General features: G+C 63.8%; 112 protein-coding genes, 1 tRNA gene and 1 pseudogene (2 of these 114 running past the window's edge). 58 read left to right on the top strand and 56 right to left on the bottom strand.

What is annotated here, in order from left to right; all coding sequences use genetic code 11:
* Nucleotides 1-470, bottom strand: partial view of a DUF2157 domain-containing protein gene (locus BMW89_RS16515; protein ID WP_092028027.1) — the beginning only. Its footprint begins 802 nt before the window's first position; 470 of the gene's 1272 nt are visible here — the first part of the coding sequence; it begins with the start codon at nt 468-470; its stop codon lies beyond the left edge, outside the window.
* Nucleotides 471-557: 87 nt separating this feature from the next.
* A complete protein-coding gene (locus tag BMW89_RS16510; RefSeq protein WP_092028026.1) occupies nt 558-1478 on the bottom strand; it encodes a LysR family transcriptional regulator in 921 nt (306 codons plus the stop codon).
* A gap of 139 nt (nt 1479-1617) precedes the next feature.
* Between BMW89_RS16510 and BMW89_RS16505 the strand changes: the two genes are divergently transcribed.
* The 7 genes from BMW89_RS16505 to BMW89_RS16475 all read left to right on the top strand — a co-directional run bounded on the left by BMW89_RS16505 (nt 1618) and on the right by BMW89_RS16475 (nt 7523).
* Nucleotides 1618-2634, top strand: coding sequence for an ABC transporter substrate-binding protein (locus tag BMW89_RS16505; RefSeq protein WP_092028025.1), 1017 nt, complete (start codon nt 1618-1620; stop codon nt 2632-2634).
* A complete protein-coding gene (gene rutB / locus BMW89_RS16500; RefSeq protein ID WP_092028024.1) occupies nt 2631-3371 on the top strand; it encodes a pyrimidine utilization protein B in 741 nt (246 codons plus the stop codon). The genes BMW89_RS16505 and rutB overlap by 4 nt, the downstream gene beginning before the upstream one ends.
* Complete coding sequence (gene rutC, locus BMW89_RS16495; RefSeq protein WP_092028023.1) at nt 3368-3754, top strand: pyrimidine utilization protein C; 387 nt, start codon at nt 3368-3370, stop codon at nt 3752-3754. The genes rutB and rutC overlap by 4 nt, the downstream gene beginning before the upstream one ends.
* A 1-nt stretch (nt 3755) precedes the next feature.
* The gene (locus tag BMW89_RS16490) at nt 3756-4559 is read left to right on the top strand and encodes an ABC transporter permease (protein ID WP_092028022.1); all 804 of its coding nucleotides are present in this window, start codon (nt 3756-3758) and stop codon (nt 4557-4559) included.
* 28 nt (nt 4560-4587) lie between these two features.
* A complete protein-coding gene (gene rutD, locus BMW89_RS16485) occupies nt 4588-5379 on the top strand; it encodes a pyrimidine utilization protein D (protein ID WP_092028021.1) in 792 nt (263 codons plus the stop codon).
* The gene (locus BMW89_RS16480; RefSeq protein WP_092028020.1) at nt 5376-6185 is read left to right on the top strand and encodes an ABC transporter ATP-binding protein; all 810 of its coding nucleotides are present in this window, start codon (nt 5376-5378) and stop codon (nt 6183-6185) included. The genes rutD and BMW89_RS16480 overlap by 4 nt, the downstream gene beginning before the upstream one ends.
* A gap of 198 nt (nt 6186-6383) precedes the next feature.
* Nucleotides 6384-7523, top strand: a complete 1140-nt coding sequence (locus BMW89_RS16475) for a Bug family tripartite tricarboxylate transporter substrate binding protein (RefSeq protein ID WP_092028019.1) — start codon at nt 6384-6386, stop codon at nt 7521-7523.
* An 88-nt stretch (nt 7524-7611) separates the two neighbouring features.
* Here the strand turns inward: BMW89_RS16475 and BMW89_RS16470 are convergent, their stop codons facing one another.
* Entirely contained in the window at nt 7612-8592 is a 981-nt protein-coding gene (locus tag BMW89_RS16470; RefSeq protein WP_092028018.1) for a Bug family tripartite tricarboxylate transporter substrate binding protein, read from the bottom strand.
* A 30-nt stretch (nt 8593-8622) separates the two neighbouring features.
* Nucleotides 8623-10263 (bottom strand): FAD-dependent oxidoreductase, encoded by a 1641-nt coding sequence (locus BMW89_RS16465; protein WP_177196084.1) that lies wholly within the window; start codon nt 10261-10263, stop codon nt 8623-8625.
* Nucleotides 10264-10374: 111 nt separating this feature from the next.
* Between BMW89_RS16465 and BMW89_RS16460 the strand changes: the two genes are divergently transcribed.
* Nucleotides 10375-11268 (top strand): LysR family transcriptional regulator, encoded by an 894-nt coding sequence (locus tag BMW89_RS16460; RefSeq protein WP_092028016.1) that lies wholly within the window; start codon nt 10375-10377, stop codon nt 11266-11268.
* A 20-nt stretch (nt 11269-11288) separates the two neighbouring features.
* Here the strand turns inward: BMW89_RS16460 and BMW89_RS16455 are convergent, their stop codons facing one another.
* From BMW89_RS16455 to BMW89_RS16400, 12 genes are all read right to left on the bottom strand, one after another.
* Nucleotides 11289-12164, bottom strand: coding sequence for an ABC transporter permease (locus tag BMW89_RS16455; protein ID WP_092028015.1), 876 nt, complete (start codon nt 12162-12164; stop codon nt 11289-11291).
* Nucleotides 12161-12979, bottom strand: a complete 819-nt coding sequence (locus tag BMW89_RS16450) for an ABC transporter ATP-binding protein (RefSeq protein ID WP_502686393.1) — start codon at nt 12977-12979, stop codon at nt 12161-12163. Before BMW89_RS16450 ends, BMW89_RS16455 begins: the two co-directional genes overlap by 4 nt.
* Before the next feature lie 11 nt (nt 12980-12990).
* Nucleotides 12991-14040: an ABC transporter substrate-binding protein gene (locus BMW89_RS16445; protein WP_177196083.1), complete on the bottom strand. Its 1050-nt coding sequence runs from the start codon at nt 14038-14040 to the stop codon at nt 12991-12993.
* Nucleotides 14040-15179: a 3-isopropylmalate dehydrogenase gene (gene leuB, locus BMW89_RS16440; protein ID WP_092028013.1), complete on the bottom strand. Its 1140-nt coding sequence runs from the start codon at nt 15177-15179 to the stop codon at nt 14040-14042. The genes BMW89_RS16445 and leuB overlap by 1 nt, the downstream gene beginning before the upstream one ends.
* Before the next feature lie 20 nt (nt 15180-15199).
* Nucleotides 15200-15838 (bottom strand): 3-isopropylmalate dehydratase small subunit, encoded by a 639-nt coding sequence (leuD, locus tag BMW89_RS16435; protein WP_092028012.1) that lies wholly within the window; start codon nt 15836-15838, stop codon nt 15200-15202.
* Nucleotides 15839-17272 carry a 3-isopropylmalate dehydratase large subunit gene (leuC, locus tag BMW89_RS16430; protein ID WP_210187571.1) on the bottom strand — a complete coding sequence of 478 codons (1434 nt, stop codon included), beginning with the start codon at nt 17270-17272 and terminating at the stop codon, nt 15839-15841.
* Nucleotides 17273-17412: 140 nt separating this feature from the next.
* A complete protein-coding gene (locus tag BMW89_RS16425; protein ID WP_092028010.1) occupies nt 17413-18366 on the bottom strand; it encodes a LysR family transcriptional regulator in 954 nt (317 codons plus the stop codon).
* Between the two features lie 461 nt (nt 18367-18827).
* Nucleotides 18828-21893: a type I restriction endonuclease subunit R gene (locus tag BMW89_RS16420; protein ID WP_092028009.1), complete on the bottom strand. Its 3066-nt coding sequence runs from the start codon at nt 21891-21893 to the stop codon at nt 18828-18830.
* 1 nt (nt 21894) lies between these two features.
* The gene (locus tag BMW89_RS16415; RefSeq protein WP_092028008.1) at nt 21895-23205 is read right to left on the bottom strand and encodes a restriction endonuclease subunit S; all 1311 of its coding nucleotides are present in this window, start codon (nt 23203-23205) and stop codon (nt 21895-21897) included.
* Nucleotides 23202-25436, bottom strand: coding sequence for a type I restriction-modification system subunit M (locus tag BMW89_RS16410; protein ID WP_092028007.1), 2235 nt, complete (start codon nt 25434-25436; stop codon nt 23202-23204). Before BMW89_RS16410 ends, BMW89_RS16415 begins: the two co-directional genes overlap by 4 nt.
* 231 nt (nt 25437-25667) lie before the next feature.
* A tRNA-Ser gene (locus BMW89_RS16405) sits at nt 25668-25757 on the bottom strand.
* Between the two features lie 421 nt (nt 25758-26178).
* Nucleotides 26179-27321 carry an ROK family protein gene (locus tag BMW89_RS16400; RefSeq protein WP_092028006.1) on the bottom strand — a complete coding sequence of 381 codons (1143 nt, stop codon included), beginning with the start codon at nt 27319-27321 and terminating at the stop codon, nt 26179-26181.
* A gap of 332 nt (nt 27322-27653) precedes the next feature.
* Between BMW89_RS16400 and rplU the strand changes: the two genes are divergently transcribed.
* The 3 genes from rplU (at nt 27654) to BMW89_RS16385 (ending at nt 29163) form a co-directional block, all read left to right on the top strand.
* Nucleotides 27654-28046: a 50S ribosomal protein L21 gene (rplU, locus tag BMW89_RS16395; protein WP_092028005.1), complete on the top strand. Its 393-nt coding sequence runs from the start codon at nt 27654-27656 to the stop codon at nt 28044-28046.
* A 97-nt stretch (nt 28047-28143) separates the two neighbouring features.
* Nucleotides 28144-28413 carry a 50S ribosomal protein L27 gene (gene rpmA, locus BMW89_RS16390; protein ID WP_092028004.1) on the top strand — a complete coding sequence of 90 codons (270 nt, stop codon included), beginning with the start codon at nt 28144-28146 and terminating at the stop codon, nt 28411-28413.
* Nucleotides 28414-28569: 156 nt separating this feature from the next.
* Complete coding sequence (locus BMW89_RS16385; protein ID WP_177196081.1) at nt 28570-29163, top strand: GNAT family N-acetyltransferase; 594 nt, start codon at nt 28570-28572, stop codon at nt 29161-29163.
* Between the two features lie 35 nt (nt 29164-29198).
* Here the strand turns inward: BMW89_RS16385 and BMW89_RS16380 are convergent, their stop codons facing one another.
* Nucleotides 29199-30113 (bottom strand): DMT family transporter, encoded by a 915-nt coding sequence (locus BMW89_RS16380; protein WP_092028002.1) that lies wholly within the window; start codon nt 30111-30113, stop codon nt 29199-29201.
* A 270-nt stretch (nt 30114-30383) separates the two neighbouring features.
* On the opposite strand from BMW89_RS16380, the gene BMW89_RS16375 reads away from it, so the two are divergent.
* The 3 genes from BMW89_RS16375 (at nt 30384) to BMW89_RS16365 (ending at nt 33708) form a co-directional block, all read left to right on the top strand.
* Nucleotides 30384-30866, top strand: coding sequence for a MaoC family dehydratase (locus BMW89_RS16375; protein ID WP_092028001.1), 483 nt, complete (start codon nt 30384-30386; stop codon nt 30864-30866).
* Between the two features lie 85 nt (nt 30867-30951).
* Nucleotides 30952-31992 (top strand): GTPase ObgE, encoded by a 1041-nt coding sequence (gene obgE / locus BMW89_RS16370; protein ID WP_092028000.1) that lies wholly within the window; start codon nt 30952-30954, stop codon nt 31990-31992.
* Between the two features lie 81 nt (nt 31993-32073).
* Complete coding sequence (locus tag BMW89_RS16365; protein WP_092027999.1) at nt 32074-33708, top strand: alkaline phosphatase family protein; 1635 nt, start codon at nt 32074-32076, stop codon at nt 33706-33708.
* A 134-nt stretch (nt 33709-33842) separates the two neighbouring features.
* On the opposite strand, the gene BMW89_RS16360 is transcribed toward BMW89_RS16365, so the two are convergent.
* Nucleotides 33843-34808, bottom strand: coding sequence for a Bug family tripartite tricarboxylate transporter substrate binding protein (locus BMW89_RS16360; protein WP_092027998.1), 966 nt, complete (start codon nt 34806-34808; stop codon nt 33843-33845).
* 191 nt (nt 34809-34999) lie between these two features.
* On the opposite strand from BMW89_RS16360, the gene proB reads away from it, so the two are divergent.
* Nucleotides 35000-36121, top strand: a complete 1122-nt coding sequence (gene proB, locus BMW89_RS16355) for a glutamate 5-kinase (protein ID WP_092027997.1) — start codon at nt 35000-35002, stop codon at nt 36119-36121.
* A gap of 18 nt (nt 36122-36139) precedes the next feature.
* Here proB and BMW89_RS16350 read toward each other — a convergent pair whose 3' ends face one another.
* Nucleotides 36140-36436: a type II toxin-antitoxin system RelE/ParE family toxin gene (locus BMW89_RS16350; protein WP_092027996.1), complete on the bottom strand. Its 297-nt coding sequence runs from the start codon at nt 36434-36436 to the stop codon at nt 36140-36142.
* On the bottom strand, nt 36426-36704 hold the full coding sequence (locus tag BMW89_RS16345) for a type II toxin-antitoxin system ParD family antitoxin (RefSeq protein WP_092027995.1): 279 nt from the start codon (nt 36702-36704) through the stop codon (nt 36426-36428). The genes BMW89_RS16350 and BMW89_RS16345 overlap by 11 nt, the downstream gene beginning before the upstream one ends.
* 193 nt (nt 36705-36897) lie before the next feature.
* On the opposite strand from BMW89_RS16345, the gene BMW89_RS16340 reads away from it, so the two are divergent.
* The 9 genes from BMW89_RS16340 (at nt 36898) to BMW89_RS16300 (ending at nt 45325) form a co-directional block, all read left to right on the top strand.
* Nucleotides 36898-38193 carry a glutamate-5-semialdehyde dehydrogenase gene (locus BMW89_RS16340; RefSeq protein ID WP_092027994.1) on the top strand — a complete coding sequence of 432 codons (1296 nt, stop codon included), beginning with the start codon at nt 36898-36900 and terminating at the stop codon, nt 38191-38193.
* 18 nt (nt 38194-38211) lie between these two features.
* Entirely contained in the window at nt 38212-38856 is a 645-nt protein-coding gene (locus tag BMW89_RS16335) for a nicotinate-nucleotide adenylyltransferase (RefSeq protein WP_092027993.1), read from the top strand.
* 209 nt (nt 38857-39065) lie between these two features.
* Entirely contained in the window at nt 39066-39431 is a 366-nt protein-coding gene (gene rsfS / locus BMW89_RS16330; RefSeq protein WP_092027992.1) for a ribosome silencing factor, read from the top strand.
* A 108-nt stretch (nt 39432-39539) separates the two neighbouring features.
* Nucleotides 39540-40022 (top strand): 23S rRNA (pseudouridine(1915)-N(3))-methyltransferase RlmH, encoded by a 483-nt coding sequence (rlmH, locus tag BMW89_RS16325; RefSeq protein ID WP_092028080.1) that lies wholly within the window; start codon nt 39540-39542, stop codon nt 40020-40022.
* Between the two features lie 33 nt (nt 40023-40055).
* The gene (locus BMW89_RS16320) at nt 40056-41420 is read left to right on the top strand and encodes a murein hydrolase activator EnvC family protein (RefSeq protein WP_092027991.1); all 1365 of its coding nucleotides are present in this window, start codon (nt 40056-40058) and stop codon (nt 41418-41420) included.
* A complete protein-coding gene (locus tag BMW89_RS16315; RefSeq protein ID WP_092027990.1) occupies nt 41417-42775 on the top strand; it encodes a S41 family peptidase in 1359 nt (452 codons plus the stop codon). Before BMW89_RS16320 ends, BMW89_RS16315 begins: the two co-directional genes overlap by 4 nt.
* 169 nt (nt 42776-42944) lie before the next feature.
* Nucleotides 42945-44180 (top strand): divergent polysaccharide deacetylase family protein, encoded by a 1236-nt coding sequence (locus BMW89_RS16310; RefSeq protein ID WP_092027989.1) that lies wholly within the window; start codon nt 42945-42947, stop codon nt 44178-44180.
* 76 nt (nt 44181-44256) lie between these two features.
* Nucleotides 44257-44760, top strand: a complete 504-nt coding sequence (locus BMW89_RS16305) for an RNA pyrophosphohydrolase (RefSeq protein ID WP_092027988.1) — start codon at nt 44257-44259, stop codon at nt 44758-44760.
* 64 nt (nt 44761-44824) lie between these two features.
* Entirely contained in the window at nt 44825-45325 is a 501-nt protein-coding gene (locus BMW89_RS16300) for an RNA pyrophosphohydrolase (protein WP_092027987.1), read from the top strand.
* A 279-nt stretch (nt 45326-45604) separates the two neighbouring features.
* Here the strand turns inward: BMW89_RS16300 and BMW89_RS16295 are convergent, their stop codons facing one another.
* The 6 genes from BMW89_RS16295 to BMW89_RS16270 all read right to left on the bottom strand — a co-directional run bounded on the left by BMW89_RS16295 (nt 45605) and on the right by BMW89_RS16270 (nt 52504).
* Nucleotides 45605-47248 (bottom strand): adenylate/guanylate cyclase domain-containing protein, encoded by a 1644-nt coding sequence (locus tag BMW89_RS16295; RefSeq protein WP_092028079.1) that lies wholly within the window; start codon nt 47246-47248, stop codon nt 45605-45607.
* A gap of 161 nt (nt 47249-47409) precedes the next feature.
* Nucleotides 47410-47817: a F0F1 ATP synthase subunit epsilon gene (locus tag BMW89_RS16290; RefSeq protein ID WP_092027986.1), complete on the bottom strand. Its 408-nt coding sequence runs from the start codon at nt 47815-47817 to the stop codon at nt 47410-47412.
* 85 nt (nt 47818-47902) lie between these two features.
* On the bottom strand, nt 47903-49345 hold the full coding sequence (gene atpD / locus BMW89_RS16285) for a F0F1 ATP synthase subunit beta (RefSeq protein WP_092027985.1): 1443 nt from the start codon (nt 49343-49345) through the stop codon (nt 47903-47905).
* 51 nt (nt 49346-49396) lie between these two features.
* Nucleotides 49397-50272 carry a F0F1 ATP synthase subunit gamma gene (locus tag BMW89_RS16280; protein WP_092027984.1) on the bottom strand — a complete coding sequence of 292 codons (876 nt, stop codon included), beginning with the start codon at nt 50270-50272 and terminating at the stop codon, nt 49397-49399.
* Between the two features lie 142 nt (nt 50273-50414).
* Complete coding sequence (gene atpA / locus BMW89_RS16275) at nt 50415-51944, bottom strand: F0F1 ATP synthase subunit alpha (RefSeq protein WP_092027983.1); 1530 nt, start codon at nt 51942-51944, stop codon at nt 50415-50417.
* On the bottom strand, nt 51944-52504 hold the full coding sequence (locus BMW89_RS16270; protein WP_092027982.1) for a F0F1 ATP synthase subunit delta: 561 nt from the start codon (nt 52502-52504) through the stop codon (nt 51944-51946). Before BMW89_RS16270 ends, atpA begins: the two co-directional genes overlap by 1 nt.
* A gap of 647 nt (nt 52505-53151) precedes the next feature.
* Between BMW89_RS16270 and BMW89_RS16265 the strand changes: the two genes are divergently transcribed.
* Nucleotides 53152-53637: a septal ring lytic transglycosylase RlpA family protein gene (locus BMW89_RS16265; protein WP_092027981.1), complete on the top strand. Its 486-nt coding sequence runs from the start codon at nt 53152-53154 to the stop codon at nt 53635-53637.
* Nucleotides 53638-53851: 214 nt separating this feature from the next.
* On the opposite strand, the gene BMW89_RS16260 is transcribed toward BMW89_RS16265, so the two are convergent.
* A complete protein-coding gene (locus BMW89_RS16260) occupies nt 53852-56062 on the bottom strand; it encodes a primosomal protein N' (protein WP_092027980.1) in 2211 nt (736 codons plus the stop codon).
* Nucleotides 56063-56173: 111 nt separating this feature from the next.
* On the opposite strand from BMW89_RS16260, the gene BMW89_RS16255 reads away from it, so the two are divergent.
* Both BMW89_RS16255 and BMW89_RS16250 read left to right on the top strand, forming a co-directional pair.
* Nucleotides 56174-57139, top strand: a complete 966-nt coding sequence (locus BMW89_RS16255) for a tyrosine recombinase XerC (RefSeq protein WP_092027979.1) — start codon at nt 56174-56176, stop codon at nt 57137-57139.
* A gap of 107 nt (nt 57140-57246) precedes the next feature.
* Entirely contained in the window at nt 57247-57840 is a 594-nt protein-coding gene (locus BMW89_RS16250) for a DUF4337 domain-containing protein (RefSeq protein ID WP_092027978.1), read from the top strand.
* A 113-nt stretch (nt 57841-57953) separates the two neighbouring features.
* Here BMW89_RS16250 and BMW89_RS16245 read toward each other — a convergent pair whose 3' ends face one another.
* The 10 genes from BMW89_RS16245 to zapE form a co-directional block, all read right to left on the bottom strand.
* Nucleotides 57954-58484: a hypothetical protein gene (locus tag BMW89_RS16245; protein WP_092027977.1), complete on the bottom strand. Its 531-nt coding sequence runs from the start codon at nt 58482-58484 to the stop codon at nt 57954-57956.
* Nucleotides 58485-58518: 34 nt separating this feature from the next.
* Nucleotides 58519-59919, bottom strand: coding sequence for a dihydrolipoyl dehydrogenase (gene lpdA, locus BMW89_RS16240; RefSeq protein ID WP_092027976.1), 1401 nt, complete (start codon nt 59917-59919; stop codon nt 58519-58521).
* 57 nt (nt 59920-59976) lie between these two features.
* On the bottom strand, nt 59977-60738 hold the full coding sequence (locus tag BMW89_RS16235; RefSeq protein WP_092027975.1) for an SDR family oxidoreductase: 762 nt from the start codon (nt 60736-60738) through the stop codon (nt 59977-59979).
* Between the two features lie 55 nt (nt 60739-60793).
* Complete coding sequence (odhB, locus tag BMW89_RS16230) at nt 60794-62032, bottom strand: 2-oxoglutarate dehydrogenase complex dihydrolipoyllysine-residue succinyltransferase (RefSeq protein WP_092027974.1); 1239 nt, start codon at nt 62030-62032, stop codon at nt 60794-60796.
* A 179-nt stretch (nt 62033-62211) separates the two neighbouring features.
* On the bottom strand, nt 62212-65181 hold the full coding sequence (locus tag BMW89_RS16225; protein ID WP_092027973.1) for a 2-oxoglutarate dehydrogenase E1 component: 2970 nt from the start codon (nt 65179-65181) through the stop codon (nt 62212-62214).
* 139 nt (nt 65182-65320) lie between these two features.
* Nucleotides 65321-66205 carry a succinate--CoA ligase subunit alpha gene (gene sucD / locus BMW89_RS16220; protein ID WP_092027972.1) on the bottom strand — a complete coding sequence of 295 codons (885 nt, stop codon included), beginning with the start codon at nt 66203-66205 and terminating at the stop codon, nt 65321-65323.
* Between the two features lie 33 nt (nt 66206-66238).
* Complete coding sequence (locus BMW89_RS16215) at nt 66239-66718, bottom strand: DUF1579 domain-containing protein (protein WP_092027971.1); 480 nt, start codon at nt 66716-66718, stop codon at nt 66239-66241.
* Between the two features lie 4 nt (nt 66719-66722).
* Nucleotides 66723-67919 (bottom strand): ADP-forming succinate--CoA ligase subunit beta, encoded by a 1197-nt coding sequence (gene sucC, locus BMW89_RS16210; protein ID WP_092027970.1) that lies wholly within the window; start codon nt 67917-67919, stop codon nt 66723-66725.
* 220 nt (nt 67920-68139) lie between these two features.
* Nucleotides 68140-69108: a malate dehydrogenase gene (mdh, locus tag BMW89_RS16205; protein ID WP_045012755.1), complete on the bottom strand. Its 969-nt coding sequence runs from the start codon at nt 69106-69108 to the stop codon at nt 68140-68142.
* A gap of 243 nt (nt 69109-69351) precedes the next feature.
* Nucleotides 69352-70536, bottom strand: a complete 1185-nt coding sequence (gene zapE / locus BMW89_RS16200; RefSeq protein ID WP_092027969.1) for a cell division protein ZapE — start codon at nt 70534-70536, stop codon at nt 69352-69354.
* 195 nt (nt 70537-70731) lie between these two features.
* On the opposite strand from zapE, the gene BMW89_RS16195 reads away from it, so the two are divergent.
* Both BMW89_RS16195 and BMW89_RS16190 read left to right on the top strand, forming a co-directional pair.
* A complete protein-coding gene (locus tag BMW89_RS16195; RefSeq protein ID WP_092027968.1) occupies nt 70732-70986 on the top strand; it encodes a type II toxin-antitoxin system VapB family antitoxin in 255 nt (84 codons plus the stop codon).
* The gene (locus BMW89_RS16190) at nt 70986-71390 is read left to right on the top strand and encodes a type II toxin-antitoxin system VapC family toxin (RefSeq protein ID WP_092027967.1); all 405 of its coding nucleotides are present in this window, start codon (nt 70986-70988) and stop codon (nt 71388-71390) included. The genes BMW89_RS16195 and BMW89_RS16190 overlap by 1 nt, the downstream gene beginning before the upstream one ends.
* Before the next feature lie 16 nt (nt 71391-71406).
* On the opposite strand, the gene thpR is transcribed toward BMW89_RS16190, so the two are convergent.
* Both thpR and BMW89_RS16180 read right to left on the bottom strand, forming a co-directional pair.
* Nucleotides 71407-71943 (bottom strand): RNA 2',3'-cyclic phosphodiesterase, encoded by a 537-nt coding sequence (gene thpR / locus BMW89_RS16185; RefSeq protein ID WP_092028078.1) that lies wholly within the window; start codon nt 71941-71943, stop codon nt 71407-71409.
* Nucleotides 71944-72123: 180 nt separating this feature from the next.
* Nucleotides 72124-72756 (bottom strand): arylesterase, encoded by a 633-nt coding sequence (locus BMW89_RS16180; protein WP_177196080.1) that lies wholly within the window; start codon nt 72754-72756, stop codon nt 72124-72126.
* A gap of 55 nt (nt 72757-72811) precedes the next feature.
* Here BMW89_RS16180 and BMW89_RS16175 point away from each other — a divergent pair, with 55 nt between their 5' ends.
* From BMW89_RS16175 to BMW89_RS16160, 4 genes are all read left to right on the top strand, one after another.
* A complete protein-coding gene (locus BMW89_RS16175) occupies nt 72812-73534 on the top strand; it encodes an ABC transporter ATP-binding protein (RefSeq protein ID WP_092027965.1) in 723 nt (240 codons plus the stop codon).
* Complete coding sequence (locus BMW89_RS16170; RefSeq protein WP_092027964.1) at nt 73531-76101, top strand: ABC transporter permease; 2571 nt, start codon at nt 73531-73533, stop codon at nt 76099-76101. The genes BMW89_RS16175 and BMW89_RS16170 overlap by 4 nt, the downstream gene beginning before the upstream one ends.
* Nucleotides 76102-76371: 270 nt before the next feature.
* Entirely contained in the window at nt 76372-77175 is an 804-nt protein-coding gene (locus BMW89_RS16165; protein WP_092027963.1) for a Bax inhibitor-1/YccA family protein, read from the top strand.
* A 229-nt stretch (nt 77176-77404) separates the two neighbouring features.
* Entirely contained in the window at nt 77405-77935 is a 531-nt protein-coding gene (locus BMW89_RS16160; protein WP_092027962.1) for a GNAT family N-acetyltransferase, read from the top strand.
* 94 nt (nt 77936-78029) lie between these two features.
* On the opposite strand, the gene BMW89_RS16155 is transcribed toward BMW89_RS16160, so the two are convergent.
* The 3 genes from BMW89_RS16155 to acnA all read right to left on the bottom strand — a co-directional run bounded on the left by BMW89_RS16155 (nt 78030) and on the right by acnA (nt 82701).
* Nucleotides 78030-78398, bottom strand: a complete 369-nt coding sequence (locus BMW89_RS16155) for a DUF2794 domain-containing protein (protein WP_092027961.1) — start codon at nt 78396-78398, stop codon at nt 78030-78032.
* Nucleotides 78399-78987: 589 nt separating this feature from the next.
* Nucleotides 78988-79764 carry a DUF1223 domain-containing protein gene (locus tag BMW89_RS16150; protein ID WP_092028077.1) on the bottom strand — a complete coding sequence of 259 codons (777 nt, stop codon included), beginning with the start codon at nt 79762-79764 and terminating at the stop codon, nt 78988-78990.
* A 216-nt stretch (nt 79765-79980) separates the two neighbouring features.
* A complete protein-coding gene (acnA, locus tag BMW89_RS16145) occupies nt 79981-82701 on the bottom strand; it encodes an aconitate hydratase AcnA (RefSeq protein ID WP_092027960.1) in 2721 nt (906 codons plus the stop codon).
* A 244-nt stretch (nt 82702-82945) separates the two neighbouring features.
* Between acnA and ccmA the strand changes: the two genes are divergently transcribed.
* From ccmA to BMW89_RS16120, 5 genes are all read left to right on the top strand, one after another.
* Nucleotides 82946-83548 carry a heme ABC exporter ATP-binding protein CcmA gene (ccmA, locus tag BMW89_RS16140; protein WP_092028076.1) on the top strand — a complete coding sequence of 201 codons (603 nt, stop codon included), beginning with the start codon at nt 82946-82948 and terminating at the stop codon, nt 83546-83548.
* A 70-nt stretch (nt 83549-83618) separates the two neighbouring features.
* On the top strand, nt 83619-84287 hold the full coding sequence (ccmB, locus tag BMW89_RS16135; RefSeq protein WP_092027959.1) for a heme exporter protein CcmB: 669 nt from the start codon (nt 83619-83621) through the stop codon (nt 84285-84287).
* 91 nt (nt 84288-84378) lie between these two features.
* Nucleotides 84379-85164, top strand: coding sequence for a heme ABC transporter permease (locus BMW89_RS16130; protein WP_092027958.1), 786 nt, complete (start codon nt 84379-84381; stop codon nt 85162-85164).
* Nucleotides 85161-85358 carry a heme exporter protein CcmD gene (gene ccmD / locus BMW89_RS16125; protein ID WP_092027957.1) on the top strand — a complete coding sequence of 66 codons (198 nt, stop codon included), beginning with the start codon at nt 85161-85163 and terminating at the stop codon, nt 85356-85358. The genes BMW89_RS16130 and ccmD overlap by 4 nt, the downstream gene beginning before the upstream one ends.
* Entirely contained in the window at nt 85355-85948 is a 594-nt protein-coding gene (locus BMW89_RS16120; RefSeq protein ID WP_092027956.1) for a DsbE family thiol:disulfide interchange protein, read from the top strand. The genes ccmD and BMW89_RS16120 overlap by 4 nt, the downstream gene beginning before the upstream one ends.
* 137 nt (nt 85949-86085) lie before the next feature.
* Here the strand turns inward: BMW89_RS16120 and BMW89_RS16115 are convergent, their stop codons facing one another.
* Entirely contained in the window at nt 86086-86685 is a 600-nt protein-coding gene (locus tag BMW89_RS16115) for a septation protein A (protein ID WP_092027955.1), read from the bottom strand.
* 2 nt (nt 86686-86687) lie between these two features.
* Nucleotides 86688-87635, bottom strand: coding sequence for a signal recognition particle-docking protein FtsY (ftsY, locus tag BMW89_RS16110; RefSeq protein ID WP_092027954.1), 948 nt, complete (start codon nt 87633-87635; stop codon nt 86688-86690).
* 47 nt (nt 87636-87682) lie between these two features.
* On the opposite strand from ftsY, the gene BMW89_RS16105 reads away from it, so the two are divergent.
* Complete coding sequence (locus BMW89_RS16105; protein ID WP_244547602.1) at nt 87683-88384, top strand: RluA family pseudouridine synthase; 702 nt, start codon at nt 87683-87685, stop codon at nt 88382-88384.
* Between the two features lie 235 nt (nt 88385-88619).
* On the top strand, nt 88620-89729 hold the full coding sequence (locus tag BMW89_RS16100) for a DUF2336 domain-containing protein (RefSeq protein ID WP_092027953.1): 1110 nt from the start codon (nt 88620-88622) through the stop codon (nt 89727-89729).
* Between the two features lie 4 nt (nt 89730-89733).
* Here BMW89_RS16100 and mtaB read toward each other — a convergent pair whose 3' ends face one another.
* Complete coding sequence (mtaB, locus tag BMW89_RS16095) at nt 89734-90987, bottom strand: tRNA (N(6)-L-threonylcarbamoyladenosine(37)-C(2))-methylthiotransferase MtaB (protein ID WP_092027952.1); 1254 nt, start codon at nt 90985-90987, stop codon at nt 89734-89736.
* A complete protein-coding gene (dapF, locus tag BMW89_RS16090; protein WP_092027951.1) occupies nt 90987-91862 on the bottom strand; it encodes a diaminopimelate epimerase in 876 nt (291 codons plus the stop codon). Before dapF ends, mtaB begins: the two co-directional genes overlap by 1 nt.
* 190 nt (nt 91863-92052) lie before the next feature.
* Between dapF and BMW89_RS16085 the strand changes: the two genes are divergently transcribed.
* Nucleotides 92053-92829 (top strand): GyrI-like domain-containing protein, encoded by a 777-nt coding sequence (locus BMW89_RS16085; RefSeq protein WP_092027950.1) that lies wholly within the window; start codon nt 92053-92055, stop codon nt 92827-92829.
* Between the two features lie 5 nt (nt 92830-92834).
* Nucleotides 92835-93545: an SIMPL domain-containing protein gene (locus BMW89_RS16080; RefSeq protein ID WP_177196093.1), complete on the top strand. Its 711-nt coding sequence runs from the start codon at nt 92835-92837 to the stop codon at nt 93543-93545.
* A gap of 159 nt (nt 93546-93704) precedes the next feature.
* On the opposite strand, the gene BMW89_RS16075 is transcribed toward BMW89_RS16080, so the two are convergent.
* Nucleotides 93705-94769 carry an MBL fold metallo-hydrolase gene (locus BMW89_RS16075; protein WP_177196079.1) on the bottom strand — a complete coding sequence of 355 codons (1065 nt, stop codon included), beginning with the start codon at nt 94767-94769 and terminating at the stop codon, nt 93705-93707.
* A gap of 316 nt (nt 94770-95085) precedes the next feature.
* Between BMW89_RS16075 and ffh the strand changes: the two genes are divergently transcribed.
* From ffh to BMW89_RS16040, 7 genes are all read left to right on the top strand, one after another.
* A complete protein-coding gene (gene ffh, locus BMW89_RS16070; RefSeq protein ID WP_092027948.1) occupies nt 95086-96630 on the top strand; it encodes a signal recognition particle protein in 1545 nt (514 codons plus the stop codon).
* 85 nt (nt 96631-96715) lie between these two features.
* Nucleotides 96716-97048 carry a 30S ribosomal protein S16 gene (rpsP, locus tag BMW89_RS16065; RefSeq protein WP_007598827.1) on the top strand — a complete coding sequence of 111 codons (333 nt, stop codon included), beginning with the start codon at nt 96716-96718 and terminating at the stop codon, nt 97046-97048.
* A 9-nt stretch (nt 97049-97057) separates the two neighbouring features.
* Nucleotides 97058-97618 (top strand): ribosome maturation factor RimM, encoded by a 561-nt coding sequence (rimM, locus tag BMW89_RS16060; protein WP_092027947.1) that lies wholly within the window; start codon nt 97058-97060, stop codon nt 97616-97618.
* Nucleotides 97619-97737: 119 nt separating this feature from the next.
* Nucleotides 97738-98493, top strand: a complete 756-nt coding sequence (gene trmD, locus BMW89_RS16055) for a tRNA (guanosine(37)-N1)-methyltransferase TrmD (RefSeq protein ID WP_092027946.1) — start codon at nt 97738-97740, stop codon at nt 98491-98493.
* Nucleotides 98494-98601: 108 nt separating this feature from the next.
* The gene (gene rplS, locus BMW89_RS16050) at nt 98602-98985 is read left to right on the top strand and encodes a 50S ribosomal protein L19 (protein ID WP_092027945.1); all 384 of its coding nucleotides are present in this window, start codon (nt 98602-98604) and stop codon (nt 98983-98985) included.
* Nucleotides 98986-99311: 326 nt separating this feature from the next.
* Nucleotides 99312-100718 carry a 3-isopropylmalate dehydratase large subunit gene (gene leuC, locus BMW89_RS16045; protein ID WP_092027944.1) on the top strand — a complete coding sequence of 469 codons (1407 nt, stop codon included), beginning with the start codon at nt 99312-99314 and terminating at the stop codon, nt 100716-100718.
* A 94-nt stretch (nt 100719-100812) separates the two neighbouring features.
* Complete coding sequence (locus tag BMW89_RS16040; protein WP_092027943.1) at nt 100813-101025, top strand: hypothetical protein; 213 nt, start codon at nt 100813-100815, stop codon at nt 101023-101025.
* A gap of 60 nt (nt 101026-101085) precedes the next feature.
* On the opposite strand, the gene BMW89_RS16035 is transcribed toward BMW89_RS16040, so the two are convergent.
* The 3 genes from BMW89_RS16035 to BMW89_RS16025 form a co-directional block, all read right to left on the bottom strand.
* A complete protein-coding gene (locus tag BMW89_RS16035) occupies nt 101086-101628 on the bottom strand; it encodes a hypothetical protein (protein ID WP_092027942.1) in 543 nt (180 codons plus the stop codon).
* A 133-nt stretch (nt 101629-101761) separates the two neighbouring features.
* Nucleotides 101762-102022: a hypothetical protein gene (locus BMW89_RS16030; protein ID WP_092028073.1), complete on the bottom strand. Its 261-nt coding sequence runs from the start codon at nt 102020-102022 to the stop codon at nt 101762-101764.
* 89 nt (nt 102023-102111) lie between these two features.
* Entirely contained in the window at nt 102112-102327 is a 216-nt protein-coding gene (locus BMW89_RS16025) for a hypothetical protein (RefSeq protein WP_092027941.1), read from the bottom strand.
* 240 nt (nt 102328-102567) lie between these two features.
* Here BMW89_RS16025 and BMW89_RS16020 point away from each other — a divergent pair, with 240 nt between their 5' ends.
* Nucleotides 102568-102792 (top strand): hypothetical protein, encoded by a 225-nt coding sequence (locus BMW89_RS16020; RefSeq protein WP_177196078.1) that lies wholly within the window; start codon nt 102568-102570, stop codon nt 102790-102792.
* Between the two features lie 4 nt (nt 102793-102796).
* On the opposite strand, the gene BMW89_RS16015 is transcribed toward BMW89_RS16020, so the two are convergent.
* A complete protein-coding gene (locus tag BMW89_RS16015) occupies nt 102797-103078 on the bottom strand; it encodes a hypothetical protein (protein WP_177196092.1) in 282 nt (93 codons plus the stop codon).
* A gap of 158 nt (nt 103079-103236) precedes the next feature.
* On the opposite strand from BMW89_RS16015, the gene BMW89_RS16010 reads away from it, so the two are divergent.
* From BMW89_RS16010 to BMW89_RS15995, 4 genes are all read left to right on the top strand, one after another.
* On the top strand, nt 103237-103635 hold the full coding sequence (locus BMW89_RS16010) for a metallopeptidase family protein (protein ID WP_092027939.1): 399 nt from the start codon (nt 103237-103239) through the stop codon (nt 103633-103635).
* A gap of 81 nt (nt 103636-103716) precedes the next feature.
* Nucleotides 103717-104322, top strand: coding sequence for a 3-isopropylmalate dehydratase small subunit (gene leuD, locus BMW89_RS16005; RefSeq protein WP_092027938.1), 606 nt, complete (start codon nt 103717-103719; stop codon nt 104320-104322).
* Between the two features lie 83 nt (nt 104323-104405).
* On the top strand, nt 104406-105191 hold the full coding sequence (locus tag BMW89_RS16000; protein ID WP_092027937.1) for a glycosyltransferase family 32 protein: 786 nt from the start codon (nt 104406-104408) through the stop codon (nt 105189-105191).
* A 266-nt stretch (nt 105192-105457) separates the two neighbouring features.
* The gene (locus BMW89_RS15995) at nt 105458-105877 is read left to right on the top strand and encodes a hypothetical protein (protein WP_092027936.1); all 420 of its coding nucleotides are present in this window, start codon (nt 105458-105460) and stop codon (nt 105875-105877) included.
* Between the two features lie 69 nt (nt 105878-105946).
* Here the strand turns inward: BMW89_RS15995 and BMW89_RS15990 are convergent, their stop codons facing one another.
* Together BMW89_RS15990 and BMW89_RS15985 are read right to left on the bottom strand one after the other, a co-directional pair.
* Entirely contained in the window at nt 105947-106186 is a 240-nt protein-coding gene (locus BMW89_RS15990) for a hypothetical protein (protein ID WP_092028072.1), read from the bottom strand.
* Between the two features lie 141 nt (nt 106187-106327).
* Nucleotides 106328-106447 (bottom strand): annotated as a pseudogene (locus BMW89_RS15985) (CoA ester lyase); the annotation flags it as partial.
* Nucleotides 106448-106628: 181 nt separating this feature from the next.
* On the opposite strand from BMW89_RS15985, the gene BMW89_RS15980 reads away from it, so the two are divergent.
* Nucleotides 106629-106985, top strand: a complete 357-nt coding sequence (locus tag BMW89_RS15980) for a hypothetical protein (protein ID WP_143062773.1) — start codon at nt 106629-106631, stop codon at nt 106983-106985.
* 1 nt (nt 106986) lies between these two features.
* Here BMW89_RS15980 and BMW89_RS15975 read toward each other — a convergent pair whose 3' ends face one another.
* Together BMW89_RS15975 and BMW89_RS15970 are read right to left on the bottom strand one after the other, a co-directional pair.
* Complete coding sequence (locus BMW89_RS15975; RefSeq protein ID WP_143062772.1) at nt 106987-107811, bottom strand: hypothetical protein; 825 nt, start codon at nt 107809-107811, stop codon at nt 106987-106989.
* Nucleotides 107812-107994: 183 nt separating this feature from the next.
* On the bottom strand, nt 107995-108876 hold the full coding sequence (locus tag BMW89_RS15970) for an HpcH/HpaI aldolase/citrate lyase family protein (protein WP_092027932.1): 882 nt from the start codon (nt 108874-108876) through the stop codon (nt 107995-107997).
* A gap of 111 nt (nt 108877-108987) precedes the next feature.
* Here BMW89_RS15970 and BMW89_RS15965 point away from each other — a divergent pair, with 111 nt between their 5' ends.
* Nucleotides 108988-109632 (top strand): carbonic anhydrase, encoded by a 645-nt coding sequence (locus BMW89_RS15965; protein ID WP_092027931.1) that lies wholly within the window; start codon nt 108988-108990, stop codon nt 109630-109632.
* Nucleotides 109633-109756: 124 nt separating this feature from the next.
* Here BMW89_RS15965 and BMW89_RS15960 read toward each other — a convergent pair whose 3' ends face one another.
* Nucleotides 109757-110791, bottom strand: coding sequence for an aspartate-semialdehyde dehydrogenase (locus BMW89_RS15960; RefSeq protein WP_092027930.1), 1035 nt, complete (start codon nt 110789-110791; stop codon nt 109757-109759).
* Between the two features lie 116 nt (nt 110792-110907).
* Between BMW89_RS15960 and BMW89_RS15955 the strand changes: the two genes are divergently transcribed.
* A complete protein-coding gene (locus BMW89_RS15955; RefSeq protein WP_092027929.1) occupies nt 110908-111693 on the top strand; it encodes a hypothetical protein in 786 nt (261 codons plus the stop codon).
* Between the two features lie 169 nt (nt 111694-111862).
* Nucleotides 111863-112128: the 5' portion of a hypothetical protein gene (locus BMW89_RS15950; RefSeq protein WP_092027928.1), read on the top strand. Its footprint extends 118 nt past the window's final position; the window shows 266 of its 384 coding nt (coding positions 1-266); the start codon lies at nt 111863-111865; its stop codon lies beyond the right edge, outside the window.

Genomic DNA, 112128 nt, shown 5'->3' with positions numbered 1-112128 from the left:
ACCGCGAGCGCGCCGCGGGAGCTGGTCAGCATTGCCGCGGCAAACGCGCCGATCGCCCAGAGCAGCATGCCGCCGGCAAAGTCGTCGCCGAGATGATACATCTGGCCGACCAGCGCGATGCCCGCGCCGAAGATGATCGCGCCGATGCTGGCGCAGAGGTCGGCGAGAACAGTACGGCCGGTCGCGGCGAACCACGCGCCGAGGCCGCCGGCGACGATCATGCCGGCAAGCAGGATCGCGAACCGAAGCAGCCGCGCAATCTCGGTCCAGTGCGCCGCAACGAAGGCGAGGAAGGCGGCTGCGATCAACAGGCCGCCGACGATGCCGACCACCACCGCGATGTTGATGCCGGGCGACAACGGCGGCAGCGCATTGCGGATGGAGAGGGCCGCGGTTGGCGCGATCACGCCGTCGGCTTCCCATTGTGCGAGGTCAGCTTCGAGGCGCTGCCGGTAGGCTTTGTCGAACATTGTCTTGAATTACCTGATTCCGTGCCCGCCGGCGGGCTGTTGCTAGGTCGGCCCTCGCCGCTGGCAGGTTCAACCTATCATCGCTCGCTAACCGACCAAACTGCGCTCGCGAATGGCCTGCGCGCCCGCCAAAATGCCGCGCTGAAGCGCGCGCGCGGCGGGCGAAAGGTCGCGGCCGATGCGCCAGAGCAGATAGAGCTCGCGCTCGATCACGGGATCGACCAGCTTGCGCCAGGTCAGCACGGGATGATCGGCCTCGGGCCAGGCAAGGCTCGGCAAAGGCGCGACGCCGACACCGGCCTCGACCAGCGCCAGCAATGTCGCGGGATGCTCGGCTTCATGAATCGGGGTGCCCTGATTGAGGTCCGCGACGCCGCGTTCGATTTCAAGGCGAATGCCGGTGCCTGTCGCCATCACCACAAGACCTGCCTTCGAGGCCTCCGCCCAGCTCACCGCGTCGCGCGCGCTGAGCGGATGATCGCGGCGCATCACGAGAGCAAAGTTGTCGACGAGCAGGCGCGAGGCATCGAGCTCGGGATCGTCGCCGGGCACATTGGCGATGCCGAGATCGACATCGCCGCCGCGTAGCGCCGCAAAGATCTGATGCCGCGAAATCTCCTTCAGCGTCACCGCCACCATTGGATGCTCGCGCTGGAACGCCGCGAGCACGCGTGGCATCAGCCGCAGCGCCACTGATGGCACGCAGGCCACGGTGACGTGGCCACGGCGATGTTCGCGCAAGTCACGCAGATCCTGGAGCTGGCGGTCGAGATCGGCGAGCAGGCGCTGGATGCCCGGCATGAAATCGGCGCCGACCTTGCTGAGCTGAAGCTTTCGCGTGGTGCGGTCGAGCAGCCGCACCCGCAATCCATCCTCGAGCTGGCGCACCGCCTGGCTGACTGCGGATTGCGACATCCCGAGCGCGCGCGCCGCCGCGCTGAAGCTGCCGGTCTCGACGACACGGACAAAGGCGCGGAGCTGTTTCAGGTCGAGCTGATCTATCAGCATTGCTTATAAATATATCTCTCTATTCCGGATTGTTAATGAAAATCTCCAATGCAAGGATTTTGGGCGAAGATCGGGGATGATCATCAATTAGGCAGGAAACGAGCTAACTCGTTGTTCTCGCAAGTCAAAGGACTGGGACGTGATCAACAGACGCGACCTCATGAAATATTCGCTGCTCGGCGCGGCGACGGCGCCGCTGGCCGGCCTCAGCACCCCAGGCGTCGCGGCCGGCAGCAAAATGGCGATCGCCGAGGCCCTGCGGCTCGGCATGTACAACTCGCTCTATGTCGCGGCCGACAAGGGGCTGTTCGCCAAGCACGGCCTGGACGCTGACCTCACCACCGCCGGCGGCATCGCGCTGCCGGTGCCGATCCTGCTTTCCGGGCGCAGCCAGATTGGCGTGACCAGCCCGGGCATGTCGGTCAACGCGGTGCGCGAGGGCGGCAAGATCAAGAACATCGCAAAAATCGTCGGCGGCGTGTCGATGTGGGGCATCGCCAGGCCCGACAGCAAGATCAGGACGATCGAGGATCTGCGCGGCAAGACCATCGCCACGCTGAAATTCCCGTCCTCGACCATTCAAGTGCCGACCTACGCGATCAAGACGATCGGCAAGTTCGATCCGAAGGAGGCCGGCGTCACCTTCCTCGAATTGCCGCCGGGCGCGCAGGCTGCCGCGGTGAAGGACGGCCGCGCCGACATCGCTACCGCATTTGAGTGGGACGTCAGCATCGCCGCCGAGCAGTTCGGTCTCGTGCCGGTGCTGTCCTTTGCCGACGCGCTGGGACCACTCTGCTTCACCACCGCGATGGCGACGGAAGAGACCATCGCGAGCAACCCGGCCGCCGTTCAAGGCTTCTGCAACGCCGTCGCGGAAGCGCAGAAACTGATGCACGAGAACAACGCGGTCTTCACCGAGGTCGCCGAGAAATATTTCCCGAAGGTCACGCCGTCAGTGGTCGCGAGCGCAACCAAGAACTTCTTCGGCTCGAAGACAGCGATCCCGCGCAACCCCACCATCTCGGCCGACGAATGGGACCGCGCGATGCAGCTCGAACAGGGCGGCGGCGCGGTGCAATCCGCCCTCCCCTACGCGCAGATGGTGGACAATCATTTCGCCGAGCAGGCGACCAAGCAGTTCGGTCTCGCGTCATGACAGTGAATACCTCTCCCGCGCGCGAGCCGCGTTACGTCACCCTGCCGGCGCGGCCCGAGCCGCTCCGACTTGCGGTTGACGAGACCGCAGTGGTCGTCGTTGATATGCAGAACGCCTATGCATCGCCGAACGGTTATCTCGATCTCGCCGGCTTCGACATCTCCGGCGCCAAGGCGACGATCACGGCGATCCAGGATGTGCTGAGCGTCGCACGCGGCGCCGGCGTTCCCGTGATCTTCTTCCAGAACGGCTGGGATTCCGACTATGTCGAGGCCGGCGGGCCGGGCTCGCCGAACTGGCACAAGTCGAACGCGCTGAAGACGATGCGCAAGCGGCCCGAGCTGCAAGGCAAGCTGCTCGCCAAGGGCGGCTGGGACTACGCGCTGGTCGACGATCTCCAGCCGAAGCCCGGCGACATCGTGGTGCCCAAAACGCGCTACAGCGGCTTCTTCAACAGCCAGTTCGACAGCATTTTGCGCGCCCGCGGCATCCGCAACCTCGTGTTCTGCGGCATCGCCACCAATGTCTGCGTGGAATCGACGCTGCGCGACGGATTCCACCTCGAATATTTCGGGGTGATGCTGGAGGACGCAACGCACCAGGCCGGCCCCGACTACATCCAGAAGGCGTCCGTCTTCAACATCGAGACATTCTTCGGCTGGGTCTCGTCCGCGAGCGATTTTCGTCGCGCCTTTGCCCAGACCGAAGCCGTTCCAGCAAACGAGGACCAGCTATGACCGACCGCGCCATCATTCCATCCGGGACCACCGCCCCCATCGCTCCGTTCTCGCCGGGCATGATGGCCGACAACGTCATCTACGTCTCGGGCACGCTGGCGTTCGATGCGAACAACGACGTCGTCCATGAGGGCGACGCGGCGGGCCAGACCCGGCACATCCTCGAGACCATCAAGCGCGTGCTGGAGACGGCGGGCTCCAGCCTCGCCGACGTCACCTTCAACTCGATCTTCGTCACCGACTGGGCGAACTACGCCGCGGTCAACAAGGTCTATGCCGAGTATTTTCCGGGCGAGAAGCCGGCGCGCTTCTGCATCCAGTGCGGGCTGGTCAAGCCGGCCTGCCTCGTCGAGATCGCCTCGATCGCGCACAAGAGGCCGTGAAATGGCCGTGCTCGACGCCGGACAGGCCGCGGTGACGGGCGCGCGCTTCAGGCTGCCGTCCGCGCTCCGCATCGCGCTGCTGCAGATCGCACTGCTGGTCGCGCTGCTCGCGGCGTGGGAGCTCGCGATCCGCTTCGGCCTGATCGCGGTCTATCTCTATGGCCAGCCGAGCGGCATCATCGCCAAGGGAGCCAAGCTGATCGGCAGCGGCGAGCTGTTGCGCGACGCGGCGCTGACGGCGTGGGAAGCCATCGCCGGTTTTCTGATCGGAACGGTGCTCGGCAGCGCAGCGGGGCTCGCACTGTGGTTGGTCCCGACCGGCGCCGCCGTGCTGCGGCCCTATCTCATCGCGCTCAACGGCCTGCCGAAGATTGCGCTGGCGCCGCTGATCATCGTCTGGTTCGGCATCGGCCTCTCCTCGAAGATCGCGATTGCGGCGATCATCACCTTCATCGTCGCCGTCATCACGGCGCTCCAGGGAGCGAAGGAGGTCGATTCCGATCTCGTCAAGCTGCTGCGCTCGCTCGGTGCGTCCCGCGTGAAGACCTGGCGCACCGTCATCGTGCCCGGTGCGATGCCGTGGATCGTCGCGGCCTTCCGCCTCAACGTCGGCTTCGCGCTGATCGGCGCGGTCGTCGGCGAGTACATCGCATCCAGGGAGGGCCTCGGCTACATGATCTACTACGCCGGCGTGCTCTACGACCTCAACGCGGTCTGGGTCGGCATCGCGACGCTGATGGTGGTGGCGCTGCTGATGTACGGCGCGATCGATCTGATCGAGCGACGCCTGCTCCACCGATCCTGAACGACATCAATCCAACAGCTGGGACGCCATGGCTTTTGCACGCGGCAAGGATGCCGAGATCTATTACGAAGTTCACGGGCACGGTACGCCAATCGTGCTCTCCGCCGGCATGGGCGGCAGCGGCTCGTTCTGGGCGCCGCAGCTCGACGCGCTCGCGAGCCGCCACCAGGTCATACTCTACGACCACGTCGGCACCGGCCGCAGCGCAGCCGGTAGCCGCAGCATCACCGGCATGGCCGACGACATCGCTAGCGTGCTCGACCATGCCGGCGTCGACGCGGCGCATGTGGTCGGCCACGCCATCGGCGGCATCGTCGGCCTCGAGCTGGCGCTGCGTCATCCGAAGCGTCTGCGCAGCCTTGCTGTCGTCAACGGCTGGGGCCGTGCCGACCCATTCCTGCGGCGCTGCTTCGAGATTCGCAAACAACTCCTCAATCAGTCCGGCCCGCAGGCCTATGTGCGGGCGCAGCCGCTGTTCCTCTACCCGCCGCAATGGATCTCCGAGAACATCGCGCATCTCGATGCCGAGGAAGAGAAAATCCTCAAGCACTTCCCGTCCATCGCGACAATGAACCAGCGCATCGACATGTTTCTGGCATTCGAGGGCGGCAGGCGCCTCGCTGAAATCAACGTGCCGACACTACTGTCCTCCGCAAAGGACGACGCATTGGTGCCGGCCTATCTCACCCGCGAGCTCGCCGCCGCCATTCCTGATGCGCGGGTTCACGAGGTCGATTGGGGCGCGCACGCCTTCAGCGTGGTGACGCCAAAGATCTTCAACGACACGCTGCTCGACTTCTGCAAGGAGGTGGAGCGATGAATGCACTCGCGCAAAACCTCACCGAGTCCGCGACGATCGTGCTGCGCGCGAAAAGTGTCGGCGTCACCTTCGATGGGCAGGGGCGCCCGGTCGAGGCGATCCGGAAAGTTGATTTCGAGCTGCGCCGCGGCGAGACGCTGGCAATCGTCGGCCCCTCCGGCTGCGGCAAGTCCACGCTGTTCAACGCCATTGCCGGGCTGTTGCGGCCGACCCGCGGCCATGTCGAGGTCGGCGGCAAGCGCGTCGACGATGCCGCCGGCCATGTCGGCTACATGTTGCAAAAGGATTTGCTGCTGCCGTGGCGCAGCGTGCTCGACAACGTCATGCTCGGCCTCGAAGTCCGGAAGACACCCAAGGCTCGTGCGAAGGAGATCGCGCTGGAGCTGATCAGGGCCTATGGCTTGGCCGGGTTCGAGCACGCAAAACCCGCGGCGCTCTCCGGCGGCATGCGCCAGCGCGTCGCGATCATGCGCACGCTCGCTTTCGACCCTCAAGTGATCCTGCTCGACGAGCCGTTCTCCGCGCTCGACTTCCAGACCCGCCTGCTGATGCAGGCCGACGTCTCCCGCATCATCGCCGAGCGCGGCAAGAGCGCCATCCTCGTCACCCACGACATCGGTGAGGCCATCGCCATGGCCGATCGCGTGCTGGTGCTGAGCGCGCGCCCGGCCACGGTCCGCGCGTGGCACGTGATCGACCTGCCCCGCGCCGGCCGCGATCCCGCGGGCCTCCGCACCGACCCGCAATTCCAGGATTATTTTGCGAGGATCTGGGCGGATCTGGAGAAGCCGGCGGGGGTGGCGTGAGGGCCGGAAAGCAGCTGCACGCCGAGAAGCTGCCCTCGCGGACAAACCGTTTCATGGCCTGAAAGCGATCCATCGATCTTTTCATATTTTGCAAAAGAGATGCTCGGACTGCGCCAATAGTTGGGAGAAACTCAAAGCTGTAGCCTTCGGTCAACATGGCCATAAACGGCCACGCTGCAACGAGGGCGGACTGCATCCATGGAATTCGGCGTCTTCATGCCGGCGCAGCAGCGCGGCTATCATCAGACCTCGCGGCAGGTGGTCAACAACGCGGTCGAGCAGACCGTCACCGCGGAAGTCGCGGGATCTGGCGCGCGCAGCAGCCTAGGCGGTCGCCCCGGATCGACGGTGATGAGAGCGCTCCTGTGTCTGGTCGCCGCGACGACGCTGGCGTTCCAGACGGGCGCCGCGAGGGCCCAGACGACCGCGGAATCCTGGCCGAACCGCGCGATCACCTGGGTGGTGCCGTTCGCGGCCGGCGGCGTCACCGACCTCGTCTCGCGCAAGATCGCGGAGCTGCTGCGGACGCGGCTTGGGCAGCCCGTGGTGGTGGAGAACCGCCCCGGCGCCGGCGGGATCATTGGGACGGAGTTCGTCGCCCGGGCCCAGCCCGACGGCTACACTGTGCTCTTCGCCTCCGGCGGGCCTATGACGATCCAGCCGAACATGGGGCTGGGGAAGCTCAATTACGACTCGCTCAAGAGCTACGTCCACGTCCGGGGCGTGAGCTCGGCGAACCAGGTCCTCGTCGCGACCGCGGCAGCGCCCTACAGCACGCTGGCTGAGTTCGTCGCCTACGCGAAGGCCAACCCGGGCAAGCTCAATTTCGGCTCCCCCGGCCCCGGCACCGCCCAGCACCTCGCCGGCGAGATGTTCCAGGCGGCCACCGGCATCAAGCTGACCCACGTGCCCTACAAGTCGGGCTCGAGCCAGATGACCGACATGATGTCGGGCATCCTGGACGTCTCCTTCGACTACCTCACCGTGCTCAGGCCGCTGATCGACACCGGCAAGGTCAAGGTGCTCGGCACCACCGGCACGACGCGGCTGGCCGCGCTGCCCGACGCGCCGACGGTGCTCGAGGCCGGCTACCCGGACGCCGTCAGCGTCGGCTCGACCTGGGTCGCGGTCCCGGCCGGGACCGACCCGCGAATCGTGGGCAAGCTCTCTGAGGCGCTGGCCACCGTGCTCGCCGACCCCGGCATCGTCGCCGACCTCGCCACCAACGGCCAGGTGTCGATTGCCGACAAGGGGCCGGCCGAGATGGGCCCGTTCATCGTCGCGGAGACCGCACGCTACAAGCGGGTGATCGAGAGCTCGGGCATCGCCGCGCATTAGCTCAGACGCACGGCCGTGGACATCGCGCACGCGAAGGAGCGGAAGGGGCCGATCTGGAGAGGCCGGTTGGGGTGGCCTGAGATCGCCTCTAGTTCGCCTTGATGCCGGCCTCGCTGATGAGCTTGCCCCATTTGGTGCTTTCGCTCTGAATGAAGCGGCCGAACTGCTCGGGTGACGTGGGTGCAGGCTCGGCGCCGAGGGTCCTGATCTTCTCGGCCACGGCCGGGTCCTTCAGCGCTTTCGTGAAGGCCTCGTTCAGCCTGCCGATGACATCCGCCGACGTGCCGGCCGGAGCAACCAGCCCGAACCAGCCCACGGATTCGAAATCCGCAATGCCACTCTCGGCGAGAGTCGGCACATCGGGCAAGGATGGAAGACGCCGCGCGGAGGAAACGCCGATCGCATTGAGCTTGCCTTCAAGGATAAATTGCCTCGATGCCGGAATATCCAGCACCGCAAACGGGACATGGCCCGCGAGGACGTCGACCGCTGCCGGTGCGGTCCCGCGATAGGGGACCAGCTCCATGCTGATCCCGGTCTTCTGCGTGAACAGTGCGGCCGTCAAATGCATCGCAGTCGAATTGCCGCCATGCCCGATCGACAGCGCGCCCGGCTTTGCCTTGGCAAGCGCGACCGTCTCGGCCGCATTGTGCGCTGGAATGTCCGCGGACGCCACGAGCACGAAGGGAATTTCCGCAAGCAGCGTGATCGGCGCGAGATCTTTCGGATCGAACGGCATCGACGAATTGAGGTGCGGGTTCACCGTCAGTGCGCCCGCGGGCGCGACGCCGAGCGTGTAGCCGTCGGGCTTGGCCTGCGCGACCGCGGCCATGCCGATGTTGCCGCCTGCGCCTGCGCGGTTCTCGATCACCAGGCTCTGCTTGAGCTCGGCTGTGACCAGCGGCTCGAGCGCGCGGATGACCGTGTCGGCGCTGCCGCCGGGCGGGAAGGTCACGATGATCTTGATCAATTGCTCCGGATAGGCCGCCTCGCCTGCCTCCAGCGGCAGCACGGCGAAAGTCGCGGCCGTCAGCACGGCCAGAATGCGGCGCCTTGCAATTTGAAACAATTTCTCCTCCTGATTTTTCTTATGAGTTGCTTACGCCGCCGCGCCGCTGAGACACGCCAGCAAGGCTTGCGGATGTTCCGGCGCGGCCTGCCCGCGCCAGGCGATGTGCTGATCGGGCCGCACCAGCACGAGCTTCTCGGCATAGGCACCATTCGCTTCGTCCGGCGCGATGTCGATCAGCGTCAGCGGAATGCCCCGCGCCTCTGCAGCGGACTGCAATTGCACCACATCGATCGCCGGATCGAACCGCAACAGATTGTAACCTGTTCCGAACGCATCGTAGAGCGATCGTCCATCGCGCAGGACCAGATGCGGTGCGCGGGCGCCCGGCACGGTGGAGGGCGTGAAACTTCCCATCGCATAAGCCGGCGGCGTTTCGCCGTCATAGGCGATGATCGGCGAGGCATCGTAATAGTAGCCGAAGTTGAGACCAGCGCAGCAATATTGCTGCACATTGAGATCGTAGGCCGCTCGCGCCAGCGAGGCGCGCGCCGCGTGACCGCGCGGGGTGTCGTCCTCGATCTCCGCCGACACACCGCCGCGCTGCGCCATCATCTTCATCGCGTGATCCATCGCAAAGCGCGACACCTGGTCGGTGATGGGCTGACGCTCCGCCTCATAGGCATCGAGGATCGCAGCCGGCGCCCATCCGTTCAGATGCGCCGCCAATTGCCAGCAGAGATCGACGGCGTCCGCGATGCCCGCATTCATGCCGTAGCCGGCATAGGGCATCCACAGATGCGCAGCATCGCCGCAGATGAAGACCCTGCGGTCGCGGAAGCGATCGGCCACGAGGCGACGCCCGACCCAATCCTCCTTACTGAGGATCTTGTATTCGAAGCGCTCGTCGACGCCCAAGATCGCACGGATGGACCAATCGCGATCGACCGAGTCGAATTCGGGCTCGTCAGGCCTCAAATGATTATGGATCAGCCAGCGGTCATGACCGTCGATCGCAACCGTGGTGCCGGAGCGGCGCGGGTTGAGCGAGAGCACCATCCATGCCGGCTTGTGCGCGCCCATCAACTCCTTGAGTTGCGGCGCCTCGATGAAGGTCGATTGCACGCGCTGGATCACCGGTGTCCCGGACAGGCTGGCGCCGATCGATTTGCGAACCAGCGAGCGGCTACCGTCGCATCCGATCACGAAGCTGGCTTCGATCCGGAGCGTGTCGCCGCCGTCGAGGTTGCGCGCCAGCGCGGTCACGTGATCACCGTCCTGCTCGATATCAGTGATTTCCGTGCGCGCCAAAATGGTGATGCGCGGCTGGGCCGCGGCGTGGCCGAACAGGATCGGCTCGAGATAGACCTGATTAATCCGGTGCGGCGGCTCCGGCGTCGGCCACCAGGTGTCGGGGCCGCCGGTGGCGCTGTAGCGGCGCGCGCGGGAGGGAATGTCGATGCGGCAAAGCTCGATGCCGGTCGCCGTGGTCCGGTAGGAGCAATCATTCGGGAAGTCCGCGGGCAAGCCCGCGTCGCGCAGTTTTGCGGCGACGCCAAGCCGGCGGAAGACTTCCATCGAGCGCGCCGAGACGTGATTGCATTTGACGCTGGGCGGATCGCCGGCATGGCGAATTTCCGCGACGACGACGTCGATCCCGCGCGAGGCCAGATCCATGGCCGCGGTCAATCCCACGGGCCCGGCGCCCACCACCAGCACCTGTGTCCTCATCGTTTCGATTCCCTTGTCGCCCGGATTCGTTGCCCGCACCTGCATGCATTTTATTGCAGGCCCGCTTATGCGATAAGACGGAAAGAACTCATCAATTCATGAGCTTTGCCTATGAATGTCACCTTGCGGCAGCTACGCGCCTTCACCGCCGTCTATCGGACCCGCAGCATCACGCGGGCCGCGCGCGAGCTCGGGATCACGCAATCGGCGGCGAGCCTGTTGATCCAGCAGCTCGAGGTCCAGCTCGGCGTCAAGCTGTTCGACCGCTCGACACGATCGGTACAGCCGACGCTGGCCGCCGATGAGGCGTTTCACGCAGCCGAACGGATGCTGGGCGATGCGCAGGGCCTGTCGCGGCGCATGCGCGACCTCGCACAAGCGCGCGCCGGCCGCGTCGCGTTTCTGGCATCAGCCGGCGCCGCATCGGCGCTGCTGCCGTCAGTGCTCGCAACATTCCGCGCGGCCCATCCCGACATCGAGATCGACATGCGCGATGTTGCCGCCGACGATCTCGTTCCGCGCCTGGGCACAACCGATGCGGAGTTCGCGATCGGCAGCGTGGAGGGTGAATTCGCGGAGATGACAGTGGAGACACTGACCCGCGGACGCCTGAGCGCCATCGGCCGCCGCACCGCCGACTTCGCCGCGCGGCGGTCCCTCACATGGGACGAACTCGCGCAGCTGCCGACCATCGCGATGCGCCGCGAAACGCGAATCCGCATGCAGATCGATCAGGCGCTCGGCGCGCAAGGCAAACACCTCAATCCGACCTATGAAGTGACCCTGATCAACACCGCGCTCGCCATGACCGCACAGGGCCTCGGCCTCGCCATCCTCCCCGCGACGATGCTGCCGACCGACCAGTTTCCAACGCTGATCGCAAGACCTTTGGTGCGCCCAGCCATTACGCGGCCGGTGTCGCTGCTCCAACGTCAGGGCCGAACGCTATCGCCCGCGGCGCAGGCGTTTGTAGCGACGGCACGGGCGGTGCTGGCGGGCGCGTGATCAAGGCAGCAATTGTTCGGCTACTCCGCGAGATTGTGCTGCTGCCAGCGCAACAGATAGGCCTGCAATCGCCAGATCAACGCGGATAGCGCAACGCCGACCAGCATCAGCACGATGACGGCGACCATCATTCCCGACGCCTCCGCGCGCGCCTCGGACTCGATGATCAGGCGACCGATCCCCCGTTCCGCGCCGATGAACTCGCCGACGATGACCCCGATCAGCGCGAAGGAGATCGCAGGTGTCAGCGAGGCGAAAACCCAGGCCATGGTCGATGGGATCACCACCGTGCGGGTGATCTGCCACTCGCTGGCGCCGAGCAGCCGCGCCGCATTGACAAAGCCCTCGTCGATCGAGCGCGCTCCTTCGAACGTATTGAAGAACACGAGAAAGACCACCACGATCCACGATGTCACGATCTTCGAGGTATCGCCGATGCCGAAGGCCAGCACGATGATCGGCGCCAGCGCGATGCGGGGGATCGAATTCACCGCCGTGATGAACGGCTGGAAAATGGCGCTCAGCCGGTCCGAACGTCCCAGCACGAGGCCCGCGGCAAAGCCGCTGCTGACGCCGGTCACGAAACCGAAGAAGGTGTTCTTCAGGGTGACAGCGGTCGCGATCCAGAGATTGTTCTCGGATCGCGCCATGCAGCGGGCGAATTCGCCGTTGAACCAGCCGTTGAACATTCCGAGCTTGGACTTGAGGCAGCTCAGGATCAGGAAATGCTCAAAAATCTGCGACGGCTTGGACACGAAATAGGGGTCGAGCAGATCCGGCACCAGCCACGGAAGGCGGCCATGGAGATCGTACCCCCACTGCCAGATCGACAGGAAGCAGGCGCAGATCAACGCCTGCCATGCCAGCGTTCTGCCGGGGTGGCGCACGCGCCTCATGGCTTGCGGCCCTTGATGAACTCCTCGCCGAGCGAGTGCCAGATCAGCTGAAACAGCTCGGCATAACGCGGCGTCTCCCGGATCTTCACGGCATTGCGCGGGCGGGCAAAATCCACCTCAAAACTCTCCTTGATCCGGCCGGGCCGCGCGGAAAACAGAATGATGCGATCTGCCAGCGTCAGGGCCTCGCCGAGATCATGGGTCACGAACAGCACGGTCTGCTGCTCGCGTTCCCAGATACGAAGCAGCACATCGTGCATGTCGATCTTGGTATGGGTGTCGAGCGCGCCGAACGGCTCGTCCATCAGCAGAACCTGCGGCTCAACGACCAGCGTTCGCATCAAGGCTGCGCGCTGGCGCATGCCGCCCGACAATGCGGAAGGATAGGCGTTTTCGAAACCCTGCAACCCCGCCTGCGCCACGCAAGCGCTGATACGATCCTTTCGCTCCGCCGCTGGGACACCCGCCAGTTGCAGGCCGTAGCCGATGTTGTCGGCGACGGTGCGCCACGGAAACAGGGTATCGCGCTGGAACACATAGCCGACGTCAGGCGTCGCCTGCCCGGGGACGACGGGCGTTCCGTCAATCAGGATCTGGCCGCTGGTCGGCTTGATCAGCGTCGCGATCATGTTGAGGACGGTGCTCTTGCCCGAACCTGACGGGCCCAGCAGAGCGACAAATTCGCCGCGCCGGACATTGAAGGACACATCGCGCACCGCCTCGATGGCCGTCCCCGCCAGCTGGAAGGTCTTGCACAATCCACGCACGTCGATGCGCCGCATCTCGGGCGATGCGACGGACGACGACGCGGGCATGGCATGCACCGTCAAGCCGGATAAGCCTTGCGTGCCGCTTCGATGAAGCTGGTGCTGACGACATCGGCCATCGCGAGCGGCTTGATGCCGGTCATTTCACGAAACCACACCTTCTGACCGCGCGCGAAGCTGGCCTCATCGATGAGGCACTCGTAGTCGGTGACTTTCTTCATGATCCCGATGTCGAAAAGGTTCGCATCGCGCGACGTGCTCCCGACATAAGGCTCGATCGCATCGTAGATCTCTTCCGGAGAGTGCCCCTTGATCCACTGCGTTGCGCGCCACAGCGCCGTGACGAACGCCTGCATCTTCTGCGGGTCCTTGTCGATGGTCGACTGCAGGGTGAAATGAGACGTCACCGGGACCTTGCCGCCGATGTACTTGGCCCAGACCGTCTCGTCCGTTCCATCGAACAACAGCGCGCCCCAGCCTTGCTCGATCGAATCCTTCAGGATCGACGGCGAGTTGATGAGAACATCGACCTGCTTCGTTTTCAACGTGCCCATCATGGTGTCGACATTGCCGGTGCCGATCCAGGTCACCTTGTCGTCCAGTCCCATGGTTTCCATGTAGTAGGAGGCCCAGACGTGGTTGGTGCCTCCCAGCGACGACACCGCAACGATCGGCTTGCGTCCGTCGGGCCGTTTCCACTTCGCCAGCGCCTCCAGGGTGGTAATGCCCTGATCGAACAAATCCTTGCGGATGATGAAGATCGCGGCGTTGCTGCGGGTATCGACCGGCATCAGGACCCGCGCGCTGCGGCCGTGATTGCTCAGCTGCATCGGGTGGGTGATGTCGCCGATGCCGATATCGCCCTGGGACGAGGCGATGATCTCGCGCGTCTTCACGCCGCTGCCGCCCTGGATCAGCTTGCAGTCGAGGCCGGCCTCCTTGAAGAACCCGGCCCGGTCGGCGACGAATTGAGACTGATAGACCGGAATGGCCACCGGATAGATCACGCGGCCGGACGGGGCATCCGCCCACGCCCGCCCCGCCGCCATGGAGGCACCGGCGCCGGCGACAATGGTCAATGCGGCCCGTCTGGTGACCCGAGTCCTCATCACGCGTGCTCCCTCTCCCTGCCGACCACCTTGTCGAGCGCGTTCAGCACCGCATCGCCCATCTCCTGGGTCGACAATCTTTTTGCGCCTGCTTCGGCGATATCGGCCGTTCTTGCGCCGGCGGCGAGGGCCGTATTCACGGCGTGCTCCAGCAGCGTGGCATCATCGGGCCGATTGAGGGTGATGCGCAACATCATTGCGACGCTGAGGATCGAGCCGAGCGGATTGGCGATGCCCTTGCCGGCAATGTCAGGCGCGCTGCCATGGACCGGTTCGTAGAGCGCCTTGCGGCGTCCGAGCCGGTCCGGCGGCCCGAGCGAGACCGACGGCAGCATGCCGAGCGAGCCCGACGCCATGGCGGCACAATCGGAGAGAATGTCGCCGAAAATATTGCAGGTCACCATGACGTCGAACTGCGACGGCGCCCGCACGATCTGCATCGCGGCGTTGTCGACATAGAGGTGCGTCAGCTCCACATCGGAGAATTCCGCTTGATGCAGCGCTATGACCTCCTCGCGCCACAGCACGCTGGTTTCCAGCACATTGGCCTTGTCGACGGAGCAGACCCGGCCCTTGCGCGTCCGCGCCAGCTCGAACGCGGTTCGCGCCACCCGGCGGATCTGGCTGGTGGTGTATTGCTGGGTGTTGAAGCCGCGGCGCTGGCCGTCTGGCAGCGTTTCGATACCGCGCGGCTCGCCAAAATAGATGCCGCTGGTGAGCTCGCGGATGATGATGAAGTCGACGCCTTTCAGCACCTCGGCCTTGAGCGGCGCGGAATCCGCCAGCGCCGGATTGGCGACGATCGGCCGGAGATTCGCATAGAGGTCGTACTTGCTGCGCAGCGACAGCAGGCTTCCCGCCTTGCGCGCCGCCGCAGGCACCTCCGTGGTTTCCGGGCCGCCCGTCGCGCCCCAGAGAATTGCGTCGGCCTCCTCCATCGCCTCGACCGTGTCATCCGGCAACACCTTGCCTGTCGCGAGATAAGGGATGAGGCCGTATTGGGCTTCGCGCAGAACCACGGGCGCGCCGCGCCGGTCCGAAAACCATTTGAGAATGCGATGGGACTGGTCGGTCACTTCAGGACCGATGCCTTCACCACCGACGACAGCCACCTTGATCGTGTTCGAGAGCGTGTTCATGCCTGATGTGTCCTGACGGATTATCTTGCCGATGATCCTGCAAAGTGAATCCACGGCCGCGCGGTGCGGTCGGAGGCCTGGAATGCGCGAATCTCTTGGTCCCGTCGCAATGTCAGCGAAATCTCGTCGAGGCCTTCGAGCAAACCCGCACGCCGGCGCGGATCGATCTCGAAGCTGTGCCGCACGCCTGATGGCGAGGTGACCGTCTGCTCCTGCAGATCGACATCGAGACGTCCCGCGCCCTGGCTCGCTTCGATCTCCGCAGCAAGGCCATCGATGACGGCTTTGTCCAGCACCACCGGCAAAATGCCGTTCTGGAAGCAGTTGGCGAAGAAAATATCGCCGAAGCCGGAGCCGATGATGGCGCGGATGCCCATTTCCTGAAGCGCCCACACCGCCGCCTCGCGCGAGGAGCCGCAACCGAAATTCGGCCCGGTGACCAGGATTTCCGCGGCGCGATAAGGCTCGCGATTGAGGATGAACGCTGGATTGTCCGAACCATCAGGCAAATAGCGGAGCGAGCCGAACGCCCATTTGCCGAGACTGCCGCGGACGGAATTTCCGATCATGCGGTTGATGCTGATGATGACGTCGGTGTCGACATTGGTGCGCATGATCGGCGCGGCGGTCGCGGTCAGTTTGGTGAAGGCTTGTGCCATCTAGCGCTCCATCGTTCGAACGTCGGCGATGGCGCCGGACACCGCCGCCGCGACAGCCATGGCCGGACTTGCCAGATGGGTGCGGGCGCGCGGCCCTTGCCGGCCGATGAAATTCCGGTTCGAGGTCGACACCGAGCGCTGGCCGGGCGGCACGGTTTCGCCGTTGGCGGCAAGGCACATCGAGCATCCGGGCTCGCGCCATTCGAAGCCCGCGTCGATGAAGATCTTGTCGAGGCCCTCGGCTACCGCATCGCGCTTGACGGTCTCCGAGCCCGGCACGACCCAGGCGCGCACGCCCGGCGCAACCTTGCGGCCACGCGCGACCTCGGCTGCGGCGCGGAGATCGCTGAGGCGGCTATTGGTGCAGGAGCCGATGAACACCCAATCCACCTTCGTGCCGGCGATCGGCGCACCCGGCTTCAGGCCCATATAGTCGAGCGCGATCTCGATCGCGCCGCGGCGCGCCGGATCGGCAATGTCCGCGGGGTCCGGGATGCGGCCATCGACGCCAAGGACATGTTCGGGACTGGTGCCCCAGGTGATCTGGGGGATGATGGCCCCGACATCGATCGACACCTCGCGATCGAACATGGCGTCGCTGTCGCTCCGAAGCGAACGCCACGCCGCAACGGCCCGGTCCCACATCGCGCCTTGCGGCGCGTAGGGCCGGCCTTGGACATATGCAAACGTCGTGTCATCCGGCGCGATCAGGCCCATCTTGGCGCCGAGCTCGACCGACAGGTTGCAGATGGTGAGCCGCCCTTCGATCGGCATGTCCCTGATCGCACTGCCGGCATATTCGACCGCATAGCCGGTGCCACCGGCGGCGCCGACATGGCCGATCAAAGCGAGGATGAGATCTTTTGCCGTGACACCGAACGGCAACCGGCCGTCGAAGGTCACGCGCATGGTCTTGGGGCGGCGCTGGATGATGGTCTGGGTCGCCAGCACATGCGTCAGCTCGCTGGAGCCGATGCCGAAGGCGAGCGCGCCGAGCCCGCCATGGGTGCAGGTATGGCTATCGCCGCAGACGATCAGGCAGCCGGGCAGACTGAGGCCGAGCTCCGGGCCGATGACATGGACGATGCCCTGCCCAGGCTGGTCGATGTCGAACAGCTGGATGCCGCTGGCCGATGTCTCGGTCCGCAACGCCGCCAGCAGCTCCCACCCGGTCTTGATGGTGCCGGCACGGCCCGACGCCGTCGAAATCGCATGATCGGGCGTTGCAAAGGTCAGCTCGGGATTATGGACCGGAAGGTTGCGGTTTTTGAGGTCGATCAGGCCGCGGGAGCCGCCGAGATCATGCAGCAGATGGCGATCCACATGCAGCAGATCGGTATCATCGCTGAGATTTGCGATGACATGCTGGTCCCAGATTTTGGCCAGCAGCGTGCGACCGCGCCTGTCCACGATCCGTCCTCCCTTGTCCGGCATCTGATGTGCCGTATTGCTGCCGATCATGGCGACCGTCAGCGTTGTTGGGAAGCAGGATAGAAGTCCGCGCCAAAAATGTGCAGTGACGGTTGGGCAACCCGCCATCGCGGCCGGCGATGGCTCGCAGCCGCCGAGCCGTACTAGCTCCCGCTTGGCACGACCGTCAGCCGGTCGGAGACGCTGCTCGTGACGTGACGCGCATCGTCATGGGTCCGCAAATGGTCCACCAGCAACTTCGTGACCGGAGGCAGCGATTTGTAATCGCGCACGCCCATGACCAGGTCGCGTCGCGCCCAGGACTCGTCGAGCGGGACGGTGACGAGGCTGTCGACGCCGTAGCGGCCGCTTACGATCTCGAGCGGCACGATGCCGACCCCCATCCTGGCATCGATGACGCGGAACAGCGCATCGAAACTGCTGACGCGGATGCGCACCTTCATGTGCTGCCCGAGCGCCGCCGCGGCCCTGACGCACAGCGTCTCGATCGAGCTGCCCTTCTCCAGGCTGACGAAGTCGAAATCGACCAGCTCGCGGAAGCGAACGCTATTGCGTCCCGCCAGCGGGTGGTCGCTCGTGACCAGCGCGACCAGGCTGTCGCTGCGATAGGACAGCAACTCCAGATCCTGCCCGTCGATGTTGCCGCCGAAAATGCCGATGTCGGCCCGGTTCTCCACCACCGCGCGCACGATCGCCGGGCTCAAATCCTCCTCGAGGTCGATACGCACCAACGGATGCCGTTCCAGAAACAGGCTGAGCTCGTCCGCCAGGGCTTCGAGGATCGCGGACTTGTTGGCACAGACCCGGATCAGCCCGCGCTTGCCCTGCCTGTAGCCGGTCAGCTCGGTCTCGAGCTTGCTCAGGTTTCCGAGGATGATGCGGGCGTGCTCGAGCAGGGCGAAGCCGGCAGGTGTCGGCTCGATCCCTTTGGAATGGCGATGCAGCAGCTCGACCTTGAACAGGTCCTCAATATCCGAGATGCGGCGGCTGACCGCGGACGCGGCGATGTTCTTCTTCTCCGCCGCTTTGGCGATACTCTGCTCCTCGACGATCGCCACGAAGAGTTGCAGCGTCAGGAGATCGATTTTGGCGGTCATCCGGAAGATCCTTGGGCGGGGGCCTTACGACGGGTGACTATAGCTCATTTTCGGATCGCAGCAGCGAGCGATGACCCGGCCTGGGGCCGGCGCAGACACGAAGGCCCCAGGGCCATCCACTATGCGGACAACAAAAATGACGAAAACAACCCCATGCACAGTAGCCGGCTGCCGCCGGCGCGGCGTACTCTACATCTGGCGAAGCATCTGATGCCGCGAGCAAAATTCGGAGAGCGACGCACGCCGGGTGGTGACGGATCCGAATCGGCGTTGGAGCGCATTACTGCCGATACCGTCGCTTGGTTTCCGGTCACGTTTCCCGAGATCGGCAGAGATAAGCGGCGATCGTAGTGTCGGCGGATTTCGGATGACACCGCGCGTCGTTTGACTCGTCGGGCAAAACAGGGGCACGATGTCATCATTGCGGGGAAAGCGATCGGTAAAGCCCCCGCCAATCGTCTTTAGTCGTTTTTCTCTCTCGCCCGCTTGAATATCTCGCGAGCCAAGTGTTCATGGGCGACAGATCGAAACTCTTTATCGGTCATCACCCGCGAAAAGATTTCTTCGTTGCCTTCCATCCGGTCGATAAAGAGCTCATCGAGTATCCGTTCGAGGTAGGACGAGAAGTTAGCGAGGTTGTTCGCTCTGGCCGCTTCAACAATTTTCTCATCTCCTTCTGCGCTGGCACGAATCTGGTCGAAGAACAATTGATCGGCTTCGATGAAGTCCGTGCCAAAACGCTCGTTGAGCTTGCCTACCAATGCGGACAAAGCAACGCCCTCCTCCGCCAAACCAGCGGTGCCAACATCCGTTGGCCCCTTCAACGGGTCAGCCTGTCCGTAGCCAAGGTCAATCGAGCCCTCGGACATTTGCTGGAGTCGGAAGTAGCGAAGTGCAACTTCATCATCCAGCACGAATGCCTTCCCGTCGCCGGGAGGCGGCAGTTTCAAAAGCAAGTTGCGAACGAAGGCATAAAATTTCTCAAGCTCGCTGTCCTGATAGGGGATGACCTGCGAGAGAAATGCATAAAGGTTGCGGTAGGCTGTGAGTTGGCCCCGGAAGGTCTCTTGCTCACCCTCGTCCTCCTCCTTGAACCTCTGCACCACCGCATCGAGCACAGAATTCATGACCTTGTGCTGCGAGGCGGAATGGTCGCGCGTGTGTTGATACCAGACCGCAGCGAAGGCGTTCACGTCCTGAGGTGTGAAGATCGCCCATTCCAATAGCTTGTGCTGCAGTTCTGACAGCTGGTGCGGATCCGCGTTTTCACCAATCGGCGTCGTCTCGTAGTAAGGCTTGAATGCCTTGTAGATGTCGGCTTCCTCATTGGCGAAGTCGAGTACGAAGGTTCGTGCCTTGCCGGAAGCGATGCGGTTAAGGCGTGACAGCGTTTGTACCGCCTGCACGCCTGCGAGGCGCTTGACCACATACATAGTCTGCAGTAGCGGCTGATCGAATCCGGTTTGATATTTCTCGGCCACTAGAAGCACGCGATAATCGTCGCGATCGAAGGTCTCGGGCAGTTCGCTTTCGGCAAGCCCGCCATTCATCGACACTTCCGTGTAGGACGAGCCAGGACTGTCTGGGTCCTCCACCGTACCGGAAAAAGCCACCAGTGAGCGAATGCCGGAATAGCCGCGATCCTTGATATAGTAGTCAAATGCCAACTTGTATTTGACAGCTGCGAGACGCGAGCCGGTCACCACCATAGCCTTGGCGCGGCCGCCAAGTTCGTGCACGACATAAAGTCGGAAATGCTCAACGATGACCGAAACCACCTGCTCGATATTGACAGGATGGAGCTCTAGGTAGCGCGTCAGCGCCTTCGCGGCTTGCTTACGCGGCACCTCGGGGTCATCTTCCACCTGCTTGACGAGTCCGAAGAAGCGTTTGTAGGTCGTGTAATTCTGGAGCACATCCATGATGAAGCCTTCTTCGATGGCTTGCCTCATGGTGTACTCGTGGAACGGCGACTTGCCCGATGGTCCCGGTTCGTCGAACAGTGTCTTGGTCTTGAATTTTGGCGTCGCGGTAAAGGCAAAGAAGCTCAAGTTCGGTTGGCGTATCCGCTTGAGCGAGTCCCGCAGAATGGCGGCTCTGGCTTCCTCCGAAAGGTCACCGTCTTCCTCGTCGGAAAGCTGCGCGGCAATCGCCGCTTCGATTCCGTCCTTGTTCAGCATCCCCCGCAGCGTGGTCGCGGTATCGCCGCTTTGCGAGGAATGCGCCTCGTCCACGATCACGGCGAAGCGTTTGCCTGCCGTGTCGATCTTCACGCCCGTCCCCTTCTTTTCCAGCGTGGACAGCGCCTGAGAGATGAAGGGGAACTTCTGGATTGTAGTGATGACGATGGGCGTCCCGTTTGATAGCGCGCGGACAAGCTGTTGCGTGTCCTCGTCGATCTTTTCGACCACGCCGGTTTTGTGCTCGATCTGGTAGATCGTGTTCTGCAATTGCTGGTCGAGCACACGCCGGTCGGTAACGACGACGACGGAATGAAACACCTTCTCGTCGTTGGCGTCGTGCAGACTGGCGAGGCGATGGGCGAGCCAAGCAATGGAGTTAGACTTGCCCGAACCCGCCGAATGCTGGATCAAATAATTGCGTCCCGATCCATGCTGGCGCGCATGCGCCACAAGCTTTCGTACTACGTCGAGCTGGTGATAGCGCGGGAAGACCGTCGCTTCCTTACGGATGTTCCGTACGCCTTTGTCGCTCTTTATCTGCCGTTCCTTCACCTCAAGATGCATGAACCGTTGCAGAATATCGAGGAGGCTGTCGGCCTGCAGAACCTCATCCCAAAGGTAGTGTGTCTTCCAGTTGCTTTCGACGGGTGGATTGCCCGCGCCGCGATTGTTGCCTCTGTTGAACGGCAGAAAAACCGTTTCCTTGCCCTTGAGACGCGTTGTCATCCAGACTTCGTCGGGGTCCACCGCGAAATGCACCAGCGCGCGTTTCTTGAAGGCGAACAGAAGATCGCGATCGTCTCGATCCTCCATATACTGTTGCACGGCATCCATCGCGCGTTGTCCCGTCAGAGGGTTTTTCAGTTCCGCCGTCACCACAGGCAGACCGTTGACGGCAAGCGTCACGTCGATGATGCAGCGCCTGTTCGTGCCGTCTGCCTTCTTCATTGCGGAGGTGAAAGCGACCTGCCGAGTGATGGTCAGTTGGTTCTTGGCGTAGGCTTCGGTCGCTTCGGCGTTCATGCGGGAATTGGGCCGAAAAAAAGCCAGCCGGAAGATTTTGCCGTAGCACTTGAAGCCGTGCCGCAGGACGTGCAGCGTGCCCTTGATGTCGAGTTCCTTAGCGAGGTTATCCAGCACGGTCGCTTCGGTTCTGGCTCCAAGCAACGCTTCAAGATGCTCCCATTTTGCGACCTGACTGTCCTTGAGGAAGGCCGTTACATCTTTGGGAAAGAGCGCCAACGCCTCGTCATATGCGGTGGGAGCTCGCTTCATATAGCCGCCTTGGCCAGTGAGTCCGACCTCAATCGCAGCTTCGAAGTGGCGCTCCATATGTCCAGGCATGCTAAACCTCTTCGACAGCAGGCTCTTTCGGCGTAACGTTTAACTGTATTTTTCCCGTCACGGCAGCGGTTATAAGGGCCGCGCGGTATTCAGCCAAGCGACCTACACTCTGAGCCACCTTCGCGTCAGCCTCCCACTCTTCGCTTTGGCCGCGGTCCAAAGCGTCAACGATCTCGGCTTGTTCGTCCTCCGGGGGCACCACCACAAAATACTTCTTGATGACATCTACATTGACCCGCTTGAAGGTCGCGCCAACAAGCTCCCGCGCTAGTTGCTCCAAGCACGCATCGGAGTTGAGAAAGTATTCCAGAAAGTTCGAGGATATGACCCTTGGTCGGATCAAACACAAATCTTGCCCCAAACAAAGTAGCTCGTCGGCTCTAACCCGCGCGGCAGAACCGACGGATGCGTTCCGACTGTAAATGATATCGCCCACTCTCGGCCGGCGCTCCCCATCAGACATGATGGTAAACTCATCCTCGCTGACTCGGCGCTTGGTCAGATAGTCGATTGAATAAGGCTTTATCTCCGAAGTACTGACCAGCGGGATGCCGTCGTCAATGTATTCAGGAGTTCGGTGTTTACAGTCTATAACGGAACTGACGAAAGAGAGCCGCTTCACTTTCCAATGCGCGGGAATGTCTCCCAGCCAGTCGATGCCGGAAGGCTTCATGGGAGCGTCGGGGTTGAGCCCTTTTGTGACGGCATTGGTGATGAGGACTTGACGCTTTACGGCGAAGTGCCCCAAGAGTGTCCGCTTCTTTGCAACTAGAGCATCAATCTTTGCGATCTTTTCATCCAGAAACAGCACAATCCGCCGCTGGATTTCGAGTGGGGGCCACCTCCAAGGTAGCTTTAGTATGTCTGCGGGGTTCACTCGCTGATGCGAGCGCGTTGCAGACTGGACTATCGCTGAAAGGCGATCCGTAACTTTCTCGCTGCTCCATAGATAATAGGCATACCGACGGTCTATTCGATCAGAGTTAATTGCCACAAATTCCCCCGATGCGAGCGTGACGTAATCAGGGTGAGGTTCGGCGATACAAATGGTTCTCTTACGAGGATTGAGCTTCGAGACGAGCAAAGTCGGCGCGGCAATCAGGAGCTTCGAACTATCGATACCGCTCGCGGGTTCGATCAGCGGCCCCCCTGTGTCCTGCACTTGAGGGATGGAATAGTGCGCAACAAGATTGTCACCAAAATCCGCAGGATCTACGGTCACGCGATAGGGATCGCACAGAAAATCCGCGCGCTTCTCCGTCCAATTCGATGGAAGGTCATCCAACCATTGCGCGTCGAGCCGGTCTCTCATTCGACCAACCCTTTCAATAGCCCAGCAATCTCGCCTTCCAACGCAGTGATATCTGTTTCGATCTCACCCAACGGACGAGGCGGCTTGTAGACGTAGAAGTGGCGATTGATGGGGATTTCGTAGCCTACCTTGGTCTTATCGTAGTCCACCCACGCATCGGGCACATGGGGCAAGACTTCACGCGCCATGTAGTCGTCGATCGCGGGGGTCATAGCCTCGACAAGGTACTTGTTTGGCTTATCCGGGCCGAAGAACATAGGTAGTGACGCCCCGTTGTGCGCGGCATTCTCCTTCTTGCTCGCAGCATCTAGAAACGCCTTCGGCATCTCGAAAGTCTCAGGCAGGGGGACGTTCTCCGTATCGCGCAGATCGCTGTCCGGCTCAGGCCTACCCTTACTGTCGCGGCAGATTTTAGCGTTAGGATCGCGCTCACCCAGGGCGGCGCAAATCGCCTTCTTGATCGTTGCGGATAGCTTGATGCCGACTCCGTTCGCCACATTGTCGAGGTCCGACTCGAATGCCTCGCGATCCATGTACCGACCCTTGCCTTGCAGCTTGGCGAGCGTGGCTCGGATGGCGACTTGCAGCTTGCGGCCTTCCTCGATTTCCGCCATTGCCGCCGCCTCGTTCTTGCGCTTTTTACTGGTGGCGAGATTAGCAAATGCGGCCTGATCGTCTAATCTGACGATGCGCTCGAGCGTCGCCTCAAAGTTCATGCGCAGGGGGCGCTCCACCGTAGCCTTGAGAAAGCCGAACTCCCGGTTCTCGAAGATACGGGAGACGACGCGCGTTTCACGAGTGCCGTCAATGGACACCTCGGCAGTTTCGCCATCGCTGTAATTACCGTAGATGCGCGTCAACTGTCGAATCTGACCTTCGGTGATTTCGTTGCGCTTGTTGTTCAGGCTCTTCTTCATGCGCTCGAAGAAGCGCGTACCGTCGATCAACTGAACCTTGCCGCGCCGATCGCGCACCTTGCGGTTGGTCACAAGCCAGACATAGGTGAAGATGCCCGTGTTGTAAAAAAGCTGGTCCGGCAGGGCGACGATGGCATCTAGCCAATCGTTTTCTATAATCCAGCGGCGAATGTTCGATGGCCCCGATCCAGCGTCGCCCGAGAAGAGCGGCGAGCCATTGAAGACGATGGCAATCTTGGAGCCGACCGCGTCTTCATGCCCCTCCCTATAGGCGTGCATTTTAGAAATCATGTGCTGCAAGAACAGCAGCGAGCCATCGTTGATGGCGGGCAGCCCCGCGCCGAAGCGGCCAGAAAAGCCCAGTTCGCTGTATTCCTTTTCGACATTTTTTTGCTGATCCTTCCACTCTACCCCAAACGGCGGGTTGGCCAAGAGAAAGTGAAACTGTTTGCCCTGAAAACCGTCGTGGGTCTTGCCGTCGCCCAACGTGTCGCCAAGCACAATGCTGCTCGTGTCCTCGTCCTTGATGAGCATGTCGGAGCAGCAGATAGCCCAAGACTCGTCATTATATTCCTGCCCGAAGAGGGCGAGATTGGCCTGGCTGTTCTGGTTGAGAATGAACTTTTCGGATTCCGACAACATGCCGCCGGTGCCGCACGCCGGGTCATAGATCGTCCGGTATATGCCCGGACGGTAAACGTCCTTCTCGCCAGTATAGACGAGGTTCGCCATGAGGCGGATTACCTCGCGCGGAGTGAAGTGGTCTCCGGCCTCCTCGTTCGCCTGTTCGTTGAATCGCATCACCAGATGCTCGAACAGGTACCCCATCTGCAGATTGTCGATGCGGTCGGGGTGCAAATCGACATCCGCCATCGCCTTGACGATAGTGAAAAGCCTGTTGCTGGAATCAAGCTTTTCGATCTGGTCGTTGAACTTGAACTTCTCGAAGATCGCTCGGGCGGTCGGTGAGAAGCCGTTGATATAAGATACGAGGTTCGGCGCTATGTTTTCGGCATCACCAAGCAGCTTCGCAAAGGTGAAAGGGCTAGTGTTGTAGAGTGGGTGCTGGCGCGTGGGATCCGCCGCCTTTCCAAGCAGCCTCTCCATCGCATTCTTGGGCATCTTCTGTGCGGTCAGCTTCTTATATTGCTTCAGCACGGCGTCCTTAGTCGGCTCAAGGACGCAATCAAGTCGGCGAAGAACGACCATCGGCAACATAACCAGCCTGTATTGCGGCGGGCGATATGGGCCTCGAAGGCGGTTTGCGATATCCCAGATGTCGGATTTTAGCTCGTTGTGGATTTGAACGTTCACTTGGAGAAAGCCTTCGACGAATCAGCGGTGAGGGGATGCGGGGCGGAAGGATTCGTATAATTGCCTCCTCGCGCAGCCAACACAACTTCAGACGGAAAGCCCTGCGCTCTGCAAGTGCAGAGAGACTTGGCTCTATTCCGAGGGGGCGGTGAAAGCTACGCGGACGGGTAGTCCTCTAGAACCGCTGGTCCGAAGCCAGAGTTAGGCCCAACTCTAGGTCATTGGACGATTTGGCGGAGAGGGAGGGATTCGAACCCCCGATAGGCTTGCACCTATGCCGCATTTCGAGTGCGGTACAATCAACCACTCTGCCACCTCTCCAAGGCGCCAAAAATCGGGGGCGAGCCCCCGTGGTTGGAGGCGTTAATAAGCGAGGATGGCGGGCCAGACAAGGCTGAGGGGGCGAAAATCCGGCCGGTTTTCCGTTTGAGAACGAGGATGTTGCGGCTGTGACGCGGCCGATCGCGGATTTCGGCGGGACTTTGCGCCGTTTGCGCGCTGGGCGCGGTCTGTTTGGCGCAAAGCGATGCGACCGGCAGGCCGCTGGCGGCCGAATCACCTGGTCACAGGGATAACCCCCGAGGTGGGACCGCCAGACGCGGTAAACACTGGCGGTCCCGTGCCGCTCATTGAAAACTGACCAGGAAGGGCGGCTTCGCAGGCCAGGTGAGGCGACGGATCGACCGTAGCGTGCGGCCCGTGCGCCGCAACGCAAACCGGTCCTTAACCTAACCAGTCAAGGTTACTCCTTGTCCGCCTTGGCCTTTTTCTTGTTATTGTCCTTGCCGTTCTCAGTAGAATCCCGGTCTTTCCCGTTGCCTTCCTTGCGGCGGTTGGTGAAGCGGGCATTGCCGAGCCCGGTGCCGATGGTCAGCACGCCCCAGCGGTCGACATCCTGCATGAACGGCACCTCGGAGAGGCCCTGAACCACGCCGTCATTGTGCATCAGGATTGCGGTGTCGTGCTCGCCGATCTGGGGGATGCCCTCGAGCAGGCTCGCCGGCAGGTTGAACTTGCTGCTCTCCCAATTGCCCGGCAGGTTTTGCGCGCCCTTCTCGATCGAGCCGTCCGCGTTGATGACGCCGGGACAGGCGATGCCGATGAAGGGCGCGATCTTGAAGCCTTCCTTCTCGGCGTCCGTGATCAGTCCCTTCAGCATTTTGATGAGACGCTTCACCGCACCTTCGCGCGTTGGCTCATCATCGGCATGACGCCATAGCTCGGACTTCCACACGCCCGCCTTCGACAGATCCTTCGCCTTCTTCCAGCGCGTCTCGACCACGCCGCAGCGAATGTTGGTGCCGCCGATGTCGACCGCGAGAATCGCGTCATGTGCCTCGAAAATCCATGACGGCGCCAGATGCAGCGCGCCGATCAGGCCGGCTTCATCCGGATGCGCGCGGATCGGCACCAGATCGATCTTGAAGTCCTCCGCCTTGAGGATGATGTCGGTGCGCGCGATCGCGATCTCGCCGAGCCGGGAATCGCGAAATCCGCCGCCAACCACGATGCGCTCGGTCTTGGCCCAGGCTTTTGTCTTGAGGAAACGACGCGTGACGTAGGCAAGCTCCTGGGCGAACTCCTCGATGGCGCTGTGCACCACGGCGGAAGCCTCGACATCATCGCCGACCAGCATCTCGTCGAGGACCTTCTTGCTGATGCTCTCCGAGGGCTCCTTGCCAAAGGGGTCCTCGCCCGATTTGCGCCCCGGCTTGCGCCAGCGGTCGAGGATTTTTCGGAACGCGCCCTTGCTGGCACGGTCGCCGAGAAAACCGTCCTCGTCCTTGATCTCGATGTTGAAACTGTCGACGTCCACCGACGGCAGCCGCTCGGCGCCGTGATGGGCGATGCCCGTCGTGGTCTTGACCAGCTCGTCTGTTGCCATTTGTGCCCTTGCCCGCGTACCTGTTCCGGCGGACTAACTGCGCGGGAACCCGTTGGTTGCAGCGCGGGCCGAGATTCCAGTCCGGCCGTGGAAGCGGGCCAAATCTCTCAAATCCGGGCCTTTTCACCCGCTTTTCCTTGACTCCCGGCTGATGGCGGCTATAAGTCCCGCAACCGGCGCGGGGCGTTTCTCGCGCCGCTTGTTTTTGCGTGGGTTTTCAAAGGGATAAATCCCGCCCGCACAAGACTCGCAATAAACCCATAGCGACTGACAAAAAGCCGGCCCGGACGATTCCCGTCGCGAGGCCGGGATTTGAACACGGAGAAAAAACGATGTTCGCAGTCATCAAAACCGGCGGCCGGCAGTACCGCGTCGTTCCGGATGATGTTCTCGAAGTAGGCAAGATCGAAGGCGAAGTCGGCTCGATCATACAGTTGAACGAAGTTCTGTTGATCGGCGGCGACACGCCGATCCTGGGCCTGCCGACGGTCGCCGGTGCGTCCGTTGCGGTCGAGGTGCTCGACCACAAGCGCGGCGCCAAGATCATCGCGTTCAAGAAGCGCCGCCGCAAGAATTCGCGCCGCAAGCGCGGCTATCGCGACGAGATCACGGTCCTCCGCATCTCCGAGATCCTGACGGACGGCGCCAAGCCCACCAAGGGCCCGCGTCCGAAGCGGGAGAAGGTCGCGAAGCCTGCGACCACGACCGAAGACGCCGCCGCATAAATTGATCACGCGCAATCACGAATTGATGCGTGAGAGATTTTGAAATGATTCCGTCAAGGAATTGATCTAGAAATACGTAAGGTTTCGGAGACGGGCCATGGCTCACAAAAAAGCAGGCGGTTCATCGCGCAACGGTCGCGATTCCAAAGGCAAGCGCCTCGGTATCAAGGCGTTCGGCGGGGAAGTTGTAATTCCCGGCAACATCATTGCGCGTCAGCGCGGCACCACCTGGCATCCCGGCCTTAATGTCGGCATGGGCACGGACCACACTTTGTTCGCCAAGATCGAGGGTCGCGTCACGTTCCAGGCCAAAGCCAACGGCCGCACCTTCATCTCGGTACTTCCGGTCGCCGAGGCGGCTGAATAGACGGTGGATCAAATTTGGAGTCCGCCGGGTCCTAGACCGAACCGGCGGAGTCCTTGAGATCAAAGAGATCGAAGGCTCCAGGGGAGGCAGGGAAACCGGCCTCCCCTTTCGTTTGACGAGTTCACTTTCCACTTAGTGACTTTGACGGAGCCGGACATGTTGCAGGATTTCTCGAGCGTGACCTTGCAGGAGGCGAGACCCAGCGTCGTCGCCACCGAGCGACTGACCTTGCGGCGGCCGACCCTCGCCGACGTCAAGACCATTGCCCACCTCGCCAACGACCGCCGTGTCGCGGAAAACACCCGCCGCCTCCCTTTTCCCTATTCGCAGGACGACGCCGTCGCATTCATCCGCGGCACGGCCGTGCTCGGCAACGAGACCGCGTTCCTGATCGAGCACGACAGCGGGCCGGTCGGCATGGTCGGCATCGATCGCTCCACGCCCGGCAATGCCGAGCTCGGCTATTGGCTCGGCGTCGAGCATTGGGGCCGGGGCTATGCCACCGAAGCCGCGCGCGGCGCGATCGACTTCTTCTTCGAGGAGCTCGAGGACGACCACCTCTATGCGGGCGCACGCGTCACTAATCCGGCCTCGCGCAACGTGCTGGAGAAGTGCGGCTTCCAGTGGAGCGGCGTGCAGCTGCATCGCTTCCTGGCGCTAGGCTCGTCCACGCCGGTCGACTGCTTCCGCCTCTCGCGCGGCGTGTGGTCGTCGCTGAAGAGCTGGAGCAGTGCGCGAAGGATGAGGTAGGCCACAGATGCTTACCCTCCCTCGGAGGGTAAGCACTATGCTGGCGGATTCACTTCGGCGCTCGGGCGTCCGAGATCGCGCTCGCGCAGATAAATATAGAACCCGGCGCCGATGATGATGGCGGCACCGACGATGGTGGCGACCTCAGGCACATCGCCGAACACGACGAAGCCGAAGATCACGGCCCAGACGATCATCGAATATTGGTAGGGCACAACCACACTCGCCGGCGCCAGCTTGAGCGAGCGGTTGACGCAGAACAGCGCGGTCACCGAAATGACCCCCGCCAGCGCAAAGATCACGAGACTGCCCGGCGTCGGCTGCACCCAGTGAAATGCCGACATCACCGCACCCAGCAGGAACGTGCCGACGAATTGCGAGGACGCCATCACGATGTCGGGCGTCTTGCGCAGGCTGCGGGTGATCAGCATCAACGTTGCAAAAGACAGGCTGCCGCCGAGCGCGATCAGCGCCGGCAGGCTGACGGTCTGCGCCGACGGCCGCAGCGCAATCACGACGCCGCAGAAGCCGATCAGGATCGCGGTCCAGCGCCGCCAGCCGACCTTCTCGCGCAGGAAGATCGCCGACATCGCGGTGACGAAGATGGGACCGGCGAGATAATAGGTGATGACGTCGGCGAGCGGCAGATAGACCGTTGCGATGAAGAAGGCGGCGACCTCCAGCGTCGACAGCGTGACGCGGACGAGCTGCAACCACGGCCTCTCCATGTGAACGAAATCCCGGCGATGCCGCCAGATGATCGGCAGCAGCAAAAGCAGCGCCGCGCTGCCACGCAGGAACAGCAGCTGCCCCACCGAATAGGTCCCGACCAGGAACTTGCCCATGGCGTCGCCGAACGAGAACATGAAGATCGACAGCACCATGAGCCCGATGCCGGCGAGGCGCGCCGATCGGTCGTCATAGGCGGAGAGGTTCTTGAAGAAGGGCATTGAACAAGTCGGACTGTGAGAGGTCGTCATTGCGAGCGAAGCGAAGCAATCCAGACTGTCTCTGAGGCGGCAGTCTGGATTGCTTCGTCGCAAGGGCTCCTCGCAATGACGAGCGGAGGGAGCGTCAGGATCAGGCGACCAGAGAGTCGCTTGCGGCCGTTTTAATGGCGTGAGCGCCCGCGACAAGCCCGGCCTCGTCGAATTGAACGGATTGTCGCACTCTTCACGTCGCGGTAGCGATAGGTGCCGCACCGACAAGAAGAGCCAGACATGACCGACTTCGATCCGACCCAGCACCGCATGATCCCTACGCAACGCTGGTTTGAGGATTTCGTCGTCGGCGAACGTTTTGTGCTGCCGAGCCGGACGCAAACCACCGCGGTGTTCGCGGCGTTCCAGACCGCGAGCGGCGACACCCATCCCGTGCATTATGATGTCGAGTATTGCCGCGCCCGCGGCATGCCGCATCTGCTGGCCCACGGCTTCCAGACCCTGATCCACACCGCGCCCGGCGCGGGGCTGTTTCCGTTCATGGTCGAGGACTCTCTGGTCGGCTTCCTCGAGCAGTCGAGCCGGTTCCTCACGCCGGTGTTCGCCGATGACACCATCTACCCCGCGCTCGAGGTGATCGAACTCGTGCCAGGCCGTACGACCGGGACGGTGACGCTGAAAAGCACCGTTTACAACCAGCGCAAGGAGCTGGTGCTGGAGGGCATCCAGAAATTCCTGATCCGGCGAAGGCCTGCTGGTTAAGCACGGGCCGAAATTCGCGGAATTTCGGCCGATTCAGGGGTAAGTCCGGGTTGCCGCGGGGGACCGGCTGGCCTACCTATGGCCCATGAAATTCCTCGACGAAGCAAAGGTCTATATCCGCTCCGGTGACGGCGGAAACGGCTGCGTGGCGTTCCGCCGCGAAAAATTCATTGAATTCGGTGGTCCCTCCGGCGGCAATGGCGGCCGCGGCGGCAATGTCATCATCGAGGTCGCCGATGGCCTCAACACGCTGATCGACTACCGCTACCAGCAGCACTTCAAGGCTCAGAAGGGCGAGAACGGCTCGGGCTCGGACCGCCACGGCGCCAACGGCAAGAACATCGTGCTGAAGGTCCCCTTGGGCACGCAGATCTTCGACGAAGATCGCGAGACGATGATCCACGATTTCACCGATGTCGGTGAAAAATTCGTGCTGTCCGAAGGCGGCAATGGCGGCTTCGGCAACGCCCATTTCAAAACATCGACCAACCGCGCACCACGCAACGCCAATCCCGGCCAGACCGGCGAGGAGCGCTGGATCTGGCTGAAGCTGAAGCTGATCGCGGATGCCGGCGTCGTCGGCCTGCCCAATGCCGGCAAGTCGACTTTCCTCGCCAAGGTCAGCGCAGCGCGGCCGAAGATCGCCGACTATCCCTTCACAACGCTGCATCCGCAGCTCGGTGTCGTGAACGCAGACGGCCGCGAATTCGTGCTGGCGGACATTCCGGGTCTGATCGAAGGCGCGCATGAAGGTGTGGGTCTCGGCGACCGCTTCCTCGCCCATGTCGAGCGTTGCCGCGTGCTGCTGCACCTCATCGATGCAACCTGCGAGCATGCCGGCAAGGCCTACAAGACGGTGCGAGCGGAACTCGATGCTTATGGCGGGCTCTTGACCGACAAGATCGAGATCGTCGCGCTGAACAAGATCGACGCGGTCGAGCCGGACGAATTGAAAAAGCAGAAGGACCGGTTGAAGCGCGCCGCCAAGAAGACTCCGCTGCTGCTCTCCGGCATCACCGGCGACGGCGTCAAGGAAGCATTGCGCGCCCTTGTCGAGGTGATTGGCGAGGCTCCGGTGTCCACCAAGGCCAAGAGCACTGCTGAAGCGGAGCCGTGGTCGGCTTGATCCGACCACTCAGGCGGCCCGCTTGTCTTGGCTAGCGCAATAGCGCAGCATCGAACAATCAAGAAACGACAGGGGCGAGGCATGGCGCGCGCGAAGAACGTTCTCTGGATCATGTGCGACCAGCTTCGCTATGATTATCTCGGCTGCACCGGCCATCCCACACTGAAGACGCCGAACATCGACGCCATGGCCAAGCGCGGCGTGCTGTTCTCGAAGGCCTATGTGCAGTCGCCGATCTGCGGTCCGTCGCGGATGTCGTTCTACACCGGCCGCTACATGCGCTCGCACGGCTCGCACTGGAACGGTTGGCCCTTGCGCGTCGGCGAGCCGACGCTTGGCGATCATCTGAAGAAAATCGGCGTGCGCAATGTGCTGGTCGGCAAGACCCACATGGCGCCTGATCTCGAAGGCATGAAGGCGCTCGGCATCCCGCCGGAATCGATGATCGGCGTGCATGTCGCCGAATGCGGTTTTGAACCTTACGAGCGCGACGACGGCCTGCATCCGACCGGGCGGCCGCGCCCGAAATACGATGAATATCTGCGCCAGCAGGGTTTTGACGCCACCAATCCCTGGGAGCACTGGGCCAATTCAGGCGCTGCGGAAGACGGCAGCTTGCAGAACGGCTGGCTGCTGGTGCACGCCGACAAGGCCGCGCGCGTGCCGGACGAGCATTCCGAGACGCCCTACATGACGCGTCGCGCGATGGACTTCATCGGCGAAGCCGAGACCGACGGCCGGCCGTGGTGCCTGCATCTGTCCTACATCAAGCCGCACTGGCCCTACATCGCGCCCGAGCCCTACGCCAGCATGTATTCGACGGATGACATGATTCCGGTGATCCGCTCCGAGCGCGAGCGGCAGAATCCGCATCCGGTGTTCGGCGCCTATATGGACATGCGCTACTCCCGCAACATGGCGCGCGACGATGCCCGCGAGAAGGTGATCCCGACCTATATGGGCCTGATCACCCAGATCGACGACCAGATGGGCGTGCTGATGAAATTCCTGGAGGAACGCGACCTGCTGGACACAACCATGATCGTGTTCACCTCCGATCACGGCGATTATCTCGGCGATCACTGGATGGGCGAGAAGGATCTGTTCCACGAACAGTCGGCAAAGATTCCGTTGATCGTCATCGATCCCTCCAGGGAAGCCGACGCCACGCGCGGCACGCGCAGCGACGCGCTGGTCGAAGGCATCGATCTCGCGCCGACCTTCGTCGATTATTTCGGCGGCAAGGTGCCCGGCCACATCCTCGAAGGGCGCTCGTTGCTGCCATTGCTGCGCGGACCGACGCCGCCGGATTGGCGCAAGGTCGCATTCTCCGAATACGACTATTCCATGCAGGATGTCCGGCTAAAACTGAACCAGCCGATCGAGCGCTGCCGCCTGTTCATGGTGTTCGACGGCCGCTGGAAATACATCCACGCCTCCAGCTTCCGCCCGATGCTGTACGATCTCGAAACCGATCCGGAAGAGTTTCTGGATCGCGGCGACGATCCGGAATGCGCCGGCATCGTTGCACGATTACAGGCCGAGCTGTTCGACTGGGCGCTGCATCCGAACGACCACATCACCACGCCACGCGAGAAGATCGCGAACTATGCGGATAATCAGCTGCAGGTGAAGGGTGGCATCCTGATCGGCGTCTGGGATGAGACCGAGCTTGCGTCGATCCGTGGTGGGATCGAGCAACGGGCGAAGCTCTAAAATCCTCATGGTGAGGAGGCGCGATAGCGCCGTCTCGAACCATGCAGGCCGAGCTGCAACAGCGGGGCCTTCATCCTTCGAGACGCTTGCTTCGCAAGCTCCTCAGGATGAGGGGATGGGGCGGAGCTTGCGAGTTAATTCTCGATCTTGTACCCCGTCGCCTTGACGATCGGCTGCCAGAACGCCGTGTTGGCGGCGAGCTCCTTCGTCAGCCCATCCGCGCTGCTGCCGACCGGGATCAGCCCGATCGCGGTGAGCTTCTCCTTCACCTCGGGCTTGGCGAGCGCGGCGCTTGCGGCAGCAGCAAGCTTGCTGGCGAATTCCGGCGGACTGCCGGCGGGGAGCCACATCCCGTACCAGGCGTCGGCGACGAGATCGATGCCGCTCTCCTTCAATGTCGGAACGTCGGGCGCGAACGGCGAACGCTCCGCGCTACTGACCGCGATGATCTTCACGCCCTTGGCGCGATGCTGCGGCAGCGCATCCGCCAATGTCGTGATGCCAAACGAGATGTGGCCGCCAATGATGTCGTTGAGGATCGGCGCGCTGCCGCGATAGGGCACGCGGGTCAGGGGGATGCCGAGATCCTTTTCGAGCTTGGAGCCCATGAAGTGCGGAATGGTGCCGTTGCTCGGCACGCCGAACGAGGTCTTGTCGGGATGCGCCTTCAGCCAGGCGACAAATCCCTTGAAATCGGCGGCATCGATTCCTGGGCCGACCACGACGGCGAATTCGAAGCGCGCGAGCAGCGACACCGGCATGAAATCCTTGGCCGTATCGAAGCTCGGAATCGTCTCCACCATCGGCAGCAGGTACATGGTGGGCCCTGTCGTCACCAGCACCATGCTGCCGTCGGGGCTACCGCCCTTCACCGCCTTGATGCCGATCAGGCCATCGCCGCCGGTGCGGTTCTCGACCACGATGGTCCGTTGCAGTGCCGGGGCCATCTCCTGTGCAATCAGCCGGCATAGCGTGTCGCCGCCCGCGCCCGCCGCGAACGGGAAGATGACTTTCGTCAGCCCGGCCTGCGCTTGCACCTCGCCCGCCTGCGCCAGCAGCGGCAGCCCGAGACATCCGGCCAAGAATTTGCGGCGATCCATTCGTTTCCTCTTTCAGCCCATTATCGTTGGCGGCAATTAGAGCCAGGCAGACGTCCGAGACAAGGCCGACCTTCGCCGTTTACCATCCGGCCCGCCTTGCGCCGGCCATCGTCCTGCTGCAAAAGCAGGCCTTACCCGGCGCCGCCTGTCGCTCCGCCGTTTCCAACGCAGAGCAATTCGTCGCACGCACCATGGCCAGCCCCGAACTCAGTCAATTCCGCCGCATCGTCGTCAAGGTCGGCTCCGCGCTGCTGGTCGATTCCGACAGGGGCGAGGTGCGGGCGTCCTGGCTCGCCGCGCTGGCCGACGACATGGCCAAGCTGCATCGCGAGGGCCGCGACGTCCTCGTCGTCTCCTCAGGCTCGATCGCGCTTGGCCGCAGCCGGCTCAAGCTGCCGCGCGGACCGCTGAAGCTGGAGGAAAGCCAGGGCGCGGCAGCCGTCGGCCAGATCGAACTGGCGCGGATCTGGTCCGAGGTGCTCGGCGCGCACGGCATCGGCGCCGGCCAGATCCTGGTGACGCTCCAGGACACCGAGGAGCGCCGCCGCTATCTCAACGCCCGCTCCACCATCGGCAAGCTCCTGGAGTGGCGCGCGATCCCCGTGATCAACGAGAACGACACGGTCGCCACCAACGAGATCCGCTACGGCGACAATGACCGCCTCGCCGCGCGCGTCGCCACCATGGCGAGCGCCGATCTGCTGGTGCTGCTGTCGGACATCGACGGGCTCTACGACGCCCCGCCGAAGAACAACCCGAACGCAAAGCTCATTCCGGTCGTCGACAGCATTTCCTCGGAGATCGAGGCGGTGGCGGGAGACGCCGAGTCCGAGCTGTCGCGCGGCGGCATGCGCACCAAGGTCGAGGCCGCCAAGATCGCGACCACCGGCGGCACCCACATGCTGATCGCCTCCGGCAAGATCGAGCATCCGTTGCAAGCGATCGCCAATGGCGGCCGTTGCACCTGGTTCCTGACGCCGGCCAACCCCATCACCTCGCGAAAACGCTGGATCGCAGGCACGCTGGAGCCGAAGGGCACGCTGACCATCGATGCGGGCGCGGTGACCGCGCTGCGCGCCGGCGCCAGCCTGCTGCCGGCCGGCGTGATCAAGGTCGAGGGCCAGTTCGCCCGCGGCGATGCCGTGATCGTCCGCGGCCCCGACACCAGCGAGGTCGGTCGCGGCCTGATCGCCTATGACGCCGAGGTCGCCGAGCGGATCAAGGGCCGCTCCTCCCCGGACGTGATGACCATCCTCGGCATCAGCGGGAGATCGGAGATGATTCACCGCGACGATCTGGTGGTGGGCGGGTAGAGGCCGAACGAACGCCGGCTACTGCATGTCGCCGGCGCCGATATCCTGACGGCCGTGCATGACGCGGATGATCTCGATGCCATCGGGCAACGGGACATAGAAGATCACGAAGTTGCCGACCGGGAAGCTGCGCAGGCCAGCGCGCAGCTCTCGTCGTTCGCGCCCAGCCAGCGGATTCTCCAAGAGCATTTCGAAGATCTCGCCGAGACGTGCGATCTGCTTGTCGGCGGCCCGAATGCTGTCCGACGCGATGAAATCCCAAATCGAATCGAGGTCGAGATCGGCTTGCGGGGCCTTACGAAACCTATTCGCCACGTTTGCGCGCGGCCAGTCGCTGCCGTCCTCGCGCCTTGATGTCCTTCATCCATTCCTGGACATCGACCTCTTCCATCGGTCCGCTGTCAAACCCCTTCTGGATTTCCTCCCGCAGCGCCTCAAGCTTGAGCTTGCGCCGCTCTTCGCGCTCCTCGACGAGGCGAAGGCCTTCGCGCATGACCTCGCTCGCGGTGGCATAGCGGCCGCTCTCAAGCAGATTGTCGATCAGGTCTTCGAAATGCTTGCCGATGCTGTAGCTGCTCGCCATGGGCGGCTCCGTTATCAAATATTGATACTTATTGATATTTGAGCGCTTCGCAAGGACCCGCCCGGCCACCGGCACAACCAGGCTATTGGCCGAGCTGGCGGCGCGAACCGGGCCCCTGCCATACCCTCCCCGCCCTTCGCAAAAGCGGGATTTCCGTGCTAGGACACTGCCTTAGCAGAAGGTTGAACTAGCTATGGCCGCCCCCCTCAAAGCCGTCGACGGCAATGCCGATCTTCAGGCGCTGATGATCGATCTTGGCACCCGTGCCCGCGCTGCCGCGCGCGTGCTGGCGCTGGCGCCGCCGGAGCAGAAGAACCGGGCGCTGGAAGCCATGGAGCGGGCAATCCGCGCGAACTCGGCCGCCATTCTTGCCGCCAATGCCGAAGACGTCGCCGATGCCCGCGCCTCCGGCACCATGATCGCCTCCTTCATCGACCGCCTGACGCTGACGCCCGCGCGCGTCGAAGGCATGGCCGAGGGCATCGCCATCGTGCGCGGCATCGCCGATCCCGTGGGCATTGTCACCGAGAGCTGGCAGCGGCCGAACGGCATGACCATCGAGCGCGTGCGCGTGCCGCTTGGCGTCGTCGGCGTGATTTTCGAAAGCCGGCCGAACGTTGCGGCGGACGCCGGCGTGCTGTGCCTGAAATCGGGCAATGCCGTGATCCTGCGCGGCGGCTCGGACAGTTTTCGGTCCTGCCGCGCCATCCATGAATGCCTGGTGCAGGGCCTGCGCGAAGCCGGACTTCCCGAAGCCGCGATCACGCTGGTGCCGACGCGCGACCGCGTGGCGGTCGGCATGATGCTGTCCGGATTGAACGGCGCCGTCGACGTGATCGTGCCGCGCGGCGGCAAGAGCCTCGTCGCGCGTGTCGAGCAGGAAGCGCGCGTGCCCGTGTTCGCGCATCTCGAAGGCGTCAACCACGTCTATATCGACGCCAGCGCCGATCTCGCCATGGCGAAGTCGATCGTGCTCAACGCTAAGATGCGCCGCACCGGCGTCTGCGGCGCGGCCGAAACGCTGCTGGTCGATCGTGCGGCTGCTGCGAAGAATCTGAAGCCGCTGGTCGAGATGCTGATCGAGGCCGGCTGCGAAGTGCGCGGCGACGACGCCGTGCAGAAAGCCGATGCGCGCGTGAAGCCCGCGAGCGAAGACGATTGGGACACCGAATATCTCGACGCGATCATTGCGGCCAAGGTGGTCGACGGCGTCGACGGCGCGATCGCGCATATCCAGAGCCACGGTTCGCAGCACACCGATGCGATCGTGAGCGAGGATGAGGCGACCGCGAAGAAATTCCTCAGCGAAGTCGATTCCGCGATCGTGCTGCACAACGCCTCGACGCAGTTCGCCGATGGCGGCGAGTTCGGCTTCGGCGCCGAGATCGGCATCGCCACCGGCCGCTTCCACGCCCGCGGCCCGGTCGGCGCCGAGCAATTGACGAGCTTCAAATATCGCGTCCACGGCACAGGGCAGACGCGACCGTAATGTCGCACAGGGCGGACATTGAGTAACAATTTCGTCGCGCCGCGTTTCTTCGCGCAGGCCATACCGCCCTACACGGAAGGCATGCGCGTCGGCCTGCTCGGCGGCTCGTTCAATCCGCCGCACCAGGCCCATCGCGCGATCAGCCAGTTCGCGCTGAAACGGCTTCAGCTCGATCGCGTGTGGTGGCTGGTGACCCCCGGCAATCCGCTGAAGGAGAACGGCAATCTGCATGAGCTCGGCGAGCGCATGCAGGCTGCGCGCGACGTCGCCAACGATTCCAGGATCGAGGTGAGCTGTCTCGAATCCGTCATTCGTACGCGCTATACTATCGACACGATCAACACCTTGCGCCGCCGCCTCTCGGGCTTGCGCTTTGTCTGGATTATGGGCGCCGACAACCTCGCTCAATTCCATCGTTGGCAGCACTGGCGGCGCATCGCCGACCAGGTGCCGATTGCGGTCATCGATCGCCCGCCGCAGAGTTTTCGCGCCCTCGCCTCGCCCGCCGCCCAGGCGCTTGCGCGCTACCGCTTGCCCGAGAATAAGGCAGCATTGCTTGCGGATCAGCCGGCACCGGCCTGGGTCTTTCTGACGGGAATGAAGCTGAATCTCTCGTCGACCGGCTTACGGAACCCGGACGGAAGCTGGAAAGGTACGAAGTGAGTCAGACTGTACGGAAACGGGGCTCTCTGGCATATTGAAACCCTTAACCCCACATGATGTAGTGTAACCAGTGAGCGCTGGATTCGGCGTTCGCGATACAGTGAAAGGAATGGTCCCTGACCACATCTGTATTGTCCAAGACAGCTTCATCGAAGTCTGTTTTACCCAAGGCAAAACCGGCGCGTAAAACATCGACCCAAGCTGCGGCCTTGCAGGCGCAACCCGACGCCGACAAGACGCTGAGCCTGATCCTCTCCCGCCTCGACGACATGAAGGCGGAAGAGACGGTCACCATCGACCTTCGCGGCAAATCGGCATACTCCGACTACATGATCGTCACCACCGGCCGGGCCAACCGGCACGTTGGCGCGATCGCGGAGAACGTGGCGAAGGGCCTCAAGGAAACCGGCATCAAGAACATCCACGTCGAGGGCTTGCCCAATTGCGACTGGGTGCTGATCGATTCCGGCGATGTGATCGTGCACGTGTTCAGACCCGAGGTCCGTGAGTTCTACAATCTCGAGAGATTGTACACGCAGGGCCCAGGGGCGGCGAAGGCGATCCAGGCTCCCTGAGGCTCCCGCAGCACTTGGGCTCCCTAAGCCGATTTCGAATCGGCTGATGCGCATGCTAGCGTCGTGCGCGCGCAACTTGCGCGCGGCCTCGAGAGCACGACTCGGAAGATGCGTATTGCTGTCATTGCGGTGGGCCGGCTGAAGCAGGGCCCCGAACGGGAGCTTGCCGACCGCTATTTCGAGCGGTTCGACGAAGCCGGCCGCAAGCTCGGATTCCGCGAGCTCCAGATCCACGAAATCCCCGAGAGCCGCGCGCGCGATACTGCGACGCGGATGGCCGAGGAGGCCGCGGCGATCTCCGCGCATATCCCGGAAAAATCGATCCTGGTGGCGATGGACGAGCGCGGCCAGAATCTCGATTCCACCGTATTCGCACGGCATCTCGGGCGCTGGCGCGACGAGGGTGCCGGTCATACTATCTTCGTGATCGGAGGGGCGGACGGACTTTCGCCCGAATTGCGCCGTAAGGCCAAGCTCGCGATTGCGTTCGGCTCTGCGACCTGGCCGCATCAAATGGTCCGCGTCATGCTTCTGGAACAGCTTTATCGGGCCGCCACCATTCTGGCCGGCCACCCCTATCACCGCGCGTGATGCGCGCCACAACGAGCACTTTTGTCTAAAGCGATGCGAGCGCCGATCATCAACCTGCTGCTGATTGCGAGCGTCTCGGGCACAAGTGTCTTGGGCTCAAGCATCTTGGGCGCAAGCCTCGCGCAAGCTCAGACGGCGACGACACCGCAGACCGCGGCCGTCTCGCCCGACGCGATCAAGCAGCGCGAGCAGGAGCTGGAAGCCGCGCGCGCGAGCAAGAAGAGCGCGGAAGAGGCGCAGGCCAAGCTGAAGTCGGAGATCTCTTCGCTCGGCCAGGACCGCACCCAGCTCAATCAGCAATTGATCGACACCGCCGCCAATGTGCGCACCGTCGAGACCAAGATCGACGAAGCCGAAGCACGGCTGAAGACGCTGAACAGCCGCGAGCAGCAGATGCGCACCTCGCTTGATTCGCGCCGCGCCGACATCATCGAGGTGCTGGCGGCCCTGCAGCGCGCCGGCCGGCGCACGCCGCCCGCGCTGCTGGTGCGGCCCGAAGACGCGCTGCAATCCCTGCGCACCGCCATGCTGCTCGGCGCGGTGGTGCCGGAGCTGCGCGGCCGCGCGGAAAAGATCGCGGGCGAGCTCGGCGAGCTCGTGGCCCTGCGCAAAACCATCGCCACCGAACGCGATCAGCTCGCCTCCGACCGCGACAAGGTCCGCACCGACCAGACCCGGCTCACCGCCCTCGTCGACGAGCGGCAGCGCCAGCAGGCCTCGCGCGAAAAAGACCTCGATGCCGAAAACTCGCGCGCCATCGCGCTGTCACGGCAGGTCGGCGATCTCCAGGGGCTGATCGCCAAGATGGAGCAGGACCTGCAAAGCGCCGCCAAGGCGGCTGAAAAGGCGGCCGAGGCCGCAAAGCAGGCCGAGGCCAAGGCAGCTGCAAACGCGGCCGCCAGCGTCAAGCCCGGCCCGGGCGTTTTCAAGGACCGGTCCCGGACGACCCCGGCGATCGCCTTCGCCTCCGCCAAGGGGCTCCTGCCTCTGCCGGTTAACGGTAACAAGATCAGGGACTTTGGCGGTTCCGACGGGGTCGGCGGGGTCCAGAAGGGCATTTCGCTGGCAACCAAGCCCGGCTCCCAGGTCACAACGCCGTGTGACTGCTGGGTGGTCTATTCAGGCCCGTTCCGCAGCTATGGACAACTCTTGATCCTCAACGCCGGTGGCGGGTATCATGTGTTGATCGCCGGGATGGAGCGCATTTCGGTCAACATCGGTCAGTTTGTGCTCACGGGGGAGCCGGTCGCGTCCATGGGGTCGACTTCTCAAGTCGCTTCCATTCTCGCCACGAACGCGAGTCAACCTGTTCTGTATGTCGAGTTCCGTAAGGACGGGACTCCAATCGATCCAGGCCCATGGTGGGCCACAAATGAAGGCGAGAAGGTTCGCGGATGATGCGCAAGACTTCAGTTATCCTCCTCAGCGCGGCCACTGGTGCGGCGCTGACGCTGTTCGTGACCCAGCCGCGCGCGGTCTTCATGGGCTCCAGCGCACGGGCCGCGACCGCAGACACCTATCGCCAGCTCAATCTGTTCGGCGACGTCTTCGAGCGCGTGCGCTCGGACTATGTCGAGAAGCCCGATGACACCAAGCTGATCGAAACGGCCATCAGCGGCATGCTCACCGGCCTCGATCCGCATTCGAGCTACATGGACGCCAAGAGCTTCCGCGACATGCAGGTGCAGACCCGCGGTGAGTTCGGCGGCCTTGGCATCGAGGTCACGATGGAAGACGGCCTGATCAAGGTGGTCTCGCCGATCGACGACACGCCCGCCTCGCGCGCCGGTGTCATGGCCAACGATATCATTACCAATCTCGACGATGAAGCGGTGCAGGGCCTGACCCTGAACCAGGCGGTCGAGAAGATGCGCGGCCCCGTCAACACCAAGATCAAGCTCAAGATCATCCGCAAGGGCCAGGACAATCCGATCGACGTCACGCTCGTGCGCGACAACATCCGCGTGCGTTCGGTGCGCGCGCGCGTCGAGGCCGACGACATCGCCTATATCCGCATCACCACCTTCAACGAGCAGACCACCGAAGGCCTGAAGCGCGAGGTCGCCAACCTCTCGAATCAGATCGGCGACAAGCTCAAGGGCTACGTCATCGACCTCCGCAACAACCCGGGCGGCCTGCTCGAGGAAGCGGTCACCGTCTCCGACTCGTTCCTGGAGAAGGGCGAGATCGTCTCGACCCGCGGCCGCAATGCCGAGGAGACCCAGCGCCGCACCGCGCATGCGGGCGACCTCACCAAGGGCAAGCCTGTCATCGTGCTGGTCAATGGCGGTTCAGCCTCGGCGTCGGAGATCGTCGCCGGCGCGCTGCAGGACCACAAGCGCGCGACCATCGTCGGCACGCGCTCGTTCGGCAAGGGCTCGGTGCAGACCATCATCCCGCTCGGCTCGGGCAACGGCGCGCTGCGTCTGACCACGGCGCGCTACTACACGCCGTCGGGCAAGTCGATCCAGGCCAAGGGCATCGTGCCCGACATCGAAGTGCTCCAGGACGTGCCGGACGAGCTGAAGTCGCGCACCGACACCAAGGGCGAGGCTTCGCTGCGCGGCCATCTCAAGAACGACGGCGACGAGAAGACCGGCTCGCAGTCCTACGTCCCGCCGGACGCCAAGGACGACAAGGCGCTCAAGCTCGCCGACGATCTGCTCCACGGCATCAAGAACAGCGCTTCGGCGGCACCTACGCCCGGCACCACCGACAAGGCTGCGGCCGACAAGCCCAAAGCGGCGAACTAAGGCGGCGACCTGACCGCATCATCCGATCTATCGAAAAGGGCGGCTCCCGGAGCCGCCCTTTTTGCTTGGAACCCTGGTTGCCTGGAACCCTGGCGCCCCCGGCCTCTCCCGGCCTGCCGCCGCTTGACCCCGGCGTGGTATCGTCGGCCGCAGTGATTCGGGATCGCGCATGACTGAAACGGCCGATGATCTGAGCACCCCGCTCGGACAGGACAAGCCGCGCCGCAAACGCCGGCTGCGGCTGCCGTTCACGGCCATGCAGCTGCTCGCCACCCTGCTCGGCCTGTTCCTGGTCGGCTTTGCCGGCTTTGCCATCTTCAACAAGGATCCGCTCGGCGGCGAACCGATGACGCGGCTCGCGATCAACGAGCCCAAGACTACCGACAAGGCTATCGACAAGGCCGTGGATGAGAAGCCGGCTGCCTCCGGCCACGGTCAGGAGAGCAAGCACGAGACCAAGGAAGCGCCGAAGCAGCCGGGCGACCAGAAGACCGTCACCATGATCGACGGTTCCACCGGCACGCGCCACGACGTGGTGATTGGCGCCGGCGACGCTGCGGATAAGGGCGAGGCGGCGGCGGCTTCCGCTCCGCCGCCCGTCATGGCCGGGATCGACCAAAAACTCCTGGAGAAATCGCGCTACGGCATGATCCCGGTGGTTGCCGGCGACATGAAGCCGTTCAACGTCTATGCGGCGGAGGCCGACCGCGCCAGGGCCGCTAAGATGCCGGTGGTCGCGATCGTGATCGGCGGCCTCGGCGTCGGCGCTGCCAAGACCACCGACGCGATCATGAAGCTGCCGCCGGCAGTGACGCTGGCATTCACGCCTTATGGATCTGATCCCGGAAAGCTTGCCGAGCGGGCGCGCGCCCAGCGCCACGAGATCTTCCTCCAGATCCCGATGGAGCCCTACGACTTCCCGGACAACGATCCGGGGCCGCAGACGTTGCTGACCTCGCTCACGGCCGACCAGAACATGGACCGCCTGTACTGGCATCTGAGCCGGATGCAAGGCTATGCCGGCCTCGCCAATTTCATGGGCGCCCGCTTCATCGCGACGGACGCGGCGATGCAGCCGATCATCCGCGAGGCGTCCAAGCGCGGCCTCGGCTTCTTCGACGACGGCTCCTCGCCCCGCAGCATCGCGCCCCAGGCCACCGCCAGCGCTGCGATGCCGTTCGGCAAGGGCGACATCGCGATCGACGTGGTGCCGACCCCGACCGAGATCGACCGCGCCCTGAACAAGCTCGAATCGGCGGCCCGCGAGCGGGGCGTCGCCATCGGCACCGCCTCGGCCCTGCCGGTCTCGATCGAGCGCATCGGCGCCTGGACCAAGACATTGGGCGACCGAGGTATTCTTCTGGTGCCATTGACAACGGCGATGCTGAAATCAAAATCCAGCTAAATCAACGGATTGGTATGGCAGCGGCCCGATGGGGGCTGTTCGAGCCTTACTGAGAGCACGCAAGAGGTCTGGCGGAATGGCGCGTTACGAGGATCTGCCCTACCGGACCTGCGTTGGCGTGATGCTGATCAACACGAAGGGGCTGGTATTCATCGGCCGCCGTGCCGGTGGCATCGAGCATATCGACGACACCCATGTCTGGCAGATGCCGCAGGGCGGCGTCGATCCCGGCGAGGACAATTGGGCCGCCGCCAAGCGCGAGCTCTACGAGGAGACCAGCGTGCGCTCGGTCGAGCGGCTCGGCGAGGTCCCGGACTGGCTGATCTACGACATCCCCCGCACGATTGCCGGGCGCGCCTGGAAGGGCCGCTATCGCGGTCAGCGCCAGAAATGGTTCGCGGTCCGCTTTACAGGCAAGGACAGCGAGATCAATGTCGAAAACCCCGGCGGCGGCCACAAGGCCGAATTCGTCAGCTGGCGCTGGGAGCCGATGAAGAACCTGACCGAGCTGATCATTCCGTTCAAGCGCCCGGTCTATGAGCGCGTGGTGAAGGAATTTTCGTCGCTCGCGGATGACTAATTCAAATTGTCATCCCGGGTTCGGTGCTAAGGCATCGCCTGGACTGACGACGAGAGATCCGCGCGTGATGAATGAAAAGCCCTACCGCCCCAATGTCGGAATTGCGTTGTTCAACGCCGAAGGCCGCGTGCTGATCGGCCACCGCTTCAAAGGCGACGGACCCGAGATCATCCTGCCGGGCCTCGACTGGCAGATGCCGCAGGGCGGTGTCGACGAGGGCGAGGATCTGCGCGATGCGGCGATGCGCGAGCTCTGGGAAGAGACCAGCGTCAAGAGCGCGAGCTATCTTGGCGAGACCGACTGGCTCACCTACGAGTTCCCGCCTTACGACGGGCCGCAGACGCATCGCCTCGCGAAATTCCGCGGCCAACGGCAAAAATGGTTCGCGCTGCGTTTCACCGGCAAGGATGACGAGATCGATCCGCTGACGCCGCGCAACGATCAGCCTGCGGAGTTCGATGCCTGGCGCTGGGAGCGCCTCGACCGTGTCCCCGATGTCGTCGTGCCGTTCCGCCGCGAGGTTTATCAGGCCGTGGCGCGAGAGTTTGCTGGATTCGCAAACTAAAACTGCGAAAACAGCCCCATGCACAATAGAGATGAGGCTGAAATAGTGAGGGGAATTTGCGTGTGAGGGGAGCACCGTTCTCTCATTCCCTCCCCCCTTGCGGGGGAGGGGCAGGGAGAGGGGTGCCACACGGGGATTCTGTCCGCTGCACACCTGTCTCGGTGCACGATCAATAGCCGACACCTTTTGCTGGGCTACCCCTCTCCCTAGCCCTCCCCCGCAAGGGGGGAGGGAACGCACTGTCGTCGGGGCGTTCAGTGGGGCCAAGCTCAGCAGGCATCAATTCGTCGGCCCCACCGTGAACGGGCCGATCGCGATGACGTGGCAGTCGCTGTCGTGCTTGACGCAGTCGGCGAGTGCGCCGTTGACGGCGGTCTGCTCGTCGGCGGCTTTCAGGCCGAGACCGGGGCGGCCCGCGGTGCCGACTGCAACTGCATTCCAGCCCATGCCGTCGCCGAGCTTGCGCACGACGTCGTCGCGCGCATCGGCCACGATCGAAGAGTTGGTTGCGGCGTGGAAGAAGCCGTTGGGCTTGAGCAGGGTCGGGATCGGCACGACGAAGACATCGTCGACTGCGACGATCATGCAGGCCACACCGGCGATGCCACCGCAGGATTCCAGCGAACGCCGCGTCGCTTCATCGACCGACGAGGCGCCCAGCACCATGAAATATTGTCCATTCGGGCCGAGCGCGACCGAGCGCGTTTTCGCCGCCGGCACGTAGATGTTTTCGACGCGATTCCTGGCCTGGTCGCGCAGCATCGGAAAGTCCTTCGACACGAACGCGCGCTCGATCTTGGTGTCGTGCCGAACCCAAGGCTGCGGCGGCATCGGCGGCCGACCATGGGCGTAGACGACATTGTTGCCGACCGCATAGAGCTCGCAGCGCCGCGGCGATTGCGCGGCGTCGGCGCGCTTCTGGCACTGGTCGAGCGCCGCGCTGCGCGCGGCCTCCTCGTTCGGCTGATTGACCGAAGAGCCGGTGAAGCCGCCGACGTTCAGGGCGAAGGCCTTGTAATCGCCGGCGGTGGAATATTCATTGCCGAGATAGGCGCGCAGGCGCTCACCGATAAACGGCACCGCATCGACGACGATTTTTCCGCCCGACGCGGCTGGCGGCGATGGCATCGGCGTCGGCGCCGCCGCCGCACTCTGTGTCGGCGTGGGTGAGGGCTCAGGCGCCTTTGTCGCGATCGCGGGCGTTGGGCTGTGTGATGGTGCAACAACGGGGCTCGGCGCGGTCGCGGTCGACGACAATTGGGTGGTCTCGAGCTTGGTGAAATAGAGGAATCCGCCGACGCCGATCGCGACGACGGAGACCACGCCCACCACCAGCGGCCACATCCAGTTCGGCCCGGACTCCGCCTTGGCCACCTTCTTCAGCTTCGGCGTGGTGTAGGTGCCGTCCTCGCGCCGCATCGCCACCATGTAGGCGTGCACCGGCGTCGGGATGTTCTTCACTTCCTGCGCGCCGATATCGGCGAACTGCACCGACAGCTTGTTGGCAACCTGCTCGTGCACGGCACGGGAGACGCAGATGCCGCCGACCTCGGCGAGGCCCTCCAGCCGTGCGGCAATGTTGACCCCGTCCCCCAAGAGATCGCCGTCGCGCTCGACCACGTCGCCGATGGTGATGCCGATCCGGAACGACATCTGCCGGCTCGGCGGATAGGCCATGTTGCGGGTCCGCAGCGATTCCTGGATGTCGATCGCGCAGCGCACCGCGTCGACCGCGCTCGGGAATTCCGCGAGCACGGCGTCGCCCGCCGTGTTGAAGATGCGCCCGTTTGCCTTTGCGATGAAGTCGTCGATGACTTCACGGTAGGACGCCAGACGCCGCAGCGTCTCCTCCTCGTCTTCCGCGACCAGTCTCGAGTAACCGGCAATATCGGCCGCGAAAATCGCTGCGATCTTGCGCTTCATCTGCGACCTGCCCTGGAACCTCATCCGCGGCGGCAGAATGCCGCTATCTCCGGCACGGTGCAACAAAGTTTCAGCGCCCGCCACTTTCGTGACGAGCGCTGAACTTGTTCAGGAATTTCGAGCAGGAATTCGAGATTTGCCCCGGAGCAGTGCGCCGGGGCTTAATGCATAGCCGTGGAGCTGAGCTGCTGCTGGATGCTCTTGTAGTGGTCGAGCCGCTCGATGGCGTTATCGAGCTCACCGCCTTCGTGCTCCTTCAGACCCTCTTCCATCTCCGAGATCGTCGCGGCGAATTGGGCGCGGTCGAGCTCGGCCAGCGACGTCGCGACATCGGCGAGCACGGTCAGGCCCTTTTCAGAGACTTCGGCGAGGCCGCCGAGCACGATGACCTTCTCGTGCTTGCCGCCGGTGGTGATGGTGAGAATGCCCGGGCGGATCGCAGCCACGACCGGCGCATGTCCTGCCAGCACGCCGAAATCACCCTCGACGCCGGGGACATCGACCTGGTCGACTTCGCCCGAGAATGCGAGCTTTTCCGGCGAGACGAGATCGAAGTGGAAGGTGGCCATGGAGAACCTGCGAATGGTGAGTAGCGAATAGCGAATGGAGCGGAAGCAGCGAGACTATTCGCTACTCCCTACTCGCAATTCGCCCTTAGGCGGCTTCCGCCGCCAGCTTCTTGCCCTTTTCGACCGCCTCTTCGATGGTGCCGACCATGTAGAAGGCGGCTTCGGGGAGATGGTCATACTTGCCTTCGCAGAGGCCGCGGAAGCCCTTGATGGTGTCCACGAGGTCGACGAACTTGCCGGGCGAGCCGGTGAAGATTTCGGCGACGTGGAACGGCTGCGACAGGAAGCGCTCGATCTTGCGGGCGCGGGCCACCGTCAGCTTGTCCTCTTCCGAAAGCTCGTCCATGCCGAGAATGGCGATGATGTCCTGGAGCGACTTGTAGCGCTGCAGCACCTGCTGGACCATGCGCGCGGTCGTGTAGTGCTCGTCGCCGACAATATTCGCCTGCAGCATGCGCGAGGTCGAGTCGAGCGGATCGACCGCCGGGTAGATGCCCTTTTCCGAGATCGCGCGGTTCAGCACCGTGGTGGCGTCCAAATGCGCGAACGACGTCGCCGGCGCCGGGTCGGTCAAGTCGTCAGCCGGCACGTAGATCGCCTGCACCGAAGTGATCGAGCCCTTGTTCGTGGTGGTAATGCGCTCCTGCAGCGCGCCCATGTCGGTGGCCAGCGTCGGCTGATAACCCACCGCGGAAGGAATGCGGCCGAGTAGCGCCGACACTTCCGAGCCTGCCTGCGTGAAGCGGAAGATATTGTCGATGAAGAACAGCACGTCCTGGCCCTGATCGCGGAAGTGCTCGGCGACCGTCAGGCCGGAAAGCGCGACGCGCATGCGGGCGCCGGGCGGCTCGTTCATCTGGCCGAACACCAGCGCGCACTTCGACTTCACGCTCGGATCGGGATTGTGCGGGTCGGCGTTGACCTTGGATTCGATGAACTCGTGATAGAGGTCGTTGCCTTCGCGGGTGCGCTCGCCGACGCCGGCGAACACCGAATTGCCGCCGTGCGCCTTGGCGACGTTGTTGATCAGTTCCTGAATGAGCACGGTCTTGCCGACGCCGGCGCCGCCGAACAGGCCGATCTTGCCGCCCTTGGCGTAAGGCGCGAGCAAATCGACAACCTTGATGCCGGTGACGAGAATTTCGGCTTCGGTGGCCTGGTCAGTGTAGGTCGGCGCTTCCTGGTGGATGGCGCGCTTGCCTTCGGACGGGATCGGGCCCGCTTCGTCGATCGGCTCACCGATGACGTTCATGATACGCCCGAGCGTGCCGGCGCCGACCGGAACCTCGATCGGCTGGCCGGTGTCGGTCACTTCCTGGCCGCGCACCAGACCTTCGGTCACGTCCATCGCGATCGTGCGCACGGTGGACTCACCAAGATGCTGGGCGACTTCCAGCACGAGGCGGATGCTGCCGTTCTTGGTTTCCAGCGAATTGAGAATGGCCGGAAGGTGGCCCTCGAACTGAACGTCGACGACGGCGCCCATGACCTGGGTGACGCGACCGACCGGGTTAGCTGCTGTAGCCATGAAGCTCTCCTTCGAAATTCTTTACTTGAACGACCGTCGTTAGTTCGTGCGTCAGACCGCCTCGGCGCCGGAGATGATCTCGATCAGCTCCTTGGTGATCTGGGCTTGACGGGTTCGGTTGTAGATCTGGGTTTGCTTGCGGATCATTTCGCCGGCGTTGCGGGTGGCGTTGTCCATCGAGCTCATCTGCGCGCCGTAGAACGAAGCATTGTTTTCCAGCAGCGCGCGGAAGATCTGCACCGCGATGTTGCGCGGCAGCAGGCCGGAGAGGAGCTCGTCTTCCTCCGGCTCGTATTCGTAGGACGTCGACGGCGCGTTCGCCGCCTTTGCTTCCACGACCAGCGGAATCATCTGCTGCGCGGTCGGGATCTGGGCGATCACCGACTTGAACTGCGCGTAGAACAGCGTGCAGACGTCGAACTCGCCGTTCTCGAAACGCGCCAGCACCTTTTTGGCGATGTCCTCGGCATTGACGAAACCGAGCTGACGAACGCTGCGCAGGTCGAGATGCTCGACGATCTGCTTGTCGAACAGACGACGAAGCTGCTCATAGCCCTTGCGGCCGACGCAGAAGAATTTGACTTCCTTGCCCTGTGCCATCAGCGCCTGGGCGCGCTCGCGCGCGAGGCGCACGATCGAGGAGTTGAAGGCGCCGGACAGGCCACGCTCGCCGGTGCAGACCAGCAGCAAATGAACCTGGTCCTTGCCGGTGCCAGCCAGCAGCGCCGGCGCGCCGGGCGAACCCGCAGCAGCGCTGGCGATGTTGGAGATCACCGCGCTCATCTTGTCGGCATAGGGCCGCGCGGCTTCGGCCGCTTGCTGGGCGCGGCGCAACCTCGACGCAGCGACCATCTGCATGGCCTTGGTGATCTTTTGCGTCGCCTTGGTGGAGGCGATGCGCACGCGCATGTCTTTAAGTGACGCCATTCTTCGCTCACCCCGGCGGTTCGACTGAAGCGTCGGACCGCTAGCCTGTCCCTGTCGCAATGCCCGGCCGGGTGCCGGGCACACTTCTTATTCCTATGCCTCTCGCGAAGCGGTCATGGCCGGAAGATCCGGCCATGCAGCATCAAGCGAAGGTCTTGGCGAAGGCTTCGACCACCGACTTCAGCTTGGCGGCGCTGTCGTCGGAGAGATCGCGGCTGTCGCGGATCGCATTGAGGATCTCGACGTTCTTGCCGCGCAGCAGCGACAACAGACCGTCCTCGAACGCGCGCACCTTGTTGACCGGGAGCGGATCGAGATAGCCGTTGGTGCCGGCCCAGATCACGCAGACCTGTTCTTCCATCTTCAGCGGCGCGAACTGCGGCTGCTTCAGGAGCTCAGTCAGGCGCGAGCCGCGATTCAGCAGGCGCTGGGTCGAGGCATCGAGGTCGGAGCCGAACTGCGCGAACGCCGCCATTTCGCGGTACTGCGCGAGCTCGCCCTTGATCTTGCCGGCGACCTTCTTGGTGGCCTTGGTCTGCGCCGAGGAGCCGACGCGCGACACCGACAGACCGACGTTCACCGCGGGACGGATGCCCTGGAAGAACAGGTCGGTTTCCAGGAAGATCTGGCCGTCGGTGATCGAGATGACGTTGGTCGGAATGTAGGCCGACACGTCGTTGGCCTGGGTTTCGATGACCGGCAGCGCCGTCAGCGAGCCCGAGCCCTGATCCTTGTTCAGCTTCGCCGCGCGCTCGAGCAGGCGGGAATGCAGATAGAACACGTCGCCGGGATAGGCTTCGCGGCCCGGCGGGCGGCGCAGCAGCAGCGACATCTGGCGGTAGGCGACGGCCTGCTTGGACAGATCGTCATAGATGATGACCGCGTGCATGCCGTTGTCGCGGAAATACTCGCCCATGGTGCAGCCGGTGAACGGCGCGATGTACTGCATCGGCGCCGGATCCGACGCGGTGGCGGCGACGATGATCGAGTATTCCAGCGCGCCCTGCTCTTCCAGCACCTTCACGAACTGGGCAACCGTCGAACGCTTCTGGCCGATCGCGACGTAGACGCAATACAGCTTGATGTTCTCGTCCGGCTGCGCGTTGAGCGGCTTCTGGTTCAGGATGGTGTCGAGCGCGATCGCGGTCTTGCCGGTCTGGCGGTCGCCGATGATCAGCTCGCGCTGGCCGCGGCCGATCGGGATCAGGGCGTCGATCGCCTTGAGGCCCGTCGCCATCGGCTCGCTCACCGACTTGCGCGGAATGATGCCGGGCGCCTTGACGTCGACGCGCATGCGCTTGTCGGCCTGGATCGGTCCCTTGCCGTCGATCGGGTTGCCGAGCGCGTCGACGACGCGGCCGAGCAGGCCCTTGCCGACCGGCGCGTCCACGATGGCGCGGGTGCGCTTGACGGTCTGGCCTTCCTTGATCTCACGGTCGCCGCCGAAAATCACGATACCGACGTTGTCGGTTTCGAGGTTCAGCGCCATGCCGCGGGTGCCGTTCTCGAACTCGACCATTTCGCCGGCCTGGACGTTGTCGAGACCGTAGACGCGAGCGATGCCGTCGCCGACGGACAGCACTTGTCCGACTTCGGAGACTTCAGCTTCCTGGCCGAAATTCTTGATCTGGTCCTTGAGGATCGCGGAAATTTCCGCGGCGCGGATGTCCATCAGCCTGCCTCTTTCATCGCGTGCTTGATCGAATTGAGTTTGGTGCGAAGCGAACTATCGATCATGCGGCTGCCAAGTTTCACCACGAGGCCACCGATGATCGAGGGGTCGACATTCACGTTGAGCGCGACGTCCTTGCCGGTCACCGACTTCAGGGCAACCTTGAGGGCGTCGAGATTCTTGTCCGAGAGCGCTTCCGCCACGGTGACGTCGGCCGTCACCTCACCCTTGAACCGGGCAACCAGGGCGCGATAGGCGCGGATGACGTCAGTCACCGCGAACAGGCGACGATTGGCGGTCAGCACTTTGAGGAAATTGGCGGAGATGCCGGCGATGCCGGCCTTGGCCAGCACGGCCGAGAGAGCCTTGGACTGGACCTCGGCCGAGAACACCGGGCTGCGGACGAGGCGCTTCAGATCGGCGCTCTCATTCAGCAAGGCTTCGAATTTGGCGAGATCGGCTTTGACCTCGTCGACCACTTTCTGGTCGCGGGCCAGTTCAAACAAGGCCGTTGCATAACGACCGGACACACCGGAAACGGACGTATCTTCTGCAGCCACAGACGCGCTCTTTTTGCTGTTAAACTCGCAAGGGAAAAACCGTCGCCACAAAGCGGCGCCTAGCGATCCAAGCCCTTGGAATTCAAGCGGGACTTCGATTTTCGGCCGACACAGGAAGTGCCGGGTCCGTTAAAATCGCGGCTTTGCTAACATAGCAGGCGCGCACGTGCAACATGACGCCAAATTAAAGGCATGACGTTCTGTCGCCAGTTCGTCGCAGTCCACGACGCTTCGACGATGAACGGGATGACGACCTGCCACGCCACGGAATTGCCGTGAGCCTGACGGCGCCATCGCGCCCATTCGTTCCTGCCCTCAGCGCATAGCGGCCATGAACACGGATCGCAGAGGCGTGATTCCGCCCTTACCGGTTTCACCCGCCGAATACTTACTCAATTCTAAACACCGAGTGTGATGACTTCGATTTACAGTATTTGAATGTAATAGATAAGTTAATGAATCGTTAAAGCGCAAGATTACGGAATATTGGCTGAATAGCGGCAGGGGTCACAAGATATTTCATGACGACACATAACGGATTTACTGCCTAATTCACGCCTCATTGCGAAACGAAACGCAACCCGCTCACAAACTGATGAGGGCTCCACTTGCCACATATGTGGCAATACTAGCTTAGGGACCACTAAATGCTGTCTTTGAAGATGCTGGGCTCTGTGACCCGGCCGCGTACGGCGATCGCTTTCGTTGCCGCAACTCTCCTTATCGGTGGAACTGCTACCGAAGCTTCTGCCAAATCCAGGCACCACCGGCACCATCATCACGCCCAGAACGATTCCAGCTCGGATTGGCGCAACGCCAATGCGTCCATGACCCCGTCGTCGGGCTCGGGCCACAGCTTCTCCGGCATGGCGTCCTATTATGGCAACGAGTCCGGCAGCCGGACTGCCTCGGGCCAGCGCTTCAACCAGAACGCCTTGACCGCAGCGCACCGTTCGCTGCCGTTCGGCACCAAGCTGCGCGTCACCCATGGTGGCTCGAGCGTCATCGTCACCATCAATGACCGCGGCCCGTTCGTGCGCGGCCGTGTCCTTGACCTCTCCACGGGAGCCGCCCGCGCCATCGGCCTCACCGGCGCCGGCGTCGGCCGCGTCACCGCGGAAGTCGTCTCCTAACGGCGCGCAACGCGCGTGAAATAAGCCCGCTGTCCCGGGGGACGGCGGGCTTTTTGTTGGCGTCATGCGTTTCCCGGACAAGCTGCAACGCGTGAGCGTTGCGGCGCAGAGCCGGGACCCAGAAGCCGCGAGCGCCTGCGCAACATGGGCCCCGGCTCTGCAGCGCACCGTCGAAGGGACGCTGCGCTGCGTCCGGGGCACGAGACGAGAGTCCTTACAAAAAGCTCTGCGGATCGACGTCCACCTCTAGCTTCTGATTGCCCTTCGGCTTCGGGCACACCGCGAGCCAGTTGCGCAGATAATCCGACAGGTCAAAACCGCGCGCCGATTTCACCAGGATGCGGAAACGATAACGCCCCTTGATCACGGCGAGCGGCGCTTCGGCCGGCCCCAGCACCACGACGCGCTCGTCGCGCGGCGCCAGTGCAACGAGCCTGCGGCCAAGGCCTTCGGCGCTCGGGCGGTCGCCGGCGGAGATGATCAGGCTCGCGAGCCTGCCGAACGGCGGATAGAGCGTGCGCTCGCGCAGATCGATCTCGCTGTCGTAAAAGGCCTCGCGGTCGCAGGCGATCAGCGCCTTCATCACGGGATGATCGGGCTGGTGGGTCTGGAGATAACCGACACCGCGGCCCTGCTCGCGGCCGGCACGGCCGATCACCTGGTTGAGCAATTGCCAGGTGCGTTCCGAGGCGCGCGGATCGCCATTGCTAAGGCCGAGATCCGCGTCGACCACGCCGACCAGATTGAGCCGCGGAAAATTGTGGCCTTTGGCGACGAGCTGCGTGCCGATGATGATGTCGACGCGGCCCTCCGCGATCTCGTTCAGTTCCGAGCGCATCGTCTCGATCGAGGTGATGAGGTCGCTCGACAGCACCATGGTGCGCGCGTCCGGGAACAGCGCAGCCGCCTCCTCCTGCAAGCGTTCGACGCCGGGGCCGACCGCGACCAGCGATTCCTCCGCCGCGCAATGCGGACAGGTCTGCGGCCGCGGCATCGAAAAACCGCAGTGATGGCAGACCAGCCGCTGACGAAAACGGTGATCGACCAGCCAGGCATCGCAGATGGTGCAGGCGAAGCGGTGGCCGCAGGCACGGCATAGCGTCAATGGCGCATAGCCACGGCGATTGAGGAACAGCAGCGCCTGCTCGCGCTTTTCGATCGCTTTTCTGATCTCGGAGGCCAGGCGTGGTGAGATATAGCGGCCGCGCGCGGGCGGCTCGCGGCGCATGTCGATGGCCTCGATATGCGGCATGTGCTGGCCGCCGAAGCGCGAGGGCAGCGCGATGCGCTGATAGCGGTTCTTGCGCGCATTGACCTCGGACTCGACCGAGGGCGTGGCGGAGGCCAGCACGATCGGAATTTTGGCGATATGCGCGCGTACCACCGCCATGTCGCGGGCGTGATAATGCACGCCCTCGTCCTGCTTGTAGGCCTGGTCGTGCTCTTCATCGACGATGATGAGGCCAAGATTGCCGTAGGGCAGAAACAGCGCCGAGCGCGCGCCGACCACGACCGGCGCGGTGCCCTCGGAGATCGCGGCCCAATTGCGCGCGCGGGTGCGCGGCGTCAGCTCGGAGTGCCACTCGATCGGCCGCACGCCAAAACGCTGAGCAAAGCGATCGAGGAATTGTCCGGTCAGCGCGATCTCCGGCATCAGGATCAGCGACTGTTTTCCGCGGCGGATCGCCTCGGCCACGGCTTCGAAATAGACCTCGGTCTTGCCCGAGCCGGTGACGCCGTCGAGCAGCGCCACGTGGAAGGTGCCGTTGGCGGCAAGCGCGCGCAACGTGTCGGCAGCACTACGCTGGAGCGGCGAAAAATCCGGCCGGCTGAAATCCGGATCGGGGGCCGGTGGTGGCGGCGGTGGCGGCATCGGCTCGACCGTGAGCGTGCCCTCGTCGACGAGGCCGTCGACCACGCCGGCGGAGACGCCGGCTTCCTTGGCGGCTTCCGACTTGCTGTGCAGCAGCCGGTCCGACAGCACCTCCATCAGGCGCTGTCGCGCCGGCGTCAGCCGTTTGGGGGGATCGCCGACCAGGCGAACGCCGGCGCGCGTCCGTTCGGGACCGAGATTCTCGCCCATCCGCAGGCACATGCGCAGCACCATGCCGCGCGGGCTGAGCGTGTAATTGGCGACCCAGTCGACCACCGAGCGCAGCTCAGGCTTCAACGGCGGAAAGTCGAGCTTTTCGCTGACTTCCTTCAGGCGGTTATGCAGGCGCGGATCGGGATTGGCGTTCTCCGCCCAGACCACGCCCAGCACCTCGCGCGGGCCGAGCGGCACACTGAGGAGATCGCCGGCCTTCAGCTCCATCCCGCGCGGCACCTTGTAGGAATAGGTCTGGTCGAGCGCGACCGGCACCAGCACGTCGACCATGCGGGTCGCGTTGGCGGGGGTGGTCGCGCTGCGGGACGAATGATCCATGAGGAGAGAATCGGAACCTGGGGGCCTTGAGGCTAGCCGCACAGGGCAGCCTTAGCGAACGTTAACGGGTCTGATGCGATATACTGTGCGGAATCATTACGTCCAGAGCGCATGAGCAAAGCGGCCGCCCCACAAATCGAGCTCGCCAGCGCCGATCCCTCGATTGCGCAGGAGATGACGCGCTGGCTGGTGCATCTCGGTGCCGAGCGGCGGCTGTCGCCGAAGACGCTGGAGGCCTATAGCCGCGATCTGCGGCAGTGCCTGGATTTCCTCTGCGCCCATTGGGGCGAGCGCGTGACGCTCAAGCGCTTCGCCGCGCTCGAAGCCACCGATATCCGCGCCTTCATGGCGATGCGCCGCGCCGACGATATTGCCGGCCGTTCACTGATGCGCGCGCTGGCGGGCCTGCGCTCGTTCGGCCGCTTTCTGGAGCGAGAAGGCAAGGGCAAGGTCGGCGCGTTATCGGCGATCCGCGCGCCGAAGGTCGCAAAGACCTTGCCGAAGCCGCTGCCGATGGCATCCGCAAAGCGCCTGGCCGATGCCGACGAGCGCGCCGGCGAGGACCGCGAGACTTGGATTCTGGCGCGCGACGCTGCGGTGATGGCGCTGTTGTATGGATCAGGTCTGCGCATCTCCGAGGCGCTCGGCCTGAAGCGCCGCGAGGTGCCCCGCGCGGGCGAAGGCGACGTGCTGATCGTCACAGGCAAAGGCAACAAGACCCGCATGGTGCCGGTGCTGCAAAACGTGCTGGCGCTGGTCGACGAATATGTGGGGATGTGCCCGTATCCGCTGCCGGCGGAAGGCCCGATCTTCCTCGGCGCCCGCGGCGGCCCGCTCAGCCCGCGTATCATCCAGCTCGCGATGGAGCGGCTGCGCGGCGCGCTTGGCCTGCCCGACAGCGCAACGCCGCACGCGCTGCGGCATTCCTTCGCAACGCATCTATTATCGCGCGGCGGCGATCTGCGCGCTATCCAGGAATTGCTTGGCCATTCCTCACTCTCGACCACGCAGATCTACACCGGCATCGATTCCGAAAGGCTGCTCGAAGTCTATGCGAGTGCGCATCCAAGACGGTGAAAGAGGCGGTGAAAGAGGCGCTGACACACTGACGTCATAACGTCCTTGCCTCTTGCGCGGCGCCCACGGTTCGGTCAATCGTTGCGGAACCGAGGCAGGAGGACATCATGAGCGCACACGAAAGCATGGAGCACGCCGAGCACGCTGAACACGCGTCCGGCGAGAACAGGAAGATCGCCCTTCTGATCGCCGTGCTGGCGCTGTTCCTGGCGATTTCGGAGACGCTCGGCAAGGGCGCCCAAACCGAATCGATCAGCAAGAATGTCGAGGCCTCCAATCTCTGGGCCTTCTTCCAGGCCAAGAGCATCCGCCGCACGGTGGTGCAGACCGCGGCCGAGCAGGGCAAGCTGACGCTGGGCTCCGCGACCGACGACGCCACCAAGGCCGCGGTGCAGAAGCAGATCGACGACTGGCAGAAGACCGCGGCGCGCTATCGCTCCGAGCCCGAGACCAAGGAAGGCACCGAGCAGCTCGCCGAGAAGGCCAAGGACGCCGAACATGAACGCGACGAGGCGACCGCGAAATATCACCATTTCGAGCTTGCCTCCGCGGCCTTCCAGATCGGCATCGTGCTGGCGTCGGCGACCATCATCACCGGCATGGTCGCGCTCGCTTACATCGCTGGCCTGCTGACCTTTGCGGGACTTGCCATGACTGTGCTCGGCGCATGGTGGCCGCATCTGCTGCATCTGCACGGGTAGGGGCTGAGGCAAATTTGTAGCCCGCATGAGCGCAAGCGATATGCGGGGAGCCGCAACAAAAGGTCCCGGATGTCGCTTCGCTCATCCGGGCTACGCGACCGACGATTCGGCGCTCAGCGCGCCTCGTGCACGCTCTTGCGAAAACGCTGGATCAGACGCAGCGTGCGCGAGGACCAGCCTTCGCCGTTGCCCTTGATGATCTCCCGGATACGCCGCTTGATCGGGTCGACGAGCTCCGCGGCTTTTGCGCGCAGCTTCATCACCAGGGCATAGAGCCGCTCGAACCAGCCCATCTCCATCAGCTTGTCGCGCGTCACGTCGAACACGAAGGCGGTGACGCCGACGCCGAGCAGCTTTGCGAACAGGATGGTGAAGACCGCGCTGGTCCAGTACTCGTGCGTGAGCAGCCACAGGCCGACCAGCTTGAGCGGAAACAGCGGGATGACGGGGACCGCGAACACGATCAGCGTCATCGCCGGCGACAGCGCATCGACGCGATCCGACAGCCATTGCTTGAACCGGGCGAGTGGAATGATGGCGACAACCCGCGCGACGATCGGTTCGAGATGATCCCATAGCCAGGCTTCGATCAGGAAGATGATCGCCAGCAGGACCCAGACCGGTTGAAGAAGGCGGCGCAGCATGTGTTGTCCCGCCCGATTCGGCCTTGGGCGTCGCCTACATATGGATGGCCCGCTTGCCCACTGCAAGCGCGGCTTCCTTGATGGCTTCCGAGCGGGTCGGATGCGCGTGACAGGTGCGGGCGAGATCTTCCGCGCTGCCGCCAAATTCCATGAGAACGCAGGCTTCATGGATCAATTCGCCGGCCTCGATGCCGATAATGTGCACGCCGAGCACGCGATCGGTCTTCGCATCTGCGAGAATCTTCACAAAGCCGTCGGTGGTCTGGTTGACCTTGGAGCGGCCGTTGGCGGTAAACGGAAACTTCCCAACGGTATAAGCGACGCCCGCCTGCTTCAGCTCCTCCTCGGTCTTGCCGACGGAGGACACTTCCGGCGTGGTATACACGACGCCTGGGATAACATCGTAATTCACGTGGCCGGCCTGGCCTGCGATGATCTCCGCAACGGCTACGCCTTCATCCTCAGCCTTGTGCGCGAGCATGGGGCCCGCGACGACGTCGCCGATGGCATAGACGCCCTTCACGCTGGTGGCGAAATGCGGATCGATCTGCACGCGGCCACGGGGATCGAGCGCAACGCCCGCTTCCTTCAGGCCGAGCCCGTCGGTGTAGGGCACGCGGCCGATGCAGACGAGCACGACGTCGGCTTCGAGCGTCTCGGCGGCACCGCCGGCGGCCGGCTCGATCGTCGCCTTCAGCGTCTTGCCTGAGGTGTCGACCGCGGTGACCTTGGCGCCGAGCTTGAACGCAAAGCCCTGCTTTTCCAGGATGCGCTGGAACTGCTTGGCGATCTCACCGTCCATGCCGGGCAGGATGCGGTCCAAAAATTCAACGACGACGACTTCGGCGCCGAGACGATGCCAGACCGAGCCGAGCTCGAGGCCGATCACGCCGGCACCGACGATCAGGAGCTTGCCAGGGACCTTGTCCAGCGACAGCGCGCCGGTCGACGAGACGATGCGCTTCTCGTCGATCTCGATGCCCTTGAGGCGCGCGATGTCCGAGCCAGTGGCGATCACGATGTTCTTGGTCTCGATCATTTGCGACTTGCCGTCGGCGGAGACTTCGACCTTGCCGGTACCGAGGATCTTGCCGGTGCCCTTGAGCACGTCGACCTTGTTCTTCTTCATCAGGAACTCGACGCCCTTGACGTTGCCGTCGATGCCCTGCTGCTTGAAGTTCATCATCGCCGGCAATTCGAGTTTTGGCGCGGAAACGCTGATGCCCATCTTGGCGAAGGAGTGCCCGGCTTCCTCGAACATTTCGGAGGCGTGCAGCAGCGCCTTCGACGGCATGCAGCCGACATTGAGACAGGTGCCGCCGAGCGTGGCGTTCTTTTCGACCACAGCGACTTTCATACCGAGCTGGCTTGCGCGCACCGCGCAGACATAACCGCCAGGTCCAGTGCCGATGACGACGAGATCGTAGGGTGCCATGAGAGAAAGTCCCGTGAGTTTAGCGTGATGAGGATATGTCAGCGTCCGCGCGGCGCGTCAGCGTCCGCCGGACACATCGAGCGTGGCTGCGGTGATGTAGGAAGCCTCGTCCGACATCAGCCAGACGATGGCGTTGGCGATTTCGTCCGCGGTACCGACGCGCTTCATCGGCACCATATGGGCCAGGCGATGGTGCCGATCGGGCTCACCGCCGGAGGCGTGGATTTCCGTATCGATCAGGCCGGGACGGATGCCGGCGACGCGAATGCCTTCGCTCGCGACCTCGTAACCGAGGCCAATGGTGAAGGAATCGATCGCGCCCTTGGAGGCGGCATAATCGACATACGTATTGGGCGCGCCGAGCTTGGCAGCAACCGATGACAGGTTGACGATGACGCCGCCCTTGCCGCCATGCTTGGTCGACATCCGCTTGACGGCTTCGCGCGCGCAAAGAATGGAGCCGGTGACGTTGACCGCCATCACGCGCTGGATGCGCTCGGCCGACATCTCGTCGACGCGCACGCCGCTCTGGCCGACGATGCCGCCATTGTTGACGAGCGCGCCGAGCGTGCCGAACTTGTCGGCTTCCTTGAACAGCGCGACGATGTCGCTTTCCTCGGCGACGTCGCATTTCACCGCGATGGCCTTGCCATTGCTGGCCGCGATCTGGGTAACGACCTCGTCGGCCGCCTGCTTGTTGCTGGCATAGCCGACCACGACACGGAAGCCGCGCGCGGCGACCGCAAGCGCAGTGGCGCGACCGATGCCGCGGCTGCCGCCGGTGATGACAACGACTTTATCTGTCACGCGCGCCTCCATGTTTCGACACGCGCCGTCGCGCAATTGTGCGACGGCGCTCGCAGAGCACTCGGGATTAGAGGTCCAGCACCAGACGCGCCGGATCTTCCAGGCTCTCCTTGACGCGAACCAGGAAGGTGACGGCTTCCTTGCCGTCGATGACGCGGTGATCGTAGGACAGCGCCAGATACATCATCGGGCGGACCTCGACCTTGCCGCCGATCGCCATCGGCCGCTCCTGGATCTTGTGCATGCCCAGGATGGCGGACTGCGGCGCGTTGAGGATCGGGGTCGACATCAGCGAACCGTAGATGCCGCCATTGGTGATGGTGAAGGTGCCGCCCTGCATCTCGTCGATCTTGAGCTGGCCGTCACGGGCACGGCGGCCGAAATCGGCGATGCCCTTCTCGATGTCGGCGATCGACTTGTTGTCGCAGTCGCGCACGACGGGGACGACGAGACCCTTGTCGGTGCCGACGGCAACGCCGATGTGGTAATAGTTCTTGTAGATCAAATCGGTGCCGTCGATCTCGGCGTTGACGGCCGGGATGTCCTTCAGCGCCTGCACGACGGCCTTGGTGAAGAAGCCCATGAAGCCGAGCTTCGAGCCGTGCTTCTTCTCGAACGCATCCTTGTAGTGGGCCCGCAGCGCCATGACGTTGGTCATGTCGACCTCGTTGAAGGTCGTCAGCATGGCCGCGGTGTTCTGCACGTCCTTGAGGCGGCGCGCGATGGTCTGGCGCAGCCGGGTCATCTTGACGCGCTCTTCGCGGGCAGCGTCGTCGGCCGGCGAGGCGCTGCGCACCTGCACGGCAGCGGCGGGCTGATTGACCGGGGTCGGCGCGGAGGCCGCACGCTCGATCGCGGCGAGCATGTCGCCCTTGGTGACGCGGCCGTCCTTGCCGGAGCCCGGAACGGTCGAGGCGTCGACGCCGGTTTCGGCGGAAAGCTTGCGCACAGACGGGGCGAGCGGCGCATCGGCCGGCGGCGCCTTCGCGGCCGGAGCCGGAGCGGCAGCCGCGGCGGCTGGAGCAGCGGCTGCGGGCTTCGCAGGAGCGGCAGCCGGCTTGGCACCGGCGGCGCCTTCGGTGATCTGGCCGAGCAACGCACCGACCGCGACGGTCGTGCCGTCGGCAGCGACGATCTCGCTCAGCGTGCCGGCGGAGGGCGCCGGGACTTCGATGGTGACCTTGTCGGTCTCGAGCTCCACCAAGGGCTCGTCGACGGCGACGGCATCGCCGGCCTTCTTGAACCAGCGGCCGATGGTGGCCTCGGTGACGGATTCGCCGAGCGTCGGCACACGAATTTCAGTCATGGTCTTTTCCTTAAGGGATCGCCGGTGCGGTCATGAATTCCGATGTCATCGGCCCGCGAAAAGCAGGCCATCCAGCAAGCGGGACGCATCGCATTCACGAGCACGTCGCAACTTGCCGGATGCCCCGCCCTTGTGCGCACTGACGCAGTGGGGGCGGGGCATGACGCAGTTCAAAAAGTTCAGCTCAGTGCTTCGTCCAGGAACGCCTTCAACTGCGCCTGATGCTTCGACATCAGACCAGTGGCGGTCGCAGCGGAAGCGGCGCGGCCGACATAACGCGGACGCCGGCTCACGCCGTTGGCCTGGTTCAGCACCCATTCCAGATAGGGCTCGATGAAGTGCCACGCACCCATGTTGCGCGGCTCTTCCTGGCACCAGATCACTTCCGCCTTCTTGAAGCGGGACAGCTCGGCCACCAGCGCCTTCAGCGGCACCGGATAGAGCTGCTCGACGCGCATCAGATAGATGTCGTCGATGCCACGCTTCTCGCGCTCCTCGTAGAGGTCGTAATAGACCTTGCCGGTGCAGAGCACGATGCGGCGGATTTTTTCGTCCGGAACGAGCTTGACGGCCTCGTTCGGCAGCATCTGGGCGTCATCATAGAGGATGCGGTGGAAGGTCGTTCCCTTCGCAAGCTCTTCGAGACGCGACACCGCCCGCTTGTGACGCAACAGCGACTTCGGCGTCATCACGATCAGCGGCTTGCGGATCTCGCGATGCAGCTGGCGGCGCAGCACGTGGAAGTAGTTCGCCGGCGTGGTCGGATAGACCACCTGCATGTTGTCTTCCGCGCACATCTGCAGGAACCGCTCCAGACGCGCCGAGGAATGCTCCGGTCCCTGGCCCTCATAGCCGTGCGGCAAGAGGCAGACGAGGCCGGACATGCGCAGCCATTTGCGCTCGCCCGAGGAGATGAACTGGTCGAACACGACCTGCGCACCGTTGGCGAAGTCGCCGAACTGGGCTTCCCACAAGGTCAGCGTGTTCGGCTCGGCGAGCGAATAGCCGTATTCGAAACCGAGCACGGCTTCTTCCGACAGCAGCGAGTTGATGACCTCGTAATGGCCCTGCTCGTTGCCGAGATGGTTGAACGGCGTGTAACGGCTCTCGTCTTCCTGGTCGATCAGGACGGAGTGACGCTGCGAGAAGGTGCCGCGCTCCGAATCCTGTCCGGACAGGCGGACATGGTGGTTCTCGTTGAGCAGCGTGCAGAACGCCAGCGCCTCGCCGGTCGCCCAGTCGATGCCGGCGCCGGTGTCGATCGCCTTCGAGCGGTTCTCGAGGAAACGCTGGATGGTGCGGTGGGCGCGGAAGCCGTCGGGCACCTTGGTGATCTTGCGGCCGATATCCTTCAGCGCGGTGACGTCGACGCCGGTCACGCCGCGTCGCGCATCTTCTTCCTGATCGGCGATCTTGAAGCCGGCCCATTTGCCGTCGAGCCAGTCGGCCTTGTTGGGCTTGTAGCCGGAGCCGGCTTCGAGCTCGGCATCGAGCCGCGCGCGCCAGTCGGCCTTGGCCTTGTCGACCTCGCCCTCGGTCACCACGCCTTCGCTGATGAGGCGGCGGGCGTAGAGCTCCAGCGTCGTCGGATGGGCCGCGATCTTCTTGTACATCACCGGCTGGGTGAAGGCCGGCTCGTCGCCCTCGTTATGGCCATGCCTGCGATAGCAGAACATGTCGATGACGACGGGCTTGTGGAACTTCTGCCGGAACTCGGTCGCGACCTTGGCCGCGAACACCACGGCTTCCGGGTCGTCGCCGTTGACGTGGAAGATCGGCGCGTCGATCATCTTCGCCACATCCGACGGATAGGGCGAGGAGCGCGAGTAACGCGGATAGGTGGTGAAGCCGATCTGGTTGTTGACGATGAAGTGCACGGAACCGCCGGTGCGGTAGCCCTTCAGGTCCGACAGGCCGAAGCATTCCGCGACAACGCCCTGGCCGGCGAACGCGGCGTCGCCGTGCATCAAGAGCGGCATCACCGAGATGCGCTGGTCCGGCGGATCGCCATGCTGGTCTTGCTTGGCGCGGACCTTGCCGAGCACCACGGGATCGACGATCTCGAGATGCGAGGGGTTCGCGGTCAGCGACAGATGGATGCGGTTGCCGTCGAACTCGCGGTCCGACGACGCGCCGAGATGGTATTTGACGTCGCCGGAGCCTTCGACCGCGTCGGGATTGGCCGAGCCGCCCTTGAACTCATGGAACAGCGCGCGGTGCGGCTTGCCCATGACCTGGGTGAGCACGTTGAGGCGGCCGCGATGCGGCATGCCGACCACGACTTCCTTCACGCCGAGATTGCCGCCGCGCTTGATGATCTGCTCGAGCGCGGGAATCAGCGATTCGGCGCCATCGAGACCGAAGCGCTTGGTGCCGGTGAACTTGGTGTCGCAGAATTTTTCGAAGCCCTCGGCTTCGACCAGCTTCATCAGGATGGCGCGGCGACCTTCGCGTGTGAACGAGATCTCCTTGTCCAGCCCTTCGATGCGCTCCTGGATCCAGGCCTTCTGCGCAGCATTGCTGATGTGCATGAACTCGACGCCGAGCGTCTGGCAGTAGGTGCGCTCGCAGAGCGCGGTGATCTCACGCAGGCTGGCATATTCGAGGCCGAGCACGTGATCGAGGAAGATCTTGCGGTCGAAATCGGCTTCGCTGAAACCGTAGGTGCGCGGATCGAGCTCTTCGCGATTGCGGGGGGCTTCGATGCCGAGCGGATCGAGCTTGGCGTGGAAGTGGCCGCGCATGCGGTAGGAGCGGATCAGCATCAGGGCGCGGACGGAGTCGCGCGTGGCCTGGAGCAGTTCGGCGGACGTAATGCTGACGCCCTTGTCGCCCCCCTTGGCCTGCGCCTTGGCGGCGATCTTGGCACCGACAGCCTTCTCGACTTCGGCCCAGTTGCCGTCGAGGGCGGAGGTCAGATCGTCCTGCGGGGTCAGCGGCCAGTTGGTCCGCTCCCAGGACGGGCCCTCGGCGTTCTTCCGGACGTCGGCGGGCTGGTCGTTGAGGCTCTTGAAGAACTCCTGCCACTCGGAATCGACCGAGGACGGGTCCTTCTCGTAGCGGGCGTAGATTTCGTCGATGTAGGTGGCGTTGGTGCCCTGCAAAAAGGAGGAGAGGGCAAAGGCTGCGTTCGCGTCTTGGCGAGACATACTTGAGTTCCTGGCGATTTTTCGGTTCGCGCATAACAAACGGCGCTGGCGCTGGGCTCCCCGGCAGAGGCCCAGTGCGACAGGCACCATTTACCCTATTTGCTGCGAAACTTCGCCCGGAAAAGCACGAAGGAGTGAATTATGCCTTCAATATTTCGGCAAGCGTGTGGCCGAGGCGGGCGGGAGACGGGGACACTGTAATCCCTGCCGATTTCATCGCGTCGGTCTTGGAACCGGCGTCGCCCTTGCCGCCCGAGATGATCGCGCCGGCATGGCCCATGCGGCGGCCGGGAGGTGCGGTCACGCCAGCGATGAAACCGACCATCGGCTTCTTGCGACCGCGCTTGGCTTCGTCCTTGAGGAACTGGGCGGCGTCCTCCTCGGCGGAACCGCCGATCTCGCCGATCATGATGATCGACTCGGTCTTGGGGTCGCCGAGCAGCATTTCCAGCACGTCGATGAACTCGGTTCCCTTGACCGGATCGCCGCCGATGCCGACCGCGGTGGTCTGGCCGAGGCCTTCCTGCGAGGTCTGGAACACAGCTTCGTAAGTGAGCGTGCCGGAGCGGGAGACGATGCCGACAGAGCCGGTCTTGAAGATGTTGGCGGGCATGATGCCGATCTTGCACTCGCCGGCGGTCATGACGCCCGGGCAGTTCGGCCCGATCAGGCGCGACTTGGAACCGGCCAGCGAGCGCTTCACACGCACCATGTCGATGACAGGAATGCCCTCGGTGATGCAGACGATCAGCGGGATCTCGGCGTCGATGGCTTCGCAGATCGCGTCCGCCGCGCCCGGCGGCGGCACGTAGATCACGGATGCGTCGGCGCCGGTCTTCTCACGCGCCTCGCGCACGGTGTCGAACACCGGCAGGCCCAGATGCGTCGCGCCGCCTTTGCCCGGCGAGGTGCCGCCGACCATCTTGGTGCCGTAGGCAATCGCGGCCTCCGAGTGGAAGGTGCCGTTCTTGCCGGTAAAGCCCTGGCAGATGACCTTGGTGTTCTTGTCGATCAGGATGGACATGAGGTCTGCTTTCGCGAACTAACGAGTGAGAGGTCAGTGGATGCGGCGGTAGACGCCGGTGAGCACGTCAGCCCAACCTTCCGCGTCCGGCGAGAACTGGATCTTCAACGAATAGGAATCGTCGTCGATGATTTCGTAGACGTGGCGCGCATTGCCGCGGAGCGAGCCGCGCACCAGCGTCAGGGTCTTGCCGACCCACCCGCCGGAGGCGGGCGAGGGCGGCGTGTAGCCGAGCGAGTCGTACCAGAACAATTTGTAGGTCCGGTCTTCGCGATCGAAGGTGAAGATGCCGTGGGTCGCAAAACTCTGCTTGCCGTCACGCATCTGGACACTGTCCTGGATCAGGTAGAATCCATTGAGGTCCATGCGCGCGACGGTGTGCGAGGTCGCCGGCCCGCCCGCCATCCAGCGCGACGGGAAGACCACCTCTTCGCCATTCCATTCGCCGGCGAACGCGGCGAGACGCGCATGCTCTGCAAGTGGGGATGATGCGGCGAGATGGTCCTGGGTCATGGCTTTAGCCCCCCTTGACGGCCTTCACGATCTTCTGCGCGGCGTCGTCGAGATTGTCGGCCGGCACCACGTTCAGGCCTGATTCGCGGATGATCTTCTTGCCCTGTTCGACATTGGTGCCTTCGAGGCGGACCACCAGCGGCACGCTGAGACCGACTTCGCGCACGGCGGCGGTGACGCCCTCGGCGATCACGTCGCACTTCATGATGCCACCGAAGATGTTGACCAGGATGCCCTTCACGCTCGGATCGGCGGTGATGATCTTGAAGGCGGCCGCGACCTTCTCCTTGCTGGCGCTGCCGCCAACGTCGAGGAAGTTCGCCGGCGCCATACCGTAGAGCTTGATGATGTCCATCGTCGCCATGGCGAGACCGGCGCCGTTGACCATGCAGCCGATATTGCCGTCGAGGGTGACGTAGTTGAGATCGTATTTCGACGCCTCGATTTCCTTGGCGTCTTCCTCGGTCTCGTCACGCAGCGCGAGCACCTCGGGATGACGGAACAGGGAGTTGTCGTCGAACGACACCTTGGCGTCGAGCACGCGGAGCTGGCCCTGCTTGGTCACGACCAGCGGGTTGATCTCCAGCATCGACATGTCCTTGGCGACGAACGCGGCATAGAGCTGCGCGGTGAGCTTCTCGGCCTGCTTGGCGAGATCGCCGGACAGCTTCAGCGCGTTGGCGACGGTGCGGCCGTGATGGCCCATGATGCCGGTCGCGGGATCGACCGAGAAGGTCACGATCTTCTCAGGGTTGTTGTGCGCGACGTCCTCGATGTTGACGCCGCCTTCGGTCGAGACGACGAAGGAGACACGCGAGGTCTCGCGGTCGACCAGGATCGAGAGATAGAACTCCTTGTCGATGTCGGAGCCGTCCTCGATGTAGAGGCGGTTGACCTGCTTGCCGGCGGGGCCGGTCTGGATCGTCACCAGCGTGGCGCCGAGCATCTGCTTGGCGAATTCGGAGACTTCGGCGGCCGACTTGGCGATGCGGACGCCGCCCTTGTCGCCGGCTGAGGCTTCCTTGAACTTGCCCTTGCCGCGGCCGCCGGCATGGATCTGGCTCTTCACCACATAGACCGGACCCGGCAGCGCCTTGGCGGCGGCGTCCGCATCCGCGGGGTTCAGGATGGGCACGCCCTTGGAGATCGCTACGCCGAACTCGCTGAGCAGCGCTTTGGCCTGATATTCATGGATATTCATATGGTCGCTCCCTGAACCCGCGGGCGGTGACCACATGGGCCCACCTCAGTCTTGTGGCTGGCATACCATATACCACAGGAACTGCAACTCGGATTCTTTGACATCGATCTCTGGACTGCCGGACCGGATCTCGCAAAGCCCTCAACAAGTGGCGCAGCGGGGTCCGGAAGTGAAACCGCCGAAGACCGGGTTTCGATCTTCGGCGGGGATTGTTTTGACCTTAGCGGCCGAGAAGATCGGGGGCGATCTTCTTGCAGGCGTCGACCAGACCCTGCACCGCGCCGACCGACTTGTCGAAGGCCTCGCGGTCCTTGCCGGTGAGCTCGATCTCGACGACGCGCTCGACACCCTTGGAGCCGATCACGACGGGGACGCCGACATACATGTCCTTCACGCCGTATTCGCCGTTGAGATAGGCGGCCGAGGCCAGCACGCGCTTCTTGTCACGCAGATAGCTCTCGGCCATCGCGATCGCGGACGCCGCGGGCGCATAGAAGGCCGAGCCTGTCTTGAGCAAATTGACGATCTCTGCGCCGCCGTTGCGGGTGCGATCGACGATCTCGTCGAGGCGCGCCTGCGAGGTCCAGCCCATCTTGACGAGGTCGGGCAGCGGGATGCCGGCGACGGTGGAGTACTTCACCAGCGGCACCATGGTGTCGCCATGGCCGCCGAGCACGAAGGCGGTGACGTCTTCGACCGAGACGTTGAACTCGTCGGCCAGGAAGTAGCGGAAGCGCGAGGAATCCAGCACGCCGGCCATGCCGACGACCTTCTTGTGCGGCAGGCCGGAGGCCTTCTGCAGCGCCCAGACCATGGCATCGAGCGGATTGGTGATGCAGATGACGAAGGCGTCGGGGGCGTATTTCTTGATGCCGGCGCCGACCTGCTCCATGACCTTGAGGTTGATGGAGAGGAGGTCGTCGCGGCTCATGCCGGGCTTGCGCGGCACGCCGGCGGTAACGATGCAGACTTTTGCGTTGTCGAGGGCTTCGTAGGAGTTGGCGCCGGTGTAGTGGGCGTCAAAACCGTCGACCGGCGAGGACTGCGCGATATCGAGCGCCTTGCCCTGCGGCACGCCCTCGGCGATGTCGAACATCACGACGTCGCCCAGTTCTTTCAGGCCGATGAGGTGAGCCAGCGTTCCGCCGATCTGACCGGAGCCAATCAAAGCAATCTTGTCGCGCGCCATGTGAACCTGTCCTTCAGACACGTCAGGAGGGGAAAAACTGACTGGGTGGTTATCCCTTTCGCTTCCGCCGTTCAAGTCGGTGGATGCCCAATTGTCGGGCTTGCTGGGATTCCAACCAGCACACACCGGTCGTCATTCCGGGGCGCGCGGAACGCGAGCCCGGAATCCATACTCCCGATGGTGGTTATGGATTCCGGGGCTGCGCCTTCGGCGCATCCCGGAATGACGGGCGGGAGATAGGACTTAAGTCTCCACCAGGCCCTTGGTGGAGCCGCTGGCGGTGGAATCCTTGCGACCGTGAGGCAGCGCCAGATAGGATTCCGAGCTCATTTCGATCAGCCGCGACGCCGTCCGCTTGAACTCGTTGGCCTCGTTGCCCTCGTGGGCAAGGTAGAGCGAGATCGGGTTGGCATCGGCCGAGGCCATCAGCTTCACGGCATTGTCATACAACGTGTCGATCAGCGTGATGAAGCGCTTGGCGGAATTGCGCTGGGAGACGTCCATCACTGGAATATGGTCGACCAGGATGGTGTGATAGTCGTGCGCCAGCCTGAGGTAGTCGGATGCACCCAACGGCTTCTCGCAGAGATCGGCGAACGTGAAGCGCGCGACGCCATGGGCCGAGCACGGCACGTGCAGGATGCGGCCCTTGATCGAGATGTCGCGCGACTTGCATTTGGCGTTGCCGGATATCTTCGACCAGGCGCGGTTGAGCGCTTCGTCGGCATCGCCATCCGCCGGCGTCAGCCACATCTGCACGCCCTGAAGTTTTTCCAGCCGGAAGTCGGTGCGCGCATCGAGCCGCGCGACGTCCATGTGGTCGGTGATCTGCTTGATGAAGGGCAGGAACAGCGAACGGTTGAGCCCGCCCTTGTAGAGATCGTCCGGCGCGACGTTGGAGGTCGCGACCACGACGGTGCCGAGCTCGAACAGTTTTGCGAACAGGCGCCCCAGGATCATCGCGTCCGCGATGTCGGTGACGTGGAATTCATCGAAGCAGAGCAGCCAGCTCTCCTCGAAGATCGCATTCGCCGTGAGCACCATGACGTCGCCATCGGCGGTCTCGCCACGCGCGATGCTCTGGCGATAGTCGTAGATGCGCTCATGCACATCGGCCATGAACTCGTGAAAATGCGCGCGCCGCTTGTGCTCGACGGTGGAGTGCTGGAAGAACAGGTCCATCAGCATGGTCTTGCCGCGGCCGACCTCGCCATGGATGTAGAGCCCGCGCGGCGCCTCGTCCTTGTCGCTGCTGAACAGACGGCTGAGCAGGCCCTGCTTGCGCTGCGGCTTGTAGTTCGCAAGCCGCAGGTCCAGCGCCGCATAGGCCTCGGCGACCTCGGCCTGTGCGGCGTCGGGCTCGATCGCGCCGGACGCGATCCGGGCCTGATAGGCCTCGTGAAATGAGGAACTGGGGGTCGAGAGCATGGCTCTTTACCGCCAGAGACTGACGAAAATTGCAACTGTGTATTGACGCAACGGCTTATGCGCTGCGTCCTTCACGGACAGACCGCGTGCGATGGACGGACCTCTGCGCCGATCCGGTTCTCGTCACGCACCACCATCCATTCTTGCGTTCCAGTGGGCTAGAATATACCTATTGAGGAACCAAGGAACCTCAACATGGCACTAAGCATCAAGGACCCCGAAACGGAGCAATTGGCGCGGAGTCTGGCCCAATTGACCGGCGAGAACATCACGACGGCGACCAAGCGCGCCATCGAGGAGCGCCTGCGTCGGCTCGGCGGTCAAACTCGCAAAGCCGCACTGCTGGAAGACATGGCCGAGATCAGGCGACGCTGGAGCGAAATGCGAGTCGTGGATGACCGCACACCCGAGCAGATTCTCGGATACGACGAGCATGGATTGCCACGCTGATGGTGATCGACGCATCTGCGATCGTGGCCATCGCTCTCAACGAGCCCGATGCGCCAGACCTCGAAGTTCAAATTGCAGATGATCCGGTCCGCCTGATCTCTGCGGCAACGGTGCTTGAAGCTGCGATGGTGATCGAGACGCGGCTGGGTGATGCAGGCGGGCGTGAGTTCGATCTCTGGCTTGTCAAGATCGGCGCGGAGATCGTGGCGGTCGACGCCAACCAAGTTGATACGGCACGACGCGCTTGGCGTCGCTACGGCAAAGGACGTCACGCCGCATCGCTCAACTACGGAGACTGCTTCTCCTACGCGCTGGCTACGACCCGCAGCGAACCACTGCTGTTCAAAGGCGAGGACTTTGCTAGGACCGACGTCAGTCGATCAGGCGTGGCGCCACTGAGATAACGCGCCGAGAAAGACCTCACTCACACAGCTCGTAGGCGTCCTCGACCACATACGGCCCGCCGCCGGTGGACGCGCGGGAGGAGAACAGCACAAAACGTTCCGCCGTGAACGCCTTGCTCGGGAAGTAGCCGCGCATCGAGAGATAATCGGCGACGTCGCGGTCGGTGGCGTCGTGCAGGCGGGCCAGCGTGACATGCGGGATGAACTTGCGTCCCTCAGGGTCGAGACCGATCCTTTGCATCAAGCGTTCGAGCTCGGCCTGCAATTCCATCAGCGGCTTGCTCGGCGCGATGCTGGCGACCACCGCGCGCGGCTTGCGGCCGCCGAAACTCTGCAAGCCCTGCACCTTCACCTCGAACGGCTTGCGGTCGACGCGAAACAGCATCGAGGCGATCTCGTTGGCGGACATGCCGTCGATATCGCCGATGAAGCGCAGGGTGACGTGATAATTTTCGGGATCGATCCAGCGGGCGCCGGGAAGGCCACCTCGCAAATTGGAAAGCGTCTGGCTGACTTCAGCCGGGATTTCCAGACCAGTGAACAAACGCGGCATCGTTTCGCACTCCCGATGCTTGGGCATGATCCCTTCAAGGAAAGATCATATCCAAATTTTAGAGCCGGCGACGAATCATCTGTACCTTGATTCCTATCGCGTTTGTGTGACTCTGCGAAGAGTCGCGCGCCTCACCCCGGTAAAACCCTGGGAATTAGGGTTAGCGTTGCCCGCTTTTCATCATCGCTGCTCGCTTATGTTGCGCAAAAATGCCTCCACTGTGGGCATCATGTTGCCGACGATGATGTCGACGCCGGCCGCGGTCGGATGAATGCCGTCGGCCTGGTTGAGCTTGGCGTCGGCGGCGACGCCGTCGAGGAAGAACGGATAGAGCGGCACGTCGAATTTTTTCGCCAGATCCGGATAAATCGAATTGAAGCGCGCGGCATAATCGGCGCCGTAGTTCGGCGGCGCCAGCATGCCACACAACATCACAGGGATCCTGCGCGCCTTGAGACGCGCAACGATCTCGGTCAGCGCGGCGCGCGTCAAATCGGGATCGATGCCGCGTAGCGCGTCGTTGGCGCCGAGCTCGATGATCACGCCCTCGGTTCCGTCCGGGACCGACCAGTCGAGCCGGTCGCGGCCGCCCGAGGAGGTGTCGCCGGACACCCCGGCATTGGTCATGTCGACCTCTATGCCTTTGGCTTGCAATGCTTTTTGGAGCTTTGCGGGGAAGGCCTCCTGGGCCGGGAGGCCGAGGCCGGCACTTAAGGAATCGCCGAGAACGACAAGCTTGAGCGGTTTTGTCGCTTCCGCCCAAGCCGGGTTCGCAACCGTCATCAAAGCGAGCATCAACACGGCTATGTGCATGAAGAATCCGTAACGCCTCTCGACCGCGTGTACGGAGTTGCCATATGACCGGACCATGGACACTCGCATCGAATCCTCTTCGCTCGCCGGCAGCACGCCGGACACCATCGCCATCTCCAACGTCAATCTGTCATTGGGTTCGGGGGCGGCACGCGTTCACATCCTCAAGGATATCAGCTTGCGCGTCGGCTCGGGCGAGACGATTGGCCTGATCGGCCCGTCAGGCTCGGGCAAATCCACGCTGCTGATGGTGATGGCGGGGCTGGAGCGTCCTGATAGCGGAGAGGTGGTGGTCAACGGCACGCCTTTCAATGCCCTCGACGAGGACGCGCTGGCCCGCTTCCGCGGCCGGCAGGTCGGCATCGTCTTCCAGTCCTTCCATCTGATCCCGACCATGACGGCGCTGGAGAACGTCGCGGTGCCGCTCGAGCTCGCCGGCAATCCGGATGCCGCCAAGCGCGCGGCGCAGGAGCTGCAATCGGTCGGGCTCGGCGATCGCCTGCATCATTATCCGACGCAGCTGTCCGGCGGCGAGCAGCAGCGCGTCGCGCTCGCGCGCGCGCTGGCGCCCGATCCCGCCATCCTCGTCGCGGATGAGCCGACCGGCAATCTCGACGAGACCACCGGAAAGCAGATCGTCGACCTCCTGTTTAGCAAGCATACCGAGCGCGGCATGACCTTGGTGCTGGTGACGCACGATTCGGCGCTGGCGCATCGCTGCGATCGCGTCATCCGCCTGCGTTCGGGTCGTATCGACACGCAGTCCGCACCCGCATGAGCCTCGCTGTCGAACCGTTCGCGAAGCCCAATGGCGTCGCGCTGTCGCTGCGCTACGCGCTGCGCGAATTGCGCGGGGGCTTGCGCGGCTTCTACGTCTTCATTGCCTGCATCGCGCTCGGCGTGATGGCGATCGCCGGCGTCGGCTCGGTCTCGGCGAGCCTGAGCGACGGTCTCGCCCGCGAAGGCCGCACGCTGCTCGGCGGCGACGTCTCGTTCGTGCTGTTCCAGCGCGAGGCGAAACCCGAAGAGGTCGCCTTCCTGCGCGCGCGCGGCACCGTCTCGACCGCCGCGACCCTGCGCGGCATGGCGCGCTCGGTCGACGGCCAGCTCGCGCTGGTCGAGATGAAGGCGGTCGACGACACCTATCCGATGCTGGGACAATTGACGCTGGCGCCGCCACTGCCAATGTCCGAGCTGCTTGCAGAGCGCGACGGCGTATTCGGCGCTGCGGCCGATCCGACACTGCTGGCGCGAATGTCGCTCAAGACCGGCGACCGCGTCACCGTCGGGTCCGCGACGTTCCAGATCCGCAGCACCGTCGAAGCCGAGCCCGACAAGCTCGCTGGCGGTATCGGTTTTGGCCCGCGCTTCCTGATCAGCGAGGCGGGCCTGCGCGCGACCGGGCTGATCCAGCCCGGCAGCCTGGTGCGCTGGGTCTACCGGGTGAAGCTGCCTGATATTGGCAACAGCGAGCGCGCCACGGACGCCTTCATCGCGGATTCGCGCAACGCTGCGCCGCAGGCCGGCTGGGAGGTCCGCAGCCGCTCCAACGCCTCGCCGCAGCTCGAACGCAACATCAGCCGCTTCACGCAGTTCCTGACTCTGGTCGGCTTGGCCGCGCTGCTGGTCGGCGGCGTCGGCGTCGCCAATGCCGTGAAGAGCCATATCGACCGCCGGCTCGAGGTGATCGCGGCCCTCAAGGCCGTCGGCGCCACCGGGCGCGACGTGTTCGGCATCTATCTCGCGCAGGTCCTCTTGCTGGCCGCAATCGGCTCGGTGATCGGGCTCGCGCTCGGCGCCGCCATGCCGTTCGCCATCGTCGGCCTGTTCGGAAAACTGCTGCCGCTGCCGGTGGTGCCGGCCGTGCATGCCGACGAGCTCGCGCTGTCCTTCCTCTATGGCCTGCTCACCGCACTCGCCTTCGGCCTGTGGCCGCTCGGCCGCGTGCACGACGTGCCGGTGGCCGCGCTGTTCCGCGACACCATCAGCTCCGAATGGCACCGGCCGCGCCTGGGCTATCTCGTGTTCATGGCCGTCGTGGTCGCGCTGCTCATTGCGGTGGTGATCGGACTCTCATTCGACAAGCGGATCGCCGCGGTTTTCGTGGCGTCCTCCGTCGTCGTGTTTGTTTTGCTCCGCGGCATCGCGGCCCTCTTGATGACGATCGCGCGGCGGCTGCCGCGCTCGCGGCTGCCGATGCTGCGGCTTGCGGTCGCCAACATCCACCGGCCGGGTGCGCTGACGCCCTCGGTCGTGCTGTCGCTTGGCCTGGGCTTAGCCGTGCTCGTCACCATCACCCAGATCGACGGCAATCTGCGCCGGCAGTTCCTGGCCGCGCTGCCCGAGCACGCGCCGTCGTTCTTCTTCATCGACATCCCGAGCACGCAGGCCGCACCGTTCGACGATTATTTGCGCCAGATCGCCCCGGGCGCGACGGTCGAGGACGTGCCGATGCTGCGCGGGCGCATTGTCGGAGCGCGCGGCGTCCGCGCCGAGGACATCAAGCCCACCACCGATGCGGAATGGGTGCTGCAAAGCGACCGCGGCCTGACCTATACCGCCGAACTGCCGAAGGGCTCCAAGGTGGTCGAGGGCGAATGGTGGAAGGCCGACTATTCCGGCCCGCCGCTGGTCTCGATGGAGAAGAAGATCGCCGACGGCCTCGGCCTCAAGGTCGGGGACGAGGTCGTGGTCAACGTGCTCGGCCGCGACATCCCCGCCAAAATCGGCAATCTGCGCACCATCGACTGGCAGGGCCTCGGCATCAATTTCGTGCTGGTGTTCTCGCCGAACGCCTTCAAGGGCGCGCCGCATACCCATATCGCGACGCTGACGGAAAGCGGCGGCAGTGCCGAGGCCGACGGCAAGATCATCAAGCAGGTCGCCGACGCCTACCCGATGGTGACCAGCGTGCGCGTGCGCGAGGTGATGGAGACGGTCGGCGCGGTCGTGACCAATCTGGCGCTGGCGATCCGCGGCGCCAGCGCGATCACCCTGATCTCGGCGATCCTGGTGCTGGGCGGGGCGCTCGCCGCCGGCCATCGCCACCGGGTCTACGATGCGGTGATCCTCAAGACCCTGGGCGCGACGCGGCTGCGGCTGCTCGGCGCCTATGCGCTCGAGTACCTCCTGATCGGGCTTGCCACCGCATTGTTCGGCGTGATCGCCGGCAGCATCGCGGCCTGGATGATCGTGACGCGACTGATGACGCTGAGCTTCGTCTGGCAGGCCGGCAGCGCGGCCGGCGTGGTCGTGGCCGCCCTCATCGTCACCGTCGGGCTCGGGCTCGCCGGCACACTGCTGGCGTTGAACAAAAAGCCCGCCACGGTGTTGCGGAATTTGTGACAAATGGTAGCGGGTGGCTGCGCGGGAGCGAAATCGCACGATTCCTGCGATTAACCACGTCTGCTCGTCTAAATTGCCGGTAAGGGCGACATTCAGCCGCGCGTGGACGGTTGCAGCTAATGTGTTAGTTTCCCACATATCGAGTGGGTTCGGAGCCCCGATTGTGAGCCAGAATTTAGTCGGCAGACATCGGTATCCGAGGTAGAATTTGACGAACCGGCGGCATGGCGACCCTCATGCCGGACCGGGCCAACCAACGGGAATTCGACCATGTCGGACCTTGACCGTAACTACGCTTCTCCTTTCGGCAGGGCCGCCGGGCGTGTTGACGCCGCGACGGTCGACGCCGGCCTGCGCGCTTACATGCTGCGCATCTACAATTACATGAGCATCGGCCTCGCCATCACCGGCCTGGCCGCGCTCGGCGTCTACATGGCTGCGGTAGCCGACCCTTCAGCCGCCGACGCGATTCGGATAGGTACCGGCGCGAAGGCGATCTATCTGACGCCGTTCGGCAGCGCGATGTACCTTGGCCCGCTGAAGTGGCTCTTCATGTTTGCGCCTCTTGTCATGGTGTTCGTGATCTCGGCAGGCATCAACCGTCTCGCGCCCTCGACCGCCCAGATCCTGTTCTGGGCTTTCGCGGCGCTGATGGGCGTCTCGCTGTCGTCGATCTTCCTGGTGTTCACCCACACGTCGATCGTGCGGGTGTTCTTCATCACCGCGGCGACGTTCGGTGCGCTGAGCCTCTACGGCTACACCACCAAGCGTGACATGACTGCCATGGGCTCGTTCCTGTTCATGGGCCTGATCGGCATCATCATCGCGAGCCTGGTGAACATGTTCCTGGCCAGCTCGATGCTGCAGTTCATCGTGTCCGTGGGCGGCGTGCTGGTGTTCGCGGGCCTCACCGCCTGGGATACCCAGCGGCTGAAGAACGACTACATCTACGGCTACGCCTCGGCCGGCGGTGACGTCGCAGAGCGTGCGGCCATCACCGGCGCCCTGTCGCTGTACCTGAACTTCATCAACCTGTTCACGCTGCTGCTGCAGCTCCTCGGCCAGCGCGACTAAGCGCTACGGACGAGAGAACGGACACGAACCCCGGCCGAGAGGCCGGGGTTTTTGTTTGGGCGGGGTGTGCCGCGCGAGCGCCGTCATTGCGAGCGAAGCGAAGCAATCCAGAGTGCCTCCATGGATGCATTTCTGGATTGCTTCGTCGCAAGGGCTCCTCGCAATGACGGAGTATGTGGATGCGCTGTGGCCCCTTCCAGCGGCCGGGCGAAGGCTTTAATCTCGCCCCATGTCCGCACCCGATATCAGGCCCACCGTTGAGGCCGACCTCCCCGCCATCACCGCCATCTACCAGCAGGCTGTCCGCGAGGGCACCGCGACGTTCGAGCTGGAGCCGCCCGACCTCACCGAGATGACGCGGCGCTATCGCGCGCTGGTGGACGGCGGTTATCCCTATTTCGTCGCCATCCTCGAGGGACGTGTGGCCGGTTACGCCTATGCCGGCGCCTACCGGCCGCGGCCAGCCTACCGCTTCACGGTCGAGAACTCGATCTATCTAAATCCCTCATTCCACCGCCGCGGCATCGGCTCATTGCTGCTGGAGCGGCTGATCACCGAATGCGAGGCGCGCGGCTTCCGCCAGATGATCGCGGTGATCGGCGATTCCGCCAATGCCGGCTCGATCGGCGTGCACACGCGTGGCGGCTTCAAGATGATCGGCACGCATCCCAGTGTCGGGCTGAAATTCGGCCGCTGGCTGGATACGGTGATGATGCAGCGCGATCTCGGCGAGGGCGCGGGTACGGTGCCGGGGACGTAGGCTCGGTCTCGTAGCCCGGGTGAGCGGAGCGATACCCGGGACACCACAAGCAAAGACCCGGATGTCGCTACGCTCATCCGGGCTAAGGATCGCGTCAAACCACCGCCAATTTCCGATCGATCACCAGCAGCACACGCTCGAGCTCGTGACCGCGGCGCAGGATCAGGCCGGTCGCCGAGATCACGCTGTACATGCCCTGCTTGCGGGCCAGGCGCGGATCTTTCTCGATGCGGTAGATCGGCACTTCCGAGGCGCGGCGGAAGACCGAGAACACGGCACGGTCTTTCAGGAAGTCGATGGCATAGTCGCGCCACTCGCCGTTGGCGACCATGCGGCCGTAGAGATTGAGAATGCGGTGCAGCTCGATCCGGTTGAACGTCACCCGGTTCGGGTGCGTCGTCGCAGCGGCGGGATGCGCCGCCGCGCGCTGCCCGCTCGGATCGGCATCCTCCGATAGACTCATGGAACGCCTCCTGACGCATCTGGATGATCGCGTCCGCGAAGACCGTCCGGGAAACGCGGATCATGACAATTGCATGATTGCGCCAACTGTTCCCCTCCGCAAGAGGCTCCTCATTCAACCGATCGGATCGGCGGCGAATCATGACACACGCAACGGTGGAACTCTGTCGCGGCGATCCGTCACGGGATCGTTAGCAGGAATCATAGTGTCGCCGCTTTTCCGCCAAGCGCCTGCCGCCCTGCATTGCGAAAAGACTTGTGTGCGTTGACCCGGTCCTTTCGGTTCCGGATTCCTCAGCCCCCAGCCCCCCGGGGTCGAACAGGATCGGGTCTGTACGCACGACAAGGAGGGCCAACGCAAGTTGGTCCTTTTTTGTTTGTGTCGGGATGTTTCTGGCTCGACCCGCTTTTCCCTGAGTAGCGCTAAACTCCCTCCCCTCATCCTGAGGAGCCGCGTAAGCGGCGTCTCGAAGGATCGAGGCCGAGCTGCGTCAGTCGGGCCTGCATGGTTCGAGACGCGCGCAAGGGCGCGCTCCTCACCATGAGGATTGAGAGTAGTCTTCGGAGATCAGAGACTCGAAGCGTTCGCTTCAGTGCAGCGACGTATACGCAGCGCCGAGCATCGGGCCCGGCTTCTCGCGGCTGCCATCCTGGACGTAGACCACCGCGCCGTCGACGCCGTCGCGCGTGAGGTTTTCCAGCGGCACCGTCCAGCTTTCCGAACGTCCGTTCCAGTCGCCGACCTTGAGCAGGTTGCGCACGACGTTGTGATAGGTGAGTTGCTGTCCGCGATTTTCACCCTTGGCGATCGAGATCGGCACCGATTTCGTGATCGAGCAAATCCAGACCTCGCCGTGCGAAACCGCAGGCTCCTTGCTCGCGGCCACCGAGACGTTGATCTGCTTGCCCGAGAGCGACATCGTCACCGGCACGCTCATCACGCCCGCGCTGTTGTCGGTCTTGCCGATCGCGCTCTCGATGCCGGCACGATCACTGCCAATGACATGCGCCGAACCGTTGACCACGACTTGCGGGGTGTAGACCTCGCGGTCGCCGCGCATGCGGGAATAGGCGCGCTGCCGCGCCGAGAAGCGCGAATCCGCGAGCGTGTCTTTCCAGCCGAGATAGTCCCAATAATCGATCGGCATGCTCAGCGCGATGATCGAGGGATCGCTGGAGAGATCGCCGATGACCTTGTCGGCGGGCGGGCAGGACGAGCAGCCCTGCGAGGTAAACAATTCGACAACGGCGCGGGGATCAGCTTCTGCGGGACGAATGACGGCGACGATGGCGCAGATGCCGAGTGCTCCCGACCAGAGTGCACCGGACCAGCGCGAAACCAGATTAGAAGCCATCATTGCAGTCATGTTGAACGTCACACCTCGCACGCGTGGGGGAAATCCTATCGCCTGATGGTCACCGTAGTCTTACGGGCATCGAACTATCAACCGTCCGGGGCGAGGTTTTCCGCCGGGCGGGGCCATCGGAGGCGTGTCGTAACGCACGAAGGCGACCTTGTGATAGGCCGCCCTCGTTTAACCTTCTACTCACGTCGCAGTGAGCCACCGTTCACAAATTCGCGTTTAGGCCGCGAGCTTGCGCAGCACGTAGTGCAGAATGCCGCCGTTCCGGTAGTATTCGAGCTCGTCCAGCGTATCGATGCGGCAAAGCAGCGAAACGCGCTGCAACGAACCGTCGCCGGAGACGATCTCCGCGGTCAGCTTCTGGCGCGGCTTGAGATCGCCGACCAGACCCCGCAGCGTGACCTTTTCGTCGCCCTTCAGACCGAGCGAAGACCACGAAGTGCCGTCCTCGAAGGTCAGCGGCAATACGCCCATGCCGACCAGATTGGAGCGATGGATGCGCTCGAAGCTCTGGCAGATCACGGCGCGCACACCGAGCAGACGGGTGCCCTTTGCAGCCCAGTCGCGCGAGGAGCCGTTGCCGTATTCGGCGCCGGCGAACACCACCAGCGGCACCTGCTCCTGCTGGTACTTCATCGCGGCGTCGTAGATCGACATCTGCTCGCCGTCCGGCCAGTGCTTGGTGAGACCGCCCTCGGGGATGTTGCCATCCGCGCCCTTGAGCATGAAGTTCTTGATGCGGATGTTGGCGAAGGTGCCGCGCATCATGACTTCATGGTTGCCGCGGCGCGTGCCGTACTGGTTGAAGTCGGCCGGACGCACCTGATGCTCGCTGAGATATTTGCCCGCGGGCGAGGTGAGCTTGATCGAACCGGCCGGCGAGATGTGGTCGGTGGTGATCTTGTCGCCGAACATGGCGAGGATGCGCGCCTCGACGATATCGGTGACCGGCTCCGGCTCCTTCTTCATGCCTTCGAAGTAGGGCGGGTTCTGCACATAGGTCGAGGACATGTTCCAGCGATAGGTCTCGCTCTCGACCGTCTTGATCTTGCGCCAGTTGACGTCGCCCTTGAACACGTCGGCATATTTCTTCTTGAAGATCGCGGCGGTCACGAACTTCTTCATGAAGGCGTTGATCTCTTTCGTCGTCGGCCAGATGTCCTTCAGGTACACCGGCTTGCCGTCCTTGCCCTCACCGAGCGGCTCGACGGCGAGGTTCTTGGTGACGCTGCCCGCGAGCGCATGCGCGACGACCAGCGGCGGCGAGGCGAGATAGTTCGCCTGCACGTCCGGCGAGACGCGGCCTTCGAAGTTGCGGTTACCGGAGAGCACGGCGGCGGCGACGATGCCGTTGTCGTTGATCGACTTCGAGATCTCCTCCGGCAGCGGACCGGAATTGCCGATGCAGGTGGTGCAGCCGAAGCCGACCAGGTTGAAGCCGACCTTGTCGAGATCGGTCTGGAGACCGGAATCGGCGAGATAGGCCGCGACCACCTGGCTGCCCGGAGCGAGCGAGGTCTTCACCCACGGCTTGGCCTTGAGGCCCTTCGCAGCGGCGTTGCGCGCCAAGAGACCAGCGCCGATCAAGACGCTCGGGTTCGATGTGTTGGTGCAGGACGTGATCGCGGCGATGACGACGTCGCCATGACCGAGGTCGAAGTTCTTTCCTTCGACGGCAAAGCGCTTCGCGGGCTCCTCGGCCTTCTTGTACTCGGTGGCGAGTGCGAGCGAAAAGCCTTCGGCGACCGAGGGCAGCGCGATGCGGCCTTCGGGACGCTTCGGGCCGGCCATCGACGGCACGACGTCGCCGAGATCGAGCGTCAGCAGCTCCGTAAACACCGGATCGGCCGACTTGGCGGTGCGGAACAGCCCTTGCGCCTTCGCATAGGCCTGCACCAGTGCGACGCGCGCCGGAGCGCGGCCGGAGGTCTTGAGATAATCGAGCGCAGCAGCATCGACCGGGAAGAAGCCGCAGGTCGCGCCATACTCAGGCGCCATGTTGGCGATGGTCGCCTTGTCGGCAACGGAGAGATTGTCGAGGCCGGGACCGAAGAACTCGACGAACTTGCCGACCACGCCGAGCTTGCGCAGCATCTGCGTCACGGTCAGCACGAGGTCGGTGGCGGTGACGCCTTCCTTCATCGCGCCCTTCAGCTTGAAGCCGACGACCGTCGGGAGCAGCATCGACAGCGGCTGGCCGAGCATGCAGGCTTCCGCCTCGATGCCGCCGACGCCCCAGCCGAGCACGGCGAGACCGTTGACCATCGTGGTGTGGGAGTCGGTGCCGACGAGCGAATCAGGGTAGGCGACCTCAAAGGTGCCGGTCTTCTTGCCGACCGTCATCTTCTCCTTCTTGGTCCAGACCGTCTGGGAGAGATATTCGAGATTGACCTGGTGGCAGATGCCGGTGCCGGGCGGCACGACGGAGAAGTTCGAGAATGCCTTCTGGCCCCATTTCAGGAACTCGTAGCGCTCCTGGTTCTGCTTGTATTCTTCGGTGACGTTCTTGCCGAAAGCCTTGTTGTCGCCGAAGAAGTTCACGATCACGGAGTGATCGATGACGAGGTCGACCGGCACCAGCGGGTTGATCTTCTCGGCATCGCCACCGAGCTTCTGCATCGCGTTGCGCATCGCGGCGAGGTCGACCACCGCCGGCACGCCGGTAAAATCCTGCATCAGCACGCGGGCGGGACGGAACGCAATCTCATGCTCCAGCGACTTCTTGCGCAGCCATTTCGAGAACGCGACGATGTCTGCCTTCTTGACCGTGCGGTCGTCCTCGTTGCGGAGGAGATTTTCGAGCAGCACCTTCATCGAATAGGGGAGTTTCGAAATTCCCTTCAGACCATTCTTCTCGGCCGTGGGCAGGCTGTAATACACGTAGGTCTTGGCGCCAACCTTGAGGGTCTTTTTGCATTTGAAGCTGTCGAGCGAGGTCATGTAGGGGAATCCCAATTGTTAGTTATACCCGGCAAGGGGTATTTTAACACCGTCAGCGAAACCGGCTGGATCGCTTGCAGGGGCGGGTTGAGTGTGCTGCATCAAGTAGTTCCCGGCTTATAGAAGCTTTCTAACCGCGCCGCCACAGCCGCAATCGAACCCAGCAAGTCGCGAGCCAAAAATTCCCATGCGCTACCCCAAGTTTTCCTGAGGCCTGGCTTTGAGCGGTTTGAACCAGGGCAAGATGCAGCTGTCCGGACGCGGGGTGATTTGCGTGCGGGGCGGCCGCGAGGTGTTTTCCGGGCTCGATTTCGAGGCGGTCTCGGGCGAGGCCGTGGCGGTGACGGGGCGCAACGGATCGGGCAAGACCTCGCTGCTGCGGCTGATCGCGGGCCTGCTCATTCCGGCCGGCGGAACAATCGCACTGGACGGAGGCGAGGCTGAAATGACGCTGCCGGAGCAGTGCCACTATCTCGGCCATCGCGATGCCCTCAAGCCGGCACTGAGCGTGGTTGAAAATCTGTCATTCTGGGCTGATTTCTTGGGCGGCGAGCGCAATGACGCCGCCGAGAGCCTTGCCACCGTCGGCCTCGACCACGCCACCGATCTGCCCGCGGGCTTCCTGTCGGCCGGCCAGCGCCGCCGGCTCTCGCTGGCCCGGCTGCTGACCGTCCGCCGCCCGGTCTGGTTGCTGGACGAGCCGACCAATGCGCTCGACGTCGCCGGTCAGGACATGTTCGGCGGCCTGATGCGGGAGCATCTCGCCCGCGGAGGGATGATCGTGGCCGCCACCCACGCGCCGCTGGGGATCGATTCGCGGGAGCTTCGGATCGGGGGGATGGCATGAAGCGATACGACCCTCAGTTTTCCAAGCGGCCGCGCACCGCTCCGCCCCTGGGCCACGATGGGAGCACCCCATGACTGCCCTGTCAGCCCTCATCCGCCGGGATATCAGGATCGCCCTTCGCGTCGGCGGCGGGGCGCTGATCGGCGTGCTGTTCTTCCTGACCGTCGTCGTCCTGATGCCCTTTGCGGTGGGGCCGGATCTGGCGCTGCTGTCGCGGCTGGGGCCTGCCATCCTGTGGCTCGGCGCGCTGCTGGCCAGCCTGCTGACGCTCGACCGGCTGTTCATGGCCGACCATGAGGACGGCTCGCTCGATTTGATCACGATGAGCCGGACGCCGCTGGAACTCGCCTGCGCGGCGAAGGCGCTGGCGCATTGGCTGGCGGCGGGCCTGCCGCTGATTGTCGCAACCCCGGTGCTGGGCCTGCTGCTCAACCTCGACATGGTCTCAACCGGCGCGGTGGCGCTGACGCTGCTGGCCGGCACCCCGGCGCTGACGTTTACCGGCATGATCGGCGCCGCGCTGGCGGTGACGTTGCATCGCGGCGGGCTTTTGATGGCCGTGCTGGTGCTGCCGCTGTCGATTCCCGTGCTGATTTTCGGCGTCGCGGCCTCGCAGGCCGTGATCGTCGGTCCCATGAATTTCGGCGCCCCGTTCTCAATCCTGTGCGCGCTGTCGCTGGTCAGCCTCGTGGTCGGCCCGTTCGCGGCGGCGGCGAGCCTGAGGCACGGACTTGACTGAGATGGCCTTGATTGACCTTGACCCCGATCAATTTTCGCTGCGGGCTTTCGTGCTGATTGCGTGAGCAGCCCCCGGTGATTATCAGAATACCATGACGCTGATCGACCTCGCCAATCCGACCCGGTTCCTCGCGCTGACGGCGCGGGTGCTGCCGTGGCTTGCGGCTGCGACCGTCATCCTGCTCGCCGTCGGCCTTTACCAGTCCGCGCTTGCGCCCGACGACTACCAGCAGGGCGCGACCGTCAAAATCATGTTCATCCACGTGCCCAATGCCTGGCTGTCGATGTTCGTCTGGGGCGTGATGAGCATTGCTTCGCTGGGCACGCTGGTGTGGCGCCATCCGCTCGCCGACGTCGCCGCGAAAGCGGCTGCTCCGATCGGCGCCGCCTTCACCTTTCTCGCGCTGTTCACGGGCTCGCTGTGGGGCCGGCCGATGTGGGGCACCTATTGGGAGTGGGACGCGCGCCTGACTTCGATGCTGATCCTGTTCCTGATGTATCTCGGCCTGATGGCGCTGTGGCGCGCGGTCGACGATCCCTCGCGTGCGGCGCGCGCCGCCGCCGTGCTGACCCTGGTCGGCGCGATCAATTTGCCCATCATCAAGTTCTCCGTCGACTGGTGGAACACGCTGCATCAGCCGGCCTCGGTGATGCGCATGGGCGGCTCCTCGCTCGACAAATCGTTTTTGATTCCGCTGCTGGTGATGGCGGTCGCGTTCACGCTGCTGTTCGTCACGCTGCACATCGCTGCCATGCGCAACGAGATTTTGCGCCGCCGCGTTCGCTCCCTGCAAATGATGCAGGCGAGCCGCGTAGCGTTTTCGAGCGAAGTGGGCACCGGTTCGCGTGAAGAAAACGCGTCAAAAGGGGCCGCATGATCATGTCGCTTGGTCCCTACGCGTCCTTCATCGTGACGTCTTACGCGGCTGCGGCACTTGTGGTCGTGATCCTGATCGGCTGGATCGTGCTCGATTATCGCAGCCAGACGCAGCGCCTGCGCGAGCTCGACCGCAGCGGCGTCACGCGCCGCTCGGGCCGGAGTGCTGTGGACACACCAAGAACGATCACATGAGCGATCAATCGACCTCAACGACGCCGCAGCGCCGCACCTTCCTGATGGTGCTGCCGCTACTCGCCTTCATCGGACTTGCACTGCTGTTCTGGTTCCGGCTCGGCAGCGGCGATCCCTCGCGGATTCCCTCCGCGCTGATCGGACGGCCGGCGCCGCAGACGATGCTGCCGCAGCTCGATGGATTGCAGGCCGACAATGCGCAGGTGCCGGGGCTCGACCCCGCCGGGTTCAAGGGCAAGGTCAGCCTCGTCAATGTCTGGGCGTCCTGGTGCGTGCCCTGCCATGACGAGGCGCCGCTGCTGACTGAGCTTGCCAAAGACAAGCGCTTCCAGCTCGTCGGCATCAACTACAAGGACGCTGCCGACAATGCGCGGCGCTTCCTCGGCCGCTACGGCAACCCGTTCGGCCGTGTCGGCGTCGACGCCAACGGCCGCGCCTCGATCGAATGGGGCGTCTATGGCGTGCCGGAGACCTTTGTGGTCGGACGCGAAGGCACCATCGTCTACAAGCTGGTGGGACCGATCACGCCGGATAATTTGCGGACGGTGCTGTTGCCGCAGATGGAGAAGGCGCTGGGGGCGGGGAGTTAGCCTCGCGCTCGTGCCCCGGACGCGGCGCAGCGCCTCTTCAGCGGTGCGCCGCAGAGCCGGGGCCCATGTCACCACGATCGCATTGCTGGAGAGAGCCTGGGTCCCGGCTCGCGCTTTGCGCGTCCGGGACACGAGGATTACTTCCTCACGTCCCCCGCCTCGGCCTCGCTCGCTTCCAGCGACGCCGGCTCGACACCATAGCGCTTGGTCAGCGGCATCTGGGCAATCGCGAAGATCATCGTCAGCGGCGTGACGCCGAACACCTTGAAGTTCACCCAGAAATCAGTGCTCTGGGTGCGCCAGACGATCTCGTTCAGCACCGCCATGCCGGCAAAAAATAATGCCCAGCGCAGCGTCAGGATGCGCCAGCCCTGCGGCGTCAAATTGAACATCTGGTCGAACATGACCGCGATGAAGGAGCGGCCGAACAGCAGGCCGCCGCCGAGGATCGCGGCGAACAGGCCGTAGATGATGGTCGGCTTGACCTTGATGAAGGTCTCGTCGTGCAGCACCAGGGTCAGCGTGCCGAACACCAGCACGATCACGCCTGTCACGATCGCCATGATCGGGATGTGGCGCGTCACCACATAGGAGGCGATCATCGCAATGACGATCGCGACCATGAAGGCGCCCGTCGCAGCGAACAAATTGAACTTCGCGTTGACGAAGAAGAACACGAGCAGCGGCCCGAGCTCGGTCGCGAGCTTGAACAGCGGATGCGGCTGGGTTTTGTCCATACTCAACTTTCGATTCCGGCAATGGCGCGGGCGAAATCGCGCGCGGTGAACGGCGCGAGATCGTCGACGCCTTCGCCGACGCCGACGAAATGCACCGGCAGTTTGAACTTCTCCGCGAGCGCCACCAAAATGCCGCCGCGCGCGGTGCCGTCGAGCTTCGTCATCACGAGGCCGGTAACGCCTGCCGTGCGATGGAAGGCCTCGACCTGCGACAATGCGTTCTGGCCCACGGTCGCGTCGAGCACAAGCAGCACGGCATGCGGCGCAGTCGCATCCACCTTGCGGATGACGCGGACGACCTTTTCGAGCTCGTTCATCAGCTCGGCCTTGTTCTGCAAGCGGCCGGCGGTGTCGATCAGGAGAACGTCGACGGCCTGCTCCTTCGCGGCCGTCAGCGCATTGAAGGCGAGGCTGGCTGAATCCGAGCCCTGCGCAGCTGATATGACCGGCGTCTTCGTCCGCTCGCCCCATACCTTCAGCTGCTCGATGGCTGCGGCGCGAAACGTGTCGCCGGCGGCCAGCATCACCCTGCGGCCCTCGGAGGCGAATTTTTGCGAAAGCTTTCCGATGGTGGTGGTCTTGCCGGAGCCGTTGACGCCGACCACGAGGATGACGAACGGCTTTTTTGCCGCGTCAATCTCGAGCGGCTTGGCGACCAGCGACAGCACCTTCTCGACCTCGGTGGCGACGACATCCTTCACCTCGTCCGCCGAGATCGCCTTGTCGTAGCGCCCGGTGCCTACGGCATCCGCGATCCGCGCCGCGACAGAGGTGCCGAGGTCGGCGCGCAGCAGCACGTCCTCGATGTCGTCGAGCATGGCGCGGTCGAGCTTGCGCTTGGTGACGAGATCGGCGACCGCGGTCCCGAGCGAGGACGAGGTGCGCTTCAGCCCGTTGGACAGGCGGCGCCACCAGCTCAGCTTGGGGGGATCTGACGTGGTATCGTTCATGATGGCGGTGTGTTAGCCGTTCCGGCCCGTAAACGAAAGTCTTGCAATTGCTCGATGTTCCCGCCTTGACCGCCGACGAGATCATGGCCCGCGTGCTCCATCGCGACGGGCTGATGCTGATCATCGACAAGCCGTCGGGCCTGCCGGTGCATCGCGGCCCCAAGGGCGGCGCCAATCTGGAGGATTCCTTCGGCGCACTGTGTTTCGGCCTGCCGCGGCCGCCGGTGCTGGCCCACCGGCTGGACAAGGACACCTCAGGTTGCCTCATCCTCGGCCGCCATCGCAAGGCGACCGCCTCGCTCGGCCTGCTCTTCAAGCACGGCAAGATCGGCAAGACCTACTGGACCGTGGTCGAGGGCGGGCCTGCCGAGGACGAAGGCACCATCGACATGCCCCTCGGCCGGCTCAACGCCGAACGCGGCTGGTGGCAGAAGCCGGACCCGGAGGGTCAGAAGGCCGTCACCAACTGGAAGGTGATGGGCCGGGGCGATGGCGTGACCTGGCTCGCCATGGAACCGGTGACCGGGCGGACCCATCAATTGCGGGTGCATTCGTCGGCGACCGGCTGGCCGATCTTCGGCGATAACATTTACGGCAACGGCCCGCGCTTCGGCGAGCCGAAGCTTCATTTGCATTCCCGCGAGATCGTGGTGCCGATCTCCCGCAACAAGGAGCCGGTCCGCGTGGTCGCGCCGGCCCCGCCCCACATGCACGAAAAGCTCCGCTCCTGCGGGTGGAATGGGGAATAACCCGCGTCGCGCTTGACCCTCATGGTGAGGAGGCCGCGTAGCGGCCGTCTCGAACCATGCAGGCCCGCATCTCGCCCGTGGCCATCCTTCGAGACGCCCGCTACGCGGGCTCCTCAGGATGAGGAGCAGTGCTCGGCTACCGAGCGATGGTTTACGAAACGTTCAGGGCTCGTCTCTAATGATAGCAGTTGCTTAGAACAAGCTTCCGTCATCCGCTCAGGACGAGCAACGCGTCATGTCCACGGCCGAGCTATCCATCATCGACGAGGTCGAATCCGCCATTCGACATGGCTCGGCGGAAAAGGGCCTCGAAACCGCCCGCCGCGTCACCGACCTGTTTCTCTCCTCCGCCGGAAGCTTTGACGACGCGCAGATCGCGCTGTTCGACGACGTGCTTGCGCGCCTGATCGGCACCATTGAGCTGCGCGCCATCGCCGACATGGGTGCGCGAATTGCGCTGGCCGAGATCAGCGCGCAGCTCGCACCGATCGCGCAGGCGCCGCCCTCCGTGATCCGCCGCCTTGCCAACAATGACGAGATTCGTATCGCCGGTCCGGTGCTGCAGGAATCCGCGCGCCTCGACGATGATGAACTCGTGAAGATCGCTTCATCCAAGGGCGAGCCGCATCTGCTCGCGGTCGCCGGCCGCTGGTGGCTGAAGGAAATTGTCACCGACGCGCTGCTAGCGCGGCGCTATCCCAGCGTCAGCCGGCGGCTTGCCGCCAATCCCGGCGCGCGCGTGTCCGGAAATGGATTCGCCGTCATCGTCGGACAGGCCGAAAGCGATCCGGAGCTCGCCGTGAGCGTTGGCGTCCGCCTCGACCTGCCCTCGGACCTGCGCCGCCAGTTGCTGCGCACGGCGACGGATACTGTTCGCACACGATTGCTGTCACGCGCGCCGCCCGATCTATTCGACGAAATCCAGAGTTCCATCGCCGCCGTCACTGTCGGCGTCGAGCGCGAGATGTCGGGGGTTCGTGATTTCGAAGGCGCCAAGCGGGCGATCGCGAATCTCAAGGCGGCCGGTCAGCTCACCGAGGCCGTGCTCCTCGGCTTCGCCAGGCAGCGGCGCTACGAAGAGGCCGTCGCAGCGCTCGCGGCGCTGTCCGGCTCGACCGTCGAAGTGATTCGTCCGCTGATGCAAAGCCTGCGCGAGGACGGCCTGCTGGTGCCGTGCAAGGCGGCGCAGCTCAGCTGGGACACCGCCGCCGCCGTGCTCGAAAGCCGTTTTGCGACGGGCGCGATGAAGCCGGCGGACCTTGCGAGGGCGCAAAACAATTTTGCGCGCATGACCCCGGAGAATGCGCGGCGGACGCTGCGGTTCTGGCAGGTCCGGGCGTCGTAAGCGGCTAGACTCTCAGCCGCTCGCCATCACTGCCGGCAATCGTCAGCGGCACGACGCTTCCCACACGTTCGCCCGCAATCACCACCGGCAGATAATGCTCCGTGCGCCCCTGACCGTCGCTCTCGATCAGCACATCGCGCGTCGCGCCGATCTCGGCTTGTAGCCTCTGCCGCAATGCTGCCTCCCCCGCCGCGCGCAGCCGCTTCGCGCGCGCCTTGATCGCACCGCCCGCGACCTGCGGCATCCGCGCGGCAGGCGTGCCGGGGCGTGGGGAGTAAGGGAACACGTGCAGGAACGTGAGGCCGCATTCCTCGACCAGATCAAGCGAGCGCGAAAACATCTCGTCGGTCTCGGTCGGGAAGCCCGCGATGATATCAGCGCCGAAAGCGATGTCGGGGCGCAGGCGACGGACCTGATCGCAGAACGCGATTGCATCCTGCCGCGAATGCCGCCGCTTCATGCGCTTCAAAATCATGTCGTCGCCAGATTGTAGCGACAGGTGCAGATGCGGCATCAGGCGCGCGTCGTCGGCGACGGCATCGAGCAAATCGTTGTCCGCCTCGATCGAATCGATCGAGGAAATGCGCAGGCGCTTCAGCTCCGGCACGTGCCGCAAGATCTGCTTCGTCAGCATGCCGAGCTTTGGTGCGCCCGGCAGGTCGGCGCCGTAGCTGGTGAGGTCGACGCCGGTCAGCACGATCTCGGCATGGCCGCGCTCGGCCAGCGTCCGCACCTGCTCGACCACCGCGCCCATCGGCACCGAGCGCGAATTGCCGCGACCATAGGGGATGATGCAGAAGGTGCAGCGATGGTCGCAACCGTTCTGCACCTGCACGAACACGCGCGGCAGGCCGCTGGCAAAGCCATCGATGAGATGCGGTGCCATCTCCTTCACGGCCATGATGTCGCTGACGGCGATCTTTTCGCTGGCGCCGATGTCGAACGCATCGCGCGTCTCGCGCCAGGCTTCGCTGCGCATTTTGTCGTCATTGCCGACGACGCGATCGACCTCGTCCATCTCGGCGAACATGGCGCTTTGCGTCTGCGCGGCGCAGCCGGTGACGACGATGCGCGCTTCCGGACGCTCGCGCTTCAGCTTGCGGATCGACTGGCGCGCCTGCGCCACCGCCTCGTTGGTGACGGCGCAGCTGTTGATGACGATGGTGTCGGAGAGGCCCGCGCCCTCCGCCTCGCGGCGGATCACCTCGGCCTCGAATGCGTTGAGGCGGCAGCCGAAGTTGACGATGTCGACAGGCATTACCCGACCGGCGCGAACAGCGCCGGATCGAAATTGCCTTCATATTCGAAGGTCGCGGTGCCCGTCATCAGCACGTGGTCGTCACGCTCGCGCCATTCGATGCCGAGCTTGCCGCCCGGCAGCGTCATCTCGACCTTGCGCTCGGTGCGCTTCAGGCGTGCAGCCGCAACCGCGGTCGCACAGGCCGCCGAGCCGCAGGCCCGGGTCAGGCCCGCACCGCGCTCCCAGGTGCGCATCGTGATGTGCTCGCGATCGACGATATGGGCGAGCGTGATGTTGGCGCGATCGGGGAAGATCGGATGGTTTTCGAGCAGCGGGCCAAAGCGACCGAGATCGTAGGCGTTGACGTCGTCGACCCAGAACACCGCATGTGGATTGCCCATGCTCACCACGGACGGCGAATGCAGGATCGGATTGTCGATCGGCCCGATCTGCAATTCGATGTAGCGGGTGTCGCGGAATTCCTGGTCGAGCGGAATGTCCCGCCAGCCGAACTTCGGCGCACCCATGTCGACGGTGTAGAGATCGGGCGCAGGGCCCTGCCAGGCATTGAGCAAGCCCGCTGCAGTCTCGAACGTCGCATTGGTCTGGCCGGTCTTCTCGAAGATGCGGCGGACCACGCAGCGCATGCCGTTGCCGCAGGCGCCGGCTTCCGAGCCGTCATTGTTGTAGATCTTGATGAAAGCTTCGGTGCCGTCGAGCCGCGGCTTCTGAAGCACCATCAGCTGGTCGTAAGGCACGCCGCCCTCGTGGGAAGCCACCGCGCGGGCGTCGTCCGGCGTGACCTTTGAGGCGGAATCGCGCATGTCGACAACGACGATCTCGTTGCCGATGCCGTTCATCTTGGCAAATGCGTGGTTGGCCAGCGCGCTCATAAAAATTCCCGAATTTCGCCCGTGTTATATGGCGATCCTTGGCGGCTTGGCCAGTGATTTGCCGTCTAAGGCCATGACGCATCTGTCATGGGACGAATTCGGCGCTCGCGTGTTAGAACGGCGCAGTTCGCGCAAACCGGGATGCGCGGTCGGGTTAAGGCCTTGGTGGGCAAGGTCTGGGGAGAATAAAATGAATACTTTCCGTCGTCTCGCTCTGGCCGCGTTGATCCCGGCAGCGGCCTTGTCGCTTGGATTGTCCGGCGCTCTGGCGCAGACCCCGAGCCCGGCGCCGGCTGCCTCAGCAAGCCCTCCTTCAACAAACCCTGCGCCGGCTCCCTCGGCTTCGCCTGCCCCGGCTGCAAGTGCCTCGCCCGCCCCCGTGGCAACGCCGTCGCCTGCGGCGAGCGCCTCGCCCGCGCCTGCAGCATCGCCCTCACCCGCAGCCAGCGCCTCGCCCAGCCCGACCGCCCCGACTGTCGCCGCCACCCCGGCCCCGGTGCAGACCGCCGATCCCTTTGGCCAGGAGACCACGCTCGAACCGAAGAAGGTCGTGATGGTCAAGGGCACCGCCAATTGGGATTCGGCCTTCGACACGCTGGTCGACGCCTTCAAGGCGCTGAACACGCTGCTGGACAAGCAGGGCATCAAGCACGCCGGCAATTCGATGATCGTCTACACCTCGACGGACGACACCGGCTTCACCTTCCTCGCCGAGATCCCGGTCGACCAGGACCCGCAGAAGCTGCCCAAGGACATGAGCATCGGCAAATCGCCGGAGGGCAAGGCGCTGAAATTCGTCCATCGCGGCTCCTACGACAACATGGACAACACCTATGAGGCGATCACCAATCACCTCGACGACAAGAGACTGGAAGCCAAGGACACTTTTATCGAGGAGTACCTCACCGATCCCCTGAAGACGGCGGAGGACAAGCTCGTGATCAATGTTTTCGTGCCGCTGAAGTGAGAATGATGAAAAAGCCTGTCGTATTCGCTGCTGCCTTCGCCGCCACGCTGCTGGCAACGCCCGTGCTCGCAGATGATTTTCCGTCCGCCATTTCGGTGAGCGGCGAAGCCACGATCTCCGCAGCCCCCGATCTCGCGCAGATCGATGCAGGCGTCGCCAACGACGCCAAATCGGCGAAGGAAGCCTCCGACGCCAACAACGCCGCGATGGGCAAGGTGCTACAGGCGCTGAAGGGCGCCGGCCTCGCCGAGAAGGACTATCAGACCTCGCGGCTGTCGCTGCAGCCGCAATACGGCGCGAGCCGCACGAGCAGCGCGACCCCGGTGACCGGCTTCCGGGCCAGCAACCGCGTCACGGTCAAGATTCGCGACGTGACCAAGGTGGCTTCTATTATCGACACGCTGGTCGGTGCCGGCGCCAACGATATCGGCAACATTTCTTTCGAGGTGACGCAGGCCTCAAAGCTGCTCGACGACGCCCGCGCGCAGGCGGTGGTCGATGCTCGCCGCAAGGCCGAGATTTACGCCAAAGCCACCGGCGTCACATTGGGTGCGCCGCTCAGCGTCTCCGAAGGCGGCGGCGGCCTAGTGCCGCTGTTCAAGGGCCGCATGGCCGTTGCACCGATGGCAGCAGGCGGCGCCGCCGTTGCACCGGGTGAGGAAACGCTGTCGGTGACGGTGAGTGTGAGCTGGGCGATCAAGGCGAAAGAGCAGTAGGTCTCGTGTCCCGGACGCGCTGCAGCGCGTAGCGATGCTGCGCAGAGCCGGGACCCAGAAAGCAACACAGTACAATACGGCGACATGGGCCCCGGCTCTGCAGCGCATCACTAACGTGCTGCGCTGCGTCCGGGGCACGAGCTGTGTATGCGGATAGAGCTAAATCTCCACCACCTGCCCCGGCTTCATCGCCACGAACCGGTGCTGCGGAATGTTGGCAGCATCGAGCGCCTCCACCAGCGCTTTCGCCGGCGCATCGATCGCCTCGTCCGTCAGCTGGAACGTGCCGTGATGATGCCCGAGCGCTTCCTGCGCGCCGCAATCAGCCAGCGCCTTCACCGCATCTTCCGGATTCATGTGCTGGTCGCGCATGAACCAGCGCGGCTCGTAGGCGCCGATGGGAAGGATCGCCAGGCGTAGCGGCCCATGCTTGTCGGCGACGCGGCGAAAATGCAGGCCGTCGCCATAGCCGGAATCGCACACGACATAGATTTTCCCGGCCGGCGTCTCCAGCACAAAGCTCGCCCACAGCGCCTTGTTGCGATCGAACATGCCGCGCGCGGTCCAGTGCCGGGTCGGGACCAACGTCACAGCAACGCCGCCGCCGAGCTCGATGCGGTCGTGCCAGTCGAATGCTTCCGCCTTGATGCTGGAATCGGAACTGCGCATCGTCACGTCATTGCCAAGCGGCGTCACCACGCGCGGCGCAAAATTCTTGGCAAGCCGCGACAGCGTCGCGACGTCCAGATGGTCGTAATGGCCGTGCGAGACCAGCACGATGTCGATCTTCGGCAGCTTGTCGAAGGAAATGCCGGGATCGTTGTGCCGCTTCGGTCCGGCAAAATTGACGGGCGAGACCCGCGAGGACCAGACGGGATCGACCAGGATATTGAGGCCGCCGGCCTGGATCAGCCAGCTGGCATGGCCGACAAAGGAGAGCCGCGCCTTGTCGCCATCGACGCGCGCCGGCGGGGTATCGGCATGGGGGCTCGGCGCCCAGTCCGGCCAGGCCGCCCGCTGTCCCCGGCCACCCAATTGCCAACGCAGGACCTCGCCGAGCGATCTCGGCGGCGCGCCGTCCGGGTCAAAGAAGGTCAGGCCGTCGAAATGGTCGGAGGCGGGACCGTCATAGGTTTTCATGCGGGATATCCAGAGGGAGGGCACGCCGACCAATGCGCCGGCCCCGGCAAGCAGTCCAAAGATGCGACGGCGGGTGATCGGCACAGGGCGGGCTTAAGAATGGTTAAGACGGTAAGACATCACCGGCTATATGGGCCGCACAGCGAGAAAAGGAACCCGTCGCCAAAAAGGTCATATTTTCAGGCTCTTGCCCTCGCGGACGGGCCCCGGCACCCTAACTTTCCTTGACTTTCGGGCGCCAGCGGCGTTTAACCCGCCGACTTTCTCGGAAAGGCTTTCTTTTCGACCCGCCCACTGGTCCCTGAGGCCAGAGGCCAACGCCCGACAGCGCGATGCGCCCTCGGGCGTAAAGGTGTTTGGAAGATCGTCTTTTTGGCGAGCAGGACAAGGGACAACGGCATTGTTCGACAATCTGTCGGAACGGCTTGGCGGCATTCTCGATCGTCTGACGGGGCGCGGTGCGCTGACCGAAAAGGACGTCGATGCCGCAATGCGCGAGGTACGTCGCGCGCTGCTGGAGGCCGACGTCGCGCTGGAAGTGGTGAACAGCTTCACCGAGCGCGTCCGCGAGCAGGCGATCGGCGCCACCGTCGTCAAGTCGGTCACGCCCGGCCAGATGGTGGTCAAGATCGTCCATGACGAGCTGATCAACACGCTCGGCGCCGAAAGCCAGACCATCGACGTCAATTCCGTGCCGCCGGTGCCGATCATGATGGTCGGTCTGCAAGGCTCCGGTAAGACCACCACCACCGCAAAGCTCGCCCGCCGCCTGGTCCAGCGCGACAAGCGCAAGGTGCTGATGGCCTCGCTCGACATTTATCGCCCGGCGGCGATGGAGCAGCTGGCCGTGCTCGGCCGCGACCTCGACATTCCGACGCTGCCGATCGTCGCGGGACAGCTGCCGCCGCAGATCGCCAAGCGCGCGCTGGAAGCCGGCAAGCTCGGCGGCTACGACGTCGTGCTGCTCGACACCGCCGGCCGCACCACGCTCGACGAAGAGATGATGGCGGAAGCCGCGGCGATCAAAGCTGCTGCAAACCCGCATGAAGTGCTGCTGGTCGCCGACAGCCTGACCGGCCAGGACGCAGTCAACCTCGCCCGCGCCTTCGACGAGCGCGTTGGCCTCACCGGCATCGTGCTGACGCGCGTGGACGGCGACGGCCGCGGCGGTGCTGCGCTGTCGATGCGCGCGGTCACCGGCAAGCCGATCAAGCTAATCGGCACCGGTGAAAAGACCGACGCGCTGGAGGACTTCCATCCCGATCGTATCGCCGGCCGCATCCTCGGCATGGGTGACGTGGTCTCGCTGGTCGAGCGGGCCGCCGCCAATATCGACGCCGAAAAGGCCGCGCGCACCGCCGAGCGCATGCGCAAGGGTCAGTTCGACCTCAACGACATGCGCGAGCAGCTGTTGCAGATGGCGAACATGGGCGGCATCAGCGGCCTGATGGGCATGATGCCCGGCATCGCCAAGATGAAGAACCAGATCGCGGCCGCAGGGATCGACGACAAGATCTTGAAGCGTCAGGTCGCGGTGATCGATTCCATGACGCGCGACGAGCGCCGTCATCCCGACCTGCTCAAGGCCAGCCGCAAGAAGCGCATCGCCGCAGGCTCCGGCCAAAGCGTCGAGCAGGTCAACAAGCTGCTCAAGATGCACCGGAACATGGCCGACGTGATGAAGGCCATGGGCTCGGGCAAGCGCGGCCCGCTCGCCGGCATTGCGCAGGCGATGGGCTTTGGCGGCGGCATGAAACCGCCGTCACCGGAAGAGATGAAGGCGTTGCAGGAGAAGATGCAGGGCGGCGGCCAGGGGCTGCCCAGCCTGCCGAAGGATTTGCCGGCCGGTCTTCGCACCGGCCTGCCGAACGTCCCCGGCCTGACCGGGCTCAGCGGCAAGCCGATGCTGCCGGGCCTCGGCGGTTTCCCGGGCAAGAAGAAATGAGGAATTCGTCGCGGGGGATCGCATCGGTCTCGCGCAACGCGGAATACCAATCAACCGAACAAACTGTACTTTAAAGGAGAACTCTATGTCCGTCGTTATCCGCCTCGCCCGCGCAGGCACCAAGAAGCGTCCCGTCTATCACGTCGTCGTCGCCGATTCGCGCTTTCCCCGCGATGGCCGCTTCATCGAGCGTCTCGGCTATTTCAATCCGCTGCTGCCGAAGGACAACGAGACCCGTCTGAAGCTCGACATGGACAAGGTGAAGGCCTGGCTCGCCAAGGGCGCGCAGCCGTCCGACCGCGTGTCCCGCTTCCTCGACGCCGCCGGCGTCAAGAAGCGCGAAGTGCGCAACAACCCCGAGAAGGCCGTGCCGCGCAAGGAGCGCAAGGCGCAGGCCGAAGCCGCCGCGAAGGGTTAAGGCTAGATCATGTCGGCGCTGGTCTGCGTCGCGCGGATCGGCGCCGCGCATGGTGTGCGCGGTGCGGTCAAACTATGGACCTTCACCGAAGATCCCTTTGCCATCAAACGCTACGGTCCGCTGCTGTCCAAGGACGGCAAGCGCCAGTTCGAGGTGGCGACGGCGCGTGAGGCCAAGGATCATCTGGTCGCGACGTTCAAGGGCGTCGCGACCCGTGATGAGGCCGAGCGCCTCAACGGCATCGAGCTCTATGTCGCGCGCGAAAAACTGCCCGCGACGGACGATGACGAATATTACCACACCGATCTGATCGGGCTCGACGCAGTCACCACGACCGGCGAGCCGCTCGGCCGCGTGTTCGCGATCCATAATTTCGGCGCCGGCACCATCATCGAGATTACTCCGCTCCGGGGCACGACGATGCTGTTGCCGTTCACCAGCGCGGTGGTGCCGGAGGTCGATCTCGCAGGCGGCCGCGTGGTGATTGAGCTGCCACAGGAGATCGAGGGCGATAAGGACGAAGGCGAAGGCCTCTCCCCGAGTCGTCCCCGCGAAAGCGGGGACCCATAACCACAGGCCGTGGTTTTGGCTAAGCTCCAGCCATCGCAAAACCAGCTGCGGTGGTTATGGGTCCCCGATCTACGCTCCGCTTCGCTGCGCTTGTCCGGGACGACAACGACTGAGATCCGATGACCAACCCCCCACCCTGGCGCGCGACGGTGCTGACGCTGTTTCCGGAGATGTTTCCGGGGCCGCTCGGCGTGAGCCTGGCGGGCCGGGCTCTGGCCTCCCGGCTCTGGGAGATCGAGGCGCGGGACATCCGGGCTTCCGCCACCGATCGCCATCGCAGCGTCGACGACACCCCGGCCGGCGGCGGGCCCGGCATGGTGCTGCGCGCGGATATTCTGGCCGCCGCCATCGATGCAGCCGAGATCGGCCCTGAGCGACCGCGCCTCCTGATGAGCCCCCGCGGTCGGCCATTGACCCAGGCCCGGGTCGTCGAGCTTGCCCAGGGCCCTGGCCCCCTGATCGTCTGCGGGCGGTTCGAGGGGGTCGACCAGCGGGTGATCGACGCCCGCGGCCTGGAGGAGGTCTCGATCGGCGATTACGTGCTCTCCGGGGGCGAAATCGCGGCCATGGCGCTGATCGACGCCTGCGTCCGGCTGCTGCCGGGCGTGATGGGCAAGGAAGCCTCGGGAACCGAGGAGAGCTTTTCGGACGGCCTGCTCGAATACCCCCAATACACCCGCCCGCAGCTGTTTGAGGGAACTCCGATCCCGGAGATCCTGACCTCGGGCGACCATGCCAGGGTTGCCAGCTGGCGGCGGGCGCAATCCGAGGCCCTCACCGAGGCCCGGCGGCCCGATTTATGGGCTCAAATCCCGCCCAAGCCCCCGAATCGCGCCGGGCGCCGAAAAACGCCAAAAAGCACGACAGACGGGTGACAAACGATCCGGCTTGCCTTATAGCAGCGGCCATATCCGCAATAGCTGGATCAACGAATTTCGCGCAGCCCCCGTCCTGCGGCTGGGCGCGCCGATGGAGATGACCCCATGAACCTGATCCAACAGCTCGAAAAAGAGCAATTCGACAAGCTCTCCGCCGGCAAGGAGATTCCGGAGTTCGGTCCCGGCGACACCGTGATCGTCAACGTGAAGGTCGTCGAAGGCGAGCGAACCCGCGTGCAGGCCTATGAAGGCGTCTGCATCGGCCGTTCCGGCGGTGGCCTCAACGAGAGCTTCACCGTTCGCAAGATCTCCTACGGCGAGGGCGTCGAGCGCGTGTTCCCGGTGATGTCGCCGATGATCGACTCGATCAAGGTGGTGCGTCGCGGCAAGGTGCGTCGCGCCAAGCTCTATTATCTCCGCAACCTTCGCGGCAAGTCCGCCCGTATCGTCGAGAAGAAGTCCGAGCACGCCAAGGCGGTCAACGAGTAGGCTTCCGCTTCCAGCCAGGTTTCAAAAAGCGCGGGGCTCGGCTCCGCGCTTTTTTGTTGCGTCAGCCGTGCGTGTCAAAGCTCTCGCGATTCCAGACCGGCCTGCTATATATTCCTGGAATGTTTCCAGATCAGACCAGCTCCGCACTCATCAAGCGCATCGTCATCGACGATCGCTCGCGGCTGCCTGGCCGGTTCTTCGGACGCTTCGCGACCTCGGCAACGTCAGAGCTTAGTCCCGCAGCTTAAAGGCTGCGCTGAAGACGTCTCTGTTGCCCCGCGCGTGAACGCGCTCATCGCTGACATACATTCCTGGAGCTCAAGCTCATGTCCAAGCCGACCACCCTGTACGACAAGATCTGGAACGACCATCTGGTGCACGAAGCCGACGACGGCACCTGCCTGCTCTATATCGACCGTCACCTGGTTCACGAAGTGACCTCGCCGCAGGCGTTCGAAGGCCTGCGCTCCACGGGACGCAAGGTGCATGCGCCCGAGAAGACGCTCGCCGTCGTCGACCACAACGTACCGACCACCGATCGTACCAAGCCGAACCCCGACCCTGAGAGCATCGAGCAGATCAAGGCGCTGGCCGACAACGCCAAGGAATTCGGCATCGAATATTACGACGAGTTCGACAAGCGCCAGGGCGTCGTCCACGTCATCGGCCCCGAGCAGGGCTTTACCCTGCCCGGCACCACCATCGTCTGCGGTGACAGCCACACCTCGACGCATGGCGCGTTCGGCGCGCTCGCGCACGGCATCGGCACTTCCGAGGTCGAGCATGTGCTGGCGACGCAGACGCTGATCCAGAAGAAGGCGAAGAACATGCGCGTCACCGTCGATGGCAAACTGCCTGACGGCGTGACGGGCAAGGACATCATTCTGGCCATCATCGGCGAGATCGGCACCGCGGGCGGCACCGGCTACGTGCTGGAATATGCCGGCGACGCCATCCGTGCGCTCAGCATGGAAGGCCGCATGACGGTCTGCAACATGTCGATCGAAGGCGGCGCACGCGCCGGCCTCGTTGCGCCCGACCAGAAGGCCTATGACTTCCTGCGCGGCAGGCCGAAGGCGCCGAAGGGCGCGGACTGGGACGCGGCGATGCGCTACTGGGAAAAGCTGCGCTCCGACGAAGGCGCGCATTTCGACCACGAGCTGCGCCTCGATGCGGCAAAGCTGCCGCCGATCGTGACCTGGGGCACCAGCCCTGAGGACGTGATCTCGGTGACCGGCATCGTGCCTGACCCAGACAAGATCGCGGACGAGGCCAAGCGCATCTCCAAGCACCGCGCGCTGAAATATATGGGCCTGACTGCCGGGACCAAGATCACCGACATCAAGCTCGACCGCATCTTCATCGGCTCCTGCACCAATGGCCGCATTGAGGACTTGCGCGCGGCGGCAAAGATTGCTGAAGGCAAGACCGTTTCAGCCCATGTCAACGCCATGGTCGTGCCGGGCTCCGGCCTTGTGAAGGAGCAGGCGGAAGCTGAAGGCCTGGACAAGATCTTCATCAAGGCCGGCTTCGAATGGCGCGAGCCCGGTTGCTCGATGTGCCTGGCGATGAACCCGGACAAGTTGGCTCCGGAAGAGCGCTGCGCCTCGACCTCGAACCGCAATTTCGAGGGCCGCCAGGGCTTCAAGGGCCGCACGCACCTCGTCTCGCCGGCAATGGCCGCTGCCGCCGCGATCGCGGGTCACTTCGTCGACGTCCGGGAGTGGCGCTGAGCCGCTCCCTGCAATTGTAGCGATTGCGGCAAACGGCCGTTAATCGGCAGCACCGACACTGCGTCCTCGCGACGGTTTCGCGGGGACGCATCTCATGGCCACCAACAAGCCTGAATATGTCGATCTGATCAGCGCTGCGACCCGCCAGAACCGGCGGCGCGCGATGCCTTTGCGCGTCATCGCCAAGCCCGAGGTCGAGGAGACCTCGAAGCTCAGCCGTTGGCCGCCGGCGATGTTCAAGCAGTGGAAGATCGAGAACCTGATGCGGTGGAAGTCCGCGTCAGGGAAGCTGAAGGATTGGCTGTGAGCCACGCCATGAACAAAGGGCGCCCTCGGGGCGCCCTTTTCATTTCGACGCTACAGCTGCTCACCAATAGCGGTACGGATGGTGCCAGTGATGCCAGCGGCAGACGCGGTGCGGACCGTAATAGGTCCAGATGATCCGGCAGCGGCGCGGATAGTGATAGGTGGGATAGTAGCCGCCGTAATAGCGCCGGTGGAAGTGGCGGTAGCCGTAATGCGGGCGATAGATCCCGTAGCGCTGATAGCCGCCATAGTGGCGAATGCCGCCGTAGCGATAGCCGCCGCCGTGAAAGGCCGGCGCGGCACGGAAGCCACCGCCGTGAAAACCCCCGCCACCGTGGAAGCCGCCTCCGCCGTGGAAACCTCCGCCACCATGAAAACCTCCGCCGCCATGGCCGCCGCCACCACCATGGCCGCCACCGCCATGTCCACCGCGAACCTGGATCATATCGTCTGTCGCAGCCTTCGCCGCCGGCAACGCCGTCGGATTGATCGGTGTCATCGCCTCGGCGCGGCGCGCAGTCCCGGCCGACAATATCAATGTGGCAACAGCCGCAAGCCCGAGCAAGCGTATCGGGCTTGCACCGAGACCCAACATCCTCAGCATCGCGTTCTCCCTGAATCCGGACAGCGGAGTTGCGCCGCCCGTTCCCGGCCTGCGTCTTCGCTGCTCATTGACAGTCGCTCCCGAGATTAAATTAGAGACAGCGACGTGAACGCCTCATGAATGAACGGCGGCGTCACCACCACGGCCCGTAGCCGATCACGAACGGCGCGGGCACGGCGTAAGGATAGGGACGGTAATAGACGGGCCGCGCGTCGTAGCGTGGATCACGGCGCACCGCAGGCCGCGTAAAGTCGTCGTGTCGTGCGTGCCGTCGCGCATCGAAAACCGCGGTGCCGGCCGAGGCCTCCGGCCTCGTCGCACTCTGCGCCGCGGAAGTGCGAGGCAAAGCAGCAGCGAGCCCGACAACAACGGCCAATGCGATCCATTTCGCCATGACGACCTCCGGCGCGAACATGCGGGCATCGCACGGCCATCTGCAAGTTAAAACAGGCCCGAAATCCGGGCCTGTCTCAATGCGACCAATCACCAGCGGCGATGATGCCACCGGTGCCCGCGCCAGTGATGACGGCGCCAGTGGCCGCGATGCCAGCGCACCTCGGTGGTGGGCCTCGCTTCATCCTGCACCGATTGCGCGGCACCCGGATTGATCAGCGACACCGCCTGCGCGCGCTCGACCGGTGCGGCGAAGATCAACATCGCACCAGCGGCCGCAAGGCCGAGCATTTTCAAGGACTGCATTTCGTTGGATCTCCTGACATCGTTCTTGCGGTGCACGCGCTGACCCGGCGTTACGACGCAAGGACTAGAGCTGGGCCCTAGAGCCCCAGGCCTGAATCGGCTATGGCTGAACGCGCCCCGGACATGAATGCAGAGGGCCCGGGCTAAGTTCCTAAGCAGCGGCGCAACATTGCGCGCCCCGACAAAACCAGCGATCAACGGCGAACGTATCTTCTGGTCGAGCGACTAAGGGAGATGGTCATGCCAGGTTTCCTGCCAGGTTTTCTGCCAAGTTTGCGGATATCCCGCCTCGCTATCACGGCGAGCGTTGCGCTCGGCGCGAGCTCGGCGCTTGCCGCGCAGGGGCCAGGCGTCGAGGCAGGCTCAGCGAGCCCGCTGACGCAGTCCGTGATGGCGATCCTGGTCTATGGCGCGTCCGCGGCTGTCGTCGGCGCTGGCCTGATCGGCGCGTTGCGCGGGCAGTAAGGGTTCAGCCCCGGCGCCAGTAGCAGCTCATATGCGGCACGATCACCGTGCCGCTGGGCCGGTATTCCTGCACATAGGTGGCGTTGCACTCGCGGACCGCATCGGGGCCGGGATTGTAGCGGGGATAGACGCCGTCCGGGCTGTAATAGGGCGTGACGCGCAGCCGCGGCGGGGGCCGCTTGCGCGGCGGGGCGTCGGGCGGGCCCGCCTGGGCCATACGGACTTCAGTGCCGGCCGTCTGGGCCTGAGCTTGGCCACCAACAGAAAACTGCGAAAACAACCCCATGCACAGTAGCGTCAGCGCTGTTTTCGCTCGCATTTTCCCGCCCACCTGAAACGTCCCCTTCGAGGTGCCGTACGCTCCCCGTTTTGGCGGCGTCCGTCAACCTCGCCGCGCTTATAAAGCCGGATGCATCGCCGGGGAACCCGCGCTAAGAAAGCTGCATGTGGACGGAATTGAAAGCGCCAACGCTCGCCGAGATGGAAGCGATGGCCCATGAGGTGTTCGATCGCCTGCCGGCGGAGTTTCGTGGGCTCTGTGAAGGCGTGATCCTCCGCGTCGACGACTTCCCGACCGAGGAGGTCATGGACGAGATGGAATGCGAGAGCGAGTTCGACCTGCTCGGCCTGTTCCAGGGCGTCGGCCTGCCCCAGCAGAGTTTTGGCGATGTGGCGCGGCTGCCCAACATGGTCTGGCTCTACCGCCGGCCGATCCTGGATTACTGGGCCGAGCACGACGAGAGTCTCGGCCACATCGTCCGCCACGTCCTGATCCACGAGATCGGCCACCATTTCGGCCTCTCGGACGACGATATGGCCGCGATTGAGGCGCAAGCAGACTAGACCTGCCGAATTCGGCCTAGGATTCGAGGCCCGATCGCGATAAATACCGGTTCCTCTAGACCATCCCGGGAAAGCGCAACCATGGACAAGTTCACCACGCTGGAAGGCGTCGCGGCGCCGCTGAAGATCATCAATGTCGACACCGACATGATCATTCCGAAGCAGTACCTCAAGACCATCAAGCGCACCGGCCTTGGCAAGGGGCTCTTCTCCGAGCAGCGCTACAAGGACGACGGCAGCGAGAACCCGGATTTCGTCCTCAACCAGCCCGCCTATCGCACTTCGAAAGTGCTGGTGGCCGGTGACAATTTCGGCTGCGGCTCGAGCCGCGAGCACGCGCCCTGGGCGCTGCTGGATTTCGGCATCCGCTGCGTGATCTCGACCTCGTTCGGCGACATCTTCTACAACAACTGCTTCAAGAACGGCATTCTGCCGATCCGCGTTTCGCAGGAAGACCTCGACAAGCTGTTCGACGACGCCGAGCGCGGCGCCAATGCGACGCTGACGATCGACCTGCCGAACCAGGAGATCCGCGGTCCCGACGGCGGCAAGGTCAAGTTCGAGATCGACCCGTTCCGCAAGCACTGCCTGATCAACGGCCTCGACGACATCGGTCTCACCATGGAGAAGAAGTCCTCGATCGACACCTATGAAGAGAAGCTCAAGAGCGAGCGCGCCTGGGCCTGATCTCAGATTTTCGTTCGAGCCCCGGTGCGCGATGCGCGCCGGGGCTTTTTCTTTGCCCTGGTTATCCCTTATAGCTCTGCCTCATGCTGCCCGACATCGTCACCTTCTGGCACGGCCCGATGGACGCACTGCGCCAGACCTGTCTGCGCTCGCAGCTGGCGGCCGGCCACAAGGTCACAGTCTACAGCTTTGACACCATTCCCGGCCTGCCTGCCGGCATCGCGAACGCGGATGCCGAAGCGATCCTGCCGCATGCGTTTTCCGAACGGCTGCGGCCGCCGCAGCCGGACGGCAGCTGGCGCGACTGGACCACGCTGCAGTTCAGCGACTTCTTCCGCATGAAGCTAATGGCGAAGGGCCTTGGCCTCTGGCTCGACGCCGACGTGCTGCTGCTGAGACACGTCGAGATCGATCCGGCAAAACCGTACTTCGCCTGGGAGCGGCCGCGCCAGCTCGGCAATTCCGTGATCTACCTGCCGGCGGAGCACGGCATCGTCACAGCGTTCGAAGATCTGATGGAGCAGGACGAGCTGACGCCGGACTGGCTGTCGCTGCGCCATCGCATCACCTTCGCGATGCGCCGCCTGCGCGGCGGCTCGAACCGCCTGTCGGATATTCGCGTTGCGATCTTCGGGCCGGCGGCACTCACGGCGCTGGCGCGCCGCACCGGCGAATTGCAGAACGCATTGCCGAAGCAGTCGTTCTACGCCGTGCATGCCGAGCCAAAACTGTTCTTCGATCCCTCGAGCTATCTCGGCCTCGTCACCAACCCCGAGATCATCGGCCTGCACATCTCACCCAAGGGCCGCGGCGGCGAGAAGCCGATGGCCGGCAGCCTGTATGCGTGGGCGGCGGAGCGGTTTGCGTAGTCCTCTCCGTGTCCCGGACGCGGTGCAGCGCCACCAGCGCGTTCACGCGCGTCTTCGACGCGCTATGGTGCTGCTCCGCAGAGCCGGGACCCAGCATGCGGAGAGATGGGCCCCGGCTCAGCAGCGCACCGCTGAAGAAGCGCTGCGCTGCGTCCGGGGCACGAGACCTGTTTCCTTGACCCATTCTCAATTTGATCCAGCGCAACGCGCTCCTGCATCATTGTGCCTAACCTCGCTCCAATTCCACGATCCCAATGGAGCCTCGCATGAGCACCGCAAGCAGGCCGTACCCCATCGTCCAGGACCTCATCGAGTCCTTTGCCGCTTGGCTGAAGCATCGCCGCGAGCTGAACGAGATACGGCAGCTCGATCGCGCCGATTTCGACCGGATCGCCAGCGATCTCAGAATCGCGCCTGACGATCTGGAAGAGCTGGTTCGTCACGGCAAGCACGCCGCCGACGAGCTGCCGAAAATGCTGGAGCAGCTCGGTATCAGCACGGAAGGGCTCGGTCGTGCGCAGCCACTGTTGCTGCGCGACATGGAGCGGGTCTGCTCGCTCTGCAATCACAAGGCACACTGCGATCGCGAACTCGCCAGCGGCACCGCCGCGGAGAATTACCACGGCTATTGCGGCAATGCCTCGACACTGGAGTCGCTCGACCGCGCGGATTTGGCGCCGCGTTAAGCGATCTGCAAAACGAATCGCCCGCGCGAGGCGGGCGATCGGTGTTCTGAACCAGGGACGAGACTGAGCTTAGCGACCGTAGAAAATCCGGTTGCAGCCGGCGGTACCGTTGGCGGCAGACGGGCCGCGCTCCTGGGGGCGCATCGCTTGCGCGCGCTGGTTCACGCCCCGCACGCAACTGACATAGGTCGAATTGTTGGCCCAGCGAAAATCCGTGGTGTAGGCCTGCGAGCTGGAGCTGGAGCCAACCAGCGAACCGAAGCCGAGGATGGCGGTGAGGGCGAACAGGGCGATGCGGGAGGTCGTCATGGTTGTCATCCGGTTTCTTGGCTGCACCGTGCAGCGCATGAACGACACAATGATCGATCAGGCCGCGGATGAATGTGCGCGATGTCACAAAGCGAAGGTCAGCCCTTCCCCATCGCCGCGATCGCATCCGCGATCTCGATCGTTGCAGGCGTCGATCTGCGAGGGATGGATCAGCGTCTTGACCTCGAAGCCGAGATCGCGCGCTTGCGCGCGTTCAGTGGCGAAGCCGTCGAGATTGGCGATGTCGCTGCATGGACCGTCGCGGAGAATTATCACGGCTATTGCGGCAACGCCTCGACATTGGAATCGCTGGATCGTGAGGTCGCGACGCGCCGACGTTTACCGAACGTTAGCGCCTCACCCGACACAACCAATAGATGTGAGCGCTTCAGTGGGTCGGTTCGGCCCGCGAGGAAAGCTTCGGTTCATTGGAGGAGTCGGCATGCGGCAGGCTAATTTTCTTCTCGGCATTATGGCGGCGTCAATCATAGCGCTTGTTCCGTCGGGCCTGCGCGCGGACGAACGGCGCGAGGAGCCATTCAGGGTTCAAGTCAATGTCAGTCTGTTCTTTCCCGGCCCGACCGGCGACAGCGACGAAGCCGTGAAGCTCAGAGAGCGCGCGCGCCGAACGATCTACGAGATGGCCGCCGGCGAATGCACGCTGACGGATCAGGTCCTGACGAAGAATTGCCGGCTCGAATCCGTCGGCGTCAACGTGAACGCCAATCGTCAATCCAATGGGCAGACCGAAGGGTACATGGCGACCGGGAACTTTGCTTTGCGTGCGACCCTGAAATAGCTCAATTCATGGTTGCCAAGGTCGCGTCACGGCGGACCTCGTAAACATAGCTCTGGAGTTTCTCGGACACTGCCGGGCGGTCCGGGCGATCAACAAGCACACAGGCAGCATAGTCCGGCGGCACCTCGCGGTCGGTTGCCGCGATGCGGCCGAGCGCCTTGGATGTGAGCCATCGGCAAAGACGGCGCGTGAACGGCCGCATCCAGGGATCCCCCTCGGTTACGACAACACCGATCAGCATCGAACCGGGCGAGCTACCCTTCCAGAATTGAACGCAGAATGCCCCGCTCCGAATGAAAAGGAGCTGGCCCGGCCATCCGAAGTCGGACGATGAGACCGTGACACATGTATCCGTCACCACCTCGCGATCATCGAAATCGAGGTACTTCGCAGGGAGTCTGTTTCCCCACCGGGTCTTCAGAAAGCCAACGCCCAATCCTCCCTGCTGACCGAACTCCGGCGGCTTCGCTGGATCGATCGCGAACGGAAAGGTGCTCGCGTGCCCCTCTGTTCCGACAAGAAAGAATCCCCGCGCATCGGAAAACCAGGTCGGCGCGGGCCTGTCTTCAACGAGTTTACCGTCGATCCTGGTTGTCATGCGGGACGAGTGGAGATCGAGGATCGACGCGGCCTTGGGCCCGTACTTCTTCTCCATCGCCGCTTCGAAGGCGTTGTAATCGGCAGTCCGGACCGACAGGGTCGTGGTGATCGCGTGCATCTGGCGCAGCGCCGATCGCGGAGCCCTGAGATCAAGGATGAACTCCCCGACCACGACCGCCACCAGCGCGATTGTGATCACGATCAACCATTTCAAGCGAAATTGCATGTCTTCCAATAGAACAGCGCACACACGCGTGCGATCACCGGCAGCGTGCACGCTAGACGCGAGACATTGCCGCATCCGGAAGAAGGCGGATCAAATTGCAACCAAGCCGGACAGCCTGTGTCAATGCCAGGCCGGACTCGGCCAGCGCTCCGTCGCGATCGAACACAACGGAATGGGGCGACTTCAGCCCTTCCCCATCGCAGCAATCGCGTCCGCGATCTCGATCGTCCGCTTCGCCATGTCGGCGTGCAGGCGCTCCACCATGGCACCATCGAGACGGATCGCGCCGCGCGAGAGGTTCTCCGGCAATTCGAACGCCGCGATGATCTTTCGCGCGCGCGCAACTTCTTCTTCCGGCGGCGTGAAGATGGCGTTGCAGGCGTCGATCTGCGAGGGATGAATCAGCGTCTTGCCGTCGAAGCCGAGGTCGCGCGCTTGCGCGCATTCGGTCGCGAATCCGTCGGAATTGGCGATGTCGCTATAGGGGCCGTCGAGAATTTCGAGGCCATGGGCGCGCGTTGCCAGGATGCAGTGGGTGATCATCGGGAGCATCGCGGCGCGGCCGGGCAGCATCTTGATGCGCGTCTCGCGCGAGATGTCGTTCGGCCCGAACACGAAACCGGAGAGCCGCGTCTTCGGATCGCGACCGGCGGCGGCCAGGTCCTCGGCGTGCAGCACGGCGCGCGCGGCCTCGATCATGGCCCAGACCTTGACGGTCGGCGGGGCGCCAAGCTCGGCGAGGCGGCTGCCGATGGTCTGGAGATCTTCGATGCTTGAAACTTTTGGAACCAGGATGCCGTCCGGAGCAGCCTTGGCGGCCATTGCGACGTCATCAGCCCACCAGGGCGTGTCGAGGCCGTTGGTCCGGATCAGGATCTCGCGCTTGCCAAACCCTTTGTCCGCGATCGCGGCGGCGATGCCATCACGCGCCACCCCCTTGAGGTCAGGAGCGACGGAATCTTCCAGATCGAGGATCAAACCGTCGGCGGCGAGATTCCGTGCCTTTTCCAGCGCGCGGGGGTTTGAGCCGGGCATGAACAGATGGCTGCGGCGCGGGCGGGTCATGCAAATGTTCCTTCCGGTTTCCTCAAACCTATTCTGACCGAAGCCGATAGCATCTGGCTTGCCTATTCGAAAGGCTTGTTCACCCTTCTGGTCTATGGTTAGGCATAGGCCATGATCACATTCCCGAAGCATTTGCTGGAAGGCTACAACGCCTTCGCCACCCAGCGGCTGCCGGCCGAGCAGAACCGCTATCGCGAGCTGTCGGTGAAGGGACAGTTCCCGGAAGTGATGGTGATCGGCTGCTGCGATAGCCGTGTCGCGCCGGAGACCATTTTCGACGTCGGCCCGGGCGAATTGTTCGTGGTCCGCAACATCGCCAATCTGGTGCCGGTGTATCAGCCCGACGGCAACGCGCACGGCGTCTCGGCTGCGCTGGAATATGCCGTGACGGTGCTGAAGGTGAAGCACATCGTCGTGCTCGGGCACGCGCAATGCGGTGGCATCCGCGCCTTCGTCGACAAGATCGAGCCGCTGACGCCCGGCGATTTCATCGGCAAATGGATGCAGATGTTCATCAAGCCGGGCGAAGTGGTCGAGCAGCGCGACCGCGAGACCATGGCGCAGTTCGTCGAGCGCATCGAGAAGGCCGCGGTGTTCCGCAGCCTGGAAAACCTGATGACGTTCCCGTTCGTGCAGAAGGCCGTGGACGCGGGCCAGATGCAGACGCACGGCGCCTATTTCGGCGTCGCGGAGGGATCGCTATTCGTGCTGGACCAGGTCGCGAAGGAATTCAGAAGCGTGCGCAGCGGGGCGTAGCCCTGCTTCGACGCAGTTTGAATTCGTAGGGTGGGCAAAGGCGCAAAGCGCCGTGCCCACCATCTTTCCCAGTTGAGACCTCGGTGGGCACGCTTCGCTTTGCCCACCCTACGAGATCCCGCTGTTACGCCGCCTTCTTCTTTGCGCTGATCAGCTTGCGGTTGATCAGGACTTCCGCGATCTGGATCGCGTTCAGCGCGGCGCCCTTGCGCAAATTGTCGGACACGCACCAGAGCACGAGACCGTTCTCCACCGTCGCGTCCTCGCGGATGCGGCTGATGTAAGTCGCATCCTCGCCGGCCGCTTCATACGGCGTGGCGTAGCCGCCGGGCTCGTGCTTGTCGATGACGAGACAGCCGGGCGCCTTGCGCAGGATGTCGCGCGCTTCGTCCGCGCTGATCGGATCCTCGAACTCGATGTTGACGGCCTCGGAGTGACCGACGAACACCGGTACGCGCACGCAGGTCGCGGAGAGCTTGATCTTGGGATCAAGAATCTTCTTGGTCTCCGCCATCATCTTCCACTCTTCCTTGGTGTAGCCGTCCTCCATGAAGACATCGATCTGGGGGATGACGTTGAAGGCGATGCGCGTCGGGAATTTCTTGTTGACCAGTTCCTGGTTGGTATAGACGGCCTTGGTCTGCGAGAACAATTCGTCCATCGCATCCTTGCCGGCGCCCGACACCGATTGATAGGTCGAGACCACGACGCGCTTGATCTTCGCTTTGTCATGCAGCGGCTTCAACGCGACCACGAGCTGCGCGGTCGAGCAGTTCGGGTTGGCGATGATGTTCTTTTTCTTGAAGCCCGCCGTCGCATCCGCGTTCACTTCCGGCACGATCAGCGGCACGTCCGGGTCCATGCGGAAGGCCGAGGAATTGTCGATCACGACCGCGCCGGCGGCGCCGATCTTCGGCGACCATTCCTTCGACACTTCGCCGCCCGCCGACATCAGGCAGATGTCGACGTCGGAGAAGTCGTAATGCTCGAGCGCTTTGACCTTCAGGGTGCGGTCGCCATAGGAGACCTCGACACCCATGCTGCGGCGTGACGCCAGGGCCACGACCTCGTCCGCGGGAAATTTGCGCTCATCGAGGATGTTGAGCATTTCCCGTCCGACATTGCCGGTCGCGCCGACGACTGCGACTTTGTAACCCATCGTTCACTCTCCGATGAAAAAGCTCGTTCCTGAAGCTGACGCTTAAACAGGAAGAGCAGCGCTTCTATGCGAGAACCGGCCTCAAGACAACGTTGGACCATGCCTTAGGGACGTGGATGCAGTCGCCTGAGGCCAGCACGGCCGCAACTCCCACCCAGATCCATCTGGCGCTCGCCAATCTCGCCGACGAGATTGTCGGCACGCTGGCGCGCCTGTTCGCCTATGTGGGGATTCTGGTGCTGTTTGCCATCCTGGGTCTCGCGGGCCTCGGCCAGCTGCCCAGCCTGCGCGACGATGAGCCCGCGGAAAAGCCCAGCTGGAGCGTGGCCGATCGCTCGCATCCGGCCTTCGCCCTCAGCAAGCTCAATCCATCAGAAAAAACAGCATCTTACACCATCCTCAGACACCCCGAGGGCGGCCGCAGGGACGTGATGCGCTGGACCGGCGAGGCGGACAAGCCCTTGGCCGAGCTCGATATCTACAGGGAAGGCAGTGAGTTCGACGTGGCCCGCCCGGCGACTGCGGATCTGGCGATCCAGATGGGCCTGAGCACGACGACTCCGCTCGAGCAGGCCGGCCTGATCGACACGAAATTCGGCCCCGTCGTCCTGTTCCGGCCGATCGGCACGACGGGGACGCCGTCCTGCCTCGGCTATCTCAAGCGCAGCGAGGAGCCGGCGCTCCAGATCTCCGGCTTCTCCTGCCAGGGCGATACAATGCCCGCCCAGCGCGCGGCGGTCGCCTGCATACTGAACCGGCTGACGCTGCTGACCTCCGGCAACGAGCCGAAGCTCGCCGAATTATTCGCCCATGCCGAGCTCAAGCGCCGGCCCTGCACCCCCGCAGGCTCGTCGGACTGGCTGCAGGGCGTCGCGAATGCGCAATTGCGCGGGGCGCTTTGACCTGCATCAAGGATCTGCATCAAGCCCAAGTGGCTGGTTTGCATGCAACTTTTGCCGGCGCGCACGATTATTCAGGCGTGGTGTGACCCAATAGACCTAGTTGCGGACACCCCGGCCGGGCTAGTATGGAGCGAAATCGACTGGCGGCTTGCCGCCTGAAGGGGACGTGATGAGCTCGAAATTTTCTGCCGCGACCAAATTGGCAACCTGGCTTGCGGCGGGCGCCGTCGTTGCATTGGCAATCGCGACGCCGGCCTCGGCCGACACCAAGCCCAAGCGCCATGACGATCGCGGCCGCCCCTATTACGGCCCGAGCGGCCCCAACGCGGTCTATCAGCAGGGGCGTACCCGCCTCTATGTGAGCAAGCGCTCCTGGCTCGACGGCGGCACCGAGGTCAATCCGGGCGACCGCAAATTCTCGGACTACGCCTTCCC

This window comes from Bradyrhizobium sp. OK095, assembly GCF_900109945.1.
GTDB lineage: Bacteria > Pseudomonadota > Alphaproteobacteria > Rhizobiales > Xanthobacteraceae > Bradyrhizobium.
This window is presented reverse-complemented; position numbering and strand designations above follow the sequence as displayed.

Bases quoted from the DNA above. Each gene is read 5' to 3' on its own strand.
- BMW89_RS16510 (WP_092028026.1), bottom strand. From the start codon at position 1,478: ATGCTGATAGATCAGCTCGACCTGAAACAGCTCCGCGCCTTTGTCCGT.
- rutB (WP_092028024.1), top strand. From the start codon at position 2,631: ATGACAGTGAATACCTCTCCCGCGCGCGAGCCGCGTTACGTCACCCTG.
- rutC (WP_092028023.1), top strand. From the start codon at position 3,368: ATGACCGACCGCGCCATCATTCCATCCGGGACCACCGCCCCCATCGCT.
- BMW89_RS16490 (WP_092028022.1), top strand. From the start codon at position 3,756: ATGGCCGTGCTCGACGCCGGACAGGCCGCGGTGACGGGCGCGCGCTTC.
- rutD (WP_092028021.1), top strand. From the start codon at position 4,588: ATGGCTTTTGCACGCGGCAAGGATGCCGAGATCTATTACGAAGTTCAC.
- BMW89_RS16480 (WP_092028020.1), top strand. From the start codon at position 5,376: ATGAATGCACTCGCGCAAAACCTCACCGAGTCCGCGACGATCGTGCTG.
- BMW89_RS16475 (WP_092028019.1), top strand. From the start codon at position 6,384: ATGGAATTCGGCGTCTTCATGCCGGCGCAGCAGCGCGGCTATCATCAG.
- BMW89_RS16465 (WP_177196084.1), bottom strand. From the start codon at position 10,263: ATGAGGACACAGGTGCTGGTGGTGGGCGCCGGGCCCGTGGGATTGACC.
- BMW89_RS16460 (WP_092028016.1), top strand. From the start codon at position 10,375: ATGAATGTCACCTTGCGGCAGCTACGCGCCTTCACCGCCGTCTATCGG.
- BMW89_RS16455 (WP_092028015.1), bottom strand. From the start codon at position 12,164: ATGAGGCGCGTGCGCCACCCCGGCAGAACGCTGGCATGGCAGGCGTTG.
- BMW89_RS16450 (WP_502686393.1), bottom strand. From the start codon at position 12,979: ATGCCCGCGTCGTCGTCCGTCGCATCGCCCGAGATGCGGCGCATCGAC.
- BMW89_RS16445 (WP_177196083.1), bottom strand. From the start codon at position 14,040: ATGAGGACTCGGGTCACCAGACGGGCCGCATTGACCATTGTCGCCGGC.
- leuB (WP_092028013.1), bottom strand. From the start codon at position 15,179: ATGAACACGCTCTCGAACACGATCAAGGTGGCTGTCGTCGGTGGTGAA.
- leuD (WP_092028012.1), bottom strand. From the start codon at position 15,838: ATGGCACAAGCCTTCACCAAACTGACCGCGACCGCCGCGCCGATCATG.
- leuC (WP_210187571.1), bottom strand. From the start codon at position 17,272: ATGCCGGACAAGGGAGGACGGATCGTGGACAGGCGCGGTCGCACGCTG.
- BMW89_RS16425 (WP_092028010.1), bottom strand. From the start codon at position 18,366: ATGACCGCCAAAATCGATCTCCTGACGCTGCAACTCTTCGTGGCGATC.
- BMW89_RS16420 (WP_092028009.1), bottom strand. From the start codon at position 21,893: ATGCCTGGACATATGGAGCGCCACTTCGAAGCTGCGATTGAGGTCGGA.
- BMW89_RS16415 (WP_092028008.1), bottom strand. From the start codon at position 23,205: ATGAGAGACCGGCTCGACGCGCAATGGTTGGATGACCTTCCATCGAAT.
- BMW89_RS16400 (WP_092028006.1), bottom strand. From the start codon at position 27,321: ATGGCAACAGACGAGCTGGTCAAGACCACGACGGGCATCGCCCATCAC.
- rplU (WP_092028005.1), top strand. From the start codon at position 27,654: ATGTTCGCAGTCATCAAAACCGGCGGCCGGCAGTACCGCGTCGTTCCG.
- rpmA (WP_092028004.1), top strand. From the start codon at position 28,144: ATGGCTCACAAAAAAGCAGGCGGTTCATCGCGCAACGGTCGCGATTCC.
- BMW89_RS16385 (WP_177196081.1), top strand. From the start codon at position 28,570: ATGTTGCAGGATTTCTCGAGCGTGACCTTGCAGGAGGCGAGACCCAGC.
- BMW89_RS16380 (WP_092028002.1), bottom strand. From the start codon at position 30,113: ATGCCCTTCTTCAAGAACCTCTCCGCCTATGACGACCGATCGGCGCGC.
- BMW89_RS16375 (WP_092028001.1), top strand. From the start codon at position 30,384: ATGACCGACTTCGATCCGACCCAGCACCGCATGATCCCTACGCAACGC.
- obgE (WP_092028000.1), top strand. From the start codon at position 30,952: ATGAAATTCCTCGACGAAGCAAAGGTCTATATCCGCTCCGGTGACGGC.
- BMW89_RS16365 (WP_092027999.1), top strand. From the start codon at position 32,074: ATGGCGCGCGCGAAGAACGTTCTCTGGATCATGTGCGACCAGCTTCGC.
- BMW89_RS16360 (WP_092027998.1), bottom strand. From the start codon at position 34,808: ATGGATCGCCGCAAATTCTTGGCCGGATGTCTCGGGCTGCCGCTGCTG.
- proB (WP_092027997.1), top strand. From the start codon at position 35,000: ATGGCCAGCCCCGAACTCAGTCAATTCCGCCGCATCGTCGTCAAGGTC.
- BMW89_RS16345 (WP_092027995.1), bottom strand. From the start codon at position 36,704: ATGGCGAGCAGCTACAGCATCGGCAAGCATTTCGAAGACCTGATCGAC.
- BMW89_RS16340 (WP_092027994.1), top strand. From the start codon at position 36,898: ATGGCCGCCCCCCTCAAAGCCGTCGACGGCAATGCCGATCTTCAGGCG.
- rlmH (WP_092028080.1), top strand. From the start codon at position 39,540: ATGCGTATTGCTGTCATTGCGGTGGGCCGGCTGAAGCAGGGCCCCGAA.
- BMW89_RS16320 (WP_092027991.1), top strand. From the start codon at position 40,056: ATGCGAGCGCCGATCATCAACCTGCTGCTGATTGCGAGCGTCTCGGGC.
- BMW89_RS16315 (WP_092027990.1), top strand. From the start codon at position 41,417: ATGATGCGCAAGACTTCAGTTATCCTCCTCAGCGCGGCCACTGGTGCG.
- BMW89_RS16310 (WP_092027989.1), top strand. From the start codon at position 42,945: ATGACTGAAACGGCCGATGATCTGAGCACCCCGCTCGGACAGGACAAG.
- BMW89_RS16305 (WP_092027988.1), top strand. From the start codon at position 44,257: ATGGCGCGTTACGAGGATCTGCCCTACCGGACCTGCGTTGGCGTGATG.
- BMW89_RS16295 (WP_092028079.1), bottom strand. From the start codon at position 47,248: ATGAAGCGCAAGATCGCAGCGATTTTCGCGGCCGATATTGCCGGTTAC.
- BMW89_RS16290 (WP_092027986.1), bottom strand. From the start codon at position 47,817: ATGGCCACCTTCCACTTCGATCTCGTCTCGCCGGAAAAGCTCGCATTC.
- atpD (WP_092027985.1), bottom strand. From the start codon at position 49,345: ATGGCTACAGCAGCTAACCCGGTCGGTCGCGTCACCCAGGTCATGGGC.
- BMW89_RS16280 (WP_092027984.1), bottom strand. From the start codon at position 50,272: ATGGCGTCACTTAAAGACATGCGCGTGCGCATCGCCTCCACCAAGGCG.
- atpA (WP_092027983.1), bottom strand. From the start codon at position 51,944: ATGGACATCCGCGCCGCGGAAATTTCCGCGATCCTCAAGGACCAGATC.
- BMW89_RS16265 (WP_092027981.1), top strand. From the start codon at position 53,152: ATGCTGTCTTTGAAGATGCTGGGCTCTGTGACCCGGCCGCGTACGGCG.
- BMW89_RS16260 (WP_092027980.1), bottom strand. From the start codon at position 56,062: ATGGATCATTCGTCCCGCAGCGCGACCACCCCCGCCAACGCGACCCGC.
- BMW89_RS16255 (WP_092027979.1), top strand. From the start codon at position 56,174: ATGAGCAAAGCGGCCGCCCCACAAATCGAGCTCGCCAGCGCCGATCCC.
- BMW89_RS16250 (WP_092027978.1), top strand. From the start codon at position 57,247: ATGAGCGCACACGAAAGCATGGAGCACGCCGAGCACGCTGAACACGCG.
- BMW89_RS16245 (WP_092027977.1), bottom strand. From the start codon at position 58,484: ATGCTGCGCCGCCTTCTTCAACCGGTCTGGGTCCTGCTGGCGATCATC.
- lpdA (WP_092027976.1), bottom strand. From the start codon at position 59,919: ATGGCACCCTACGATCTCGTCGTCATCGGCACTGGACCTGGCGGTTAT.
- BMW89_RS16235 (WP_092027975.1), bottom strand. From the start codon at position 60,738: ATGGAGGCGCGCGTGACAGATAAAGTCGTTGTCATCACCGGCGGCAGC.
- odhB (WP_092027974.1), bottom strand. From the start codon at position 62,032: ATGACTGAAATTCGTGTGCCGACGCTCGGCGAATCCGTCACCGAGGCC.
- BMW89_RS16225 (WP_092027973.1), bottom strand. From the start codon at position 65,181: ATGTCTCGCCAAGACGCGAACGCAGCCTTTGCCCTCTCCTCCTTTTTG.
- sucD (WP_092027972.1), bottom strand. From the start codon at position 66,205: ATGTCCATCCTGATCGACAAGAACACCAAGGTCATCTGCCAGGGCTTT.
- BMW89_RS16215 (WP_092027971.1), bottom strand. From the start codon at position 66,718: ATGACCCAGGACCATCTCGCCGCATCATCCCCACTTGCAGAGCATGCG.
- sucC (WP_092027970.1), bottom strand. From the start codon at position 67,919: ATGAATATCCATGAATATCAGGCCAAAGCGCTGCTCAGCGAGTTCGGC.
- mdh (WP_045012755.1), bottom strand. From the start codon at position 69,108: ATGGCGCGCGACAAGATTGCTTTGATTGGCTCCGGTCAGATCGGCGGA.
- zapE (WP_092027969.1), bottom strand. From the start codon at position 70,536: ATGCTCTCGACCCCCAGTTCCTCATTTCACGAGGCCTATCAGGCCCGG.
- BMW89_RS16195 (WP_092027968.1), top strand. From the start codon at position 70,732: ATGGCACTAAGCATCAAGGACCCCGAAACGGAGCAATTGGCGCGGAGT.
- BMW89_RS16190 (WP_092027967.1), top strand. From the start codon at position 70,986: ATGGTGATCGACGCATCTGCGATCGTGGCCATCGCTCTCAACGAGCCC.
- thpR (WP_092028078.1), bottom strand. From the start codon at position 71,943: ATGCCGCGTTTGTTCACTGGTCTGGAAATCCCGGCTGAAGTCAGCCAG.
- BMW89_RS16180 (WP_177196080.1), bottom strand. From the start codon at position 72,756: ATGCACATAGCCGTGTTGATGCTCGCTTTGATGACGGTTGCGAACCCG.
- BMW89_RS16175 (WP_092027965.1), top strand. From the start codon at position 72,812: ATGGACACTCGCATCGAATCCTCTTCGCTCGCCGGCAGCACGCCGGAC.
- BMW89_RS16170 (WP_092027964.1), top strand. From the start codon at position 73,531: ATGAGCCTCGCTGTCGAACCGTTCGCGAAGCCCAATGGCGTCGCGCTG.
- BMW89_RS16165 (WP_092027963.1), top strand. From the start codon at position 76,372: ATGTCGGACCTTGACCGTAACTACGCTTCTCCTTTCGGCAGGGCCGCC.
- BMW89_RS16160 (WP_092027962.1), top strand. From the start codon at position 77,405: ATGTCCGCACCCGATATCAGGCCCACCGTTGAGGCCGACCTCCCCGCC.
- BMW89_RS16155 (WP_092027961.1), bottom strand. From the start codon at position 78,398: ATGAGTCTATCGGAGGATGCCGATCCGAGCGGGCAGCGCGCGGCGGCG.
- BMW89_RS16150 (WP_092028077.1), bottom strand. From the start codon at position 79,764: ATGACTGCAATGATGGCTTCTAATCTGGTTTCGCGCTGGTCCGGTGCA.
- acnA (WP_092027960.1), bottom strand. From the start codon at position 82,701: ATGACCTCGCTCGACAGCTTCAAATGCAAAAAGACCCTCAAGGTTGGC.
- ccmA (WP_092028076.1), top strand. From the start codon at position 82,946: ATGCAGCTGTCCGGACGCGGGGTGATTTGCGTGCGGGGCGGCCGCGAG.
- ccmB (WP_092027959.1), top strand. From the start codon at position 83,619: ATGACTGCCCTGTCAGCCCTCATCCGCCGGGATATCAGGATCGCCCTT.
- BMW89_RS16130 (WP_092027958.1), top strand. From the start codon at position 84,379: ATGACGCTGATCGACCTCGCCAATCCGACCCGGTTCCTCGCGCTGACG.
- ccmD (WP_092027957.1), top strand. From the start codon at position 85,161: ATGATCATGTCGCTTGGTCCCTACGCGTCCTTCATCGTGACGTCTTAC.
- BMW89_RS16120 (WP_092027956.1), top strand. From the start codon at position 85,355: ATGAGCGATCAATCGACCTCAACGACGCCGCAGCGCCGCACCTTCCTG.
- BMW89_RS16115 (WP_092027955.1), bottom strand. From the start codon at position 86,685: ATGGACAAAACCCAGCCGCATCCGCTGTTCAAGCTCGCGACCGAGCTC.
- ftsY (WP_092027954.1), bottom strand. From the start codon at position 87,635: ATGAACGATACCACGTCAGATCCCCCCAAGCTGAGCTGGTGGCGCCGC.
- BMW89_RS16100 (WP_092027953.1), top strand. From the start codon at position 88,620: ATGTCCACGGCCGAGCTATCCATCATCGACGAGGTCGAATCCGCCATT.
- mtaB (WP_092027952.1), bottom strand. From the start codon at position 90,987: ATGCCTGTCGACATCGTCAACTTCGGCTGCCGCCTCAACGCATTCGAG.
- dapF (WP_092027951.1), bottom strand. From the start codon at position 91,862: ATGAGCGCGCTGGCCAACCACGCATTTGCCAAGATGAACGGCATCGGC.
- BMW89_RS16085 (WP_092027950.1), top strand. From the start codon at position 92,053: ATGAATACTTTCCGTCGTCTCGCTCTGGCCGCGTTGATCCCGGCAGCG.
- BMW89_RS16080 (WP_177196093.1), top strand. From the start codon at position 92,835: ATGAAAAAGCCTGTCGTATTCGCTGCTGCCTTCGCCGCCACGCTGCTG.
- rpsP (WP_007598827.1), top strand. From the start codon at position 96,716: ATGTCCGTCGTTATCCGCCTCGCCCGCGCAGGCACCAAGAAGCGTCCC.
- rimM (WP_092027947.1), top strand. From the start codon at position 97,058: ATGTCGGCGCTGGTCTGCGTCGCGCGGATCGGCGCCGCGCATGGTGTG.
- trmD (WP_092027946.1), top strand. From the start codon at position 97,738: ATGACCAACCCCCCACCCTGGCGCGCGACGGTGCTGACGCTGTTTCCG.
- rplS (WP_092027945.1), top strand. From the start codon at position 98,602: ATGAACCTGATCCAACAGCTCGAAAAAGAGCAATTCGACAAGCTCTCC.
- leuC (WP_092027944.1), top strand. From the start codon at position 99,312: ATGTCCAAGCCGACCACCCTGTACGACAAGATCTGGAACGACCATCTG.
- BMW89_RS16040 (WP_092027943.1), top strand. From the start codon at position 100,813: ATGGCCACCAACAAGCCTGAATATGTCGATCTGATCAGCGCTGCGACC.
- BMW89_RS16035 (WP_092027942.1), bottom strand. From the start codon at position 101,628: ATGCTGAGGATGTTGGGTCTCGGTGCAAGCCCGATACGCTTGCTCGGG.
- BMW89_RS16030 (WP_092028073.1), bottom strand. From the start codon at position 102,022: ATGGCGAAATGGATCGCATTGGCCGTTGTTGTCGGGCTCGCTGCTGCT.
- BMW89_RS16025 (WP_092027941.1), bottom strand. From the start codon at position 102,327: ATGCAGTCCTTGAAAATGCTCGGCCTTGCGGCCGCTGGTGCGATGTTG.
- BMW89_RS16020 (WP_177196078.1), top strand. From the start codon at position 102,568: ATGCCAGGTTTCCTGCCAGGTTTTCTGCCAAGTTTGCGGATATCCCGC.
- BMW89_RS16015 (WP_177196092.1), bottom strand. From the start codon at position 103,078: ATGGGGTTGTTTTCGCAGTTTTCTGTTGGTGGCCAAGCTCAGGCCCAG.
- BMW89_RS16010 (WP_092027939.1), top strand. From the start codon at position 103,237: ATGTGGACGGAATTGAAAGCGCCAACGCTCGCCGAGATGGAAGCGATG.
- leuD (WP_092027938.1), top strand. From the start codon at position 103,717: ATGGACAAGTTCACCACGCTGGAAGGCGTCGCGGCGCCGCTGAAGATC.
- BMW89_RS16000 (WP_092027937.1), top strand. From the start codon at position 104,406: ATGCTGCCCGACATCGTCACCTTCTGGCACGGCCCGATGGACGCACTG.
- BMW89_RS15995 (WP_092027936.1), top strand. From the start codon at position 105,458: ATGAGCACCGCAAGCAGGCCGTACCCCATCGTCCAGGACCTCATCGAG.
- BMW89_RS15990 (WP_092028072.1), bottom strand. From the start codon at position 106,186: ATGACGACCTCCCGCATCGCCCTGTTCGCCCTCACCGCCATCCTCGGC.
- BMW89_RS15980 (WP_143062773.1), top strand. From the start codon at position 106,629: ATGCGGCAGGCTAATTTTCTTCTCGGCATTATGGCGGCGTCAATCATA.
- BMW89_RS15975 (WP_143062772.1), bottom strand. From the start codon at position 107,811: ATGCAATTTCGCTTGAAATGGTTGATCGTGATCACAATCGCGCTGGTG.
- BMW89_RS15970 (WP_092027932.1), bottom strand. From the start codon at position 108,876: ATGACCCGCCCGCGCCGCAGCCATCTGTTCATGCCCGGCTCAAACCCC.
- BMW89_RS15965 (WP_092027931.1), top strand. From the start codon at position 108,988: ATGATCACATTCCCGAAGCATTTGCTGGAAGGCTACAACGCCTTCGCC.
- BMW89_RS15960 (WP_092027930.1), bottom strand. From the start codon at position 110,791: ATGGGTTACAAAGTCGCAGTCGTCGGCGCGACCGGCAATGTCGGACGG.
- BMW89_RS15955 (WP_092027929.1), top strand. From the start codon at position 110,908: ATGCAGTCGCCTGAGGCCAGCACGGCCGCAACTCCCACCCAGATCCAT.